The sequence below is a fragment of the Mesorhizobium sp. M1142 genome, assembly GCF_040318565.1.
Classification (GTDB): domain Bacteria; phylum Pseudomonadota; class Alphaproteobacteria; order Rhizobiales; family Rhizobiaceae; genus Mesorhizobium.
Genome location: NZ_JAMYMK010000002.1, coordinates 1 through 111,598, shown reverse-complemented (window position 1 = coordinate 111,598; position 111,598 = coordinate 1). Strand labels below are relative to the sequence as shown.

Here is a 111,598-nt window from a genome sequence, read left to right as displayed (position 1 = left end):
GATGCCGGCGACGCTGTTCCTCTGCGTCTTCTTCCTCTACCCGTTCGCGCTGGTCGCCTTCGAGGCGTTCACCCGCGACGGCGGTTTTACGCTCGACAATTTCCGCACCATGGCGGGCAGCTGGAAGTTTCCGGTCACTGTCCGCAATACGCTGCTGCTGAGCGCCATCGTCGTGCCGATCCAACTGGTGATGGCGCTGCTGATGGCAACGGTGGTGTCGCGGCTTGAAACCGGGCGCAGCGCTGCGCTTTACATCTTCGCTATTCCGCTCGGCATCTCCGATCTCGCCGCCGGGCTGATCTGGCTCGCCATCTTCGACCAGTCCGGCTTCCTGAACACCTTGCTCTCCAATCTCGGCGTCATCCACAGGCCGGTTATGTTCCTCGGCTATCAGAGCAAGCTGACGATCTTCATCGCCGTGGCGCTGGCCGAGATCTGGCGCGCGACCGCCATCATGATGGTCATTCTGGTCGCCGGCATGGGGCTGATCCCCCGGGAATACTACGAGGCGGCGGAGGTTTTTGGCGCTAGCCCGTGGAAGCGCTTCATCAAGATCACGCTGCCTCTGCTGCGCCCAAGCCTGCAGACGGCGATCATCCTGCGCGTCATCCTTGCCTTTGAAGTCTTTGCCGTGGTTGCAGCACTCGGCGGCACCAATCTGCCGGTGCTGATGGGCGAGACCTACAATTGGCAGTTCACGCTGCAGGACCGCAATGTCGCCGCCGCCATGGCGCTGTTCATCCTCGCCATCTCGATCGGTTTCACGCTGTTCTTCCTGCGGGTGCTGCGTGTGCCGAAGGAGGCGCGGATATGAGCACGGTCGCGGAACTCTCGATCGCCGCGCCTGAGGCCCGCAAAGCCGGTAACTGGTTGCTGGTCGCCACCGTCATCCTGCTTTGCGTCTGGGTGCTGCTGCCGATCTATCTGTTGATCGTCAACGCGCTGTCGTCGCCGGAAGAGGTGACCGCCTTTCCCAAGCGCTTCTTCCCGTCATTCGATTTCGGCAGCCTTTCTTTCTTCATCAATTTCGCCGGCGTCGCCAAGGCGCTGTGGAACTCCGTTCTCGTCGCCACGCTGACGATGCTCCTCTCGATCGGCTTCGGCGCACCCGCGGGCTACGCGCTGTCGCGCTTCGAATTTCGGGGCAAGGAAACGTTCCGTTTCCTCGTGCTGATGACCCGCGCCTTCCCGCTGCCGCTGCTGGCGCTACCGCTGGCGGTGATGTTCATCCGCACCGGCCTCGACGATACCGCGATCGGGCTGGCGCTGGTCCACACCACGCTGGCGCTGCCGTTTGCCGTGCTGATTACCTTCTCGCTGTTCTCCGGCATCCCAGTCGAGCTGGAGGAAGCTGCCTGGACACTCGGCTGCACGAGATTGCAGGCATTCCGAAAAGTCATTCTGCCGCTGGCGCTGCCGGGCATCGCGGCGTCGGCGGTGTTTGCCTTCACCATCTCCTGGAACGAGGTGTTTGCCGCCGCCGTGCTCACCATCGAGAACCGGACGCTGACCGCCTTCCTGCTGCAGAGCCTTGGCGAATCGCCGCTCTACCTCAAATTCGCCGGCGGTGCTGCCTTGGTTATCCCGGCGCTGATCTTCATCTTCGCCGTCCGCAAATATCTGTTCGCCATGTGGGGGATCGCCAACCGATGACGCGCACAAAAGAGAACGCCGATGGCTGAGATCGTCATCAAGCAGGTGGCAAAACGTTTCGGCGGCTTCACCGCGCTGCATTCGATCGACCTGACCATCGCCGACCAGGAATTCATGGTGCTGCTTGGCGCCTCAGGTTGCGGCAAGACCACGCTGCTGAGGATCGTCGCCGGGCTGGAAACGCCAAGCCAGGGCGAGGTCTGGATCGGCGGCCGTCGCGTCGACCATCTGCCGCCGCGCGCCCGCGGCATCGCCATGGTGTTCCAGAATTACGCGGTCTTTCCGCACCTGACGGTATTCGAGAACATCGCCTTCGGCCTGCGCATGAAGAAGCTGCCGCAGCAGGAGGTCGACGGGCGCGTCAACCGCACCGCGGAGCTCATGCATATCGAGCAACTTTTGAAGCGCTATTCGGGCCAGCTTTCCGGCGGCCAGCGCCAGCGTGTGGCCGTCGCCCGCGCGCTCGCCATGGAGCCCGATGTGATCCTGATGGACGAGCCGCTGTCGAACCTCGACGCGCTGCTCAGGCTCGAAATGCGCGCCGAGCTCAAGGGCGTGCTGGCGGCGTCCAAGACCACCACCATCTACGTTACCCACGACCAGGTCGAGGCGATGAGCCTTGCCGACCGCATCGCCGTCATGCATCAGGGCCGTATCGTCCAGGCCGCCTCACCGGTAGAGGTCTACCGCAATCCGGCGGCCCGCTTCGTCGGCTCCTTCATCGGCAACCCGCCGATGAATTTCATCCCGGCGACGAAGACTGCGAACGGCAGCTGGATCGTCGCCGGCCTGACGCTACCTGGCCCCAAATCGGACAAGCAGACGATAGAATTCGCCATTCGCCCCGAGGATGTGGACGCCGGTAACGAAGGCATTAACGCCACCGTGCGCGTCGTCGAGCCGCTCGGACCGCACACGCTGGTCACCTGCGATGTCGAGGGCGGCCTGTTTCGCGCCATTCTCGAATCGAACGCCACGGTCGCCGTCGGCGATCACTTGCGGCTTTCGCCCAAACCCGATCGCATCCGCTGGTTCGATCCCGAAACCACGAACGCCCTTTGATCCTCCCTTCGATCCTGAAAGTACGAACGCCCCGATGATATCTCTTGCCATTGACGAAACTATCGCCCGCGCCGTCGAGGTGCTCAGGGAAAATGACCAAGGCACCTATACCATACCGACCAAGGGCCTCTACCCGTTCCAGTGGAATTGGGATTCCTGCCTGACCGCCCTCGGTCTTGCCCACTATGACGAGGCCCGAGCCTGGACCGAGATCGACACGCTGTTCGCTCACCAGTGGCCGGACGGCATGGTGCCGCACATCGTCTTCCACGTCTGGAACGACGGCTATTTCCCCGGGCCGGGGGTCTGGCGAACGGACCGCCCGACCGCCACCTCGGGCATCACCCAGCCGGCAGTCGCCGGCTTTGCCGTGCGCCGCCTGTTCGACCAGGCCAAGGACAAGAAACTGGCGGCCGAGCGCGCCCGCGCGCTGCTGCCGAAGATCGACGCCTGGCACCGCTGGTTCTACGAAAATCGCGACCCGAACGGCGAAGGGCTGGTCGCCATAATTCACCCATGGGAGTCCGGCCGCGACAACTCGATCGACTGGGACGAGGCGTTCGAGCGCGTGCCGACCGAAGGCGTCGAGCCCTACACCCGCCGCGACATCCTGCACGCCGACCCTGCGCATCGACCGACCAGGGCCCAGTACGATCGCTATATCTGGCTGCTGCAGCATTTCCGCGAACTTGGTTGGGACAACACCCGGCTGCACGATGCCTCGCCCTTCCAGGTCGTCGATCCCGGCTTCAACGCCATCCTGATCCGTTCCGCCGCCGACCTTGCCGATCTCGCCGATACACTTGGCGAAACTGAAATCGCAGAAGCCAATCGCGCCCGTGCCGAAAAGGGGCTTTCGACGATGGAACGGCTGTGGAGCGACACACATGGCCAGTACATTTGTTTCGACCGAGTGGCCGGAAAGCTCGTTAACAGCGCGTCGGTCGGCGGCATCCTGCCGGTGTTTTCGGCCATTCCGGAAAGCCGGGCAGCCGCCATCGCTGCAACGATCGAGCGCATCGCTGGCAAAGCGCGTTACATCGTCCCCTCGCACGATCCTGGCGATGGACGCTTCGACCCAAAGCGCTACTGGCGCGGCCCGGTCTGGCTGGTGGTCAATTACATGATCGCCGACGGCCTTGCCGCCGCCGGCCACAGCCAAATCGCACAACGGATCACGCAATCCAGTCTCGACCTGATCGCCGAGAGCGGTTTTGCCGAATATTACGATCCCCTCAGCGGCGAGCCGCTCGGCGGCAATCGCTTTACCTGGACCGCGGCGATGGTGATCGAGTTCCTGAAGGGCAGAGCCTGAACGCTTCCGCCTAGGCCGCCGGCTACCAAAGCCCGTTCTGTCTGCCGAATAACAGTCGACCCCATTTGCGTCTGAGGCATGTCCTGGCCCATCAAACAGGGCCAAGGCATGCCCAATCTTCACCATGCCAGAGCTATAATAATTCGTCACAAACCGCTATCTATACTGCGTCGGGGCGGGGAGAAGCGCGGCTTGGAATTCGATCTGAAGACCATTGAGGCGCTTGCTCCCGATCAGGCGTCGCTGAGCGCCGCCTCCAAGCTCACCAAACGAACGAACTGGCCGCGGCTCGAAAAGCATGAGCAGCAGGCGCTCATCTGGGGCGAATGCCAGGGTTCCGGCTCCAATCCTTATCGAGTGGTGGTCGACACGGGTGATCACGGCTACAAATGCACCTGCCCTTCGCGCAAATTCCCATGCAAGCACACGCTGGCCCTGATGTGGATCGCCGCCACCGCGCCAGCCAGTTTTGCCGCTGCCGATACCACGCCGGAATGGGTGAATGACTGGCTTGGCCGGCGCCGGAAGACGGCGTCACAGCCGGTGCAGCAACCGGCACCGGGCGCGGAAGCCAAGAGCATTGGCGAAGCCGCACGGGCGGACGAGAGCGCCGCCGTTGAAGATAACGCAACGGTCGAGCGTCGCGAGGCGGCGCAGCGCAAGCGGGCGGAAAGCACACGAGAAACAGTGTCGGCGGCGCTCGATGAACTCGACCAGTGGATTGCCGACCAGTTGCGGCTCGGTCTTTCCGGGTTTGTCGACGCCAGCAGCGACCGTTGCCGGCGGATTGCTGCGCGGCTGGTCGATATGAAGGCAGCGGCGCTCGCCGGCCGTATCGACGAGATTCCGTCGCGGCTGATGGCGCTGCGCAGCGAAGAACGACCGGATGCGGCGATCCGCGAACTCGGCAAGCTCGTGCTGCTGGCCAAGGCCTGGCGGTCGGCGCCCGACGATCCCGAGCTGAAGCGGCTTGTATCGACATCCGAAACCCGCGAACAGGTGCTGGCCAATCCCGATGCAATGCAAGTCGAAAGTCTCTGGGAGGTTGTCGGCGAGAAGATCGAGACCCGGCGCGATGGTTTGGTCAGCCATTCGACATGGCTGCTCGATCTGAAAAGCTCCACACCACAATTTGCCCTGCTGCTCGATTATTTTCCCGCCTCGGCCGGACGCCGATCCAACGCCTTCTCGCCAGGCGATCGCTTCAATGCCCGGTTGGTCTTTTATCCATCACGCCGGCCACTCCGGGCGCTGGTGGCAGAACGCATGGGCGACGTCGCATCGGGCCCGTGGCCCGATTTTACCCTGGGCGTCGCCAAGGATCCGCTGGCTGCGCATGTGTGCCATCAGGATGCCGCTCCCTGGCTCACAGATAGCCCTCTCATGCTGCCGCCTGGTGCGATCCTGGTCGACGATCGGGGCGCAGCCTGGTGGCAGGCCGCCGATGATCCGCAAGGGCTCGCCTTGCCGATCAGTGGCGCCGTCAATCAGACATTGCTCGGCCTCGACCTTGCCGCCACGGCAGCGCTCTGGGACGGCGCTCGGCTTGACCTTCTGGCGGCTCAAAGCGGGTTCGGGAGGCTTGACCTGTCGTGAATGAGGGCGAGCAAACAGGCCTGGCGACCATGCGCGATTGCTGGATCACCGGCGGAGCCACCTTCGATCTGGCTCCGGCCGCCTGGAAGGCAATCGCAGGCGGCGCAAGTCCCGACGAGCAGGAGCGCCGGCTCCTGGCAATTGCAGCGCAAGCGCTCGGCGTCGCCTTGCGGCCGGCGGCGCCGAAGACGCTCAAGCGGCGGCCGCCGCTGCCCGGGCTTGCCTTGCCACTGCTGCCGGAGCGGTTGCGGCCGCTTTTGCGCGCCGCCCTGAAACAAGCCGCCGACGCAAGGCGCAAGACGCGCGTGGTGACGCTTGTCGCCAGCCGCGGCTTCGTGCTCCACCCAATGGACTGGATGCCCTCGTCGGATCAGAACAGCCCGGATGTCTACGCTCCATGGATCGACTGGCAAGCCAGCGTGGATGGAGAAAGACATACCCCGCAAGAGAAACTCACGGCGGAAAATTGGGATGAGTTCTATCCCGCCGCGCGCCGCATCGCGCTGGCCGATATGCGCCGGCGCGAACCGGCCGCGGCGCGAATGCTGATCGAGGCCAAGGCCTCGGGCGAACCTGCGGAGGTCAGGCTTGCGCTCATCGAACTTATGCGCTTCGGCCTCAATGCCGAGGACGCGCCGTTCCTGAAAAGCCTTGCCACCGACCGTTCCGGCAAGGTGCAGGACCTGGCTGGCCGGTTGCTGGCAAGGTTGGGCGAGCACGGCCATTCGAGCGAAGGCGGGGCGGAGGATCCAGCAGTCGAACTCGCCGTCTTCATCGGCGAAGGCAAATCCGGCTTCATCCGCCGCCGGACCACCTACACGCCGGCGAAACTCAAATCCCCGGCGCAGGAAAAGCGCCGCGCCGAATTGTTCGAGACCTGCAATCTGGTCGACCTCGCCAGACGGTTCGGCATCACGGAACCCGAATTCATCGGAGCCTGGCAGTTCGGCGCCGACAACAACGCTGATATCCTGATCGCCCGAATGGTCGCCGCTTCTGGGAGCGACGCGGCGGTGACGCATATGGCGGACATGCTTGTCACCGAAGGCGGCAAACCGGCGCTGTTCGTGTTGCACCTTGTGCCGCGTCTGGACAGCCGCAGGAAACGGGCTCTCGTCCGGCTGATCCTCAAGCAAGCAAATTACCTCAGCGCGATCAATCTGGCGGAAGGCATTGATGCTGGCTGGCTGGAATGGGACGATCTTTCGAACGGGTCAGCTCTTCCCGCTTTGCGTTCCGCCGTTGCGGGAAACGACGAAGCCGTGCGGCGGGGCGCTGACGATATACTGGAAACGATCGGCTACCTTGCCACAGCGACCACAGCAGCCAAATTGATCGACGAGGTCGTCGCTGCCGGTATGCCGCCCGCCGCCCCATCACTCAGTGTCCTGCGTCTCAACGCGGCGCTGGCCGAACATCAGTCTCGAACCGACACATGATCAATCCGGAGAATTCATATGAACGCTGCCATCCGTCTCCCGGTCGAGCAGGCCTATGCCTCTGAATTGCAGGCGCTGGCGCGCGGTGACGACAGGCAAAAACCTGCCGGCTGGAGCCTGTCGCCACAGGCTGTGCTGACCTATCTGCTCGGCGGCAAGGCTAGCGACGGCACACTGATAACCCCGAAATATGTCGGTCGCCGCCGGTTGATGGAAACCGCGGTAGCGACGCTCGCTACCGACCGTGCACTCTTGCTGCTCGGCGTTCCCGGAACCGCCAAGTCCTGGGTATCTGAACATCTTGCCGCCGCCATCATGGGCGACTCGACGCTGATCGTGCAGTGCACGGCCGGCACCGACGAGAACCAGATCCGCTATGGCTGGAACTATGCGCAGCTGCTGGCAAAAGGCCCGAGCCAGGAAGCGTTGGTGCCGACGCCGCTCTACCGAGCCATGCAGAACGGCAAGCTCTGCCGGCTGGAGGAACTGACCCGCATGGGCTCGGACGTGCAGGACACGCTGATCACCGTGCTTTCCGAAAAGATGATGCCGATTCCGGAATTGAACACCTCGATCTACGCCCAGCGCGGCTTCAACATTATCGCCACGGCAAACAACCGCGACAAAGGTGTCAACGAGCTCTCCTCGGCGCTCAAGCGTCGCTTCAATGTCGTGGTGCTGCCATTGCCGGAAGACATGGCCGAAGAGGTGGCGATCGTCTCCAAACGGGTCGATGAGATGGCTGGCGGACTCGACCTGCCGGTGCCAAAAAATGTCGGCGAGGAGATCGCCCGTGTGCTGACCATCTTTCGCGAATTGCGCTCCGGCGCGACTGCCGACGGCAAGGTGACGCTGAAGACTCCTTCCGGCTCGCTGTCGACCGCAGAAGCGATCGCCACGATGGTTGGCGGGCTCAGCCAGGCGGCGTGGTTCGACAGTGGCAAGCTCGGCGCCGAAGGTCTCGCCGCCAGCCTTGTCGGCGCGATCGTGAAGGATCCGGTGCAGGATAAGGTGGTGCTCGAGGAATATCTGGAAACGGTGCTCAAGAAGCGCCCCGACTATGCCGGCTATTACGCGGCGCTGAACGCAGCGATCTGACGCCATGAGCCACGGCGACATTGCCTATTTCGGGATACGCCATCACGGGCCGGGTTCCGCCGACAGCCTGGTGCAGGCACTGCAGGATTTGAACCCGGTCGCCGTGCTGATCGAGGGGCCGATCGACGCCTCTGAGCTTCTGCCCATGCTGGCCCGCCCCGAAATGCAGCCGCCGGTGGCGCTCCTTTGCTATCCGGAAGACGATCCGGCTTCGACAAGCTTCTGGCCTTTTGCCGAGTTCTCGCCCGAATACCAGGCGGCGCTTTGGGCTGTGGGCAATAAGGCGACGTTGCAGTTTATCGACCTGCCATCGTCGGCACGGTTCACCACTGCTGCGATCGGTGGCGCGGAGGACACCGATGTGACCGAAGCTACCCAAGCCCCCGAGGATGGTGACGCGGCTCCGCTTCCGCGTGATCCGATTGCCATGCTGGCGCACGCCGCCGGTTATGAGGACGGCGAAAGCTGGTGGTCGGACATCATTGAACAGAACCCGGAACCCGGCCCGATATTTGCGGCCATCGCCGATGCGATGACGACACTGCGGAATGGTGAGGGTCCGATCGCGCAGTTCGAAGCCAAGCGCGAGGCGCATATGCGGCTCGAAATCGCCAAGGCGCGTAAGCAGTTCGAGGGGCCGATCGCCGTCGTCTGCGGAGCATGGCATGTGCCGGCGCTGCAGGCCACCCACACTCAGAAAAACGATCAGGTCCTGATCAAGGGAATTGCCCGGCGCAAGAGCACAATGACATGGGCACCGTGGACCGGACCGCGCCTGGCGCTGGGATACGGCTATGGCGCGGGCGTCGTCGCGCCCGGCTGGTGCAAGCATCTTTGGCGCACGCGCGGTCGGCGCGATGCGGCAACCCTGTGGCTTGCCATGATCGCGGCGCTGCTGCGGGCGAAGGGCCATCTGGTCTCGACCGCTTCGCTGATCGAAGCGGAGCGGCTCGCCCGCGCGCTCGCCGCCATTCGCGAACGGCCGAAGCCCGGGTTCGAGGAATTGCGCGACGCCGCGATCGCGGCCCTGTTCAATGGCGAAGCGTTGCTGTGGGGGCTGGTCGAGGCCGAGTTGCTTCTGGGTGCGGACGTCGGTGAAATTCCGCCCGACACGCCGCTGGCGCCATTGATCGAGGATCTGCAGCGCAACCAGAAGGCGGCGCGGCTGAAGCCCGAGGCGCTGGAGCGCGAACTGTCCGTCGACCTGCGCAGCGAAAGCGGACTGTTTCGCTCGACATTGCTGCATCGGCTGAGCGTGCTTGGTGTGCATTGGGGCAGACTGACCGATGCCGGTCGCAGCCGTGGCACCTTCCGCGAGCGGTGGACCCTGGCGTGGGAACCGGAATATGCCGTTCGTCTGGTCGAGAACCTGATCTACGGGCCGACCATCGAAAAGGCTGCCAATGCCCGCCTGATCCAGATGATCGAAACGGCGGCGACGCTCGATACGCTTGCGGCATTGGTGGAGAACGCGATCACGGCAAGCCTGTCGGAAGCATCGACTGCCGGCCTTGCGGCGTTGGAGGCGCGAGCGGCGCGCAGCAGCGAATGCCTGGAGATCCTGGCGTCTGTGCCGCCCCTCGCCGACATCATCCGTTACGGCGAGGCCCGCAAAACGGAGACGAACCGGCTGTCCGGTCTCATGGAGCGGCTGATCGTCGAAGGTGCGATCGCGCTTCCGTATGCTGTACGCGATCTGGATGAGCAAGCCGCCGCGACGCTAGTCGGTGCGATGCGCAAGGCCGATGAGGCGATCAGACTGGTCGAGCCCGGGCAAGACGTGCTGGACGGATGGCGTAACGGACTGGCTGCCGTGCTGGAGGGATCGCGGTCGACGGCGCTGCCGGCAGGATGCGCCGCGCACCTGCTCTACGAAGCTGGCCGGCTTTCCGCCGAGGACGCTGCCGGACTGCTCGAGCGACGCTTGTCACCGGGGACTCCTGTCATTGAAGCGGCCGGGTTCTTCGAAGGCTTCTTCAGCACTGCCGGTCAGCGGCTGATCTATGACGAAGGTCTGCGCGGTGCGGTTGATGCGTGGCTGAAGTCCCTCGACGAGGACGCTTTCATCGCGCATCTACCGCTGCTGCGCCGCGTCTTCTCCAATATGGACAGCATGGAGCGCCGGCGGTTGATTGAAGCGGTGCTCGGCCGCGCCGCTCGGCTGCCGGCCGGCCTGATACCGGCGCCCGATGGCGGCGAGGCCTGGCGTCGGCACCTGGAGCGGCTTGGACCTTTGCTCAAGAGCGGGACATAACGATGGACGACGAGGCAGAGGCGACCCAAACCGGCGCACCATCGCCCGATGGCGGAAGAGAGCGCCGCTGGCGTCTGGCGATCGGCGCCGACGATGAGACATCTGCGGCACTTTCCAGCGACGACAAACGGCTTTCGGCGGCTCTTGACGCGTTATACGGCGACGGCGCCAATGCCGCTGCCGACCCGCGCAAACGGCGCGGCGGGCTAGGCCGTTCGGCGCCGCGCGTTGCGCAATGGATGGGCGACATCCGCTCTTTCTTTCCCGCGCAGGTCGTCCAGATCGTCCAGAAAGATGCCTTCGAACGGCTGAACCTGAAGCAGATGCTGATAGAGCCGGAGTTCCTGAAGGCGATCGAGGCGGACGTCAATCTGGTCGCCGACCTGGTTTCGCTCCGCTCGGTGATGCCTGCCAAGACCAAGGACATCGCCCGCGCGATCATCGCCGATATCGTGGCCAAGCTGATGCAGAGGCTGGAGCAGAAGACAGTCGAGGCAATCCGAGGCGCGCTCGACCGGTCGAGGCGCACCAACCGCCCGCGTTCGCGCGATATCGACTGGCAGCGCACCATCTCGGCGAACCTTCGCCACTACCAACCCGAACACAAGACTATCGTGCCGGAGAAGCTGGTTGGTTTCATACGCAAGCAGCGACGGCTGGTCGATCTCGACGAGGTGGTTCTGTGCGTCGACCAGTCCGGCTCGATGGCAAGTTCGGTGATCTATGCCTCGATCTTCGCAGCGGTGATGGCCTCGCTGCCGGTTGTGCGCACCAAGCTCGTCTGTTTCGATACCGCCATCGTTGACCTTACCGAAGAACTCAGCGATCCTGTTGAAGTGCTGTTCGGCGTGCAACTCGGCGGCGGCACCGACATCAACCAGGCGGTCGCCTATTGCGCCGACCGTATCGAGCGGCCCACCAAGTCGCATCTGGTGCTGATCACCGACCTCTATGAAGGCGGCAATGGCCAGGAACTGCTGCGGCGGCTGGCGGCGCTGGTTCGATCCGGCGTCAATGCCGTCGTGCTTCTGGCGTTGACCGATCAGGGGCAGCCCGGCTATGATCCAGCGATGGCAGGTTCGGTCGCGGCACTTGGCATTCCGGTCTTCGCCTGCACGCCGGATCTGTTTCCGGACATGATGGCGGCGGCACTGCGGCGGGAGGATATCGGCGCCTGGGCGGCGGGAGCCGACATCAAGCTCATTCGCGCCGGGGCTGAGGCGCCTGGGATGCATGAGTGAGCGTTTGCCTCGGTCCAGAATACTGGGCAGCCCGCAGGCAAGCGCTTGCGGTCAAAGGTTTGACAAATAGCCAGCCGCGCCTATGGTCGACCTGTTACAGGAGCGACGCATGGCGAAGACAACCGGCTGTATTCCTGGCGGGTTTTCCCCACATTTGCTGAACAGTAGAAATCAGCCACGGCCGCTTTCACAGCCCTCGCCCTTCCCTCTCCCGGCCGCGTCGATGCGCCCGGGCCGTTCATGTCCTTGAGCCACATGTCGCAGAAAATTGCCGAGCTTCTGTCGCGGCTGGAAAAGCGGCTGGACAGGTCAGCGATTGTCTCGGCTGAGGAGGCCGGACCACGCTACCGGGAAGATCCCGACGGCAAGGACGGCGCGCCGCCAGCGATCGTCTTGCGTCCACGCACGACCGGCGAGGTGTCGGACATTCTGCGCCTGTGCAACGAGGCCGGGCAGAGGCTCGTCATCCAGGGTGGCCGCACCGGTCTTGCGGGCGCGGCGCGCATCCAGCCCGGCGAGGCGGTGCTGTCGCTGGAGCGCATGACGGCGGTCGCGGCGCCCCACCGCGAGGCGGCGACGATCGTCGCCGAGGCCGGCGCGCCGCTGCAAATGGTGCAGGACGCGGCCGATGCGGCCGGCTTGCTTTTCGGCGTCGACATCGGCGCGCGCGGCACGGCCACCGTCGGCGGTAATGTCGCCACCAATGCCGGCGGCATTCGCGTGCTGCGCTACGGCATGTACCGCGCGCAGGTGCTCGGTCTGGAGGCGGTGCTTGCCGACGGCAGTGTGCTCACGTCGCTCAAGGGCTTGCCAAAGGACAATTCCGGCTATGACCTCAACCAGCTCTTCATCGGCAGCGAAGGCACGCTCGGCGTGGTCACGCGCGCCTGCCTGCGGCTGCATCCCAAACCTGCCACCGAGGTAAATGCCTTCTGCGCACTTCCATCGCTCGATGCGGCGATTGCGCTGCTTGCGCAGCTCCGGCAGAAGCTTGGGCCGTTGCTCTCGGCCTATGATGTGAATTTCGCACCGCTCTATGGCGCCATGATCGCCGGCATGGAGGCGCCGGCGCCGCTGCCGGCCGGCTCGCCCGTCTATGTGCTGGCCGAGATACAGGGCAATGAGCCGGACCGCGACGGCGACCGCTTCGCCGCGGTGCTGATGCAGGCGGTCGAGGACGACGTGATCGACGACGTCGTCGTCTCGCAATCGCCGCGCGAATTCCGGGCGCTCTGGGCGGTGCGCGAGGAGGCCAACCGTTTCCTGTTTTCGATGGCAGGACTGATCGGCGTCGATATCAGCATCCCGCTGGCGAAAATGGCGACTTTCCTGCGCGAGACGGAAGCCGCTATCAAAGCCGTCGACCCGAGCGCCGACATCTACGTCTTCGGCCATCTCGGCGACGGCAATCTGCACTACCAGGTCCGCACCGTGGATCCGGCGGCTGCATACGGGATCATCTACCGGGGTGTGGCCGCGGCTGGCGGCGGCGTCTCGGCCGAGCATGGCATCGGCCTCGACAAGAAGGAATGGCTGCATCTGGTGCGTAGCGACGCCGAGATCGCGGCCATGCGCCGCCTGAAAGCGGCCTTCGACCCGAACAACATCCTCAATGCCGGGCGCATCTTCGACCTCGTGCCGGGCTGAAAAAGGCACGTAGCGCTGGCCGGACGCTGTCTCTATCTGGTCGCGCCCTTCAATTCCGCATGCGCAACTGCGATGCGGGCAGCAAGCGCGGCGTTGTTGCGGACAAGCGCGATGTTGGCCTTCAGGCTGCGGCCTTGTGAAAGCTCGTTGATGCGGGCGAGGAGAAACGGCGTCAGTTCCTTGCGCCCGATGCCGCGCTTCTCGGCCTCAGCCACGGCCGCTACGATCGTGCCGTCGATGAACGCCGGATCGAGCGCGTCCGCTTCGGGAATCGGGTTGGCGACGAGAATGCCGGTGCCGGATTCCATCTCGTCATGCAGCAGCATGGCTCGCGCGACCTCGTCGGGGGTATCGAGGCGATGGTCGGCCTTGAGCCCGCTGGAGCGGGTGTAGAAAGCCGGAAAATCATCGCTCCCATAGGCGATCACCGGCACGCGCTGAGTTTCCAGATATTCCAGCGTCTTCGCAACATCGAGTATCGACTTAACCCCGGCGCAGACGACGGTTGTGCCGGTCTGGCCGAGTTCGGTCAGGTCAGCGGAGATATCGAAAGTGGCTTCGGCGCCGCGATGCACGCCACCGACGCCGCCGGTCGCGAAAATACCGATCCCGGCTAAAGCGGCAATCCGCATCGTCGCCGAGACGGTGGTTCCGGCCGAGCCGCCGCGCACCATGATTGCGGCGAGATCGCGCCCGGAAGCCTTGACCACGCCCTTTGCCGCTGCCAGCTCTTCCAGTTCACGGTCGTCGAGGCCAACCTTGATCTTGCCGGCGACCACTGCGATCGTGGCGGGCACGGCGCCGTTTTGACGCACGACGGTCTCGACACCACGAGCGGTTTCCAGATTGGCCGGATATGGCATGCCGTGGGTGACAATCGTCGATTCCAATGCCACCACCGCGCGGCCTTTATCAAGCGCAGCAGCGACTTCATCGTTCAAATGGACAAGGGAAGGTTTCATATCATCTCGCTTTCAGGCAGGAATGCGGTACATGCCGGCGGCAAGGAAGCGCGGCGACAGATCGGGGTGGACGCTGGATTCGCTCTCGGTGGTCAGTGTGGCAAGCAGCGCGCCGGTGCGCACGGCATGAGCCACCGGCTCACCCGAAAGCACCTTGTACAGAGTGCCGGCGATCATAGCGTCGCCGGCGCCGGTGATGTCGACGGGCTGGGCCGGGACGGAGCGCATGGCCGTCACACCGCTCTCGGTCGCAACGGCAAATCCATGCGCACCCACAGTCACGATCACTTCGCCAGCGCCTGCCGCGCGCAGCGCTGCTGCTGCTTCCTCCGGCGTCAGCCGCCTGTCGGCATCCGTCATGCCGAGCATCGTATTGGCCTCGTCATGATTGGTGAACAGAAGATCGATGCCGGTCAGGTCCTTCGGCAGGCGCGCTGATTTCGGTGACGATACCGTGTCGACTGCGAGCTTGAAGCGCGCACCGTGCTTGCGCGAGATCAGCGCTGCGATGGTCGCGGCCGGCAGATTGCAGTCGATGAAGACCCATGTCGCCGAAGCCAGGTGCGGCCAGAAACGGTCGAGATAGGACGGCAAAAACAGATCGAAGATCTCCATGTCGGCGATGCCGAGCACGAGATCGTTGTTGCGGTCGAGGATGGCCGCGTATTCGGCCGTCGGCCGCTCCGTGGTGGTGATGACCTGGCTGACATCGGCGCCGAAGTCACGCAAATGCCGCACCAGCGCGCGGCCGGTTTCATCCTCGCCGACGATCGAGACGAAGCTTATGTCGACACCGAGGCGGGCAAGGTTTTCGGCGACGTTGCGGGCAACCCCGCCGAAGCTGCGATGGCCTTCGACCGGGTTCGATGTCTCGAAGATCAGATCCTTCCTGGCGTGGTATTTGCGGTCGAGCACCGCGCCGCCGATGCAGACCATACGTTTGGACGCCGGCAAGACATAGCCGCGGCCGAGAATGTAGCCCTTGTTGATGAGTTGCACGATGTGGGCGGCGACCGTCGAGCGGGCAATGCCGAGCGCGGTTGCAATATCCTGCTGGCCGGAGAACGGATTCGCCGCAATGAGGTCGAGAACCGCTTGTTCTTGTGCTCCAAGGTCGTCCATCGTCTCACCTGGCCCGCCAAATTCGAAGCTGAACTCGATGTATGAAACAACAGATGATCTTGTCAACATTGGTTTGCCATGGCGGCGTTTGACCAATCGGCGCTCCCGCGGCTCTGCCAGCCGGAGAGCGTGTGAGCGCATTGAAGAAAGCTATTCGGAGGACGAAACCTGCTCTTGTCGACGTGCAGCATCAGGGAGGAACAGAGGCCTTAACGCCATGCCGAAGACAGCTAAGCCTTCAGCACCGAGACGGCCAATTCGCTGTTGTGGACATATTCATTGGCGTCAGGCTGCTTCTGCACAAGCAGGATGAACAGCAGGTCGGTTAGCGTCAGTTGTGCATCACGCGCGGTTATCGATGAAGAGCGCGCGCGCTCTTCATCGGCGATCGTGTGGAGGCGAATGTCGGCAACCCGGCTCAGCGGATTGTCGCGAAGCCCGGTGACGGCGATAACGGTGGTGCCGCGTTTATGTGCGAGTTCAGCTATCCGCAGGGTTTCGATGCTCGCCCCGGAATAGGAGAGCGCGAATAACGCGTCGCCTCGTCCAAGCGTCGAGACATTGGCCATTTGCACATGGCTGTCGCTGTCGTGCAGCACGTTGCGGCCGAGCTTCATCAGCTTGTATGAGAAATCGCGCGCCACCAGAGAGGATGCGCCGACGCCTGCCAAATGAATGCGGCGCGCACCGTTCAATGCTTCGAGGGCCTTGCCGATTTCATGCTCGGTGTTGGCCGCGACCGTCTGTTGCATCGACAAAAGCTTGCTGCCGATCAGCTTGCGCAGGATGACCAGATAGCTGTCGCCGACCTCGATCGAACCGTGGATCATGCCGGCCGGCACGTGCCATTCCTGCGACTTGGCCTCGCTGACGGCGAGCTTGAGCTCCTGATAGCTGGAATAGCCGAGCTTCTGGCTGAACTTGACGACGCTCGACTGGCTGCGGCCGATCTCAGCGGCAAGCGCCGCCGTCGACAGGCGCAGCATCTGGTCGGGATTATCGACGATATACCGACCGATCTCGCGGTCGCCGGGCGCCATGATTTCGAGCTTGGCCTCGATTTTCTTCAGGATGGACATGCGTTCACCTGTTGCCAGTCACGGACAATGCCAAACCAAGGAATAAATTATTCCGTCTCTGATTGACAGCCAAGAATGATCCATCAAATCTCTACCGGTGCGGTTGCGGCCCAGCCTTCGGGCAAGCCGACGATTCGGCCACGAAAGATCGTAGACACGCCGACAGCTCGGGATTAGGTCAGAGCCATGGACAAATTGCGGATCGTCGGCGGGCATAGGCTTGAGGGCGCGGTGACGATCTCCGGCGCCAAGAACGCGGCCTTGCCGCAAATAGCGGCGGCGTTGCTCAGCCCTTATCCGCTGCAACTGACCAATCTGCCTGCGGTGACCGACGTCGACAACATGCTTGGCGTCGTCGGCCTTCATGGGGCCGAAGTCACCAGATCGGCGCATGCCGCCACAATCGATACCAGTGCTGCCGTCTCCAAGGAGACAACCTACGATACCGTCAGGCGTATGCGCGCGACAGTGCTGGTGCTCGGCCCGCTGCTTGCCCGCTTCGGCCACGCCAGGGTTTCGCTGCCCGGCGGCTGCGCGATCGGCGCACGGCCGGTCGACATGCATGTCGCCGCACTTGCCGCACTTGGCGCCGACATTGCGGTCGAAAACGGGCTGATCGTCGCGTCCGCGCCGGGCGGACTGAAAGGCGCGCGTATCGTTTTGAGCTCACCATCGGTCGGCGCGACCGAAACGGCGATGATGGCAGCGACGACTGCAAAGGGCGAAACCGAGATCCTCAATGCGGCGCGCGAACCGGAGGTGGCCGACCTTGCCGCCTGCTTGAACGCCATGGGCGCGCGGATCGAGGGCGCCGGCACGCACCGTATCCTGATCGCGGGCAGCACAGGCTGGCGCGCCGCCACGCACGACATCATCCCGGACCGGATAGAGGCCGGCACCTATGCCGTCGCGGCGGCTATCACCGGCGGTCAGCTCGAGCTGACCCACGCGCGGCTCGAGCACATGGCATCCGTCGTCCAGCTGCTCGAAACAGCCGGTGTGAAAATCTGGCCGGGCGACCGCGGGCTGATCGTATCGAGAGACGGGCCGCTCAAAGCCGTCGATGTGACGACGGAGCCCTATCCGGGCTTTCCGACCGATCTCCAAGCGCAGTTCATGGCGTTGATGTGCTGTGCCGAGGGCGCTTCGCTGTTGCGTGAGACGATCTTCGAGAACCGCTTCATGCATGTGCCTGAACTGATGCGGCTCGGCGCCAACATCAAGCTGCAAGGCACCATGGCGTTGGTGCGCGGAGGCGAGAAGCTGAAGGGCGCGCAAGTGATGGCGACCGACCTGCGCGCCTCCGTCTCGCTGGTGCTGGCAGCGCTGGTGTCCCAGGGTGAGACGACGATCAACCGCGTCTATCATCTCGATCGCGGCTATGAGCAACTGGACCGCAAGCTCCGGCTTTGCGGCGCCCAGATCGAGCGGATAAGTGGATGAGTGCCGGCGCGGCGTCTTCGCATTATTTCCTGGGCGTCGATGGCGGCGGAACCGGCTGTCGGGCGCGTATCGAAGACGAGGCGGGAACCGTGCTCGGGCAAGGTCTCTCAGGTCCGGCGACAACGCGGCTCGGTATAGAGGCGGCCTGGGCCTCCGTTGCCAAAGCCTTTGGTGCTGCGATCAAAGAGGCAGGGTTCACGGCGACGAAAATCGCCAGGATCCGTGCCGGCGTCGGTCTTGCCGGCATCGGCCGCAAGGGGTCGATTGAGGCGTTTCGTGCGATCTCCCATCCCTTTGCAAGTCTCGACTTCGTCAGCGACGGCGTCGCGGCTTGCCTGGGCGCGCATTCGGGCCAGGACGGCGCCATCGTCATAGCCGGCACCGGTTCGATCGGGCTCGGCTTTGTCGAAGGGCGCAACCTGCGTGTCGGCGGCTACGGTTTTCCGATTTCCGACGAGGGAAGCGGTGCCGATCTAGGGTTGAAAGCGGTACAGTTCGCCTTGCGCGCCCATGACGGCCGGCACGAGCGGACCGCGCTGCTGGCCGAGGTGATGCAGCGCTTCAAGGACGACCCGTTCGAGGCGGTGGCCTGGATGGACCGCGCCAGTGCGACGGACTATGCCGCCATGGCGCCGATGGTGATCCGCCATGCCGACCAGGGCGATCCGGCCGGTCGGCGGATCGTGCAAGGCGCTGCCGAGCAGATCGACACCTTCGTGCGGGTGCTGTTCGAAAAAGGCGCGCCGCGGGTTACGTTGCTCGGAGGGTTGTCCAGCCCGCTTGAGCCATGGCTCGCTCCCGACGTCCGCCGACGGCTGAAGCCGGCCGACGGCGATGCGGTTTCGGGAGCCATAATCCTGGCCAGAAAGTCGCTTTGCGGCGAGTAACGCGCTACTCAAAGAGGAATATTTTATTCCTACAATCCGTTGACACCGGGAATACCGAATTCTAAAAAGTTAACTAAGCAGAAACACGACAGCCGGTCGCCTGCCCGGCACGGCATCGCGTTCCCGCTCACGGCAGATTGAAAGTAAGCAAGTGGTCGAACACGGGTTGATGTCGGAGTTGGAGCGGCTGGTTTCCGAGGACCGCAACCCGAGAACCATCGACATCGACCTGTTGCCGACCATCGAGGTGCTGCGGAAGATCAATGACGAAGATAAAGGCGTTGCGGCCGCCGTCGAGAAGGTCATTCCTGAGATTGCTGCTGCCGTGGACCGGATCGTGAGCGCGTTCCAGAAGGGTGCGCGCCTTGTCTATGTGGGCGCTGGCACCAGCGGCCGGCTCGGCGTCCTCGACGCCTCGGAATGTCCGCCGACCTTCGGCGTACCCGAGGACATGGTGGTGGGCCTGATCGCCGGCGGCGACGACGCGCTGGTGCGCTCCGCGGAAGGCGCCGAGGATGACCCGAAACAGGGTGTAAAGGCATTGCAGGACATCAAGCTGACCGCCGACGATGTGGTGGTCGGCATCGCTGTCAGCGGGCGCACGCCCTACGTCATCGGCGGCCTGACCTATGCCAAGCAGGTGGGAGCGACCACCGTGGCGCTGTCCTGCAATCCGCGATCGACCATTGCCGGCATAGCCGACATTGCCATCTCTCCGGTGGTCGGCCCGGAGGTTCTCACCGGCTCGACCCGACTGAAATCGGGAACCGCGCAAAAGCTGGTGCTCAACATGCTGTCTACCGCCAGCATGATCCGCATCGGCAAGAGCTATCAGAACCTGATGGTTGACCTCAATCCAAGCAACAAGAAGCTTGTCGCCAGGGCGGTCAGGATCGTGATGCAGACGACCGGCTGCGCGGCACAGCAGGCACGACAGGCACTCGACCAGACCGGCAACGATGTAAAACTGGCAATCCTGGTGACGATCACCGGCATGGGCGTCGAGGAAGCACGTAAGGCGCTTGGCAACGCGGGAGGTTTCCTGCGCAAGGCGATAGGCGAAAAGACGGTGTAAGACCGCATGGACACTGGGCCGATGTTCCGGGGCGTGTGTCCCTTTGAAGCGGTCCGGCGAACTGCAAGGCATCAGGTTTAACAATAATGGGAGACGACAATGGTACGGCACATTGGCAAGAAACTGCTTTCCGGCATGACCCTCGCGGCAATGATTGGCATCGCGGCGCTACCGGCGCAGGCGAGTGCGGCGACGCTGCATATGGCGTGGTCGCAGGACGCCACCGGTCTTGATCCGCACAAGCAGACGGCATTCTCCTCACTGCGGCTGCTGGAACTGATCTATGAGCCACTGGTGCGGCTCGACGCAAACCTGCAAATCACGCCCGCGATTGCCGATTCATGGCAGTTCTCGCCGGACGGCAAGGAGCTGAGTTTCAAACTCAATCCGAAAGCAAAATTCCAGAACGGCGCCGCCGTGACCTCGGCCGATGTCAAGGCATCGTTCGAGCGCATACTCGACGAGAAGACCGGCGCGGCCGCGCGCGCCAACTTTCTCTCGATCGCCAGCATCGACACACCCGATCCAGCCACCGTCGTGTTCCACCTCTCGCAGCCGGATGTGCCGATCCTGACGGCGATGAGCGACGTCAACGCCGCGATCGTCCCGGCAAGCGAAATCATGGCCGGCTCGATCGGCACGACGACGATCGGCTCGGGTCCGTTCAAGTTGGAAAAGTGGGATCCGAATTCCAAGGAAGTGCTTGTCGCCAACAAGGATTGGGCGGGCGGCACGACCGGCATCGACGGCATCGAGGTCAGCGTGCTGCCGGACGAGACGGCGATCCTGGCGGCGATGCGCAGCAAGCAGATCGATTTTGCCCTGCTCAACGATCCGCTTGTCGCCACGCTTGTGCCCAAGGAAGCCAGCCTGCAGTTGAACCGTGTGCCGGTGCTTGCCTATCACGTGCTGCAGCTCAATCCTTCCCGCAAGCCGATGACCGAACTCAAGGTGCGTCAGGCGATTTCCTGCGCCATCGACCGGCAGGAAGTGCTGGACACCGCCTCGCTCGGTGAAGGCAAAGTCACCGGCCCGCTGACTATCCCTGCGCTGGCGACCGATCCGAGCCAGTTGTTCTGCTATAAGCGCGACGTCGAGAAAGCCAAGCAGCTGATGGCCGAAGCGGGCTACGCCGACGGCTTTTCGGCGACCGTGATCGGCGCCACCGGCGAGCCGCCGACAGCGGCGGCGGAAGCCCAGGTCATCCAGTCGCAACTCGCAGAAATCGGCGTCAAGCTCGACATCAAAATGATGGAGCTCAACGTCTATGTCGATGCCTGGCTGAAGGGCGATTTCGACATGGCCATCGCCCTGAACGGCGGCAGGGCCGATCCCTACACTATGTACAACCGTTACTGGACCAAGACGGGCAATCTGCAGAAGGTCGCGAACTATATCGACGATACGCTGGACAGTCTTATGCAGAAGGGCCGCAGCGAGACCGACCCGGCAGCGCGCAAAGCGATCTTCGCCGACTTCGAGAAGCACATCACTGAGATGTCGCCCTGGATCTGGCTCTACACGTCCTACAGCTACACCGCACAGCAGAAGAATATCGCAGGATTCGAACCGGTGCCGACAGGCTCGCTGTTCAGCCTCGCCAAGGTGACGATCCAGTAGCTGCTTTGGTGCCAGACGAGAGGGTATTCTTCGCGTGAACTATCTGATGCGGCGACTGGCAACCTTCCCTCTCGTCCTGCTTGGCGTGTCCATCGTCGTGTTCCTGGCGATCAGGATGGTTCCGGGCGATTCGATCACGGCAATGCTGGGGACCGAAGCCGGCCTGCTGACGCCGCAGCAGCGCGATGCGCTTGCAGCTTATTTCGGCATCGACCAGCCCTGGTTCATCCAGTACTGGCGCTGGCTGCTTGGTCTTGTCCAAGGTAATCTCGGCATTTCGTCCACCTATGGCAGGCCGGTGCTCGACGTCATCCTCGAGCGTTTCCCGCTAACGTTGGAGCTCGCCCTGCTTTCGATGGTCATCGCCCTGGTTGTCGGCATGCCGACCGGGATTTTTGCCGCCACCCATAATGAAAAGCTGTCCGACCTCGGCGTGCGCGTTGTCGCAATGATCGGGCAGTCGACGCCGAACTTTGTCCTTGCCCTGCTGATCATCTACACGCTGTCGGCGGGGTTTGGCGTTTTGCCGGCGATGGGTGAGTTTTCGCCGCTGTGGCAGGATCCGCTGCGCAATCTCGGCCAGCTGTTGCTGCCTGCGGTCACGCTTGGATTTGCCTTCGCGGCTTCGGTGACCCGCATATCGCGTTCGGCGATGCTCGATGTGCTCAGCGACGACTATGTCAGGACGGCGCGCAGCAAAGGCGTTTCGGCGCGCGGCGTCATCTGGGGGCATGCTTTGCCCAACGCGCTCATCCCGGTCGTGACGCTGAGCGGCATAGAGTTCGGCTATCTGCTGGGCGGGGCAGTCATCGTCGAGCAGATATTTGCGCTGCCCGGTCTCGGCCGTATGGTGCTGGATGCCATCCTGCAGCGCGACTACGCGCTGGTGCAGGGAAGCGTGCTGTTCATCGCCTTCAACTTCATGATCGTCAATCTCCTCGTCGACCTCGCCTATGTCGCGCTCGACCCGCGTATCCGGCTAAGCGAGCACTGATGGCGACATTGCGGGCTATATTTGCGCATCCCAGCGGCCGCATCGGCGGTGCCATCGTTGCGCTTTATCTGCTGCTTGCCGTGCTTGGCATGCTGGGGCTGACGCCGCACGATCCGCTGACGCAGCACCGGGTCGAGCGACTGCATGCGCCTGACGGCACCTACCTGATGGGCACGGACCTGTTCGGCCGCGATGTCGCAAGTCGGCTGATGACCGGGATCGGCCAGTCCTTCATCGTGGCCTTCTTTTCGGTCGCCTTCGCGACACTGGCCGGCACCGTGCTCGGGCTGGCGGCAGCCTGGTTCGGGCGCCGCTGGGACGGCCTGGTGATGCGCATCATGGACGTTGTGCTGGCGTTCCCGGCGATCCTGCTGGCGCTGCTGATCGTCGCGGTTGCTGGACCGGGAACCTCGACCAGCGTCATTGCCATTGCCATCGTCTACACGCCGATCTTCACGCGCGTCGTGCGAGGTCCGGCTCTGTCGCTCAAGGCGCGCGAGTTCGTCGACGCGGCCCGCACGTTCGGCAGCAGTGCGGGCTACATCGTAACACGCCATCTGCTGCTCAATCTGGTGGCGCCACTGACGGTTCAGGTGACGCTGGCGCTGGCCTGGGCACTGCTGACCGAGGCCGGCTTAAGCTTCCTCGGGCTAGGCACGCAGCCGCCCGCCGCGTCGCTCGGCCTGATGCTGAGCGACAGCCGCAATCTGATGGAGACAGCTCCCTGGCTGATGATCTTCCCCGGCGTGGCGATCATGATCAGCATCCTCGGTTTCAACCTGCTCGGCGATGCGTTGCGTGATGTCCTCGACCCGAAGATGCGGAGATCGATCGCATGATTCCGCTGCTGTCCGTCAGCGGATTGCGCGTCGGCTTCGGCCGCAACCCGAAAGCCAATGAGGTCGTGCGCGGCGTCAGCTTCGATCTCGCCGACGGCGAGACATTGGCAATCGTCGGCGAAAGCGGCTCGGGCAAATCGGTCACGGCGCTGTCGATCAATCGCCTTGTCGATTATGGCGGCGGCCGCATCACCGCAGGCTCGATCACGCTGAAGCGGGTCGACAACAGCATTTTCGACCTGACCGCCGCGGACGAGCCGCAACTGACGAAGATCCGCGGCGGTGAAATCGGCATGATCTTCCAGGAGCCGATGAGCTCGCTCAATCCGGTGCTGACCATCGGCAGGCAGATCGAGGAATCGTTTCGCCTGCATCGCGGCCTGACCGGCCGGCAAGCGACGGCGGCGGCCAAGGACGCGCTCGACCGCGTGCGTATTCCCGACGCTGCACGGCGACTGAAATATACGCCCAACCAGCTTTCGGGCGGCATGTTGCAGCGGGTGATGATCGCCATGGCGCTCGCTTGCAACCCGCGCCTGCTCATTGCCGACGAACCAACGACGGCGCTGGATGTTACGGTGCAGGCGCAGATCATGGCGCTGCTCGCCGAGTTGAAGCAGGAAACCGGGATGTCGATGATCTTCATCACCCACGACATCGGTCTGGTTGCAGGCATCGCTGACAAGGTCATGGTGATGCAAAGCGGGGAAGCTGTCGAGCAGGGCGCGCTGAACCAGATATTGGACGATCCGCAGCATCCCTATACGCGGCATCTGCTTCATGCGGTGCCGCATTTCGCCGGCGGCAGTGCCGTACGCAAGGACGTGCAATGCGAAACGCAAAAAGCTGCCGAGCCGGCGCTGATGGTCGATGGCCTCGTGGTGCGGTTTCCAGTCAAGGCTGGGTTTTTCAGCCGCGCCAGCGGTACCGTGCACGCGGTGGACGGTGTGGATTTCGAGCTAATGCCGGGCGAGACATTGGCGGTCGTCGGCGAGAGCGGTTCCGGAAAGTCCACCACCGCCCGCGCGATTCTGGGGCTGGTGCGCCCGACACGCGGCACAATCTCGGCCAGCACGCGCAAGGCCGTCGCCGGGCAGAGCGCCCTTCCCGTGCAGATGGTGTTCCAGAATCCCTATGGCTCGCTCAATCCCAGACTCACCATCGAAAGCATCCTCGCAGAGCCGGTGATCGCTAGCGGCGGACGGATAACTGCTGAAACGCGGGCGAAAATGGCCGCGCTGCTGAAACGCGTCGGCCTTCCGGAAAACAGCCTGCAGCGCTATCCGCACGAATTCTCCGGCGGCCAGCGGCAACGCCTGTGCATCGCTCGCGCGCTGATGCTCAATCCTTCGGTTGTCGTCCTCGACGAAGCGGTTTCGGCGCTCGATGTGTCGGTGCAGGCCAGGGTGCTGGAGCTTTTGGTCGAGCTGCAGCGTGAATTCGGGCTGGCCTACCTGTTCATCTCGCATGACATGGCTGTCGTCGAGCGGATCGCCCATCGCATTGCGGTCATCTATGCCGGCCAGATCGTCGAGATCGGCGATGCCAGATCGGTGCTCTCGCAGCCGAAGCACTCTTATACCAAACAGCTTATCGCGGCCGTTCCCACCATAGACCGGCGGCATGAACGTTTCGAGCTGGACACGCGCCAGGTTCCCTCGCTCGTGCGCCCGCTGGGATTTGAGCCGGGCCCGGCCAATTGGCAGCAATTCGGGCCGGACCATAGGGCACGGGTGGAAGCGTGATGATTGTCGCTCGAAAGCATGCAGAGTCAGACGGACAGCCCCCTCGCTGCTTTTCAGACGGAGGCCGCATTTGATCGAGCATGATCTCTTCGACCGTGCATTCGCCCCGCTCGAAACGGCCGTGGCTGCGTCGCGCATTCCTGGCGGCGTGCTCGGCATGGTCGACTGGGACGGTCAACGCATCGTCCGGGCAGTCGGCTCAGCCCAAGTCGTGCCGAAGATACGGCCGATGCATATCGAAACATGGTTCGATCTGGCGTCGCTGACCAAAGTCATCTTCACCACGCCGCGTATCCTTGCACTGGCGGAAGAAGGCGTCATCGACCTCGACGCGCCGCTGATTTCGGTCCTGCCCGACCTTCGCCAATATGACGAAAAAGCCTGGGAACGGAAGGTGACGTTTCGCCAGTGTCTCGGTCATCAGACGCCGTTTCCCGCCGTTGCTCCAATCTACACCTATGGCCGCGATCCCGAGCTGTTGCGCGCCTTTGTCCTGCAGCGCGAGTGGCAGGTCGGGGAGCCGGTCTATTCCGATATCAATTTCATTCTGCTCGGCTTCGTCCTGGAGCGCCTGTCCGGCAAGACCATTCGCTACATGGATCCCGGTCCGGGCTTCGCGTTCTCCACCGAACCGGATCGCGCGGCGGCCACAGAAGACTGCACATGGCGCCATCGTGTTCTCTGCGGCGAGGTCCACGACGACAATTGCTCGGCATTGCAAGGGGCCGGTCACGCCGGGCTGTTCGGAACGGCGGCCGCGATCCTCGATTTTGCGCTAGGGCTGCTGGACGGGAGCGGCGCATCCGAGCGTTCAATAGCGCTGATGCGCACGCCCTTGTCGGCAACCCGCACCCATGGCTGGGAGCGGCCTTACGAAGGCTGGTCCGGCGGCCGGCTGTGCAGCCCCGGCACAATTGGCCATACCGGCTTCACCGGCACCGGGCTTTGGGTCGACTTCGACAAAGGCAGAGCATGGACCTTGCTCACCAACCGGATCCATCCGACACGTCATTTCAACAGCGGGATCGCAGCGCTAAGGCAATCGATCGGCGATCTCGTCAACGGAGCCTGACAAGTCATGATTGCTAAAAATGGCGCACCAATGTGGGCTGTCGGCCTGATGACCGGCACCGTGCTGGACGGTAATATCGACGTCGCGCTGATCAAGACCGACGGCGAACGGATCGCGGATTTCGGCACCTACACGCTGGCGCCTTACCCCAGGTCGATCCGCAGCCTGTTGGAGGAGACGTTGCGCCAGGCCAGGATCTGGAATTTCACCGGACCGGAACCGGCGATTTTTCGTGAGGCAGAGGAGGCACTGACGCGCGCCCAATCCGCCGCGGTCAGGGATCTTGTCGAAAGTCACGGCCTGACCATGGCCGATATCGGCGTCGTCGGCTTCCATGGCCAGACCGTGCTGCACCGTGCCCCGCAAGTGGGCCGGCTGGGCCAGACCCGCCAGCTCGGCGACGGCGAGCTGATGCATGCGATCCTTGGCACCAGGGTCGCCTATGACTTCCGCTCGGCCGACATGCGCGCCGGCGGCCAAGGTGCGCCGCTCTCTGCCGCCTATCACGCCGCGCTGCTGCGCGACGCTGATGCCAGTGGAGACACGGCAGTGCTCAATCTCGGTGGCGTCGCCAACATCACCTGGTGGGACGGCAAGGACAATGTCGTCGCCTTCGATACCGGACCGGCCAACGCGCCGCTGAACGACTTCATCAAGTCGAAGGGGCTTGGCGAAATGGACCGCGACGGCGCGTTGGCCCGCGCCGGGACGGTCGACGAGACGCGGCTGGCCAAGCTCCTGCAGCACCCTTACTTGACCAAACCCTACCCGAAATCGCTGGACCGTTTCGATTTCGGCGCCTCGATGGCGGACGGAATGAACGCCGCGGATGGGGCAGCCCTGCTGACGGCCTTCACCGCGGCCGCCGTCGCCAAAGCGCTCGATCTTCTGCCGCACCGGCCGAAGCGGCTGGTGGTCAGCGGCGGCGGTCGCCACAATCCAACGATCATGGCCATGCTTGCCAGCCGCGCCGGCGTCGAAGCGGTTCCGGCCGAGGCGCTGGGCTGGAAGGGCGATGCGGTGGAGGCGGAGTGCTTTGCCTTCCTGGCAGTGCGCGTGCTTAGGGGCTTGCCGATCAGCTTCCCCAGCACGACCGGCGTGCCGCAGCCGATGCGCGGAGGGCGGCTCGCCGGCTAATCGTGTTTCAGGTTCTTCTGTAAGAAGATGCGGCTGCGGCCAATGGGAAAGTCGGCGAGCGCACCGAACGGCCGGTAGCCGTGGCGCTCATAGGCCTTGGCCGCCTTGGGATTGAACGTGTCGATCCAGGCGCCGTGACAGTCGCGCGCGATCGCCTCCCTCTCGGCCGCCTCGAGCATCCTGCCGGCCATGCCGTGGCCGCGCAGTTTTTCATCGACCCAGAGCCATTGCACATAGAGCCAGCCCCAGGCGGTGTATCCCGAGATGCCGGCGACAATTACGCCGTGCTCATCGCGCACGAACACGGCCATTGCCTTCCTGCGGGAGGCGCCGACATCACTGTCGTTGAACGCAGCAAGCCGCTCTCCGAGAAAAGCCAGCTCGTGCGGCAAGGGATCGGCGGTTGTCTCAAGCGTTGTATTGTCCATCCACCAAGCATCTATCGATGGACGGGGCCGAGACGCAAGCCTTGCTGCGCTATAGCTTCGGCGAACGCCACGCCGCTGCCACAGCAGCGATCAGCATGAGCAGGGCTGCAACCACCGCCGACGCCGCAAAACCGAATGTGGAATAAAGCGGTCCGAACGCCGTGGTGCCGACGAACACCGCGAGATAGGTCACCGCGCTGTTCAAGCCCATGATCGTGCCGCGCCGCGCAGGATCGAGCGCGGACAGGCGCATCACCAGGACATTCAGGCCGAAATGATTGGCAAGGCCCCAGACGGCTATCATCGCTATGGTCAGATGGAAACTACTGCTCGCCGCGGCAATCGCGACATAGACGGCCGCGACGAGCAGGTAGGCAAATGGCATGACACGCCGCGCGCCCAGGCGGTCGATAACGCCGTCAAGAAGTGCCGCCGCGCCAAATCCGGCGCCATAAGCGAGCGCGGCCAGCCCGTTGGCGCTGACCGGCCGTCCCAAGCCATTGTGAAGGTGATCGCCAAGATAGCCATAGACACCGTAGAACGCGGTCATGAATGCGGCGCAGGCAACCAGAAGCGGCACTATGCCGGGGACGCTCAAAGCGCCCAGCGGCGTCGGCGCCGGGCCGCTCTTCCTGACATCGCTCAGCGACGTCAGCGTCAGGCTTGCCAATGCGAGTGCTGAGAGCACCGCGACCGCCGCGAAAACGGCGCGCCAATGCACCAGGTCGGCAAGTACGGCCGACAGCGAAACCCCGGCGATCATGCTCAGCGTCCAGCCGGTCAGCACGACGCCTATGGTGCCGCTTTCGCGGCCGGGCGGTGCAATCGCGGCGGAGCTGGCGTAGATTGCCGGCATGGCGACACCTGCAGCGATGCCGGCGAGAAGCTGGGCCGCGACCAGCGCCGTCACCGTCGGCGCAGCAGCGCTGGCGACGAGCGCTATCGCCAGCAGCAGCAACGCTCCTTGCAGCATGCGGCGGGCACCAAGCCGGTCGATATAGCGCGCCAGGAACAAAGCGCTCGCCGACGTACCGAGCCCGAACGCGGCGGACGCGATCATAACCGCCGGCACGCTTGTGCCGAAGGACGCGGCAACCGCCGGTGCGATCGGACCGAGCACCAGCGAGTTCGAGCCGATCACGGCAATGCATCCGGTGAGGAGGTAAGCGAGCGCCGGGATAGGCGGCCTTGCCGTAAATGTTGCGACTTGATCATTGTTCGACATATGGCGATATTGGCCGTACTAAATTCTGCATCAATAGGGAATTTCATTATGGATGAAGAAACAGATGGCATTCCGCAGAACAGGCCTGCCGCCCGCGATATCGATGCAATCGACCGAAAAATATTAAGCGTTCTGGTCGACGACGCCACGATCAGCTATGCCGAGCTCGGCGACCGCGTCGGCCTTTCACCGCCGGCAGCCCATGAACGCGTCAAGCGCCTGCGGCGCAGCGGTGCCATCCGCAACACCGCGATCATCATCGATCCAAAAGCGGTGCACAAGCCGCTGCTTGCCTTCGTCCATATCGACACCAAGGGGTGGGGCAAGACGCCGGAGCTGATGGCAATCTCCGAACACCCCGAAGTCGAGGAGATTCATTCGGTGGCCGGCGACACATGCATGCTGATCAAGGTCCGCACCGAGGACACGCGGGCACTCGAAGGCCTGTTGTCGCGCCTCTACGAAACGCCTGGTGTCACCTCGACCCGAAGCTACGTCGTGCTGTCGACCTATCTCGAGCGGCCGGTGCAGCCGGGGATAACGACGGAATGGCCGACCCCCCGGCACATGGCCAAGCCGCTTTATTAGCTCATACGATCCTCACGCGTATCCAACGTCGAACCGGAAACGTCTTAGGCACTGCATCCTGTGGTCATCCGTCGGGCCGGTTCGTTTGCGCCGGTTTTTGGATCCGACGGAATGCCTGTTGCGCAACCGGAGACACGCGATGAGAAAATTAATCGTAGGCAGCTTCATTTCGCTGGACGGCGTCATCGAAGCACCAATGGAATGGGCCTCGCCCTTCTTCGACGAGGAGATGAAGGAACACTCATATGAAAAGGCCGGCGAGGCGGATTTTTTCCTGCTCGGCCGCATCACCTATGAAATGTTTTCGGCGCGTTGGCCGCAGGTCAAAGGCAGCAAGTACATGGACCGCATGAACGGGCTGAACAAGCTCGTCGCTTCGCGCAGCCTCAAGGCAGTGAGCTGGAACGCGTCGCTGATCGAAGGCGACGTCGCTGCCGAAATCGCCAGGATCAAGCAGCAAACCGGCGGCAACATATTGAAGTATGGAGTGAGCAATCTCGACCAGACGCTGCTCGCCAACAGGCTTGTCGACGAGTATCAACTCTCGATCGTGCCGACCCGCGTCGGGCATGGCAAACGCGCTTTCCAGGATGTCGACCCGTCCCTGGTCAAGCTGGAGCTTATAGATACGCACCGTTTCAAGAACGGGGTCATTACGCTGACCTATGTCCCGCTGTGATCCGCCGCCGAATTGAATGCCGATGAAGATGCAGCCAAGACTTGACCCGACCGGGCTTTTCGACGTCCGCTACGCCGGCTTCCTGGAGACAGTCGCGCATTTGCGTGGACGGCTGCACCGCTACTGTGCACGTATGACCGGTTCGACGCTCGACGCCGAAGACGTGATGCAAGAGGCGCTGTTCGAGGCCTATCGGAAGATCGAGAAGCTGGACGATGCGACTGCTCTTCGCCCCTGGCTGTTTCGCATTGCACATAATCGCTGCATCGATTTCCTGCGAAGCCGGCAGGTGCGTCAGCATGCGGAGGCCAATTTCGTCGAAGACGAGATCATCCTGCCGGTCGAGCCGGCGGGCAAGGGCGCGGATCGCGCGATGGAACGGCTGGTGATCCACCTGCCGCCCAAGGAACGCGCCTGCGTCCTGCTCAAGGACGTCTTCGACTATTCGCTGGAAGAGATCGCCGATCTCGTCGGCTCGACCGTGGGTGGCGTCAAGGCCGCGTTGGGCCGTGGCCGCTCCAAATTGGGCGCCTTGTCAGGCGAGCCAATCGTGCGTTCGGAGCCCCAACGCGATCCGGAACTTCTGGAATTGCTCAGCCGCTATGTCGAACTGTTCAACCGCCGCGACTGGGACGGGGTTCGGGCGTTGACCAGCGCCGACGCACAATTGCGGGTCGCGGATTGCTTCAAGGGCAGGCTGTCGGAATCACCTTACTTCGTCGAATATGAAAGAGCCTCGACGGCCTGGAAAATGGCGATTGGCATGATCGATGGCGAGGCGGTGCTGCTCGTGCTCCACCATGGCGAAGACGGTTGGAAGCCGGCCCATCCGGTTCGGATCGAAGCCGCTGGCGGGACCATAAATCGCATCACCGATTATTATGCCTGCCGCTGGATCATGCCGACGGCTGGTGCGGTGGTCGTTTCCAGGCCGGCCTAACCAACAGGACATGCAAGTGTCCGGCATCAACCTCAATGAAATGGGATCAATGCCGGACAAGACATAGGGGGCTTACTGAAGCTTCGCCTGCAAGGCGTTGACGTCATCCGTCGTCATTTCGCCATCGGTCGTCACCTTGCCGTCGACGATCTTCCAGAGCCGGAACGGGCCGGTGATGTCGCCGTACTTATCGAAGGCTACAGGGCCGATGACGCCTTCGTAGCGGATCGGCTTGCCGTCCTTGATCAGGCCGAGCGCCTTGGCGAACTCGTCCTTGCCGGCATAGATCGGCGTGCCGGCCGGATCGACCGCCTTGTACATCGCGTCCTTGATCTTGGCCGGATCCTCGGAGCCGGCAATCGCGATAGCCAAGCCGACAATGGCGCCGGCATCATAGGACCGGTCGGCCGCCGGGTTCGACGGCTCAATGCCCGAAAATTCCTTGTAGTTCTTGGTGAAATATTCGGTCGATGCGGTCGGGCTGGTGCCCGAGGAAGTGCCATAGGCATCCTTCAAATAGTCGGCGCCGACGGATTCGATGAAATCCGGGCTGTTCATGCCGTCATTGAGCAGGAATTTCTGGACACCGCCCTGCGAAATCCAGGTACGGGCGATGGTTGCGCCATCGACAGGCGTGCTGACGAGGTAAAGCCCGTCCGGTTCGCCGGCCATGGCCGCGGTTACCTCCGAGGCATAGCTCGACTGCTTTTCATTGTAAGGCGTGTCGGAGACGATGGTGCCACCGAGCGCCTTATAGGCACGCGAGAATTCCGCCACCATGTTGACGCCGAAGTCGTTGTTGACGTGGATGACCGACAGCTTCTTGAAGCCCTTGTCGATGGCATATTTGGCGGCGGCGACGCCCTGCAGAGCGTCCGAGGTGATGGTGCGGAAAAAGATGCCGTTGGTCTTGCCGTCGCGCCCGAGCGCCGTCAGCGTCGGCGACGACGAAGCCGGCGACACCTGGACGATCTTGGCCGGCGCGGTGACCGAGGTCAGGATCGGGATCGACACAGAGGAGATGATGCCGCCTATGATCACCGGCACCTTCTTGACCTGCACGAGCTGGGTTGCGGCGTCGACCGCAATGTTGCCCTGGCTCTGGCTGTCGCGCGTGTCGGTCGCGAGATCGCAGCCGCGCACGCCGCCGGCATCGTTGATGTCGCGGAAGGCCATTTCGACCGACTTGGCGCCGGCCTGGCCGTATTCGCCGGCCGGGCCGGTCAGTTCCATGACGAGGCCGACGGTGATCTTGCAGTCGGCGGCCTGCGCTGCGCCGGCCGCTGTCAGCAAGGCGAGCGCGGTGGTGATCTGAAGTACCGTCTTTGTCATTGTTGTTCCCCTTTCGTTACACGACTCTCATTCACGTCTTGAGCCTGTTCAGCCTTCCGGCACCTGCAGCCAGGTTTCATGCAGATGTCGCCATTCGACGCCGTTAGGCGCCGATGAACTGGTGGTGAAAACGGCACTCGAGCGACGGCGGCTGTGCCTGCCGGCGCGTTGCTGTGCCTCGACGTAGCAGACGACGATCGTGTCCCCGGCCTGCCAGTCGGCCCGGATGTCCTCGATCGAGATACTGAAATCGCCGTCGCAGCTGGCGCGGCTTGCCCTGACATGGTCGAGCACCGCGTCACGATCGAGGACCTGGCCATCCGGTGCAACCATCTGGAAGCCTTTGCCCATGACGCTTTCGAAGCGCCTGAAATCTGCATTGTCCGCACTTGCTGCATTGAACCAGTCGACGAAGAAGCGGTGGAGATCGACCACCTCGACGCTGGCGCGGGAAAGCAAGGAGGGGTTTTCGTCCATGGCCGCGTTCATTTCCTGCCTGCATTCAAATTGTAATGCATGATCGAGCCGTGGCGGCCGTGACGGTCGCGTTCCAATGTGTAGACGTCGCCCAGCGGCCCCCGGCTTTGCGCGATTACGGCAGCGATCCTCGCCCGTTCGTCTGCATCGAGCGCGACGTCCATGATTCTGGCATTGGCAAGGGCGTGCGCCTGGTTGCGGGCGCCGACGATGACGGCCGCCACTTGCGGCTGCTGCAGCACCCAGGCGCTGGCGATGGTGGCGATGTCGACACCGCGGTGGTCGGCGATGGCCTTCAGTGTGCGAAGCAACTCCTGGAAAAGCTCCCAGCCGCCGAAATCATCGATGATCAGCTTGTATTTGACCAGCGACCGGTTTTCGAGCGGCGTCTGCGGCTCGGTAACGCCAAGCCATTTTTCGCTAAGGAAGCCGCCAGCCACCGAACCGTAGCAGAGGAAACTGACGCCATGCCGGCTGGCGAGTGCTGCAAGGCTGTTCGCCGGCCGCTGGTCGAGCACCGAGTATTGCAATTGCTGGCTGACCAGCGGCACACCCGCGGCCAGGATCTCGGCCAGCCGCAGCGTGTCGAAGTTCGTGGTGCCGATATTGCGCACCTTGCCTTCCCTGCGGATTTCGTCGAGCCAGCCCATCGCGTCGACATAGCGGGGCACCGAATAGTCCCACCAATGGAACTGCACAAGATCGAGGCGCTCAGTCTTCAACCGCCGCAGCGACTGGTCGACGATGCTGCTGATGTAGTCGCGGCCGATCGTGGAGAGCCGTTCGAGGTCAGGCACCAGCTTGGTGTGCACCTTCATCTTGGCGGCAGCGTCGAGGCCACGCTCATTGGCAAGGCGCAGGCGCGCCGCACCAATCAGTTCCTCGACACCGGTATAGATATCGGCGCAATCATAGGTCCAGATGCCGGCGTCGAACGTGGCGATCAGGTCGCTCACCGCCTGTTGGCGATCGACCGCGCCGTGCCCGCCGGCAAGCTGCCAGCCGCCGCGAATGACGCGCGAGATCGTGTAGCCGGGACTCAGTTCGAATGCCTTGGCGGTCATCTCTGGTCACTCTCCTTCGGCAGCGGAACCGCCGTGGTCTCGGCATGGCTGAACCGCCGCTTGCCCGTCCTGACGATCCGCAGCCGGCTGGCGCAATTCGGATCCGGACAAGCGATCTCGGCGTCCGACGTCATCCAGTCGTTCCTGTGGGTCGGGCGCTGCTTTGCGGCCAGAAGCGGCAACACTGCCGCAATGGAATAGATCGAGAAACCTTGCCCCGCCGGCATCGACAGCATCTCGCCCTTCAACTCGAAATAGTCGCCGGGCTTGGCGCCGCAATAGATCGGCTTGCCCTTGGGGATAACCGCCTCGACGCGAAGGTCGAAGAGTTCGAAACTGTCGTCGGTCTCAGCCATTCAGATCTCCACCCGGGTGAAGGTGATGTCGCAGGCACCGTTGCGGCGGATCACGCCACAAGCGGCTGCGAATTTATCGCGATCCTCAGGCACCACCTGCGCGACGACGCTTCCGGCAAGCCAGCCGATCGGGAATAGCAGGCGTGCACCCGCTCCGTAGAACAGGCCGACGTCAAAGATGGCATTCGGGTTGCCGCCCCACATGCGCGGCGGCACGTAGGACAACACGATGTCCCCCGGCTGCGGCGTCAGCGTTGCGTTCTCCGCCGGCAAGGGCCTGGCATACGTTTGGCCCTCAAGTTCGGCTGATGGAACCGGGCAGGAGATTTCCGGCCCCGTCCACATAGCATGGATGCCGGCAACGACGCGCGGCTGCTCGAGATAGGCCAGCAGGAAGGCAGCGTTGTCGGGCGCCTTTTCAGGCAACATCAGCGCGGTCACGGAAAGCATCGAGTGTGGCTCGGTGATGCTGATGCCAGGCGCCCTCATGCCCTCAATCCTTCCTTGCTTGTGGATTGGAGCTTGTCGCGCAGAAAGGCGAAGGGCCGGCTGATGTCGGCCACCAGAGCCTCGCGCGCCGCTTGCGCATCCTGCCTTGAAAGCGCTGCGACGATGCTGCGGTGGTAGTGGGCCGTATCGACCTCGCCGGCGTCGGAAAAGGCGTAGATGGCTACGCGGATGCACGGTCCGGATTGCAGCCAGAGGCTCTCGATCATCGGGATCAGCACGGCGGAACCGCAGCATCGGTAGATCTCGAAGTGGAAGCTCTGATTGAGCGTCGCCTCCCGGTCGATGTCCTTCTTGTGCTTCAGCGCCCGCATCTCGTCCCACTCGCCGAGCATGGCCTCGACCGAAGCGATCTGGCGCGGGTTCATGCGCGTCGCGGCCAGCGCGATCGCTTCGCCCTCGATCAGAGAGCGGGCGCGCAAGAGGTCGTCGATGCGCTCCAGCGTGATCGGCGGCACGCGCACTGAACGGTTGGGAAGCGCCTCCAGTGCCTTCTCGGTGATCAGCCGTCCGAGCGCCTCGCGCACCGGCATGGTGCTGGTGACCAGCGCGTCGGCGAGGCCGCGGATGGTCAGCACCTGGCTCGGCTCGAAAAGGCCGCCGATCAAGGCGCGGCGCAGCTCCGAATAGACGCGATCCTGCACGGTCTCGCGGCCGACCGGCGTAAGCTGGGCTGCGATCATCTCATTGTTCTTTTCGATGGCGGCCTTCTGCATAGGCAATCCCGGTCTTGGCCGTTTTCGGCTTGCGGAAGAAATTAAAGCCGAATAGCGTGATCAAAGCAAGCGTGATCACAAATCAGATCATAGGCGACGAAGATCGCTTTTCGGCCAGAGGAATTGATGAGCGACACGACGGAACGGCAGGAGGAGATCCGTACGCCGGTCCTCACGGCCAGGAACGTCCTCAGACGCTTCGGCGGCCTGGTCGCGGTCAACAATGTCTCGTTCGACGTCCGGCCGGGCGAAATACTTGGCCTTATCGGCCCGAACGGCGCCGGCAAGACCACGATGTTCGACCTGCTCGCCGGCAGCATTCTGCCGACCAGCGGCGAAATCCTCCTCAACGGCGTATCGGTGTCGGGGGAAGCTGCCCATCGCCGCATCCGCCGCGGCCTCGGCCGCACGTTCCAGATCCCCCGGCCCTTGCCTAACCTGACGCTGATCGAAAACGTCATGCTGGCTGCTCAAGGGCAGGCCGGAGAAAAACTGCTCGCCAATTTCCTGACGCCCCGGCGGGTCGCTGCCGAAGAAAGGGCTGCCGAGATAAGAGCCGTCGAACTACTCGAGCTCGTCACGATCGCTCACCTTGCGCACGAGCCGGCGCGCGTGCTTTCAGGCGGCCAGCGCAAGCTGCTCGAGCTGGCCCGCGTGATGATGGCCGACCCGGCGATCATCCTGCTCGACGAGCCGGCGGCCGGGGTCAACGCAACCCTGCTCGAGATCATCATCGACCGCATCCGCGACATCAATGCGCGCGGCATCACCTTCCTGCTGATCGAGCACAATATCGACATGGTGACGCGACTCTGCCACCGCGTGCTGGTCATGGCGAGCGGCCAGCTTCTGCGCGAAGGCACTCCGGACGAGGTGGCGCGTGACCCACGCGTCATCCAGGCCTACCTCGGAGGCACGGCATGAGCCAAAGGGTACTCGATGTCCGCGATCTCGAAGCCGGCTATGAGCCCGGCGTTCCGATCGTGCGCGGCGCCTCGATCACCGTCGACAAGGGCGAGATCGTCGTCGTCCTCGGTCCCAACGGCGCCGGCAAGTCGAGCCTTATCAAGGCCATCGCCGGCCTTGTCCCGATCACCGGCGGCACGGTGCTGCTGGACGGCAAGGATATCACGGCGTCGCCCGCCCACACCATGGTCCGCCTTGGCCTTGCCTTCGTGCCACAGACGGAGAACATCTTCCCGCTGATGTCGGTCGAGGACAATCTCAAGGTCGCCTGCGGCATTCTGAGGCCGCGCGAGGTCCCCGCCCGCATTGAGGAAATGTATGCGGTCTTTCCCGATCTCGCCCTTCAGCGCAGAACAGCCGCGGGCAATCTCTCAGGCGGACAGCGGCAGATGCTGGCCGTCGCGCGGGCATTGATCGTCCATCCCAAGGCGCTGGTGCTCGATGAGCCGTCGGCCGGCCTGTCGCCGAAATTCGTGTCGATGGTGTTCGAGATGCTGGCCGGCATCCGCAAATCCGGCGTCACCATCCTGCTGGTCGAGCAGAACGCGAAGGCAGCGCTTGCCATTGGAGACCGCGCCTACGTGCTGGTCGAGGGCAAGGAGCGGCACCAGGGCATCGCCTCCGAGCTCTGGAACGATCCGGTCGTCGCCGAACTCTACCTTGGCCAGCGCCGCCCCGACTTCGGGAAAGGAGGCGCGGCATGAACCTGCAATTTGTCGTCGACGGACTGCTGGCAGGCTCGATGATCGGCCTCGGCGCCATCGGCGTGACGCTCACCTATTCGATCCTGCGCTTCTCGAACTTCGCCCATGGCGACTTCATGGCCTGGGGCGCCTATGCGACGCTGGCCGTGGTTGGCGCCATTGGCGCGATGTTCGGCAAGATCGCGCCGATCGCGCCCCTCTCCTTCGGTTGGCCGCTGATCGCCGCGCTCATCATCGGCATGGCGGTTACCGGCCTGCTGGCACTGGCGCTCGATCTGGTGCTGTTCGCGCGGCTGCGGGCCAAGGGCCAGGCGATCATCGTGGTGATGGCCAGCTTCGGCGCCTCGATGGCGCTGAGAAGCCTGCTCGAATTCATCTTCACCTCGCGTCCGACCTATTTCAGCCGGGCCATCCAGATCGCCATGCCCGTCGGCTTCGGCATTCGCATCACCCCCGACCAGATCGCGCTGCTGCTGCTGACCGCCGTGCTGGTGCTCGGTGTGCACCTCCTGATGACCCGCACCCAGACCGGCCGTTCGATGCAGGCATTGAGCCAGAACGCGGCACTGGCGCGCATCGTTGGCATCGACGTCGCCAAGGTGGTGCGCGTCACCTGGCTCATCGGCGCGGCGCTGGCCTGCGTCGCCGGCGTCATGATCGGCATTCTCATTCAGATCCGGCCATTCATGGGTTTCGAGATGCTGTTGCCGATGTTCGCGGCCGCCATCCTCGGCGGCATCGGCAGCGTGCCCGGCGCCGTTCTCGGCGGTTTGATCATCGGCATGGCCGAAGCGGGTGCCGTGCAATTGATCGGCGCCGAATGGCGGGCGGCCGTCTCCTTCATCATCCTGATGGCGGTGCTGTTCGTGCGCCCCATCGGCCTTTTCGGAGTGAGGGAACGCTGATGGATCTGCTCGGCTACGGCGCTTTCTTCCTGACCACCGCGCTGATTTTTTCGCTCGTCACGCTCGGGCTCAACCTGCAATGGGGGCTGACCGGGCTTTTCAATGTCGGGGTCGCCGGCTTCGTTGCCATCGGCGCCTACACCTCGGCACTGCTGACCACGCCCGACGATGCCGCGCGGCTCGGCGGCTTCGATCTGCCGATCCTTGTCGGCTGGCTCGGCGCCATGCTGGTGGGCGGCGTCGCGGCCGCCATCACCGGCATCGCGACGCTGCGCCTGAGATCGGACTATCTGGCGATCACTACTTTCGGCGTCGCCGTCGTCGTGCAACTGGTAGCGCTCAATGCCCAGAAGCTGACCGGCGGCCCATTCGGCATCGGCTTCATTCCGCGTCCGCTCGGCGGTCTTGCCGAAACGCCGTTGCTGTTCAACCTTTCGAACCTTGCGATCGTCTCGGTGGTGACGCTGATCGTCTATCTCGCGCTGGAGCATCTGTCGCGCAGCCCGTGGGGGCGCGTGTTGAAGGCGCTTCGCGAGGACGAGCGGGCCGCGATATCCCTAGGTAAAAGCGCACGGTTCTACCGCGTCCAGGCCTTTGCCGTGGGCGGTGCCATCATGGCACTGGCCGGCGCGTTGCAGGCGCATTTCACCGGCTTCATCGCTCCGGACAATTATCTGCCGGCGCTGACCTTCCAGGTCTGGGTGATGCTGATCGTCGGCGGCTCGGGCAGCAACATCGGCGCCGTCATCGGCAGCATCCTGGTCTGGGCGATATGGGCCGGATCGGGAGCCTTGACCAGTGTGTTGTTCTCGCCGGAACAGCAGGCACGCGCCGCTTCGCTGCAGATCGTGGCGATCGGCGTGATGTTGTGCGTCATCCTTCTGGTCAGGCCGAACGGCCTGTTCGGCGACAGGCCGCGGCGCGCAAGGTTCGGCAAGGGCGCGAAAGCGGCTCCGGACGAGAGCGCTGCAAGGTCATGAGCAGCGTTGCCGTGCCACGCGGCCTTTCGCTATGGCACGCCGTCGGCCGTAACCGCCGCGACCGGCCTTCGCTCGAAGGTGCACTCGAGGTCGATCTGGCGATTGTCGGCGGCGGATTTTCTGGCCTTTCCGCCGCGCTGCACACCGCCGAGAAAGGCATCTCGGTCGCCGTCCTCGAAGCCGAAATCATCGCCTGGGGGGCGACCGGCAGGAACGCCGGTTTTGTCGTGCCGAATTTCGCAAAAAGAGACCCCGACGATATCATTGCCCAGCTCGGACCCGAACGCGGCGAACGCCTTGTCGGGTTCGCCGCCGGCAGCGCTGACCTCGTCTTCGACCTGATCAAGCGGCATGCCATCGAATGCGATGCCATCCAGAGCGGCTGGATACAACCAGCCCATTCACCGGCCGCTTTGGAAAAGACCAGATCGCGGGCCGAACAATGGGCAAGGCGCGGAAGGCCGACTGTTGCGCTGGACAGGCAAGCGATCGAGGATCTGACCGGCGTTCACGGCTATGTCGGCGGCTGGATGGATCGGTCGGGTGGCGTCCTCAATCCGGTCGAATATGCGCGCGGCCTCGCCGATGCGGCGGAAAAGGCCGGCGCGCGCATTTTCGAACATACGCGTGTCGCGTTGATCGATCACATAGGCGATGGTTGGGCTTTGAAGACGGCCTCCGGCTCGGTACGCGCAGGAAAGGTGCTGGTCGCCACCAACGCCTATGGCGGGCCGCTGGATCGCGCGCTGCAGCGAACCTATTTCCCGCTGAAAATCTTCCAGATCGCGACAGCGCCGCTGCCGCGCGAGATACGCACTCGCCTGCTTCCTGGCGGGCAAGGCGTCGGCGACACAAGACGCAATCTCTTCACCTTCCGCTTCGACGGCGAAAACAGGCTGATCACTGGCGGCATGCATGTTTTTGGCCCCGGTGCCGACACGCGGGTGCCGCGGGCGATCTGGCGGCGCCTGGCAAAACACCTTGACCTCCCGGAGATCCCGCCGCTTGAATATAGCTGGTCGGGGATGGCTGCCGTCGAGCCCGACTTCCTGCCGCGCCTTGTCGATCTCGGCCCCGGCCTGATCGCGGGCTTTGCCTGCAACGGACGCGGCATCGCCATGACGACGAGCATGGGCAAGGTGCTCGCGGATTGGACTGACGGAACAAAGCCTCAGGATTTGCCGCTGCCGTTTGCGCCGCCGTCGCCGATCCCGTTCCACGGCCTGACGCGGCACGCGCCAAACATGCTGCTTCCCCTAAGCATGCTGCGCGATCGGCTGGATGGCTGATCGACGTGCGCGTCCGTCCGCCGTCCTGATACCGAACCGCTAGACTCGCTCAAATCATGTTGTTAACGACAGCGGATGAAGCAGAACTATCTTTATCTCATCATCGGCGCTTTGGTCGTCGCCGTCATTGCCTTGGGCATTTACGTCTATCGCGAGGAGACCAAGCCGAAAGGCGTGGAACTTCGTATCGACGATTCCGGCATTTCAGTTCAGGAAAAGTAGACATTTCTGCTCCCCGACTTGCGCGCTGAAGCCGACTTGCACCGTCTCAACCAAGCTCCAAGGTCGTTATCGCATAGACACCGGACTGCGTGAGCTGCGGCGCCCTTCCCTTGTACATTCGAGCCGTTTCGAAGCCCGGTTGAAGGCTGGCGGACGACAGCAAATCTGCAAATTGCCCGCTGGTTTCGGGGACGTCGAGATGGACGTTTCCGGGGCCGCACATCTGCGCGAGCGCGGCGAAGAGACGGCTTGCCGTGTCCAGATTGTCGGCAAAGAGCGGGCCGACCTTGCAGCCGTCGCGGCATCGGCGCGCGACGCCGTATCCCGCAATTGCGCCGTCCTTGACCATGGCAAGCGCCATATGCGGCGGGCGCAGCCAGTGTTCCAGGAAGGACTGTCTCGGGCCGGGAAAGAAGCGGCGGTCATAGGCCAGTATGTCCGGCACGAGATCCGGCCCTATTGCGCAAATGTCACTGCCGACGGCTGCCGGAACATCCGGCAATCCGACGAACCGGATCGTCCGGTAGGCCGGTGCAAAACCCATGCTGCGGTAGTTGGCCTGCTGTTCGACGACGCCGTCGAGTCCGATCGTGCGGTTGCCGAGCCGCGCCATGCCGGCATCCCAGACCGCCTTGCCATGGCCCGCACCGCGCCTGTCCGGCCGGCAGATATAGAGGCCGATGAAGCCGAAATCGTCGCCATACGCCACAGCCGAAATGCCGGCCACCATCTCGCCTTCGACAAAGGCGCCGATGAAGCCCTGCGGGTCCGCTGCCTGGAACAGAGCGGCGTCGCCGAGGCCGGCATTCCAGCCTTCCTGCGCCGCCCAGTCGACAAGGGTTTCCACCTCTTCAAGTGCGAGTGTTCGGATCGTTCTGAGCATTTTCGATCACTCGGCGGCGCCAGGCGCGAAGGATTTCAACGCGCCATGATAAGACTTTGCCAACGGGCTTGCATAGGCGCCGCGCTTGGATGTCGTCAGGCCAAGGGCGATCAATGCCTCGGCCTGTTTCACGGCAGCGCCCACGCCGTCGATGACCGGAAGCCCGAATTCCCGCTGCAGCGCCGCCGCCAGATCGGCCATGCCGGCGCAGCCGAGCACGATCGCCTCGGCGCGATCCTCGTCGATGGCGCGCGCAATCTCGTTGCGCAGCCTGAGCAGTGCGTCGGACGCCGGATCTTCGAGGGCAAGAACCGGGATGTCGGCGGCGCGCACACGCGCGCGCCCTGCCATGCCATAGCGCTGCACCAACCCTTCGACCGGCACGCGCGAACGTCCGGTGGTGGTGACGACGGTGAAGCGCTGGGCGATGAACGAGGCCGTGCTGAGCGATGCCTCGCAGATGCCGATGACCGGAATGTTGGCCATGGCGCGCGCGGCATCGAGGCCGGTGTCGTCGAAGCAGGCGATGATCGCGGCCCCCGCGCCCGAGCGTTCACCGGCGGCGATCTCGACCAGCAGGCCGGGCACGGCAAGCGCTTCATCGTAATAGCCTTCGATCGACACCGGGCCCATCGTAGAGGTAACGGCAACAATCTTCGTCGATTGAGCAGCGACCGATCGGGCGGCGACCGCGATAGTCTCGGTCATGCTGGCGGTGGTGTTCGGATTGACGACGAGGATCTGCACGGTTAGGCGCGCTCGCGGCGGCGGCCGAGATAGACGATTGCGCCGAGCGTCAGCAAGATCACCAGGAAGGAAAACACGGTCGTCACGGTGCCCAGCGCATAGAGCACCGGCGTCGTGACATTCGTCGTCATGCCGTAGATTTCGAGCGGCAGCGTGTTGAAGGTGCCCGACGTCATCAGCGTGCGAGCAAACTCGTCATAGGAGAGGGTAAAACCAAACAGGCCGACGCCGATCAGGCTGGGTGCGATCATCGGCAGGACGACATGCGCGAAGGTTTGCCACGACGATGCTCCGAGATCGCGCGCGGCTTCCTCGTAGGCCGGCGAGAACCGATTGAAGACAGCAAACATAATCAGCACGCCGAAAGGCAAGGTCCAGGTCAGATGGGCGCCGAAAGCGGATGTGTACCAGGCGGGGCGGAAGCCGATCTGCTGGAAGACGACGCCAATGCCGAGACTGATGATGATCGAGGGCACGACCAAGCTGGCGACGGCCAGATAGAACAGTGCGGTTGCGCCGCGAAATTTCTGCCGGAAGGCAAGGCCGGCAAGGAGCGACACGGCGACAGTGACGACCATCACCATCAGGCCAAGGACGAGCGAGCGTTTGAAGCTGCCGCCGAAGTCGCCGACCGCCTGGCGCTCGAACAGGTTGGCAAACCAGTGCAGCGAGACGCCGTTCAGCGGAAATGTCAGACCGCCATTCTCGCCCTGGAAAGAGAGGATCAGGATCGCCGAAAGCGGGCCGTAGAGGAACAGCACGAAAACCGCGAAGAACGCCGCCAGCACGTAGAATTCGAAGCTGCGCTTGTCGTGTCTCAAAGTCTCACAGCTCCTTGCGAATGTCGACGATGCGCAGGATGCCCGCGACCATCAGCAGGACCAGCACCAGCAGCACGACCGCGTTGGCAGCGGCCGCCGGATACTGCAGCAGCGACATCTGGTTCTTCATCATCAGCGCGACGGAGGCGCTCTGGCCGCCGGACATCACCTGCACCGTCGAAAAGTCGGCCATCACCAGCGTGACGACGAAGATGGTGCCGATCGCCATGCCGGGCTTGGCAAGCGGCATGACGACGTTCCACAGAACCTGCCAGCCGGAAGCCCCGGCGTCGCGCGCGGCCTCGATCAGCGACTTGTCGATGCGCATCAGCGTGTTGAAGATCGGCGTCACCATGAATAGCGTGTAGAGATGCACCATGGCCAGCACCACGGCGAATTCGGAATAGAGCAGCCACTCGATCGGCTTCGGGATCAGTCCCATCTGCACCAGCGTCGAGTTGACCAGGCCATTGCGGCCAAGCACCGGAATCCACGAGATCATGCGGATGATGTTGGAGGTCAGGAACGGCACCGTGCAGACCAGGAACAGCACCATCTGCATGGCTGTGGTTCTGATATGGAAGGCGAGGAAATAGGCGACCCAGAAACCGATGAACAGCGTCAGCGCCCAGACGATGGCGGCGTATTTCAGCGTATTTAGATAGGTCTTCCAGGTAACCCACGAGCCGAGCGTGTCGGCGTAGTTGGTGGTCAGGAAATCCGGGTACATCGCCGCGAAATCGTAGTCCCAGAATGAGACCACGGCGATCATCAGGATCGGCAGCAAGAGAAACGCGCCGAGGATCATCGCCAGCGGTGTCGCCTGGAGATAGGGTGCGACGCCGGCAAAGGAGCGCCTACGTCTGGCAGGCTTTGTGGCAATGGTTGCTGGCTGATCGAGTGCCACTGTCATCTGGAACAGCCCTGGGGTGTCGCAAAGGGCCGATAGTCCGGCACGCCGTGATCCTTCCCGCCCCCCTCTGTCCTGCCGGACATCTCCCCCGCAAGGGGGGAGATTTGCAATTTGGCTGCTAGCTCTCCTCTTGAAGCATTGGAGATTGGCGAAATCAGAGATGACGGCGCAATCTCCCCCCTTGCGGGGGAGATGTCCGGCAGGACAGAGGGGGTGGGAAGGAATGAGGCATCTCAGTTGTTGCCCGGCTGCATCAAGCAGCGATGAACTCGTTCCAGCGCTTCACCATGTAGCGGTCTTCGTCCATGACCGAGTTCCAGCAGGCGACCTTGCCCATACGCTCTTCGAACGAGCCGCCGTCACGCACGGCGCCGGCCTTTTCCATGACCTTGCCGTCCGGCGACAGGATATCGCCCTTTGCCGGCTTGCCTTCGATCCAGTAGCCCCACTCGTCCTCGGACATGAACTTCTTGGCCGACACCATGTTGGCCGAGTAGTAGCCCTGGCGATTGAGATAGCCGCCCACCCATCCTGACGTGTACCAGTTGATGTATTCATAGGCGGCGTCGAGTTCGGCGCCGGAGAGATGGGCTGCCAGGCCAAGCCCGCCACCCCAGGAGCGGTAGCCTTCCTTGAGCGGCTGGAAGCGGCACGCGATGCCCTTGGAGCGGACTGCGGCCACGGCCGGCGACCACATCGACTGGATTACCACTTCGCCTGAAGCCATCAGGTTGACGCTTTCGTCGAAGGATTTCCAGAAGGCGCGGAACTGGCCGGCTTGCTTGGCCTTGATCAGGAAGTCGATCGTCTTGTCGATCTCCTCCTTGGTCATGTTGCCCTTGTCGGCGTATTTGATGTTGCCCGTTGCCTCCATGATCATCGCCGCATCCATGATGCCGATCGACGGGATGTTGAGGATGGCGGTCTTGCCCTTGAAGGCCGGATCCATGATGTCGGCCCAGGTGGTGATATCGCGGCCGACGAGGTCGGGGCGGATGCCGAGCGTATCGGCATTGTAGATCGTCGGCACCATGGTGAACCAATTGGTCGGCGCCTTGGCGAAAACCTTGCTGTCCTGCGCCTCGACGTAACCGACGGTATGCGGCGCGGTGCCCTGGGCAATGACGCTGTCGGGCGTCAGCTTGCCGGTTTTGAACAGCGGCACCAGCTCGTCGTAATATTTCAGCTTGCTGACATCCATCGGCTGCAGGACGCCTGTCGGGAACACCTTCTTGCAGATCCAGTATTCGATGTCGGCGATGTCGTAGCTGTCGGGCTGCGTCACGGCGCGCTGCGCGGCGGCGTCGGAATCGGTTGCTGTCATCTCCAGCGTGATGCCGAGATCGGCTTTGCACTTTTCGGCGATGGCATTGAGATTGGAGACGCCGGTGCCGAACTGGCGCAGCGTGATGTTCGATTGCGCCCAGATGGTCGGAAAGCCTGATATGGCGCCGGAACCGGCGGCGAAACCGACGGCGGCGGCACCTGTCTTCAGCAGCGAACGTCGCGATATTCCAGTCTTCTTGTCGGTGGTGTTGGTCATGTTCAGTTCCCCTGTTTTGGTTGGTTATGCTGGGTTTCAGGAATCGAGACGGCCAAGGACGATCGCGTCCTCGGCGTCCCAGGCGATCGGCACTGCGTCGCCGACGGCGACCGGCCTGGCGAAGAAGCTGGTGTCGTCGACGATCACCGTGAAATCCTCGATGCCGGCGCCATTGACCGAGAGCTTCACGGACGAGCCGCGGTACTCGACGTTTGCAATGATGCCGGTGAAGCCGAGCCCGGCTGCCGCCGGCACGCCGATGCGCACGTGGTCGGTGCGAATGGCGATGTCGATGGGCTCCCCGGTCTCCCTGCCCTGCCCGCTCGCGGCGAACGCGACGCCGCCGGGCACGTCGAAAACGACCATGCCGTCGCGACTACCGGCGACGCGGCCGGAGATGACGTTGTGGTCGCCCATGAAACGAGCGACGAAGGCGGTGGCCGGCCGCTCGAACACCGTGCGCGGGTGCGCCGCCTGCTCGATTCGGCCGTCGTTCATCACCACGATCAGGTCGGCCAGCGCCATCGCCTCTTCCTGGCTGTGGGTGACGTGGACGAAAGTGATGCCGAGCGATGTCTGCAGCTTCTTCAGTTCGGCCCGCATGCGGATCTTCAGGAACGGATCGAGCGCCGAAAGCGGTTCGTCGAGCAACAGCGCCTCGGGATCGGTGATCAATGCGCGGGCAAGAGCAACGCGCTGCTGCTGGCCGCCGGAAAGCTGCGCCGGACGACGGCTGGCATAGGCCTCCATCTGCATCAGCTTCAGCATGTCGAGTGCCTTGGCGCGGCGCTCTTCCTTGCCGACGCCCTTCATCTTCAGGCTGAAGGCGACATTGTCGATCAGGTCGAGATGCGGAAACAGCGCGTAGGACTGGAACATCATGGCGGTGCCGCGCCTGGCCGGCGGCAGGTCGGTAACCACTGTGTTGCCGAGACGCACGTCGCCGCTCGATATGCTCTCGTGCCCGGCGATCATGCGCAGCGTCGAGGTCTTGCCACAGCCGGACGGACCGAGCAGGCAGCAATAGGTTCCCGCAGGGATTTTCAGGCTGATGCCTTCGACGGCAGTCGTCGCGCCATAGACTTTCGAAACGGACACAATGTCGATTTCGGCGGCTTTGGACATCCAGCTTCCCCTTTGGTCGGATTAGCCAAAGCATCATGCGTGCCAGTTGCGCACCGCCGCACCAACCGGCTGAATCCTCGAAGAAATCAGGGCCGCCTCTATATGGCTGCCGATACGGCATCCTTGTGCAATGCACAAATTATAGGCGGTTGCCACCGATCCTCGCGAAAATCGTATGCAATCTTTTTCGTTCCTGTATTCACTTTGTCTCTCGTCCAAGCGACGCGATTCAGGATAGAAGAAGGCAGGACCACTGCCATGAACATTGCCAACCAGACTATCCCTGCTATCGAGGCCGCCAACGAGGATCGCGCGCAGGCGATCCGCGACCAGTTGCGCGACGCGATCGTCGATCGCCGGCTGGCGCCGGGAACCAAGCTTTCCGAGGGCGAAGTCGGCACGCTGTTCGATGTCAGCCGCACCGTGGCGCGCGCCGCACTGCAGATGCTCTCCTTCGAGGGATTGGTGCGCACCGAGCGCAATCGCGGCGCCTTCGTCGCCAATCCGTCGCCGGAGGAAGCGCGGCAAGTTTTTGCTTCGCGCCGGCTCATCGAACCCGGCATCGCGATTGCCGCCGTCGGGCGGATGACGCCGGCGCATGTCGCCGCGTTCAAGGCCCAGCTCGACGAAGAAGGCCGTTTCATCGCCGAACGCGGACCGAATGCAAGGCGATCGGAGATCAAGGCGTCGGGGGATTTTCACCTGCTTCTGGCGTCGGTCGCGGGAAACGTCATCCTGCAGCGCTTCATGGAGGAATTGGTCGCTCGTTCATCGCTGGTGATCGCACTCTATGGCCGCTCGGGTATCTCGAGCTGCGGCCACAACGAACACACGCAGATCCTCGAAGCGCTGGAAAATGGCAATGCCGAACGCGGCAGCGCCCTGATGCTGCACCACATCGACCATATCGAGGCCGACCTCGATTTGCGCGTCAGGAGCGGCCCGGCACTCAGGCAGGCGCTCGAGTTCTGAGGTCACTTCAACGCACGATCCTCACGCACATCGGCGTGCCGATGTCGATGGATCGGCCGGTATCGGTCAGCCGGCCGGTTGCGGCATCACGGGCGAAAATCGAGATGCGGTCGGCATTCTGGTTGGCCGAGAACAGATGGCCGCCGAAGGCGTCAGGGCCAGGTTGCGCGGCGTGGCGCCCCCGCAAGGCGTATAGCCCACAAGGGCAAGTCTGCCGGCTTGCTGGTCGACCGAAAACACGGCGATGCTATTATGGCCGCGGTTGGAGCCATAGAGGAAGCGGCCGTCGGGCGAGATCTGGATGTCGGCGCAGTGATTGCCGTCGCGCGCCTCGGGCGGCACCGCCGGCTTACTGTCGATCACCGCAAGCTTGCCTGATCCGTCTTCCAGCGCCAGCGAGACGACCGTCGAATCCAGCTCGTTCATGACGAACACGAAGCGGCCGCCCGGATGCAGCGCGAGATGGCGCGGACCAGCCCCCGGCGCAAGCGCCGATTCGGCGAGCTTCGTCAGACTGCCGTCTGAGCCGATGCGATAGGACACCAGCTGGTCGATGCCGAGGTCGGCGACGATCGCAATGCCGCCGGCAACCGTCTCGGTTACGCTATGGGCGTGCGGCCGCTCCTGGCGTGCGGGGTCTGGTCCGGTCCCGCTATGGGCGACGCTCGACAACGGTGCGGTCAGGCCGCCATCCTCGCGCAGCCCCAAGACCACGACCGAGCGATCGGGGCCGCCCTCGCCCATGCCGTAATTGGCGACCAGCAGCTTGGTCCCGTCGCGCGTGATGGTGTTATGCGCCGTGATGCTGCCCAGCGTCGGCTGCTTGTTGATGTAGGACAGCGTGGCGGTCTGCCTGTCGAAACGGTAGGCCGAGACAACCCCTTCGCGCCAGGTGAACACTTCGGAATTGGCGTAGACGTGGGAGCCGTCCGGCGTCACCGACAGGAAGGTCGGATTGTCGATGTCTGCCGTCTCGGCCAGTTTCTTTGTCTCCAGCGTCCCCTCGTCGAAACTGTAGACGCCCAGCCCGACGCCGCGCGCGCCCTGAAAATATGGGGCGTCGCGATTGAGGCTGCCGACGAAAACCAGACAGGCATTCTGCATCACTTCCTCCCATGTTCCGCCGGCATTGGCCGCGACGGAGCCGCCAAAATTTCACCGAGACTCGCTTGCATCACAACCCCATATGTGAAAATACTATTCACAAAAGAAGATTGACGGGAGGATCGATCATGCATTTCGCTGGTCTGCGGCGCGCCCTGATGGACGATTCCCGCTCCCAGAGGAAGTCGTCATGAGCGGTTTCGCGCCAACCGTGGGCGTGGCATCGACACACCCCGCCAACATGCCTAGGGATCACGCCGACCTTCCCGTCTGGAACGCGGAGAACTGGTTCTACGAAGACTGGCCGGTCGGCCAGAAGATCCGCTCGCTGCGCAGGACCATTGCCGAGGGCGACAGCCATCTTTTCAACGCGCTGGTGCTCGATATCAATCCTTACGTGCAGGACCAGATGTTCGCCGAAACAGAAGGCATCTTCGGCAAGCGCCTGGTCGCCGGCGCCTTCGTGTTCTCGGCCGGGCTCGGCCTCGTTGCCACCAATTGCATCAACGCTTTTTCCTATGGCTACGACAAATTGCGCTTCATCAAGCCGGTGTTCATCGGCGACACGATCTATTCGATCCGCTCCAACCTCGACAAGAAGCCAAAATACAAGGAAATGGGGCTGATCCGCGCCAGCTATGAAGTCTTCAAAGGTGAAGGCGAGCTTGTGCTTTATTGCGAGCACCTGCAGACGGTGAAGTACCGCAATCCGGCCGATTTCGCCGGCAAGACGGAGAAATAGGCAATGGCTGCCATTGCCGAACTGCCGCTGACCGGGCTCATCGTTGTCGATATGAGCCAGTTCTTGTCCGGCCCCTACTGCTCGCTGCGACTGCTCGACCTCGGCGCTCGCGTCATCAAGATCGAACGGCCGGATGGCGGCGACCTGTCGCGCCGACTCTATCTCAGCGACACCGAGATCGGCGGCGATTCCACTATTTTCCACGCGATCAACCGTGCCAAGGAAAGCTTTGCCATCGACCTCAAGGACGAGGCCGATCTTGCGGCACTGCGCGGCCTGCTGGCCAGGGCCGACGTGCTGATCCAGAATTTTCGGCCCGGCGTCATCGAACGACTGGGCTTCGATTATGAGGCGGTGCGCAAGATCAATCCGCGGCTGGTCTATGCCTCGATCAGCGGCTATGGCGAGGAAGGCCCATGGGTCAAGCGGCCCGGGCAGGATCTGCTGGCGCAAGCCCGCTCCGGCGTCATGTGGCTGAACGGCGACGAGGACCAGGGGCCGGTGCCCTTCGGCCTGGCGATCGCCGACATGCTGGCGGGTTCGGCCGCCGCGCAAGGCATCCTCGCCGCACTGGTGCGGCGCGGTGTGACCGGCAAGGGCAGCCATGTCGAGACCAGCCTGCTCGAAGCGCTGGTCGACTTCCAGTTCGAGGTGCTGACCACGCATCTCAATGATGGGCGCCGGCTGCCGCGGCGGTCGAGCTTCCGCAGCGCACACGCCTATCTGTCGGCGCCCTACGGCGTCTATCCGGCCAAGGACGGCTATCTGGCGATCGCCATGACGCCGATCTCGAAACTCGCCGATCTCCTCGGCCTCGAGGAACTTGCGCCCTACCGCGATCAGCCGTCGACCTGGTTCACTGCCCGCGACGAGATCAAGGCGATCATCGCACAAAAAATCGCGACGAAAACGGTCGACGAGTGGCTTGCCATCCTCGAACCTGCCGACATCTGGTGCGCCAAGGTTTTGACCTGGCCGGAAATGATGGCCAGCGAAGGCTTCCAGGTTCTCGACATGTTGCAGACGGTGACGCGCGAGGATGACGTTTCGATCCTTACCACGCGCTCGCCGCTCAGGGTCGACGGCATCCGCGCCAAGGTCGAGCGGGCCGCGCCACGCATCGGCGAGCACAGCGCAAAAATCCGCGCGGAATTCGGGCTTTGAGCGACGTCACGCTCAAAGGCATGACCTGGAGCCATCCGCGCGGCTATGACCCGATGGTCGCCTGTTCGGCGCTGTGGAAGGAACGGACCGGCGTCGCTATCGAATGGGACAAGCGCTCGCTGCAGGATTTCGAGACCTTTCCGGTCGAGGAACTGGCCCACGCCTATGATCTGATCGTCATCGACCATCCGCATGTCGGCCGGATCACCGCCGAGAACTGCCTGACGCCGCTCGATGTTGCCGGCCGGGAAGCCGAACGTGCAGCACTTGCGGCGGGCAGCGTCGGCCGGTCCTATGCCAGCTACAACTGGCAGGGCCGGCAGTGGGCGTTTCCGATCGACGCGGCCAGCCAGGTGCAGGCATGGCGCCCCGACATGCTCTCGGCTGCGCCGGCGAGCTGGGCCGATGCGCTCGATCTGGCGCGGCAGGGCCGCGTGTTGTTGCCGCTCAGGCCGCCGCATTCGCTGATGGTGTTCTACACGCTCGCCGGCAATCTCGGCCGGCCCGCCGGTGAAGGCCCGGGCGACCATGTGGATCCTGCAATCGGCAAGCAGGTTTTCGAGATGATGCGCGAGATCGCGGCGCTCGTCGACCCGGCCTGTCTTGGCATGGACCCGATCGCGGTTCTTGAGCAAATGGCCGGATCGGGATCGCGGATCGCCTGTGCGCCGCTGATCTATGGCTATGTCTCCTACGCCATCGCCGGATTCCGGCCCAGCCGCGTTGTTTTCGCCGATATCCCTGCTGCGGGCAATGTCGGTCCCAAAGGCTCGGCGCTTGGCGGGACCGGCATCGCCGTGTCGGCCTTTTCGAAGGCCAGGCGGGCGGCCATCGACTTCGCTTACTGGATCGCCAGCGGTGACGTGCAGCGCGGCCCTTACGCCTCGGCCGGCGGCCAGCCCGGCCATGCGGCAGCCTGGGCGGACGCCGCCGTCAATGCCGCCAGCGGCAATTTCTACAAGGACACCCGAGCCACGCTCGAAGGTGCCTGGGTCAGGCCGCGGCACGACGGCTACATGGCCTTCCAGCAGGCGGCGTCAGATCGCATCAATCTTGGCCTGAGCGAAAGGCACAATGCGGCTCGCGTCGTTGCCGATCTCAATCGCCTGTTTCGGGCGTGATCGCTGGATTGCCGACCGAACTGAAGGCGCAATATGACGGCGCGCCGCAGAAGGTGCTGCCGTCGGCCTGGGCGGCACTTGGCCTGGTCGTCGTGCTCCTGGTTTCGCTCTACGGTCGCGAGCGGCACATGTCGGCGACCATCTGAGGCCGTCTATTCGTTTTAGCCGCATTTGTGCGACGCCAAGTGATTCCACTTGGCTGCAAAATGCTCTACAAACTCCACAGCCGCTTGGCGTTGCCGGACAGCAGCTTTTGCCGTTCATCGTCGCTGGTGCCGGCAAGCAGCGCGTGCGTCGCCGCAATCCAGGTCGCAAGCCCGCCGCCGAGCGTGCAGACCGGCCAGTCGCTTCCCCAGACGACGCGATCCCAGCCGAAGCATTGGATGGTGTGCTCGACATAGGAACGCAGCGTTTCGACAGTCCAGGATCCAGCATCCGCATAGGCGACCACACCGGAAATTTTGCCGGCGACGTTCGGGCGCCGCGCGATCTCCGCCATGTGCTCGCGCCAGGGGTGCTCGGCACCGCCCTTGATGTCGGGCACGCCGCAATGGTCGAGCACGAACTGCACATCCGGCGCGAGGTCGGCGAGTACGATCGCCTTGGGGATCTGGTGCGGCAGGACGACGAGGTCGAAGGTCAGGCCGCTGCCGGCAAGCCGCTTGATGTTTTCACGAAACAGCGCGCCTTCCGACAGTTCATCCGGCATGACGTGCAGCACACGCCGAAAGCCCTTGACGAAAGAATCTTCACGCTGGCGCTCGAGATAGCCGGCAAAGCCCGGCTCTTCCGGACGGCAGGAGGCGATTGCACCGCGTAGCAGGCTGCCCTTCTGCTGCGACAGCGTTTTCACATGGCTGGTCTCGGCCTCGATGTCGGCAGGATCGACATCGACCTCCATGTGCAATGCGCCCTCGATGCCGGCGCGGCGGGCCTGGACTGCATATTCGTCGTAGGAGAAATCGCGGTTGAGCGCCGGCACACCGGCCAGCCAGGGATAGCGCAGCGCGGACTGGTCGATCAGGTGCAGATGAGTGTCGAAGATCATGGTGGCGCGCTCCTCCTTGGCGACTTCGCGATCATCTCACGGAGAAATTCTTCATTCAAATAAGAATTCATCGCGATTGCTTGACGGTCGATCCCGCCAGCTGCGACAGCTTTTCGGTCGCTGCCAGCAGCAGCTCAATCGTCCTCGTAATGTCGGGCGCCTTGGGTGCGTTGACCAGGGTTATGTAGGGGATCGACAGCGCGGCGATCGCCCTGCCGTCCGAGCCAAGAACCGGTGTCGACAGGTTGAAGACACCGGCGGTCTGCATCGATGCCATCATCTCGTAGCCGCGTTCCCGGATCTGGTCGAGGCGGGCAAAGAACTCCGGCGATTGCGGCGGCTTGTCGGTGCTGCGCAGATGTTCTGAGATCATCATCTGCCGCTCTTCCGGCGGGCGGAACGCCAGCAGCACATGGCCGGAGCCGGTGTCGAACAGGCTGATATGCGAGCCGACGCGGATCGAGATGCCCCAGTAATCCGGCGCCTCCTGCTGTGCGATCACCACCGCAGAACCGCGATCGAAGACGACCAGCTGATTTGCCTGCTGTGTGGTCTCGGCCAGCTCGCGCATCAGCGGCGTCGCATAGGAAACCAGCCGGCGCACCGGCGCGTGCAGCTGCGCCAGACCAAACAGCTTGAGCGTCAGCGAGTAACGGTCACCATCCGGCCGCGTGACATAGCCGCGCCGCACCAGCCGGTCCAGCATGCGATAGAATTCGTTCGGGCTGCGGTCGAGCTTCTTGGCGATTTCCGCCTGCGTCAGGCCGCCATCGACCCCGGCCAGCAGCTCGAGGATGTCGAGCCCCTTGTCCAGCGCCGGGGCTCGATAGCGGTCGTCTTCCTCGTCCTCTGCCATTCCGCCTCTCCAGTGAATTGCATTTTTCATATACGCATAACGGTATTGCTTCCGAAAGAACTTTCGGCTTGACGATCCTATGAATGTTTTGTTTGTATATGAATGAAGCTGCCGATCGACCTCACTACGCGATCGATGCAGGCTCTTGGGAGGATACCAATGACGAAACTGTTCTGCGGCCTGTCAGCCGGCGTAACGCTGCTCGCACTTGGTGCGAGTGCTGCCCTTGCTGCCGACCTGCCCGGCAAATTCGACGGCGTCACTATCGACGCCAAGCTGATCGGCGGCCAGCAATATGAAGGGCTCTACGCGCGCATCGGCGAATGGGAAAAACTGACCGGCGCCAAGGTCAACGTGATCTCGAAGAAAAACCACTTCGAGCTCGACAAGGAAATCAAGTCGGACATCGCCTCCGGCAGCATCAACTGGTGCGTTGGGTCGAACCACTCGTCCTTCGCGCCGCAGTATCCTGATATCTACACCGACCTCAACAAGCTGCTGCCGAAGGAGGAGATCGACGCCTTCGTGCCGTCGACGATCAAGGCCTCGACGCTCGACGGCAAGCTGGTGATGCTGCCGCGCGCGCAGTTCGACGTGTCGGCGCTCTATTACCAGAAGAGCCTCTACCAGGACGAAGCCAAGAAGGCCGCCTACAAGGCCAAGTACGGCAAGGAGCTGACACCGCCCGACACCTGGGACGAGGTCGCCCAGCAGGCGGAATTCTTCGCCAGCCCGCCCGATTTCTACGGCACCCAGTTCGCCGGCAAGGAAGAGGCGATCAACGGCCGGTTTTACGAGATGCTCATCGCCGACGGCGGCGAATACCTCGACAAGGATGGCAAGCCGGCCTTCAACTCGGAAGCCGGCGTGCACGCACTCGACTGGTTCGTCAATCTCTACAAGGCCAAGGCGGTGCCGGCCGGCACCACCAACTATCTGTGGGACGATCTCGGCCAGGGCTTTGCCTCAGGCACCGTCGCCATCAACCTCGACTGGCCAGGCTGGGCAGGCTTCTTCAACGATCCGAAGTCGTCGAAGGTCGCCGGCAATGTCGGGGTGAAGGTGGCGCCGAAGGGATCGGCCGGCATTCGCACCGGCTGGTCGGGGCACCACGGATTTTCGGTCACCGAAAACTGCGCCAGCAAGGAGGCTGCGGCGTCGCTGGTCTGGTTCCTGACCAATGAGGACAGCCAGAAGCTCGAGGCGGCAAGCGGCCCACTGCCGACCCGCACGGCGGTGTGGGACTGGGACATCCAGCAGGCGGCAAGCGATCCCTACAAGAAGGAAGTGCTGGCGGCTTTCCAGGAAGAGGCAAAGCACGCTTTTGCCGTGCCGCAGACAGCTGAATGGATCGAAATCTCCAACGCCGTCTATCCCGAATTGCAGGCCGCCATCCTTGGCGACAAGACCTCCAAGCAGGCGCTGGACGACGCTGCCGCCAAGGCCACCCAGATCCTCGAGGACGCAGGCAAGCTTTGATCATTCAACCAAGGGGGGCGCCGCGCTCATTGAAGGGCGGCGCCCCGAACTTTTTTCGAACCATGCGCAACACGCTGTGTCTTGATCCCAGCTCGCCAATGGCGGCCTTCGGTGTCCGGGCACCAACCAGAACCGGATCGCCATGAAAGGCTGGAGACCTTCGCCGCCATTGTTGCTCCTGCTGCCGGCGGTGATCGTGCTTGCGGCGGTGGTGGTGGTGCCGCTGCTGCTGTCGCTCTATTCCAGCTTCACGCCGTTCCGGCTGACCAGGCCGGAGACGTTCTGGGTCTTCATCGGCGCGCGCAACTACGTCGCCATCCTGACCAGCCGCGCTTTCTGGGTTGCCTTTGCCCGCACCGTGGTCCTGCTGACGGTGGCGCTCAACCTGGAAATGGTGATCGGGCTCGGGCTGGCGCTGCTGGTGGAAAAGGCATCGCGCGGCCAGCGGGTTCTGCGCACCATCATGATGTTTCCGATGATGTTTTCGCCGATCCTGGTCGGATTCCAGTTCAAATTCATGTTCAACGACAATATCGGCCTGGTGAACAACGCCCTGCAGGGGCTCGGCCTGACCGACCGCGCCATCCCGTGGCTGATCGACGGCAATCTCGCCTTCATCGCCATCCTGACCGCCGAGATCTGGTCGTCGACCTCGGTGTTCGCGATCCTGATCCTTGCCGGGCTGCTGGCGATGCCGCGCGAACCGGTCGAGGCGGCGCGCGTCGACGGCTGCACGCCGTGGCAGACATTCCGCTATGTCACCTGGCCGTTCATCATGCCGTTTGCCTTCATCGCCATGACCATCCGCTCGCTCGACGTCGCGCGCGCCTATGACATCGTCAAGATCATGACCGACGGCGGTCCTGCCGGCCGCACCGAACTGGTCTGGACGCTCGTCGCCCGCACTGCCTATGGCGATGCCCGGATGGGAATGGCCAATGCCATGGCCTATTTCTCCATCCTGCTGTCCATCCTGTTCACCGTCTATTTCTACCGCAAGCTCGCCGCGGCGCGCACACAGATCGCGGCGGAGTGGTGAGGATGGACCAGAACAGCCTGCATCGCGTCGGCAACAAAGCGCTCGGCATCGTTCACGGCATCGGACTGTTCCTGGCCATGCTGGTCATCTGCCTGCCCGGCATCTGGATCGTGCTGTCGTCGCTGCGGCCGACCGTCGAGATCATGGCCAAGCCGCCGGTGTGGATCCCGCAGCAACTCTCGCTCGATGCCTACATAGCCATGTTCAGCGGCGTCGGCCAGGGCGGCATTCCGGTGCTCGACTACTTCCGCAATTCGCTGATCATCTCGGTGACCTCGACGGTGATCGCCATCGTTATCGGCATGGCCGGCGGCTATGCCTTTGCGCGCTACCGCTTTCGCGCCAAATCGGCGATGTTCCTTGGCCTGATGCTGACGCGCACGGTGCCTGGCATTGCGCTGTCGCTGCCGCTGTTCTTCGTCTTTGCGCGGCTCGGCATCATCGATACGCATTTCGGGCTGATCCTGGTCTATGTCGCGCTCAACGTGCCCTTCACCGTCTGGCTGATCGACGGCTTTTTCCGCCAGGTGCCGAAAGACCTTGCCGAGGCGGCGCAGATCGACGGCTGCACGCGCTGGCAGGCCTTCTGGCAGGTCGAGTTTCCGTTGGCCGGGCCTGGCATCGCCTCGGCCGGCATCTTTGCCTTCCTCACCTCCTGGAACGAGTTCGCGCTCGCCTCGCAGCTGACACGCTCGATCAACTCCAAGACCCTGCCGGTCGGCCTGCTCGACTATACGGCCGAATTCACCATCGACTGGCGCGGCATGTGCGCGCTGGCCGTGGTTATGATCATACCGGCGCTCACGCTTACCTTCATCGTCCAGAAACATCTCGTCGGCGGCCTCACTTCCGGCGCGGTGAAAGGCTGACATGGCAACTGTATCGCTCAAGAAACTCACCAAGAGCTATGGTCCGGTGGCGGTCGTGCACGGCATCGACCTCGAGGTCGCCGACCGCGAGTTCATCGCGCTGGTCGGGCCGTCCGGCTGCGGCAAGTCGACAACCCTGCGCATGATCGCCGGCCTCGAGGCGATCAGCGACGGGATCATCGAGATCGGCGGCCGCATGGTCAACGACCTGCCGCCGCGCTCGCGCAACATCTCGATGGTGTTCCAGTCCTACGCGCTCTATCCGCATATGACGGTGCGCGAAAACCTCGGCTTCTCGCTGAAGATAGCCGGCGCCGCGAAAGAAGAAATGGACCGTCGCGTAGCCGAAGCGTCCGGCATTCTCGGCCTCGACCAGTTGCTCGACCGCCGGCCGTCGCAGTTGTCGGGCGGACAGCGCCAGCGCGTCGCCATGGGTCGCGCCATCGTGCGCGATCCCGACGTCTTCCTGTTCGACGAGCCGCTTTCCAATCTCGACGCCAAGCTTCGGACGCAGATGCGCACCGAGATCAAGAAACTGCATGCCAAGGTCCGGTCGACGGTGATCTACGTCACCCATGACCAGGTCGAAGCGATGACATTGGCCGACCGCATCGTCATCATGCGTGACGGGTTCATCGAGCAGGTCGGCACACCCGACGAGGTCTTCCGCCGGCCGCAGACGCGCTTCGTGGCCGGCTTCATCGGCTCGCCGCCGATGAATTTGCACGAGGCGGTTGTCGACGACGGACAGCTGCTGTTCGCCAGCGGCGAGAGACTGCCTCTGCCCAGCCAGTTCAAGGCAAATGTCGGAACCGGCGACAAGGTCGTATTCGGCCTCAGGCCCGACGACATTTATCCGACGGGACACGGCATCAGCTCCGGCGAAGAGGTCGACGTCCACCAGGTGGAACTGCCGGTGACCGTCACCGAACCGCTTGGCAACGAGACGCTGGTGTTTGCCGAATTCAACGGCAGCGACTGGGTATCCCGCATGCTCAATCCAAAGCCGCTCAGGGCCGGCGACAGGGTCAAGATGAGCCTGGACCTGTCGCAGGCCCATCTGTTTTCTGCCGAAACGGGCAAGACATTGCGAGGTTAAAATCATGGCAAAGATCGAGAAAGTCGAACTGCGCATGGTCGACTTGGTGCCGAAGGTCAAGCGCACCGATGCCATCCAGAGTTTTGTCAGCCAGGAAACACCGATCGTCACCATCACCGACGCCGACGGCGCGGTCGGCACCGGCTACAGCTACACGATCGGCACCGGCGGCTCGTCGGTGATGCGGCTCCTGGCCGACCACCTTGCACCGCGGCTGATCGGCCGCGACGCCGACATGATCGAGGCGGTCTGGCACGAGCTGGAGTTCGCCACCCACGCCACGACGATCGGCGCGATCACGGCAATCGCGCTGGCGGCCATCGACACTGCCCTTTGGGATCTGTGGGCGAGGAAGCAAAACCTGCCGCTGTGGAAGCTTGCTGGCGGCGCCAAGGACCGCTGCCCGCTCTACACCACCGAAGGCGGCTGGCTGCATATCGAAACCGAGGCACTGGTCGAGGATGCGCTGGCCGCCAAGGCCAAGGGGTTTCGCGGCTCGAAGGTCAAGATCGGCAAGCCGCACGGTTCCGAGGATCTTGCCCGGCTGACGGCGGTGCGCCGGGCGGTTGGAGACTCCTACGAGATCATGACCGACTGCAACCAGGGCTTTTCTGTCGACGAGGCGATCCGCCGGGCCGAGCGCTTGCGTGAACTCGACCTCGCCTGGATCGAGGAACCGCTGCCGGCCGACGACATTGACGGCCATGTGCGGCTGTCGAGTGCCACATCGACGCCGATCGCCATCGGCGAGTCGCTCTATTCGATCCGGCATTTCCGCGAATATATGCAAAAGGGCGCGTGTTCGATCGTGCAGGTCGATGTCGGTCGCATCGGCGGCATCACGCCGTGGCTGAAGGTGGCGCATGCAGCCGAGGCGTTCGACATACCGGTCTGCCCGCATTTCCTGATGGAACTGCATGTCAGCCTGACATGCGCCGTTCAGAACGGCAGATATGTCGAGTATATTCCCCAGCTCGACGAGCTGACCGGCAAGAAAATGCGTATCGAGGACGGGCACGCGCTGGCGCCGGACGAGCCCGGCATCGGCATCGACTGGGACTGGGATGCGATCAAGTCGAAGAGCATCGCGGAATTCACCATGGCGATAGTGAAATAGGAGGCGGACATGCAGCGAATGGGAATGGTGCTCGGTCTCAAGCCGGAGAAAGTCGCCGAGTATGTGCGGCTTCACGCTGCCGTCTGGCCGGACGTCCTCAAGATGATTTCCGCCTGCAACATCAAGAATTATTCGATCTATCTGAGGGAGCCGGAGCACCTTTTGTTCAGCACCTTCGAGTACCACGGCACCGACTATGCCTCCGACATGGCGAAGATGGCTGCTGATCCCACGACGCAGGAATGGTGGGCGCTGTGCATGCCATGCCAGGAGCCACTGCCGACCCGCAAGGAGGGCGAGTGGTGGGCGTCGATGGACGAAGTCTTCCATTATGACTGATGACATTTTCGATCCTGCCTCGCTTTCCCAGGCCTGGGCACAACCGTCAAAGCCCAGGCCGATCGTGATTTTCGGCGCCGGCTCGATCGTCGGCGATGCGCATTTCCCGGCCTATGGGAAAGCCGGTTTCCCGGTTGTCGGGCTTTTCGACCCCGACCTGGCCAAGGCGGAAAAACTGGCGCAGAAATGGGGCGTCACCGCTTACCGGTCGCTCGAGGAAGCTGCGTCAATCAAGGACGCCGTCTTCGACCTGGCGACACCGCCGGCTAATCACGCCGGCGTGCTCAGGGCGCTGCCCGATGGTGCGGTGGCGCTGATCCAGAAGCCGATGGGCAGCGACCTCACCGAGGCGACCGAGATCCTCGAAATCTGCCGCTCCAAAAACCTCAGGGCCGCTGTGAATTTCCAACTCCGTTTTGCGCCGATGATGCTGGCGCTGAAGGATGCGATCGCCAAGGGCTGGCTGGGCGAAGTGGTCGATTTCGACGCATGGCTGGCGCTGGCGACACCCTGGCAGCTCTGGGAATTCCTGTTGCAGGCGCCGCGCGTCGAGATCGCCATGCATTCGATCCATTATCTCGACCTGATCCGGCAATTGCTCGGCGATCCCAAGGGGGTTCACGCCAAGACACTCGGCCACCCCGGCCATAAGGTTGCGCAAACGCGCACCAGCGCGATCCTCGACTATGGCGACACCGTGCGCTGTGCACTGTCGATCAACCACGATCACAAATTCGGCCGAAAACACCAGGCCTGCGAATTCCGCATCTGCGGCACCGAGGGCGCCGCTTACCTCAAATTAGGCGTCAACCTCGACTATCCGCGCGGCGAGCCGGACATTCTCGAAATCTACCCCAAAGGCGGCAGGGACTGGATTGCGGTTCCACTCGTCGGCTCATGGTTTCCGGACGCCTTTGCCGGCCGCATGGCCAATGTCCAGCGCTACGCGTCGGGCGAGGACGCCGAGCTTGTCAGTTCCGTCGAGGACGGCTGGAGCACCATGGCGCTGGTCGAAGCCGCCTATCAATCGAGCGCGGCGCCGGCAACACCGATAGCGGCGAGGCCCTGACATGGAGCAGACGATCTACTTCGAGGACTACCAGATCGGGTCGTCGCGCATGACCAGCGGGCGCACCATCACCGAGACCGATTTCGTCGTCCATGCCGGCCATACCGGCGATTTCTTTCCCCACCACATGGACGCCGAGTTCATGAAGACGACGCCGTTTGGCCAGCGCATCGCCCACGGCACGCTGGTCTTTTCGGTCGGCGTCGGGCTGACGGCAAGCGTCGTCAATCCGGTTGCCTTCTCCTATGGCTACGACAGGCTGCGCTTCATCAAGCCGGTGTTCATCGGCGATACGATCCGGACCCGCACCACCATCTCGGCCAGGGAAGACGACCCGAAGCGACCCGATTCAGGCCGGGTCGTCGAGCGCTGCGAGGTGATCAACCAGCATGGCGACGTGGTGTTGGTCGCCGACCACATCTACATCGTCGAGCGTCGCGACAAGCCGAGCAGAGCCTCGACGGATGGCGCTGAAACCTAAAGGCAAAAAACCCGCCTTGCGGCGGGTCCTCGGTGCGAATCAGCACCATGCACAAATTAATAGCATAGCTGCCGGCACAAAGCAAGAACAAAATGTGGCGCTGTCGGCAAAAAATGCGAATTCACTCTTCACCCGTTCCCGTCTTTATCCGCTTGCCGAGGTCGCGCTCAAGGGGCGCCTGCCCCGGACCGTTAAGGTGGAATCGACAGGCAGCGGATGGTGTCCACATCGGGAATGGTCATATCCGGTTGACCGGATATACCGGCTTGCCGCCGCGCAGGACCGACGCGACATCGGCAAACACCTTGTTGCGAACCTCTGCGTAGGACTGGGTCGAGTAGTGCGCCGCGTGTGGACTGACCAGGACGGTGTCCAGCGCCAGCAGCGGATTGTCGGGCGAAGGCGGCTCCCGCTCGAAAGTGTCGATGCCGGCGCCAGCCAGATGGCGACGCCGGATCAGATCCGCCAAGGCGACCTCGTCGACGAGGCCGCCGCGGGACACGTTGATGAGTATCGCCCCTTCCTTCATCCGCGACAGGGCTTGCGCCGACATGATGTTTCTGGTCTCCGGTGTCGCGGGAACGTGCAGCGAGACGACGTCGGCGCTGGCAAGCAACTCGTCGAAGCCGACCGGTTCAGCACCACCGGCCGTGATGCGCTCGGCCGGCATGTACGGGTCGTAGGCGATGATGTGGTAGCCGAAGACCCGCGCCCGTTCGGCAGTCAGGCGCCCGATCTGGCCGAAGCCGATCAGGCCGATGATCTGCCTGTCGGGCCGTGTGATGCCGGCGCCATCGGTCATTGCAGCCCAGCGGCCGGCGCGCACCGCGCTGTCGAACTGCTTCAGCCTGCGCGTCAAGGCCAGGATCAGGGCCATGGCGTGGGTGCTGACTTCCACCAGATTGGCGTCCGGCACGTAGGTTACCTGAACACCGGCACGGCTGGCGGCCTCTACGTCGATCGAGTCGAGCCCTACGCCGAACCGTCCGATGACCTTGAGCCTCTTCAGTTCCGCCAAAACGCGAGCCGTGATCGGCTCGCGCAATACCATCAATGCGTCGGCGTCGCGGCAGTGTTCGATCAGGGCGTCTTCCGTGAGCAGCGTCTTTTCGACAAACTCGGCGCCCAAGCCGTCGAGGTAGCGCAACTGCTCTTCCTCGACTGACAACACGCCGTCGGTCTTGATGATCTTCATGCCAAACTCTTGCTATGAGGCACTGCGCGCCGACGCGACACCGGCGGCAAGGCCGGCGCCGAGAAACATCGTGTCGCTGGCCAGCACGTGGAAGCTGATGCCGTGCCGCGACCATTTGCCGACATCATCCGCCGAAGGGCGAAAGATGCCGACGGCCTTGCGGGCCGTGCGCGCCGCGGCCGCGATCCTCATAATCGCGGCATTGAGCTTGTCCTGGCCGGACGGCCCCATGGCGTCGATCGAGACCGACAGGTCGCCGGGGCCAATGAAGACCACGTCGACGCCGTCGACCTGGACGATGTCGTCGATGTTGGCGAGGCCTTCCGCCGTCTCGACCTGGATGGCGACCGCCAGGACCTCGTTGGCCGATTTGAGGTAGTCCGGAATGCTGTAGCCATAACCGGCGGCGCGGCCTGGGCCGACACCGCGTGCGCCGACCGGCGGGTAACGGCAGGCCATGACCGCCATGCGGGCTTGCTCGGCCGTGGAGACACGCGGCACCAGGACGCCCGACGCGCCGGCGTCGAGCGCGGCCGCGATCCACTCCGGCGCGTGGCCGGGAACGCGCACCATCGCGGGAACCTTGTGGACATCGGCGGCGCGGATCAGATCCTCGAGCCGTTCGCGGCCGATCTGCGAATGCTCCCAGTCGATGCACAGGAAATCGACCCCGCTCGCGGCCGCCACTTCGACCGCCACAGGGTGCGGGATGGCGCAGAAGGTGCCGATGAGGCGATCGAGAGAGATACATTTCTTGCGAAAGTCGTACATGAAATCTCCAGAAATTTTCGGCGTCGGCAAAACCTGTTTGCCTATGTGGCCCTTGACGAAGGATGCACGGCTTCCGTCGACATCGGAAAATGCCGGCTGCCGCCTGAAAACGGCGGAAAAGTCTTGTAGTCGGCGCGCATCTCCAGCCGCGCCGGCGATTGCAGCGCGTGCGTCAATGCAGCGGGACTGTCGAACATGACACGATTGCGCTGCATATGGTCGATCCGCGGCCAGGGCAGCGAACCGCACCAATCCAGTCGCGACAGAACTTCTATGTGGCGAATGCCTGGGAAGCCCCGCATCAGTTGCGGATGATGCGTCACATAGTGGTGGAGCCAGACACTCATGTCTTCGGCCGGCCCGGGATAGTGAACAAGATAGCTGCAGGGCAGCCCGAACGTCTTGACGCCAGCGTCATCGACGGGAAACGGACGCACGCACATTGCCTGTTGCGTCGGCCTCGAACCGGCGATGCTCGACAGCATACCAGGTGCGGCAAGTGCCTGCAGATGGCCGGACGGCGCCAGCGCCGCCTCCATGTCCGCCAATTCGTCGAAATAGAGCTGGAAGCCAAAGACCGGCGGTGGACCATCGTTGTTGAACATGTCCGTCGCCACTTCGGGCAGATAGATGTTGGCAAGCGCAAGACCCGGGGTCGACGCAATCACACGCCGCACAGCGTCAACGTCTTCACCGGCGGTGGCCAAATTTGCCTCGCGGTCGTCATGGAAGAAGGCAAGATAGGCAAAGCGCATGTGGAGACCCTCTGGATCGAGTTCGGCTAGATCAAATTCGGAAGAAAGAGAGCGATCTGCGGAAAGAGGACAATCAGCAGGATCAGCAGAAGCGTCAGCGCGATGTAAGGCGCCGCTGACATGGCAACCGTTTTGAGCGACGTCCCTTTAGGCGCGACACCGATCATGATGAACAGCAGCAGGCCAAACGGCGGCGTGGTGAAGCCGACCTCGTAGGCGAGCAGCAGGATCAGCCCGAACCATACGGGCTCGTAGCCGAATTGCTGGGCGATCGGCAGGAAGATCGGCAGCGTGATCAGCATCATCGAGACCTGATCCATGAACATGCCGAGCAGCAGGATGACGAGCACCATCATGAGCAGCATGGGATACGGTCCAAGATCGTAGCCGACGATGAACTGGATAAAGCCGTTGGAGGCGCCGGAGAATGCGAATATCTGCGAGAACGTCGTCGAAGCCGAGATGATCAGGAAGGTCATGCCGGTGACCTTCATCGCGTCGTCCAGCGACTTCCAGACAACCGACCAGCTGAACCGTCGGTAGACAAACAACAAGGCGAAAACGGCGGCACAGCCGAGTCCCGCCGATTCCGTCGGCGTCGCTATCCCAAGGATGATCGTGCCGACCACCATGAACACGATAACGCTCATCGGAATGATGTTGACGGCGACCGCCCTCACCTTCTCGGCCGCGGGAACGGCGGGCACCGGATAGTGCGGAGCGGCGTCCGGGTCGATCTTCGTCTGGGCGAAGATCAGCGCTGCGTACATGACAACGAGCAGCAGCCCGGGCAGAGCTCCCGCTATGAGCAGCGCGCCGACATCGATCTGGGCAAGCGAGCCGAGCAAGACGGCCAGCGAGGATGGCGGGATGATGACGGCAAGGCTTCCGGCGCCAAGCACCGGGCCGTAGGCCATATGCGGCTTGTAGCCCCGCTTCAGCATCTCGGGCACCATCAGCGAGCCCATCATGCCGGTATTGGCGAGGCTCGAGCCCGACAGCGCGGAAAAGATCGTGCCGGCGGCGAGGACGACATAGGCGAGGCGTCCGCGCAGATTGCCGATGCACAGGTCGAGCGCGTAGATGACCTTCTCGCCGAGGCCGGAGCGGAAGAACAGGCTGCCCATGACAAGAAACATCGGCAGCGGGGCAAGCGCGTAGGTCGAGACAGCGTCGGAGAAGTTGGCGACCATCTGCGTCACGCCGATCGAGCCGCCGAAGAACAGATACAGCCCGATCACATTGGTGACGAAGAATGCGAAAGCGACCGGCAGCCCAAGGCCCATCAACACCAGGATGGTGCCAACGAGCACAGCGAATGGAAACAGCCAGGCCACCGGTCAGAGCCCTTCCATTTCCAGCGGATCGAGCGTGTACAGCGTGTCACGGCCGAGCAGATATCTGAGCCATTCCAGCGCCGAGAGATAGAAGGCGAGCATGATGGGCAGAAAGACCAGCCATTTCGGCATGTCGAAACTGCGCGTTTCGTATTCGCCGCCCGCCACAGCACTTGTCAGGGACGACAGAGCGACACTGCCGAGGTAGAGGCTGACGCCGATGCAGGCGAGATAAACCAGCTTTTCAAGCACCGCCCGTGCCCGCACCGGCAGCGCCTTGCGCAGGAACTCGACGAAGACATGGCCCTTGCTGTGGACCAGCCAGGGCATCGGCAGAAATGCCGCGTAAAGCAGGCCGTATTCCGTCGCCGACACCGCCCAGGCAAGTGGCCTCAGGCCGAGATTGCGGACGCACACATCAGCAACCACCGCGACGATGATGAGGCCAAGCACCACTTTTGCCGCCGCCGCCAACGCAAGGCTCAGCTTCCCAATCGCTGCAAACAATCCGTCCATTTCCCACGACCCTCATGTCCACCTTCGTCCCCTTGGCCCAGCTTTGATGGAGGGCACACAAGGCACCCTCGGCCCAGGCTACTGGAAGAATTTCTTCAACTGATCGATGTTGGTGGGATCGCGTTTGGTCATTCTCGCCCAGCTCGCCTGCGTGGCAGCCGCCAGGAATTTGTCGCGGCCGGCGCCGGTCAAGCTGATCACCTTCTGCCCGCCGCCGATCATTGCCTGTGCCTGCTTTTCGGACTCGGCGAGATTGGCGTCATAGCTCACGCGCTCGTATTCGACGGCCGTGTCGGCAAGCAGCTTCTGCGCCTCGGGTGACAGCGTGTCCCATTTCGCCTTGTTGATCGAGATCAGCACATCGGTTTTGAAGAATTGCGGGTCGACACGGTATTTGGTGAATTTGTCCCAGCCGAACGACGCATAACCAAATACCGTGTAGGCGTTGGCATTGACGACGCCGCGCTCGAGCGAGGTGTAGACATCCCCCGGCGCCTGCACGATCACCGTCGCGCCTAGCGATTCGAGGAAATCGCGGTAGAGCGGCGAGGAACGGATTTTCAGGCCGCCCCAGTCGATGCTGCCTTCGCTATTGAGCTTGGGTTCGTCGACGGTGAAGACGTTGAAGCCCGAACCCGCGTCGACATGCGCCAGCAGATGGGCATTGGCCTTCTTCTCGAAAATTCCGTTGATGAAGTCCCAGCCGCCATTGTCGCGGACCTCCCACGGCGTCTTCGTCGATGCGGAGAAAACCTCGCCTTCGGGCACGAGTTCGAGGAACTGCCCTGCCGGTGTGTCGATCACATCGATCAGGCCGCTCCTGAGCGCCGCGCCCTGCTGGATCGGTGGAATGACCTCCGGCCCGCCACGCACGTTGATCTGGACCACGCCCTTGCCCTTTTCGTTCACCTTCTGAACGAACTTCAGGAAGCTCTGGGCGTAGCCGTTCTGCGTCGGCGTAAAATGCACGGCGTTGAGGACGACCTCTTCGGCCATGGCGATACCCGCCACACCCGACATGAGTGCAGCCAGAACAAGCGATTTCCAAATGCGCATTGCCGTATTCCCTCCGATAGATTCACTTCGCCGGGGCCCATCATCGGGCCGATCTGAAATTGCACGCTACGCCGCCACACGAACGGCGGTTAGTTGACATCATCTCCTACTGTCAGGAACCGCCCATGCGCGTAGAAGACCGGCGATCGGTGAGCGCGATCCAGCGCAACGCCCGAGACGATGCCGATGACGATCATGTGCGACGCCCGCACGATGATTTCGGCCACCACGCACTCGAACATTGCCCGCGCGCCGACAAGCAAGGGCGCGCCGGTTTCGCCGCGCACCCATGATCCGGACGAGAACCGCGCGGCGCCCTTGGCTTTGGTCATGCCGCCAAAGGCACGCACAACGTTCTCCTGGTCGCCGGCGGGAAGATTGACCGAAAAAGGCAAACCTTCGCGAATGGCCGAGGCAAAGGTGCTGCCGCGGTTGACACAGGCAAGCAGCGAAGGCGGCTCGGCACTGAACGAGCAGAGAGCCGTCGCCGTGATGCCGCAAAAGCCGATCTCGTCATGCTCCGACGCGAGGATGGCGACGGAGCCCGCCACGGCCCGCATAGCCTGCTTGAACGCGCGCGGATCGATGGCGTTGTGCCCATCCACCCATAGCGTCGGAATGGCGGCCGCCGGCATCAATTTACTCGAAGCCCGGCCTGGCGCATCAGCGGCAGCACGCGGTCGCAGAAGAAGGGCAGTTCGTAGGTGTAGTTGACGAATGTGAGGGCGGCGCCGGAATAACCCTGTTCCATGATCTCGGTGAGGTCGTCGACGATCTTTTCCGGCGTGCCGATGAGCGGGAACGTCCCGGCACCGCCGGCGAACCTCTGCCGATATTCGGTGAAGGCCTTCGCGTCATGCGAGTTCGCGAATTCCTTCTTCTTGCGCATATGCTCGTCGACGGCACCCTCGTCCGCGCATTCGAGCGCGTAGTGCCGGTAGTAGTCCTCGGCTTCCTGCTGGGTCTCCCGGCAGACGACGTGACAGACCGTATAGACGCCGACTTCGCGCCCGACTTCGGCCGCGCGGTTGGTAATGTCGACCACATGCGCACGGCCGTCGGCAATTTCGGAAAAAGTCGAAAACAGATAGTCACAGTGGCGCGCCGCGTAGTTGCGCCCCGGCGCGCCGAAGGCGGCGTTCATGGTCACCGGTCGTGGCACTTGCAAGCTTGGCGGGCGGCTAACGACACTCTTCAGATCATAGAACTCGCCGCTGAAGTCGAATGGCTCCCTCGATTGATAGGCACGTACGATGATGTTGATCCATTCCTCGGCCTGATCGTAGGTCCGCTCGCCGACCGTCTGCCCGAACATAGCGAACTCGTCCGGGTTCCAGCCGCAGACGATGTTCAAGCCGGCACGCCCGTTGGAGATGTGGTCGACCGTCGCAAGCGCTTTGGCAGCCTGCAGCGGATGAACCAGCGGCACATGCACCGTCATGAACAGGCCGATGTTTTCCGTGGCGACAGCAAGACCCGCCGCCCAGGTGAACGTCTCGAACGACCATTCCCGCACATGCGTCAAACCGCCGAAGCCGCGCCAGCGGGCGATCGGCAGCAGAAACTCGAGGCCGGCGCGGTCGGCGATGCAGGCGGAATTGAGGTTGTCTTCCCAGCGGGCACGCCAGCGCTCGGGAACGGTGGTCATTGCCAGGCCGCCATCGGCGTTCATGGAAAAGACGCCGAGCTTGAACCTGTTCGGCCCTTTCAGCGGGTGCTGCTTCCTGATCATGGTTTCCCCGGCTGCGACATGCTCTCACCTTCACCGGTGGAATGTTGAGACGGTGGGCTCAGCTTCATGAAACGCTCCTCGGCGTTCTGAATGAAGTGGGTCATGCGGTCGTAAGCGGCGACGGCGTCGCGCTTGACGAATGCCTCATAGATTGCGCGCATGCCGGCCACGACGACGGCCTGCGTCGGCTGGTGCGACAGCGTCCTTAAACGGACGACGAGGACATGGTCGGCGAACCTTGCAATGGTTTGTGAAAGGCGCTGGTTCTCGACAGCGCCGAGCCAACAATTCCTGAATGCCGAATTGGCCTGGAAAAAGCGGTCGGCATCGCCGGCGGCGGCCGCAGCCTCCGCCTCCCGAAGCGCGGCCGCAAGCGTCTTGAGGCCAGCGGCGTCGAGTGTCCGCGCAGCGTGTGCGGCGGCCCGCGGCTCGAGCAAGCGGCGGACCTCGAAGATGTCGGCGACATCCGTCGCGGTAAGCGTGGGCAGGGTGAAGCCGCGTGTGGTGCCGACGAGATAGCCCTCATGCACCAACTGCATCAAGGCGTCGCGGACAGGCATTCTGGAAATACCGAGCTGGGCGGCAATGTCTACATCGACGAGCTTCTGGCCAGGCGCCAATTCGCCATGCTGTATGGTCAGACGGATTTGTTGATAGACCTGGGCACGCAGATTGCCATCGCCAACCCGTTTGAGCTCTATCGTTTCCGTCATCCACGCCTTCCCATGCGAAGATTTCGTATATCGTTTGAGGCTGGTGTTCTCGCAGTGATCCGTTGGAATTGCAGCTACATATCGATAGAATTCGACCTGCAGACCACGTTCCAATGCGAAGTGGAGCACAGGCTGGATCGCCTGGCAAGATGTTTTAAGTTTATAATGTATACTGTTTAGGTTCGTTGTCCGGAGGGCAGAGGGTCACGCCATCCGTGGGTTGCGCCGCGCGACGCGAGGAGAGCCAGCGATCCGCGCGGTTCGGTAAAAACGTACAGACGTTTTCGCGTGACACATCGAGGCTGGCGGATTTAACTAAAAATACTTGCGATCTGCGCGCGCCGGCACGCCCATCCGATCCCCTCGCCGGTGCGCATTACTGGATCGCCCGCCGTATCGAAAGGTGCGGCGGGCTTTTCGTTTCGTTTGGCGGGGAGGCGCTTATGCGAGACTTGCCTAGGGATATCGACGCAGACGTCGTCATCGAAATCAGCAAGCTGCTCGACGACCGGGCGAAGTCCGTGCCGGTGCCGGTGCACAAGCTGGCGGCGATGATCCGGCTGGGCGTCGAGACACGTCTGACCAATCACTCCATCGAAGAGCTGATCGTGGAGATGGCCGCGACGCGGGGGCTTCCGATGCTGTTTGATTTGCCGACGGCAAATGTCGACAATGTCGTGCCGTTCGCCTCGGCGCGCCGTCCCCGCTGAAATTTCGCTCGAGCCACCGATCTTCGCGTCGCCACCAGATTTCACTTGCCCTGATGCGCAGGCCGGGTGTCGCCCTTCTTTTCGGGGTCGTGGGTATGGTGGCTGTCGCGTTCGCCGCCGCCACCGGAGACCTTGCTGTGGCTGCGCCGGTCGGGATCGGCGGGCGGCTTTTCGACGCTCAGCGGCTTCTTGGCGTTTTCGTGCGCCGCGCCAGGACCACCCTGGCGGATGCTGGCAGGAGTCTTCTTCGACGTGGACATGACCTAGCGATCCTGGACGTTGCCTTGGTGGGTGGTGTTGACCTTCGTATTGCCTTGCTGGCCCTGCTTGTCGGGATCCGGCACGGTCGATTGGCCGTGCGGTGCTTGGTCGGCGGCTACCGTTTTTTTGTCACCGGCTCCTTTTGGGCTCAGATTCTCCGGTGGAACAGGGGGAGGTTTTGTGCTCATGGCGTTTCTCCTTCCGCCACCCAAACAAGCGGGTCGGGAGAAAAGTTCCAGATGGCCCGGTCCGAACGGCAATTGCTGCGAATAGCCGGGCCAGCAGGCCGTGGCTTGGGCCGGCGGAAGGCCTGCGCAATCCAGGATTATTTCTTGATGATGGTTCCGTTGTTCAGATCGAAGGCCTGGGCACCGAAAGCCTGTTTATAGAAATCCTCCTGCAGCTCGCCCCATTCGCCGAGATAGGCGCCGCAATTGCTGCAATAGATCGGCGTCGAATCCTTCGGGTCGTCGGGAATATCCATCAGGATCGTCCCGCACGCCTTGCAATCGAGCTTGTCATCCAAACGGCGGCTCATCGGCCGATAATTGCGCGTTTTCGGCCCCGCGCCAACTGTCGTTTTCGTACGCAGCCCCGATGGCACGTCTTCCAACTTGCAACGGACCCCAGGCTAGCGTTCCGCCGGATTTCCGAAGGTCGGATCTCGCCGCCTCGAATACGTCCCCACCCGCGGCAGCTCGTCTGGAAAGTCGACCCAGGGCAACCTCATGTCCCAGTATGCATGGGCCTGTGGCGGAAACCGTTCGGGGTGATCGAGAAAGCCGATTGCCAGATAGAGTTCGTCGGGCAACCCTTGGTCGACATAGCCGATCGATGTCCCGCAATCCGCGCAGAAGGACCGGAGCACGCCGGGGGTTTTCGAAAAGGTCTTCGGTGTGCCGGTGAGCAATGTGAATTCAGAAGGCCGATAGCCGACCCACACCGTCAGAGGGCTTCCTATCGCCTTGCGACAGTCGTCATCGTGATCGGAGCAAATCCAGAAAGGCTCGCCGCGCATCTCCGCCGTTATGGCGCCGCAAAAACAGGAGCCCGTTTCAGTTCGTGGCATTGGTTAACTTCATTGCTGGACCGGCCTTCATTGCTGGCCTGGCATTTCGGTATTTTCCTTGGGGTTCTTCTTGATGCCGGCGGCAGGCGAGGTATCGGCCGGAGCATTGCCACCCTGGTTCTGTTCAGGGGCTCTTTTGAGCGGCGAGGTTTGCCAGCCCATATCGCCGTACAAAAAGCCTATGAGAAAGCCGACGATGATGATGGCCGAAATCACCATCGCAATTAACGCGTTACGTCGCTCCATTTCGCGCGGCTCCTTTCTTCGAGCCGAACAAACGATGGCGGAAATGGTTCCGGAAGGCCTCGACCCGGAATCGGCGGCGGCAGGCTGGCACCTCGCTGCCCCACCGACAAGCCGCTGGATTGAAAAGGCGGGCCCGCTGGAACGACAGGAATTCAGCCGGCGCGCGCGAGTTCATCTACGGCATTCAAAATCGCACTTTGGCTCGCCGGCTTCTGCACGATCCTGCAAGCGCGGAACCCGGCTGGAATTTCGCGTTCGCCGTACCCGGAGAGGAAGGCGAACGGAACACCGCGCGTTTGCAACGCTTCCGCGATCGGATAGCTGGTTTCGTCGTTCAGCTGGATATCCAACAACGCCGCGTCGATGCCGCCTTCGCCAACGAGCCGAAGTGCTGCCGTTACCGACGAAACCGGTCCAACCACCTGATGGCCGGCTTTGCGCAGGTAAGCCGCCGCGTCGTCGGCGATCAGCCATTCATCCTCGACGATCAGCACACGCACCTTTCCGGTCACGACGAGCCCTCGCGGGTCAGAGGGAATGCAATTTCCGCCTCCAAACCATTTGAGCGGAAAGTTGTTTCAATTTTTCCGCCCAGCCTGTAGCCGATTTCTCCGCGCAGAAGGGTAAGGCCGAAGCCGCTGTCGGTTGGCTCCTTGATGCGGGGGCCGCCCTTCTCGCGCCAGACGAGCTTGAAGGTTCCATCCACCACCGACCATTTCACAATTATCCGCCCGGCAGGCTTGGACAGTGCGCCATATTTAGCGGCATTGGTCGCCAGTTCATGGATTGCCATGCCGAACGAAAGCCCCTGTACAGGCTTGAGGCTTACCCGCTTGCCATCGAGCTCGAACCGTTCGGCCCCGAAGGGACCAAGCTCCTGGCGCAGCAGTTCCTCGACGGAGGCTTCCGTCCAGCTTTCGCGCGAGAGCAGACTGTAGGCTCGTGACATTGCATGCAGACGGCCGATCAAAGCTTCAGCGAACTCGTCTTTTGACGCCGAGTATTCCCGCGTCCGGTTGGTGATGCTGGCGACAACCGCCAGCATGTTCTTGACGCGATGGTTCAGCTCCGAGATGAGCACCTGCTGACGCTCTTCCGCCTGCGCCAGTGTCGTCACGTCGATCAGTGTCACGACCACGCCTTGGATGCTGCCGCCTTTGTCCCGGTAAGGGTTGATGCGGACCAGGTAGAACCGGCCCTTGTCGTCGCGCGCAAGGTGATGGTTCAGGGTCTCTCCCGTCTCGAACACCGCCTGGATGTGCCGCTTCAACTCGGGGTAGTCGAGTTGGCTCGAAAGATCGGTCAGCGGTCGGCCGACATCTGACGGACGCAAGTTGAAGAACGACGACGCGGCAGGAGTAAAGGTTCGCACCACAAGGTTGCGGTCGAGGAAGATGGTGGCGATTTCCGTGCTTTCGAACAAGTTTCTGAGATCGCTGTTGGCGCGATCGAGTTCCTCTATCTTGCCGGTCAGTTCCGCATTGATGGTGTTGAGCTCTTCGTTGAGCGACTGCATTTCCTCCTTCGAGGCCTCAAGCTCCTCATTCGTCGACTGTGCCTCTTCATTGACGGAGACGAGTTCCTCGTTCGAAGATTTTACTTCCTCCAGCGCGGTTTCGTACTCCTCGATGGTCGACTGCAGCCGCTCGCGCGTGTCGCGCAACTCCCGTTCGAGATCGGCCGCGTCGTCTGTGCCGCGGCTTTCGCGGGCCGGATCGGAGCGTATCTGGGCCTGCCCCACCGGATTGAACAGGACGAGGTAGAGGGGCTCGCCATTGCTGCGTTCCGTGTACGGCTCGACTGTCAGTGTAATGAACTGAAGCTGTCCGTCGTCTTCTTCGACCGCTATGTTCTCCCGCACGACCGTGCGGCGCGTCGTTGCTGCTTCCCGCAACGCGGCGCGCATCTCAAGTCTCAGCCCGCGGCGGGCCAAGGTCAGCAACTGCCGGCTCGGGGCACCTTGCGGCGCTTCCAGATATTTACCCGTCCGCCCCGAATAGTAGACGACGTCGCCATCGCCATTGACCAGCACGTGAGGCGGGGCGAACCGCTCCAGCACCTGAGCCTCGATTGCCTGGCGCAGCGAATGGCTCGCGCCATCGTTTTTTGAGCCACGGCGTCCCGCCGGCAGGGCAGCTGTGAAGCCATTGCCGATCAGGACCGGCGGTCGCGGCGTGGCATGTTCCCGCGCCTGGAATATCCGCTGCTTTTTATCGACCGTGGCGAACAGGTCGCCGTGCTGACCGACGCTTTCCGAGGTGCCGAGGAACAGATAACCGCCCGGCCTCAGCGCATAGTGGAAGATCGGGACGACCCGGTTCTGGATCTGCGGGCCGAAATAGATCAACAGGTTGCGGCACGAAATCATATCCATACGCGAGAACGGAGGATCGCGGATGACGCTGTGCGGGGAAAAAATGCAGAGTTCGCGCACCTCTTTGGCCAGCACATAGCTCTCGCCGTCGCTGTGGAAAAAGCGTTGCCTGCGCTGTGGCGATAGCCCGTGCAGCAGCGCTTCGGGATAACGCGCCGCACGCGCCACCGCAAGCGCCGGCTCGTCGATGTCGGTCGCGAATATCTGGACGCGTGGCGGCGCGGGAAGTTTCTCCATGCGCTCGCGCATCAGCATGCCGATCGAGAACACCTCCTCGCCGGTGGCGCAGCCGGGCACCCAGACACGCACCGCATCGGACGCGTTCCTGCCCTCGAAAATCTGCGGTATGATCTTGTCCTCCAGCAATTTGAACGCTTCGGCGTCCCGAAAAAAGCTGGTGACATTGATGAGCAGGTCGCGAAACAGCTTCGCCACCTCGTCGGGATCCCTCTTAAGCCGTTCTATGTAGGTGCTGATCGACTGTAGCTGCGTTATCTGCATGCGCCGCTTTACGCGACGCAGGAACGTCTTGGCCTTGTAGCCGGAAAAGTCGTGACCGGAATGGCTGCGCAGAATGGCGTAGATTTCATCGCGGGCTCGATCTATCTCGGCCTTGCGTTCGTCGTCCGCTTCGGTCAGGCCGTTCAGCACGTCGAAACCGCGGACAAACGCCTGAAGCTTTGCACCGATCTGCTCGGCGGGCGCCGCTATGTCGATCAGGCCGCTCGAAATCGCGCTCTGCGGCATATCTGGATTGCGGGGGCCGGAACCGTTGGAGGCCTGGGCAATGGTCAGCCCGCCATGCTCCTTGATGGCCCTGGCGCCAAGCGTGCCGTCCGAATCGCCACCCGACAAAATAATGCCGACGGCATACTCGCCCTGGTCCTCGGCCAATGCGCTGAAGAAGATATCGATCGGCTTGCGCTCGCGGTTGAGCGTGTTCGGCCGGCGCAGCGAAAGCGCGCCCTTACGGATGGTGAGGACGACGTTTTGCGGCATCACATAGACCTGGTCGGGTTGGACCGCTGCCCCCTCCTCGGCCACCAAGACCGGCATTTCGGTGTAACGTCGGATGACCTCGTGCAGCAGGCTTTCCCGCTCCGGGCTGAGATGCGTGACGACGACGAACGCCATGCCGGTGTCGCCGGTCAGCCCTTTGAACAGGCCCTCCATCGCGGGAATGCCGCCGGCCGATGCGCCGACCCCGACTATGGGAAATCTTCCATTCTGAGATGCCACGCCAAGCCCCTGGTAACAGCCGCAAACACAAAGCCGTCAAATCGGGCCTTAGACCCAAATCGCGCCTCAGATTAAGACCGGGCCGAGCCTGAGGCCAGTAAATAGTCCACCAACGGAACAAAGTACCGCCGATGGGCATTAACATTTGACTTTGGAGGCGGTTCCAATGGCAAAACGATCACCTGAAATAAAGCCGGCCAAGCGAATTCTGTTGCCCTCGCCGGATCTGACCAAGTTCCCGGTATCTGAAAACATTCCGGCTCGCCTGCTCGCGCTCGCGGAGCGGTTGCAAGAGGTATTGGAGCGCCACTTTGCAGAAGTCCGCGCCGACAAGCGTAGATCCCGCAGAAAGAAGGAACAATGAGGTGCGCGACCTGCAAGGCCTGCATATCCTGATCGTCGAGGACGAATGGATGCTGGCGGGGGATCTTGCACGTTATTTCAGCAAGATGGGCGCCGTGGTGCTTGGCCCGGTAGCGACGGTGGAACAGGCATCGAAACATACGGACGAGGCCGAAGCCGCGATCCTGGACATCAATCTCAACGGACGACGGGTATTTCCCATCGCCGACGAACTGATGCGCCGTGGCGTGCCGTTCGTGTTTTTCAGCGGCGATGAAGACATCGTTATTCCCGAGCGGCTTCGGTATGCCAGCAGCCTCCGAAAATCCTCGGACGCCCAGGCTGTTTTCGACGCTCTCTTTCCAGCCGAGACGTCGGCATCGACAGGAGGTCGAGCGTCGGAGCCCTCGGACGACGTATTTTCGCTGCTGCCTAAGCTCAGGCTCGCGGCGCGCCTGCTGCTGGGAGATGTCGAGGCCTCCGACCGGCTGGTCGAGCGGACGCTCGAGCAGGCGATCGGCGAGATCGACAGCAGGCGATCCGGCTCCTCCACCGAGGACTGGCTCAACGGCATCATGCGAAACATCGTCAGGGCACGTGGAGCGAACCTGCTGCACTGACCGCGGCAGCTGCCGGCAATCAGACGAGGTCAGCCTTTCCGGTTGCGTTCGACGAATTTGTTGAAGCGGCTGGTTTTGCCGCCGCTGGTCTCTTCCTGGTAGAGGAAGGCCAGTTCCTTCTCATCGAATATCCTGAAGAACTCGTCCCATTCGACAGGCTCGAACGTCTCTTCAGGCTCGCCGAAGTCGATGCGCAGTATGCCGCCCTCGCCCTTGGTGCGCACCACCGCCGGCCGGCCATCGCGATTCTCGGCCCAACGGCGGATTTCATCATGATCGGTGGTCGTCTTCGATTCAGACATTCCAATCTCCCTTCGATTCCACCGCACACCGCGAGATCCCGGTCTGCCTCGTACAACCAGCAGATGCATTTCTGCCGAGCATATGCGCGCGGTTGGTCGATTATGGCTCCTAACACCAAGCGCGCTTCGATGTTCCCGTGCCCAGCCCAAGGCGGTCGCTTCCGGAGCGCAGCGCTCGGGAACTTTGTTGAAGCAAGGGAACAAACCTTTCGCCCGGAAGTTTGGGGCGGCAAAGCCATTCGTATGAGGAGTTGTCGTGAAACGTATACTGGTCACGGGAGGCTGCGGTTTTATCGGCCGCCACGTCGCCCAGGAACTCGTTGAACATGGCTATGGGGTTTCAATTCTCGATGCGCTGCTGGACCAGGTGCATGGCGGCGAGGCAATCAGCCTGCCGCCAGGCGCCAAGCTGATCAAAGGCGACGTTCGTGATCGCGACGCCATCGCAGAGGCGGTCGACGATGTCGACGCGATCATTCACCTGGCGGCTGAAGTGGGCGTCGGCCAGTCGATGTACGAGATCGCCCGCTATGTCGGCGCCAACGACCTCGGCACCGCCACGTTGCTGGAGGCACTGATCAAACGGCCGATCGAACGGATCGTCGTTGCGTCGTCGATGAGCGTCTATGGCGAGGGTCTCTATGCCACGCCGGACGGCCGGCGCATCGACAATGCAAGACGGCAGCCGGACGACATCCGCAGCGGCCAATGGAATCCCCTCTCGCCGGAAGGAGAAGTCCTGTTGCCGCTGCCGACCGACGAGCAGAAACCGGTCGACCTCGCCTCGATCTACGCGCTGACGAAATATGCCCAGGAACGAGCCGTGCTGATCTTCGGCGAAGCCTATGGCGTCGATGCGGTGGCGCTGCGCCTGTTCAATGTCTTCGGTGCCGGACAGGCACTCTCCAACCCGTATACCGGCGTGTTGGCGAACTTCGCCTCGCGCATCGCCAATGGCCAGCGGCCGCTGATTTTCGAGGACGGCGAACAGCAGCGCGATTTCGTGCACGTGCGCGACGTTGCCCGCGCCTTCCGGCTGGCGCTGGAGCAGCCCCAGGCACGCAGCCACGTCATCAACATCGGCAGCGGGCGGGCCTACGCAGTCAGCGACGTCGCCCGGCTGCTCGCCGAAGCAATGGGCGTGCCTGGCCGCCAGCCGGAAATCCTCGGCAAGGCACGCTCCGGCGATATCCGCAATTGCTTTGCCGACATATCGAAGGCGCGCGAACTGCTCGGCTTCCAGCCGCAATACCGGCTGGAGCATTCGCTCGGCGATTTCGTCGCATGGGTGCGCAACACCGTCGCCATCGATCGCAGCGCCGAGATGAAGCGGGAACTCGAAGCGCGAGGGCTGGTATCATGAGACCGGATTCACCCGATTTTCGCGAAGCGCCCGTCGCCGTTATCGGCGGCAGCGGCTTCATCGGCTCCAACCTCGCCGACAGCCTGTTGTCGGATGGCGAACCGGTGCTGGTCATCGATAATCTGAGCCGTCCCGGCGTTGAGCAGAACCTCGAATGGCTGACGCAAAAGCACGGCAGCCGTCTCACCATTGAAATCGTCGATATCCGCGAGGCCGAGGCGCTGATGCCGCTGGTGGCTGGTTCGAAGGCGGTTTTCCACTTTGCCGCGCAGACCGCCGTCACCACGAGCCTGGCTCGGCCGGACGAGGATTTCGACATCAACCTGCGCGGAACGTTCAACGTCCTGGAAGCCGCTCGCCGCAGCGGCAAACGCATCCCCGTCGTTTTCGCCAGCACCAACAAGGTCTATGGGCGGCTCGCTGACATTGCGATGCGCGAAGACGACGGCAAATACGCACCTTGCGACGCCAGCATCCAGGCGCACGGCATTGACGAGACGCGCGGCCTTGATTTCTGCACGCCCTATGGCTGCTCCAAGGGCGCGGCGGACCAGTATGTCCTCGACTACGCCAAGTCATACGATCTGCCGACGGCGGTGCTGCGCATGAGCTGCATCTATGGACCGCGCCAGTTCGGGACGGAGGATCAGGGCTGGGTCGCCCATTTCCTGCTTAGCGCGTTCTCCGACCGGCCGATCACCATCTATGGCGACGGCAAGCAGGTGCGCGACATCCTGCATGTTGCCGATGCGGTCGCGGCCTACCGCGCGGTGCTCGACCGGATCGAGGAAATCAAGGGCCAGGCATTCAATCTCGGCGGCGGACCGGAAAACGCCGTCAGCCTGCGCATGCTGCTGAAGGAGATTTGCGACATAACGAAACGGGACGTTTCGATCCGTTACGACCGCGAACGCACCGGCGACCAACCGTTCTTCGTCGCCGACACACGCGCGATCGAGGCGGCGCTGGGATGGAAAGCGCATGTCTCGTGGCGAAACGGCATCCGCGACCTCGCCGACTGGCTGCAGCGTCATCGCGCCGACCCGCATCCCGAACCGGCGAGGTACGTGGCATGAAGGTCGCTCTGGTCAATCCGTCCTGGACCTACCAGGACAGCATCTATTTCGGCTGCCGCCAGCCGCATCTGCCGCTCGAACTCGGCTATTCGAAAGCCTTGCTCGAAGCCGCCGGCCACGAGGTGCTGATGCTGGACGGGCAGATCCAGAAGCTCGGCAACGCCGCGCTTGCCGATCGCGTCGCCGCTTTCGAGCCTGATATGACCGTCGTCAGCACCGCGCCGACCTACCTGTTCTGGCGCTGCGCACCGCCCGAGTTGCGCGTGCCGGCTGAGTTCCTCAACCATCTTGCCGGGTGCGGCGGCCGCACCGTCGCCGTCGGGCCGCATGGCTCGGCGACGCCGGCGCCGACTTTGCGCAAGCTTGGCGTCGACATTGTCGTGCGCGGCGAATGCGAGGAAGTGGTCGCGGAACTCGCCCGGCGCGACGACTGGAATGCTGTGCCGTCCACCGCCCATTTTGAGGATGGAGAACTGGTTTCGAACGGCGGCGTGCATGCGAGCTCGTTCATCGATCACCCGGCGCTCGAATGGCCATCGGACTGGATTGCCGCCCATTCGCACCACCATCACCGCTTCGACGACAACCAGGTCGGCTTTGGCGCCGAGGTCGAGGCGTCGCGCGGCTGCCCGTATAATTGCAGCTTCTGCGCCAAGATCGATTTCCGCGACGCCTATCGCCGCCGGAACCACGAAGCGGTGATCGCCGAGATCGACCGGCTGATCGCACAGGGCGTCGGCTACATCTACTTCATCGACGAGATATTCCTGCCGCAAAAGGCATTGCTGGAAGCGCTGGTCGATCGCGATGTGAAGTTCGGCGTGCAGACGCGCATCGACCTCTGGAAACCTGAACTGCTGAAACTGCTCGGCGCCGCCGGCTGCGTCTCGATCGAGGCGGGGCTCGAAAGCCTGACGGTGGAAGGCCGCGCCATGCTGGCAAAACGCTGCAGGCTGGGCACCGAGGAACTGGCTGCGTTGCTGGTCGACGCCAGGCGCCATGTGCCGTTCGTTCAGGCCAATCTCATCGGCGTGGTCGAAGACGATCCCGCGCTGGTCGACTATTGGCGAAAGCACCTGATCGACAACGGTGTTTGGGCCAACGAACCGGTGCCGCTTTATCCCTATCCGAGTTCGCCCAGCTACCGCGAACTTTGGGGCGAGCCGGACGACCTCGCCTGGGAGCGCGCGCATGAACATTACCTCGCATCCTTCCGAACGTTCAGCGACATCCAGGAGAAGCGGCCGCGTCCGCTGGCCGAATTGGAGGCCACATGTTGCGGACACTGAGCCCGCGGCCGCGGCGTATCTTGATGACTGTCGATGCGGTTGGCGGCGTCTGGCGCTATGCGCTCGATCTGGCCAGGCAACTGGTCGCCGGCGGCGACAGCGTCGTGCTTGCCGGGCTTGGTCCGGAACCGTCCAGGCAGCAGGCCGAGGAGGCCCAGTCGTTTGCGGCGCTGACATGGCTCAACACGCCGCCGGACTGGATGACCCGCAACGAGCACGACCTCGACACACTGCAGCAGGAGTTGCACCCGCTCATACGTGACTACGCCGTCGAAATCGTCCATCTCAACGCGCCGACGCAGGCCGCGGGGCTCGACGTGCCCTGCCCCGTCGTGGCGGTGTCGCATTCCTGCGTGGTGACATGGTTCCACGCCGTCAAAGGACAGGCGGCGGACGGCGAATGGGCCTGGCAGAAGGACCGCAACCGGCGCGGTTTCGACAAAGCAGGCATGGTCGTTGCACCCAGCCGCAGCCATGCCGACATGCTTGAAACCTGCTACGGGCCGATCGCCCGCCTAAGCGTCGTCGGCAACGGTGCACAGCCCGGGCCGAAGAGCGAAAGGCGGGAATCGGTCGTTTTCGCCGCCGCGCGCTGGTGGGACGAAGGAAAGAATGCGGCGATGCTGGACCGGGCCGCCTCCCTGACGCAATGGCCGATCTTCGTCGCCGGCTCGCTGCAAGGCCCGGACGGCCAGCATGTTGGCTTCAGCCACGCCGTTCCCGTCGGGCCGGTACCGCATGAGGAAGTGCGCTTGCTGATGGCGCGGGCCGGCATTTTCGTATCGCCGTCGCTCTACGAACCGTTCGGCCTGGCCACGCTGGAAGCCGCGATGTCGAAGACGCCTTTGGTGCTCGCCGATATTTCGACCTATCGCGAACTGTGGGACGGCGCGGCCATGTTTTACGACGCGCGCGATCCGGGCGATCTCGCCAGATGCATCAGCAGCCTTTGCAGCGACGCGCAGCGCCGGCGAGAACTCGGTGAGGCAGCGGCCCGCCGAAGCCGCAGATTTTCATTGGCAAGACAGGCGACCGCCATGCGCGGCGTCTACGACAAGGCGGCCCTGGCCACCATGGCGGATAGTTGATTATGCGGTTTTTGTTCTACACCCATTCGATCGTTTCCGACTGGAACCACGGCAACGCACATTTCCTGCGCGGCATCATGCGTGAGCTGGTCGTGCGCGGGCACCAGGCTATCGCGCTGGAGCCCGCCGACGGCTGGAGCCGGTCGAACCTGCTGGCCGAGAAAGGATCCTTCGCGATCGAACGATTCCGGAAGGACTTTCCCGAGTTGATGCCGGTCACCTATGACGCCGCCTTCGACCACGAAGCCTGGATCTCCGATGCCGATGTGGTGATCGTGCATGAGTGGACCGAGCCGGATCTTGTCGCGCGGCTGGGCAGGGCGAAAGCGAATGGCGGGCGTTTCACGCTGCTGTTCCACGACACGCACCATCGCGCCATATCGGCCACGCAAGCGATCTCCTCCTTGCGGCTTGAACATTATGACGGCGTGCTCGCCTTCGGCGAGGCGCTGCGGGAAAGCTATCTCCGCGCCGGATGGGGCAAGCGGGTCTTCACCTGGCACGAGGCTGCCGATGACCACCTGTTCCAGCCGCATCCTGAAATCGAGCGTAGTTCCGACCTTATCTGGATCGGCAATTGGGGCGACGACGAGCGCAGCGCTGAAATCAGGGAGTTCCTGGTCGGCCCGGTACGTGAGCTCGGCCTGAGCGGAACCGTCCACGGCGTTCGCTATCCGCGGGAGGCGCTCGCCGACCTTGCGGCCGCCGGCCTGCGCTACGAAGGCTGGATCGCCAATGCCGACGTGCCGAAGGCATTCGCGGCGAGCCGCATCACGGTTCACATCCCGCGGCGTCCATACCGCGAAAGCCTGCCCGGCATCCCGACCATCCGCATGTTCGAGGCGCTCGCCTGCGGCATTCCGCTCGTTTCGGCGCCTTGGTCCGATGTCGAACGCTTGTTCAGGCCCGGCACCGATTTCCTGTTTGCAAATGATGGCTTCGAGATGCGGCGTCATCTTCGCGCCGTGCTGCACGATGCGGATCTCGCCGCTTCTCTGGCGACGTCGGGCCTCGAGACCATCCGCCTGCGGCACACATGCCGGCACCGGGCGGATGAATTGTTCGGCGTGCTCGCCGAATGCGGGCACCGCCGAGCCGCCGACACGATCCTTGCAAAGGAGGCCGCCGAATGAAGATCGCATTCTACGGATCGAGCCTGCTGTCGTCCTATTGGAACGGCGCGGCAACCTATTACCGCGGATTGCTCAAGGCCCTGGCAAGGCTCGGCTATGACATCACCTTCTACGAGCCGGACGTCTACGATCGCCAGAAAAACCGCGACATGGAGGCGCCGGACTGGTGTGCCGTGGTCGTCTACGAGGCCACCCCGCATGCCATGATGCAGGTGGCCGCGCGGGCGGCGGAGGCGGATATCGTCGTCAAGGCGAGTGGCGTCGGTTTCGCCGACGACGCGCTGTTGCGGGCGGTGCTCGATCACGCCCGTGCCGATGCGCTGACCGTATTCTGGGATGTCGATGCGCCGGCGACGCTCGGCCAGTTGCGCGATGAACCCGACCATCCGCTGCATCGCGCGTTGCAGGAAATCGACCTCGTGCTGACCTATGGCGGCGGCGACCCGGTGGTCTGGGCCTATCGGGCCATGGGGGCGGCCGAATGCGTGCCGATCTACAATGCGCTCGATCCGGAAACGCATCATCCGGTCGGCAAGGATATGCGTTTTGCCTGCGATCTCGCCTTCCTCGGCAACCGGCTGCCGGACCGCGAGGCGCGCGTCGAGGCCTTCTTCCTCGACCCGGCCGGCCGCTCGGCCGATCAGCGCTTCCTGCTCGGCGGATCTGGCTGGGGCGACAAGCAGATGCCCGCCAATGTCCGATGGCTCGGCCATGTCGGCACGCGTGACCACAATGCACTGAACGTCACGGCCAAGGCGGTGCTCAACATCAGCCGCGACAGCATGGCGGCCAATGGCTTCTCACCGGCGACGCGCGTGTTCGAGGCAGCCGGCGCCGGCGCATGCCTCATCACCGACGCCTGGCTCGGTGTGGACCTGTTCCTGAAACCCGGCGAGGAAATCCTGGTCGCGCGCGATGGCGAGGATGTCGCCGAGATCATGCAAAGCCTTAGCGCCGAACGGGCCAAGGCGATCGGGGCATCCGCGCTTCGGCGGGTACTTGGCGAACATACCTATACGACACGGGCCGTTTTGGCCGACGCCATTTTCAGGCGCCATTTCGAGCGTCCGACCGTGGAGGCGGCCGAATGACGAAGCCGCTCGACATCGTCTTTCTTGGGCTGTCGCTCTCCTCGTCCTGGGGAAACGGCCACGCCACCACCTTTCGGGGGCTGCTTAAAGGTCTCCACGAACTCGGTCACCGCGTCACCTTTCTCGAACGCGACGTGCCGTGGTACGCAAGTCACCGGGATCTGCGCGACCCCGATTTCTGCGCCTTGCGCTACTATGAAACGACCGATGATCTTCGCCGCAATTTTGCGCGCTGCCTGCGCGATGCCGATATCGTGGTCGTCGGCTCATTCGTCCCCGAAGGTCCTGAAATCATCGACGTCGTGGCATCGCTGTGCACAGGTCAGTTCTGCTTCTACGACATCGACACGCCGGTCACGCTGGCAAAGCTTTCAACCGATGATTGCGAGTATATTGCCAGACGGCAGGTCCCGTATTTCGATGTCTACTTCTCCTTCACCGGCGGGCCGACGCTTGTCCGTCTGACGGCGGAGTTCGGCGCGAGGCGGGCCGAGCCGCTCTACTGTTCGGTCGACCCGGAACGGCATCACGGAACCGGTGACCCAATCCGCTGGGATCTCGGCTATCTCGGCACGTACAGCCCCGACCGCCAGGCGACGCTGGAGGCCCTGCTGTTCGAACCGGCGCGTCGCATGCCTGAGCGTCGCTTCGTCGTTGCCGGCTCGCAATATCCGCGCGAAATCGCCTGGCCGGACAATGTCGATCGCATCGAACACCTGCCGCCGGCAGACCATGCCGCCTTTTACAGCCGCCAACGCTACACGTTGAACGTCACGCGCAGTTCCATGATCGCGGCCGGATGGTCGCCCAGCGTGCGACTCTTCGAGGCAGCCGCCTGCGGCACGGCGATCATCAGCGATTGCTGGGCCGGACTGGACAGCTTGTTTCCAGGGCGGACGATCCACACGGCGCGCAGAACCGAGGACGTAATCGGTATCCTGTCTGGAGAATCCGACGGCGCCCGGCTTGCCATGGCCAAGCAGGCGCGCGTGCTCATCCTGGCAGCTCACACAAGCATCGCAAGAGCCCGCGAATTCGTTGCGCTGCTGGCGCAAGCCAAATCGCCACGTTCTGTTCTCGATCTGGACGTCGAGAGCGCAGCATGACCCGCAGACGGGAGAAGATAGAGATGCAGCTATCAAGAAAGGCGCAACGGACCAAGACCGTGCTTGTCGCCGGCGGCGCCGGCTTCCTCGGTTCGCATCTTTGCGAGACAATGCTCCAGGCCGGCTGGCGCGTGATCTGCGTCGACAATTTCCTTACCGGCCGCATGGAGAACATAGCATCGATCGCCGATCGTCCGGATTTTCGGCTGATCAAGCAAGACATTTGCCGGCCGTTGGAGCTTGGCGAACCGGTGGATCGCATCTTCAACATGGCATGCGCGGCCTCGCCGCCGCGTTACCAGGCCGACCCGGTCCACACGACGCGGACTTGTGTCATCGGGACGCTCAATCTGCTGGAGCTCGCCGCCCGTGATGGCGCCCGCTTCCTGCAGGCGTCCACCAGCGAAATTTATGGCGATCCCGAACAGCATCCGCAGAAGGAAGACTATGTCGGCCACGTGAACTGCATCGGCCCCCGCGCCTGCTATGACGAAGGCAAGCGCACCGCCGAAACCTTATGCTTCGATTATCTGAGAATGGGAAAAGCCGATATCCGTGTCGCGCGCATCTTCAACACCTACGGCCCCAGGATGGACCCTGCGGACGGACGGATCGTTTCCAATCTGATCATGCAGGCACTCGAGAGACGGCCGCTGACCATATTCGGCGACGGGCTGCAGACCAGGTCGTTCTGCTACGTTTCCGATCTGGTCGACGGCTTGATCCGGTTGATGGAGGTCGATCCCAATCCACGCCAGCCGGTCAATCTGGGCAATCCGGGGGAGTTCACCATCCTGCAACTGGCGAGCCTGGTGAGAAGCATGACCGCAACCAAATCGGGCCTGAAATTCCTGCCGCTGCCGCAAGACGATCCTCGTCGTCGGCAACCCGACATTTCCCGCGCAAAGAAGCTTCTCGGTTGGTCGCCAAAAGTGCCGCTCAGGCAAGGTTTGATGCGCACGATCGGCTATTTTGCCGAGCTTGAGACGGCGCAGATGATCGACAGAAGACGTCGAATTGCCGCCACCGTGCGTTCTGCCTCAGGCCGGCTGCAAAACCTGCCCGCCTGAGGCGGGGAGCGTCTGGCCGCTGCACGATCGCGCGGTCGTTTCGGATTTCGTCACTTTTTCTCGTCGCGGGAACAACCCGTCCAGCTTCTGGTTCTGCCAAGGTACCGGCATGGAGACGATTGTGCATCCGAAGCGATCCGCCAAAGACATCGAGCAAATGGCCGCAAAGGAGACGGCTGCCTTCCTGCGGCGCGCCTCCATCACCTATCTGGAATGTTGCGTGAGCCTGATGATGACGCATCTTCAGCGCGAGGAGGTAGTCGCCATCCTCGAAAAGGAAGCGGATATGCTTCGCCGGCTGGACTGATCCTGGTCGAAGGGCCGCAGTTCCCCTTGGTTCTCCAGGAAACGAAGCAACATCGAGGTATAACGTCTTGCCGCGGCCGCCAGCCGGATCTGTTCCCGATCATCGCCAGATCGTGCAGCCATGCTCCACAAGCCAAGCTGGAACGCAAGATAGCAGGGCTCATAGTATTGGACCAGATTGGCATCGACGGGACGTGAGGCTCTCACTTCCACAGCCTTGCAAAGCGCCCCAGTCGCCGGGTCGGAGAGGCTGTACTCGACACGGGCGCCGGCAATGTCCCAGGCGATGTCCTGGCAGCCGATCAGATCGTGCGATCGGCAATGATCGAGGGCGTCCGTCTTGACCAGCGTTCCACTGCGCGAAAGGATGAACTCCCACGGATGAAGCCGCCCGTCGATCTCGACCCGCTGCATGGTCTTGGGTGGAGCCTGTTTCGAGAACCAGGTCTGCAGCTCCGCCGCGCGGCGTTCGCCCAGCGCTTCACTTGTATTCCGCACGGCCATGTCGGCAAGCGCCTCCAGCGAGGCGCCTGGCTCCGAGGCGGGCAGATTGGCTGCGCGCCAGGCGAGATAGCGCGCCAGGTGAGCGACCAATTTTTCTTTCGAAAGCGTTGCCCGGTCCAGCGTTGTGCCGTCGATCCAGCGTTCGACCAGAAAGCCATGGCACAGCCCGGCGACTTCCGGGCCAAAGCCTGCGTCGTGCAGCCTCCTGGCGGTCTCGGCCTTGTGCATTCCGATTTCACCGAGGCCGACGAATTTGACCGACCATTTTTCCCGGCCGGCGGAAGCGAGGAACTTCCGCCGCTCGAGGCCGCGATGAACGGGCGGCCACTGATCCTGCGAGCCATAATGCAAGCGACGCCACTCTCCGGCGGATATTTCCATCAGGCTGACCGCTGTGCGGCCGATCATTCTAGCCACCCAATCCCGCAGCGCCGGCAGAGCGGATCCAGCGGGGAAAGTCCGTTCGAAATCCGCGGTGTGTTTTTGGCACACCGTCCATGCCTCACGGATGTCCGCCGACGTCTCGGGGCCCGGGCCACCCAAATGACTTGGGAACAGATGGATGCGCCTGGCATCGATGCCCAGCGCTTGTAGCCATGCGACGACGGCATGGAACGAGCTGCCGGACAGACCCGGGCCCTCATCGACGATGGCAAAGCGGGCCGACGGCTTCGCCATCCAGCCCCTGATCAGCTCCGGATCGGCGGCAAGCCGCCTGCGAAACGGGTGGCCGGTCGGACGGACGCTGACGGGTGCTGGCGCGCCGATGGCTGCAGCCACCATCGCTGCAAGCCCAAGGCCGATGCTGCGGATGCCGATTACGCATGTGTTCGCATCGAGACCCGACTGCCGCGCGGCGACGAAATAGCTCTCCGGATAAAGCGCGTAGTGAGCGTAGCCCTCAGCCGCGCCGGTCAGAATGTCGCCATCGCATTCGAGTTCGGCCAACATTCGCGGCACTTCGGCATCGACCGGGCCGTCGACGGCGAATCCGGCTCTCCACGATCTGCCCACGTCCCGGGCCAAGCCGACCAGGAGATTTGCGCCAGCGATCCGTTGTGGGGAATTCCTGTCCATGCCCTTGGCCGCGAATTCCGCATCGGCAAGGCCCTGGACCAATTCCGAAACCTTGATGAACAGGCCGACCAGCGCTGCGTGCCGTCCGATCCCGCTTGGCATGTCCGCGATGTGCCCGGCCGCGTCTCGAGCCGAGGCGCGAACATATCGCGCGCTCTCAGGTTGCTTGTGGTCGCCATAGACGATCATTGTCTCGTCCCGGTTGGCCTCACCCCCCGGCTGCACAACTCGGCGGGCGCTACTTTGATCCACCGTCGGTTGCACGATTTTTACAGCCGGCAAGGAACAATCCGGGAGGCAGGCGGTTTGGCACGAAGAACTTACCTTCAACAGCATAGGCAGCGGTTTCGTGGGATCGAAGAAAGTTCGGATCGGAATAGTCGGCGTCGGCAACTGCGCCTCCTCCCTTGTTCAGGGCATCACCTATTACCGCGACGCAAGGAGCAATGAGCCCATACCCGGGCTGATGCATGCCGATCTTGGCGGCTACCATGTCAAGGACATCGAGGTGGTCTGCGCTTTCGACGTCGCCAAGGGCAAGGTCGGACGTGATGTGGCAGACGCGATCTACAGCGCGCCCAACAATACTTTCCGCTTTGCCAATGTTGCGCCTACCGGCGTTCGCGTCGAACGCGGACCGACGCTGGACGGCATCGGCAAATATCTGCGCGACGAGATCGAGGAGGCCGACGAGCCGGTCGCCAATGTCGGCAACATCCTCGCCGAAAGCGGCGCCGAGATCCTGGTGTCCTATCTGCCTGTCGGTTCGGAGGAGGCAACACGCTTTTATGCCGAGTGCGCGCTCGAGGCGGGCTGCGCCTTCGTCAACTGCATACCAGTCTTCATCGCCTCGCGGCCGGAGTGGCGCCGGCGCTTCGAGCAGCACGGGCTGCCGCTGATCGGCGACGACATCAAGAGCCAGGTCGGTGCGACGATCGTCCACCGGCTGCTCGCCAACCTGTTCCGTGAGCGCGGCGTGCGCATCGATCGCACCTACCAGCTCAATTTCGGCGGCAACACCGACTTCCTCAACATGCTGGAACGCGAGCGGCTGGAATCAAAGAAGATCTCAAAGACGCAATCCGTCACCAGCCAGATCGACGTTCCCCTGGAGCCCGGCAACATTCACGTCGGGCCGAGCGACCATGTCCCGTGGCTGACCGACCGCAAGTGGGCCTATATCCGGGTTGAAGGCACGACCTTCGGCGGCGTGCCGCTGAATGCCGAGCTCAAGCTGGAAGTGTGGGATTCACCCAATTCGGCCGGCGTCGTCATCGATGCGGTGCGTTGCGCCAAGCTGGCGCTCGACCGCGGCATCGCGGGCGCGCTGACCGGCCCATGCAGCTATTTCATGAAATCGCCGCCCGAGCAGTTCACCGACGCGGAAGCCCGCCAGCGCACACTCTCTTTCATCGCTGGCAAGGACGAGCCGATGCTCGATGCGGCGGAATGACGACGACGTTTTTTCTGGTGCGCCACGCCGCGCATGACAATGTCGGCTGTTATCTTGCCGGGCGGATGGCCGGCGTTTGCCTCGGCGAGGCCGGCAGGGCACAGGCCTCGCATCTGGCTGACCGTATGGCACGCGAGCCGGTAGCGGCAATCTTCTGCAGCCCGCGCGAACGCACGCAGGAGACTGCGACTCCGATGGCGCTCGCCTGTAATGCCGGTGAAATCGTGATCCGCGAGGAACTCGATGAGATCGACTTCGGCACCTGGTCGGGAAAGACCTTCGAGGAGCTGAACAAGGATGCCGACTGGCGAGCGTGGAACGACCAGCGTCAGCAGGCGAGAACGCCGAGCGGCGAGACCATGCTAGACGTGCAGCAACGCGTCGTCTTGCTGATCGAACAGGTCCGCGGCACCTACCAGAACCAATGCGTTGCACTGGTCAGCCATGCCGACGTCATCAAGGCCGCGGTGTGCAAAGTGCTCGGCCTGTCGCTGGGGAACTGCTTTCGCTTCGATATCGACCCAGCGTCGATCACCACGGTTGTTTGGGGGGACTGGGGGTCGAAGCTGATCAGACTCAACGAAGCTGCCTGACGAGGAATTTGCCGGATGCGCATGGTCATTTTCGGTCTTACCGTGACATCGTCGTGGGGCAACGGCCACGCCACGCTGTGGCGCGGATTGATCCGGGCGATGGCCGGGCTGGGCTGGTCCATCACCTTCTTCGAACGCAACACCCCCTATTATGCCGGTACACGCGATCTCGACCAGTTGGATGGCGGCAACCTTGTCCTTTACCCGGATTGGGAGGACATCCAACGCGTTGCCGAGCAGGCGATGAAAGAGGCCGATGTCGTCATCGTCACCTCCTATTGTCCCGATGCCGTGAGCGCGTCCCGCCTTGCTCACCAGGCCTGTCGCGGGCTGAAGGTCTTCTACGATCTGGACACGCCGGTGACGCTGGCGCGGATCGAACAAGGCGAGCCTCCGGCCTATTTCGGGCCGGAAGGGCTTCGCGATTTCGATCTCGTGCTGAGCTACACGGGAGGAACCGCGATCGACGCATTGAGGTCGACGCTGGGTGCACGCCGCGTCATGCCGCTCTACGGCCATGTCGATCCAGAGCGACACCGGCCCGCCCCGCCCAGGCCGGAGTTTGCCGGTGACCTGTCCTATCTTGGAACCTATGCGGCAGACCGCCAGGCCGGGGTCGAAAGGTTGCTGGTCAGCCCGGCTGCGCGCCTGCCGGATCGCCGTTTCATTATTGGCGGCGCACAATATCCGCAGGAATTCCCGTGGAGCGACAATATTTTCTTCGTCCGGCATCTGCCGCCGGCCGACCACCCCGCCTTCTTTTCATCTTCACGACTGACCCTGAACGTGACCCGCGAGGCGATGGCCGAACGGGGCTGGTGTCCTTCCGGCCGGCTGTTCGAAGCCGCCGCTTGCGGGGCTGCGATGGTGAGCGACACATGGCCCGGACTGGAGGCCTTTTTCCGGCCCGGTGAAGAGATCGTCGTGGCCAACAGCACCGACGACGTGGTCGCGGCGCTCGACCTGTCCGACGCCGAGCTTGACGCGATTCGCCGCCGTGCGCGCGAGCGGGTGCTGGACGAACACACCTCGGCGCGGCGCGCGAAGGAATTCGACCGCATCCTGTCCGATGCACTGCACGGCTCCACGCATGGCGAGCCATTGAAGGAGGCAGTTTGATGTTGGGCATCGTGCCCGCAGCCGGACGGGGAAGCCGCATCCAGCCGCTCGGCTTTTCGAAGGAGCTTCTGCCGGTCGGCAGCCGCATCGACGGCAACACCGAGCGGCCTTGCGCGGTCAGCGAATACCTGGTGCGCCGCATGGTCCGCGCTGGGGCCGACAAGATCTGCTTCGTCATCGGCTCGGGTAAGTCGGATATCCTGGAATATTATTCTGCCGGCTATGCCGACGCGGCCGCTCTGTTTGTGGTGCAGCCCTCTCCGGTCGGCCTTTGCGACGCCATCTTCCGCGCCGCACCGCTCGTCGCAGCCGACGAGACCGTTCTGGTCGGGTTGCCCGACACGATCTGGTTTCCCGAAGACGGCTTCCTGGCCCTCCCGGACGACGGCCTGTCCTTCCTGCTGTTTCCGGTGGACCAGCCGGAGTTCTTCGATGCCGTCGTTGTCGACCCGGACGGCCGGGTGAAGCAAATCCAGGTCAAGCAACAGAATGCCGCATCGAACTGGATCTGGGGTGCGTTCAAGATGCCCGGCCGCACCCTTCATCAGCTCGCCGCGCTGTGGCGGGAACGGGACCGGTGCGACGAATACATCGGCACACTGGTCAACGCCTATCTCGCCGCCGGGGGCGAAGCCTATGGCATCAAGGCTGGCACCGCCTATGTCGACGTCGGCACCTTCAACGGCTACCGCACCGCATTGCGGCTGCTTGAAAGCGCCGCCGGTACCAAGGACGACCAAGCCGCCATTACGCTGCCCGGCCACCAGCACGTCCCTATCCTCGCAGGCGAAGGAGGCTAGCCATGCTGCATTCCGATGCCGAGATCCGCCGCCGTATCAATGCGCTCGGCCCATGGTTCCACAATATGGAGCTGGCCGGCATCGAAACCGCTCCCGACCATTTCCTTGGCAACTATCCGCTGATCAAATGGCGCAAATTCGCCGGCGCGATTCCCGCCGATCTTTCCGGTAAGGCGGTGCTCGACATAGGCTGCAATGCGGGTTTCTACTCGATCGAGATGAAACGTCGCGGCGCCGGCCGCGTGCTAGGCATCGACTTCGATGAAGCTTACCTGGCGCAGGCGCGCTTTGCCGCCGAGGTCGCAGACTGCGACATCGAATTCCGGCAGCTCTCGGTCTACGACGTTGGCGCCCTGCATGAGCGGTTCGACATCGTGCTGTTCATGGGCGTGCTCTACCATTTGCGCCATCCTCTGCTCGCACTCGATCTGATCCGGGAGCACGTCGCCGACGACCTGATGATCTTCCAGTCGATGCAACGCGGCAGCACCAACGTGCCGGCGCTCGAGCAGAACTATCATTTCTGGACCCACGACCTTTTCGACCGGCCGGAATTCCCAAAGCTGCATTTCATCGAGCATCGTTACGCCGACGACCCGACCAACTGGTGGATTCCCAATCGCGCCTGCACCGAAGCCATGCTTCGCAGCGCCGGCTTCAAGATCGTGCTGCAACCGGAACAGGAGGTCTATTTCTGCCGCACCGCCGACGTGCCGGCCGGCGGCGGCGCCGTCTACCCGTCGAAAGGACAGATAAATGATTGAAGCCGCGATGATCTGGAACGAGCCCAACAACAAATCCCACTGGGATCCCGAGCTCGACCCCGACTGGAGCCGCTTCGCCGCTACGGCAATCCTGGCCGCCGACGCGATCGCGGCGGAGAATCCCGCCTTGACCAAGGTGCTGGGCGGCATCTCGCCGATCGATGCCGGCTTCATGACCCGGATGAAGGAATTCGGCGTGCTCGATCACGTCGACGCGGTCGCCGTACACGGCTTTCCGCTCGACTGGAACCTCTGGCAGATCCACGAATGGCCGCAGAAGGTCGGCGAGATCTCGGCTGTCACCGATCTTCCGGTATGGGTCAGCGAGGTCGGCGTGTCGACCTTCGGCGCCGAGGAGGTACAGGTCTGGGGCCTGCGCCGGACCGCGGAATTGCTGATCGGCAACGCACCGCGCATCCAATGGTACAGCCTCTACGACCTGCCGCGCGAGTGGGAAGCGACGACGCGCCATCGCGAGGCGGAAGGCTCGTCTTACTATCGCCATTTCTACATGGGCCTGCTTCGCCAGGACGGCACGCCAAAGCCCGCGCTCGAGGAGTTCCTGCACCACACGCCGGCATTAGGACTGGTGCAGTGGTTCCATTTCGAAGATCACCGGCTTGATGACGCCGTTGCCTGGATGAAACGCCTCGGCGTCACCAATCTGCGTACCGGACTTTCCTGGGCCGACAGCTTCAGGCCGAACGCGCTTGACTGGTTCGACCGGCAGATGGAGGCGTTGGCCGACTTCGACGTTACCGTTACTTTCTGCTTCACGCCGGAGCATCGCGGAATGATGCCGCACCACAGCAGTCCGCCGCTGGTGCCGGAGGAATTCGCCGAGTTCTGCGCGGCAATGACGCGCCGCTATGCCGGCAGCATCGCTGCCCCCTCCGTCGGCAGGCTACGCGCCTCCGCGGCGTGAGGAGCTTCGGCTCTCCCGCCATGACGCTCACCGTCCTCAACGTCGCCTATCCCCTCGCCCCGGTCGGGCCGGATGCGGTCGGTGGTGCCGAGCAGGTGCTGTCGATGCTCGACCAGGCGCTCGTACAGGCCGGACACCGCTCGATCGTGATCGGTTGCCAGGGCTCGAGCGCTGCGGGCACTCTCATCGAGACGCCGGCCGAACCGGGCGTGCTCGATGAAGCGGCGAAGCGCCGGGCGCAGCGTGCTCATCGCGCTGCAATCGCTACCGCACGCGCTCGCTGGCCAATCGACGTGGTTCATTTGCACGGCATCGATTTCGACGCCTATCTGCCGGGCGACGGGCCGACATTGGTGACCCTGCACTTGCCGCTCGACTGGTATCCGGCCGACGCTCTCAATCCGACACGGGAGGATCTGTGGCTGCATGCGGTATCAGCGGCTCAGCAAAGAACCGCGCCGCCGGGAGCCAGGCTCATCGAACCGATCCCGAACGGAGTGGACATCGACGCGCTCAGCGAGCGGCAGGCCAAGCGCGACTTTGCCCTCGTGCTCAGCCGCGTCTGCCCGGAAAAGGGCATCCATCTGGCGCTGGACGCAGCCAAGAAGGCCGGTGTGCCGTTGGTCATCGGCGGCAAAGTCTACCCTTACGAAACCCACACCGCGTATTTTGGCGACGAGGTCGAACCTCGGCTGGACGACCGGCGCCGCTTCCTTGGTCCGGTCGGCTTTGTCGCCAAGCGGCACCTGCTGAACACAGCCCGATGCCTGGTCATCCCGAGCCTCGCCGCGGAAACCAGTTCGCTCGTGGCCATGGAGGCGCTCGCCTGCGGCACACCCGTGGTGGCCTTCCCGAATGGCGCACTGCCGGATGTGGTTGAGCACGGCAAGACCGGGTATCTGGTCGGGGATGTCGACGAGATGGCGCAAGCCATCCTTGCCGCGGCCGGCCTGGATCCCGAGACCTGCCGGGCCGAGGCGCGGCGGCGCTTTTCACTCGACCGCATGGTTTCCTCCTACATGGACGCCTATCGGGCGCTGGCACGGCTCGGCACAGACAGCGGGCAGCTCGCGACGGCGAAGTGAGCGGGACATGCTCCGCGGTGAGATCATCGACGATCCGGCCGGCCTCGAAGCCCTTGAGCCACACTGGTGGGAACTCTGGTCGCGCAGTCCCTCGGCGACGCCGTTCCAGTCTCCCGCATGGTTACTGCCATGGTGGCGGACATTCGCTCCCGGCGAGGTAGCGACCGTCGCCGTTTGGAGTGGCGACGATCTGGTCGGCCTGGCGCCACTCTATCTGGAACGCCAGGACGCCGGCGCGCGGCTGCTTCCGCTCGGCATTTCGTTGAGCGACTATCTGGACGTCCTTTGTATTCCCGAAACCGCCGAACCGGTCGCCGTCGCCATCGCCGACACGGTTCTTTCCCTCGGCTGGTCGCAGTGGATCTTGCAGGACCTGCCTCCCGGCGGCGCCGGCCTTGCCATCAGGCATGCCGCGCTCGAATCGTGCCAAGCCGTCAGTCATGCTGCTTGCCCGGTGCTCGCTCTCGCCGGCGACCAGACGCTTCAAGGCTGTGTTCCGGCGCGGCGGAGGCGCCAATTGCGCCGCGCCCACAGGGCCGCGTCGAGACGCGGCAGGGTCTCCATCGAACCCGCTTTGTCCGATCCGCAGACATTCCTCGATCACCTGATCCGCCTTCACCGCGCACGCTGGGCCGGACACGGCGACGGCGTTCTGTCCGATTCCCGCGTGGAAGCATTCCACCGTCAGGCGCTGCCGCAGCTGGTCGTACAAGTGCTTGCCCGATGCTGGCTCATCACCATCGGTGACGTGATCGTGGGCGCCTATTACGGGTTCCATGATCGGGGCCGCGCTTACGCTTATCTCGGTGGCTTCGATCCGGCCTATGCCGATGAAAGTCCCGGCGCGCTGCTCATCGGCCAGGCGATAAGGCAGGCGATCTGCGAAGGCGCGGGAGAGTTCGATTTTCTGCGCGGACAAGAGGCCTACAAATACAGCTGGGGCGCCGTCGACCGGTGGACGATGCGCAAGATCTGGACGCGGAGCAAAGGTCAATGAGCGCGACCCAGTCAGGACCTCGGCGGTCGACATCAGCAAGGCGGGTGCTGGAGGACTGCATGGCAGACGGTGCCAGCGTCGAAGCCGTCATCGCCAGGCTGGCTCTCCGTTTCGAGACAGGAATCGAACCCGCAGAACTGGCGAAGATTGCACAAAACACGCATTCGGCCGATCCGCGAAAGACGGCAAAACTACGACGGATTGCGGACCTGCTTCAGCGCAGGCCCGAGATCTTCGCCACGCTGCGCAAAACAGGTGCTGCCGTTCGGCATGAGCGTGGCGGTGGCGAGACCGACGATGCGGTTGTCAAGCGGCTGGCGGCAGGGTTTGACGCGGCGGCGGCGATCTCGCCGGCGGCGAGCGTCCAGCTGTCGTCGCTGGGCGATGAGGAAAAGCTCGCGGCCGCTACGGCTGAAATCGTTGCATGGTTGGAGAGGCGAGGCTTTACCGGAATCGGCCGCGACATACTGGATATCGGCTGTGGCATCGGTCGGTTCGAACAGGCGCTCTCCGCTCTGTCGCACCGGATCGTCGGCAGCGATATATCCCCGGCGATGATCTCGATCGCCCGCCGGCGATGCGCCGGGCTCGGCAATGTAGAATTCCGCCCTACCCGCGGTTTCGATCTTGCCGATTTTCAGGATGCCAGCTTCGACCGCGTGCTGGCCGTCGACAGCTTTCCCTATCTGGTGCTGGCCGGCCTCGCGGAACGACATTTCGTGGAAATCGCACGCGTGCTGAAGAGGCCAGGCATGGCCGTGCTTTTGAATTATTCATATCGCGAATCGCCGGCGCTGGATCGCGCCGACGTTCATAACTTCGCCAACGCAAATGGCATGCAAGTTGTCGTCGACGGCGAAAAGCCGTTCCGGCACTGGGATGGCGATGCCTTCCTGCTTACGATTTCCGGCGGAACATTGCGGCCCAACGCAGGTTCGGATGCCGAACGGGAAAAGCCGCTATTCGACAGCAGGAAGGAGGACGAGATGGCGTCCGGCAGCAAGAAGCACATCGGTCGCGGCAGTCACGGCAAAGGCGCCGGCGCTGGCGCGATGACCGATCTTCCCAAGGACAAGATCGGAGAGAACGCCGTTCTGTCCAACAGAGACAAGAAGCAGCACACCAAGGAGCGTGGGCTCGACGGCAATCGGGTCAAATCCGAGCAGTACCAGGATCATTCAGCGGATCGGCGGCCTGAAGACTGATCGTTGCGGCAGCATATGGCTTGCAGCCGGTGAGCAATTGAAACGCAGCGAGAGCCCAACCGCTGACGAAGCTGTGCAAGGACCGAAGCCGGTCGCATGGATGGCCTGCAAATTCTTGCAAACTCGCACTGTTGCCACCAGAGTGAGACGAAGGGACCAACATTTGCCAAGAGAACGCGATGTCTCGCGCAAGGGAAGATTCCGTCGGCACGCGCGCCGATCTGACGATAGACCGGGAAATCGCTTCCTTGCTTGCGGCAATCGAGCAGGAAAGGGTTCCTGACCGGCTGACCAAACTTGCGATCGAATTGCAGCATGCGCTTATCGAAAGACGCTTGCGCGGAACCAGTAACTAACGTGACATATATTAGCGGCGCCTCTCGGCTTCGAAGTCCAGTTGTCCTTCGGACAGATAGCTGCGCCTTTCCATCAGGGTTTGCGAGGAACTTTCGCCTAGGTATTCAAGCACGCCGGCGCGGGCCCTGTTGAGCCGGCTCTTCACGGTTCCCACCGCGCAACCGCATATTTCGGCGGTTTCCTCATAGCTGACGCCCAGCACGCCTATCAGCATCAGAACCTCGCGCTGATGCTCGGGAAGGCTCTGGATGGCCTGGTGGACTTCCTTGCCCTGTACGGACCATTCCTGCGTCGCTTCCGAGATCGGCCGCAGCGAAGCACAGTCGAGCAGGCCAGGCGCTTCCCTCACGGCGGCCCTGACACGCGTGTAGTAGGTGTTGCGCATGATCGTGAAGAGCCATGACTTCATACGCGTTCCAGCTTCGAACTTGTCAATGTTGGCCAGGCCCTTGGTCAGCGTCTCCTGGACCAGGTCGTCGGCATCATCGGGAGTGCGGCAGAAGGTGCGGGCGAAAGCCCTCAAAGCGGGTATGAGGTCGACGATGGAAACGTCTTCGGTTTCGCGGGTCGCTAAGGCGTAGGCTGTGGGTGGCAATGGTCCAGCTCCCGTCCAGAATGAGTTCGCGAGCGCAGACCAGTTAAATGCATTGGGCGAAAGATCGTTCCGGTTGGCGAAAATCACCCGGCTCCAGAAAACCGGAGAGGGCTTGGCTGAGCAATCCCGGCCGACGGCGATATTTTTGACGGAACAACCATCGGGATCGCGGAGTTCAAAATCAAGGTCGTCCGACAATTCGGGGGCCGCCATTTGGCGCGTCGAAATGCGATGTCGCAGCGAGCCTTGGCCGCGACCTCAAGGGCGGCCTGCCACCTCAAGAAACAGGAGGAGTCCATGACAGGAAACAAGCACGCCAAAGGAAAAACGCCGGCCGATAGCGATCTTGCCAACGATCCCGGCATCGGGAGTTCCAGGGGCACGATCAAGGAGGGCGACCGGCTCGATCAGGGCACCAATACGTTCGAAGGCGATGTCGAGAACGACACGACGCCGCAAGGCGGTATCAATCCTCGGCAAAAGATGCGGACCAACAAGTGACCGGCCGCGCACGATCGAACAAACCTGCTGCAACCCGTGCAGCAATCCCGCGTTAAAGAGCATGAGCCTCGGGTCCGCCCCGGGCGTTGATGCGACAGGCTCTTTCGCGGAGACACAGATGACAAAAAAATTGTTTGGCCGCCCGGTTCCAATTCTCGTCGGCCTTGGTTTCCCCCGCTATGTCGAAAATATCTGGCAGGCCTATGACGTCTTAAATGAATGGCCGAGCCGCGGTCCGGCGCACAAGGCGGCGTTCGACGCCTGTCGCGCCGGGCTGGCTGACGAGGTCGACGTTGAGACGGTGCGCGCGGCGTTCGATAAATTCGCCCGCAAGGTGGGCATTCTGGCCTACGATATCGCAGCCGAAACACCAGCACGCGCCAAAACAGCTGCGAAGGCCTACGACGTTTGGCTGAAACGCCCGTCGGACAGTCGTGTAGACCCTGAAGACACGCAGCTTGCTTGAAGCGACACCTTGCTTGAACCGGGAGGAATACGGTGCAGAGAATAGAGTTCGATACACCTGTTTGCATCTATTTCGGCAAGCCCGGGCGATCGCGATTGGTCAGTTCCGTTTTCGAAGCAGTACATTGCCTGAAAAGCGAGAAATGGCCGGCGCGCAATGCCCCACTGGCGCTGGCGGCCGCTGATGTATTGAATCGCGCCCGAACCGGTGAAATTACGGCCGGCAAAGCGCGGCAAGCGTTTGTCGACGCCGCGTGGGAGGCAAACATTCTTGTCGAAGGCGAGCCGCATGATGGGCATGCCACGACAGCCTTCATATCGGACTGCGGGTGAAGCGGCAGGCTGCCTCCCTGAAGTTCCGCCCAAAGCTTGGTTTATCGCGAATGATTGGCGTCCTCGGCCTTTTTCTCGCGCTGCTGCCTGAGGATTTCGTCGGTTCCGACGAGCTTCTTCGATCCGCCCGGGATCGCGGTGGAGACGACCGCCGGTGGGTCGCTTGCCGGGAAGGAATCTTCCAGGCCTGCCTGCAATTGGTCTTCCAGCGTTTGCGGCTCTTCAGAGCGGCCGGGGGTCCTTCGGGTATCTACGCTCTCCAGCGGCTGTGTCATGTCCGGCGAAGACCTGACTTCTCGAATCCAGCCATAGAGCTGTTCGATGGCAAATTCCTTCATCGTGTCGAAATCGGCCTTTTCGTCACGCAATGCCTCGATTTGGTCGACCATGGTCTTCTCGAAACGTTCGAGGCTATCGCTTCCGCAGGCCCGGCAGAGACGCACCAGCGCCTGGCGCAGTATGAGTGGCGCAAAGTGCGCCGTTGCCTCAAGCCTGAGCTGCTGCAAACGCTCCGGGGTAGCGGCTTGGAACTTCGACATGCTCGACCTCTTCGCCTTGTGGAGCATGTCAACGAAAATTGTCGGCGGATGTTCCATCGGCGGCCGCTGCATCGCTCGATCCTCAGCGGTGCGCGCCACCACCGACTGCCATGCGGATACCGAGACCGACGACGACGCAGCCTGCCACCCGCTGCTGCCAGAGCCTTACCTTCGGTCGTTTCATAATCCAGGCCCCGAGCGTGCCGGATGCGAGTGCATATGTGCCCAGCACCAGCACACCGGTCATTTTCTGGGTGCCACCGAGCAGCAGCAATTGCAGCGTGACCGATCCGCGAGCAGGATCGACGAACTGCGGAAGGAATGCCACCATAAAGGTTATCGGCCAAGGATTTATCAGATTGGCGATCATTCCTTCGCGTGCGGCCACAAGCGGTCCGACATTGCGCGCCTCCTCGACGGCGACGCTGGCTGACGGCAACAGCACCAGACGCGATCCAAGCCAAACGAGATAAGCTGCACCCGCCCAGCGAAGCATGGCAAAGGCAAGCGGCGATGCCTGGAGCAGCGACGATATGCCGAGGGCAAGGAGCGGCAGCTGGACCATACCGGCGCCGAGGGTCATTCCGAGGACGGTGAACAGGGCAATATCACGGCCCTGCCCGATGCCGCGCGCAATCACCAGCAGACTGTCGGGCCCCGGCGGCATCTGCATCAGGATGACCGTTCCGACAAAAGCCGTCCACGAAGCGGGATCCACGCCGCTACTTCGCCCCGGTTTCGTAAGATGCCTTCGCGCTGTCCTTCAACTGGCCGGCATCTCGCATCGTCTTGAGTGCTTCGTCCCTCGTCAGGCCGCACCTGCGGGCAAAAAAATCGATCTCATAGGCCAACTCGGCCGACAGGTCGTGTTTGGCATGCATTCTTCGCTTGTGTTTGCGTGCGCCCATTCAGGCTCGGTCCCGGATACGTTAGTCTTCCCGAACTCACATCGGATCAGTCGGTTCCACTGCCGGACCAATCCACTTTCCGCAGGTTTTCTCACGCGCTGTCTGGCCGGCCCACCCTATCCTTGAGTTCGTTCAGGAACGCGAGCAGCGCGTCCTCAGGATCGTCGGCCTCTTCGGTCAGCATATCGATGCCCCAGTGGCCGAGAACAGCCTCCTGGACGATGCTCGGCTGCGACATGAAGATGAAGGATTTCGGGCGGCTCTTTTCGTAGCCCGACCGCCGCCAGGTCTGCCAAAGCCTGTGCAACAGCAGACGGATGTTCATATCAGACATGCTGTAGCCGATGAACAGGAGGGTGCGCCCCAGTGCGTCGGCGCGAAACTTCACGTCGAGCGGCGAATCGAACGAAAGCCGGTCGAAATAGTCGGTCTCCGCCAGGACCAGCGATTTGTCGTCGTCGAAATCGCCGTGGAATTTGATGATCTGCGTCACCTCGCCGGTCGTCTTGGGCAAGTCCTTTGCGTTGGCCACCTTCACAAAGGGCCGGCCATGAATCTCGAAGGCAACCTCGAGGTTGCGATCATAATTGGTGGTGTAGATGATCGGAAAATCGAGCGATACGATGAGCTTGTGGATTGCCGACCGCTGCACTTCTTCCCGCGAGACGCTCCATTCACGATCCATCCAACTGCGCAAAGGGCCGAGGCTCCCCTGCTTCAGCCGGTAATATTCGGCAAGCGCCTGATAGCTGGCCTCCGGTGCGCCGATCATGTCCTCGTCAAGGCCGAGCTCGTTTTGCATGTGCTCGATGAGCTTTTGCCAAGACGGCAAGCCGACGCTCATCGACACCCCGGCTCCAACGAACAAGATAGCTCGTCGCTCTTTCACCGATTGAGCCAGTTGCTCGACTGCGGACACCATTCGACACAACTGCCAGAAGTGCTGCTCTGTTCCGACGGCGCCTGGACCATCGCAAGAATAACTCCGATTTCCGGTTGAGTGCCAACACCCAGATCGGCTGTCCCGAGTTCCGGTCCCCGAGTTTGTCCGACCGAATCCGATATTTATTTCGTTCCCTTTGGCACTTCTGCGCCTCCTACGCGTTGGAGAGTGTTCAACAAAGACGGCGCAGCTAATGGATCGCCATCGGATTGTCTCGGTAGCATTATGTCTGTTCCTGCTTACGATCGGCGCCGTCCAGCAAAAGGCTTGGGCTCAAGCACCTTGCCCGGCCGACCATGACAAGTTGCTGGCCGCCCTCAAGGCCAACGTCAAGTCCAGCGGCGGTCCCGGCAATGGCGGCTTCGACACTAATGAATGGGCGGCAGTCGTGGCTCGCGACGGAACTGTCTGCGCCGTCGCCTTCAGTGGGCCGACCGCCGACGCCCAGTGGCCTGGCAGCCGGCTGATCGCCGCTGAAAAAGCCAATACCGCCAACGGGCTCAGCCTCGCCCACATGGCGTTGTCCACCGCGAACCTCTACGCGCCGGTGCAGCCCGGCGGTCCTCTATTCGGCCTGCAGGCCACCAATCCGGTCAATCCAGCGGTGGCCTATGCCGGCGATCCTTCGACATTTGGAAGCTCCAGTGATCCATTGCTGGGAAAGCCTATCGGCGGTGTCGTCGTGTTTGGCGGCGGCCTGGCTCTCTACGACGGCAAGGGGATCGTCGGGGCCCTGGGGATAAGCGGCGATTCCTCCTGTGCCGACCACAATGTCGCCTGGCGTGTGCGCGCCGCGCTCGGGCTGGACAAGGTACCGGCAGGCGTCAACCCAAACCGCAAGGACGCTATCATTTACGACCTCGATCCCGGCGGCAAGAGCGCCTCCGGCTGGGGCCATCCATTGTGTGCCGGAAGCGAGGCGGACGTGGCGGCGGAGCTTGGCGCCGGGGTCGGCGGCTCGATGCGCAAATGAGGAAAGGGCGACAGGTGGCGGCGAAAACTCGTGTGTCAGCCAAAGGCGGAAACAGGCCAATGGCTGCGAGGTTGGGATGGACGCTGCTGGCGGGGTTTGCACTGATGACGGCGGCGGTTGCTCAGTCTTTATCAGGCCCTGCGATAAATCCGCCGGCCGCAGCTGCTCCGCCCGACGACGGCCAGTGGGCGATGCCGGCAAAGAACTACGCCTCGACCCGCTACAGCGAACTTGCGGAGATCACCGAAGACAACGTCAAAAACCTGCAGGTGGCCTTCACCTTCTCGACCGGCGTCAACAAAGGTCAGGAGGCTGCGCCCCTGGTCGTCGGCAACGCGATGTACATCGTGACGCCGTTTCCCAACATCCTCTATGCGCTTGACCTTACCAAGCCCGGCGCGCCGATGAAGTGGAAATTCGAGCCCAACCCCGAGCCCGCCGCGCAGGGCGTTGCCTGTTGCGACGTGGTCAACCGCGGTGCGGCCTTCTTCGACGGGCGCATCTATTTCAATACGCTCGATGGTCATGCCATCGCCGTCGATGCGGCCACCGGCAAACCGGTCTGGAACACCCATATCGGCAACATCAATATCGGCGAGACCATCACGATGGCGCCGCTGGTGGTGAAGGGGAAGGTACTGGTCGGCAATTCCGGCGGCGAAATGGGCGTACGCGGCTGGATCAAGGCGCTCGACGCCGGCGACGGGCACGTCGTCTGGACGGCCTACAATACCGGCCCGGACGCCGAGGTGCTGATCGGCCCCGATTTCAAGCCGCATTACGACATGGACAAGGGCAAGGATCTCGGGGTGACATCGTGGCCGCCCGACGCCTGGAAGATCGGCGGCGGCAATGTGTGGGGCTGGATCTCCTATGACCCGGACCTCAACCTGATCTTCCACGGCACCGGAAATCCCGGTCCGTGGAATCCGGATCTGCGGCCCGGCGACAACAAATGGACCGCCGGCATCTTTGCCCGCGATCCCGACACCGGCGCAGCAAAATGGTTTTATCAATGGACCCCGCACGATTTGCACGACTACGACGGCATCAACGAACAGGTGCTGCTCGACATGACCTGGCAGGGCAAGCCCCGCAAGGTGCTGGTCCGACCGGAACGCAACGGCTACGTCTATCTGTTGGACCGCACTACGGGCGAAGTACTGTCGGCAGTGCCGTTCGGGCCTGTCAATTCCAGCAAGGGCGTCGACCTGAAGACCGGCCGGCTGATTGTAAATCCGGACAAGAAGACCGGCACCGGCAAGGTCGTCCGCGACATCTGTCCCACCGCATCGGGCCTCAAGGACTGGCAACCTTCGGCGTTCTCGCCCAAGACCGGCCTGCTCTACATCCCGCATAATAACATGTGCATGGACGAAGAAGGCGTCGAGGTGAATTACATCGCCGGCACGCCCTATGTCGGCATGAACGTGCGCATGATTCCCGGGCCGGGCGGCAATCGCGGTGCATTTACTGCCTGGGATGTCGCCGCCGCCAAGCCGGCGTGGAGCCTGAAGGAGAACTTTCCGGTGTGGAGCGGCGCGGTCGCCACCGCCGGCAACGTCGTATTCTATGGCACGATGGAAGGCTGGTTCAAGGCGGTCAGCGCCAGGACCGGCGAACTGCTTTGGCAGTTCAAGACGTCGTCCGGCATCATCGGCCAGCCGATCACCTATCGCGGCCCGGACGGGCACCAATATGTTGCGGTTCTTTCGGGCGTCGGCGGCTGGGCCGGTGCGATCGTATCCGGCGATCTCGACCCGCGCGACGCCACCGCTGCGCTCGGCTTCGTCAACGTCATGAAGGATCTGAAGGATGTAACCACGGCGGGAGGTACGCTGTATGTGTTCCGGCTGCCTTGAGACGATCGGCCGCGTTATGTGCTCACGGAAAACGCGTTCGCGGCGGCTTGCCGCCGCGGTTGGCGCACTGGCGCTCTCGCTTGTGGCCGCCGTTGCCGATGCGCGCGAGTTGAGGATCTGCGCAGATCCCAACAACATGCCGTTCTCCAATGCCGCCCGGGAAGGCTTTGAAAACAAGATTGCCGAACTCGTCGCCCGGGAGCTGGGTGCGACTGTTTCCTACACGTGGTGGGCACAGCGGCGCGGCTTCGTCCGCAACACGCTGAAAGCCGGCCTGTGCGATCTGGTGCCCGGCACGCCCACCAATCTCGAGATGCTGCGCACCACCGCGCCCTACTACCGGTCTTCCTACGTCTTCGTGACACGCAGAGATGCGCCGGAAATCGCGTCCTTCAACGATCCTCGCCTGCGCGATCTGCACATCGGCGTCCAGCTGATCGGCGACGACGGCGCCAACTCGCCACCCGTCCAGGCGCTCGGCAGTCGCGGCATCGTCGGCCATCTCGTCGGTTTCCCCGTCTATGGCGACTATTCGGCGCCAAACCCGCCAGCGCGCATCATTGAGGCGGTCGCGAATGGCGACATCGATATGGCCGTCGTCTGGGGGCCGTTGGCCGGCTACTTCGGTGCCAGGCAAAAAGTACCGTTGCGGATTACGCCGGTTACACCGCGAATCGACGGTCCGCTGCTGCCGATGATCTACGACATTTCGATGGGCGTGCGCCACGACGACGATGCGCTGCGCAGCGAGGTAGACGCAGCGCTCGCCAAACACCGCGCCGAGATCGATGCAATCCTGGCGGCATATGACGTGCCTCGCCTCGACGTCGCCGGGGCGGCAGCGCGATGAACCGCGGCCTTCCATGCGTGCTGTCGGCGATGCTCGTTCTTGCCGCTTGCCAGCGTGAGGAACGCGACACGCGTCCACAGTCGGCGCTCGGCTCGGGCGACCAACCGGCAGCCGTCACGGCCCTCGAGCCGGGCGGCCAGCGGCCAGCCTCGTCCAACAACAAGGCCGGAGTGTTCGAGGCCAACGCGTTCCACCTCAGCGAGGGCAAGCGTCTGTTCAACTGGTTCAACTGTTCCGGCTGCCATGCCAATGGCGGTGGCGGCATGGGCCCGGCGCTCATGGATCAGAAGTGGCTCTATGGCAGCTCGATCGAAAGCATCCACGCCACGATCAGGGACGGGCGGCCAAACGGCATGCCGAGCTTTCGGGACAAGATCCCGGACGACCAGATCTGGGAGCTTGCCGCCTTCGTCCGCGCGTTGAGCGGCAACGCGCCAAAATCGGCTGCGCCGAGCCGCGACGACGACATGATGCCCCATCCGTCCGAAAATCGCCTGCCGGATGCCGCGACTCTGGGGAAGTCGCCGTGAACCGCCTTGTTTGCAGCGTGTGCTGCGGCGCAGCCTGCATGCTGCTCCTTGCAGGATGCAGCGGCTGGCAATCCGCGCTTGACCCAAAAGGCCCGGCCGCGGGCGAGCTTGCATGGCTGATCTGGTTCTTCACAGCGCTGTGCACGGTGGTCTGGCTTTTGGTGATGGCCGTGCTGATCCTGCCATTGGCCCGACGCCCCGCGCCGGTCGGCGATCCGCTTGTCCTCGACGCTGCCGCCGAGCGCGGCAAGATGCGAATTGTCGTCGCCGCACTCGCCGCTACCGCCCTGATCCTGGTCGGCCTGACGCTGCTGAGCTACTTCGCTAACCGGACGCTTGCCGCCATCGGCTCGGATGCGGCGCTGACGATCCGGGTGACCGGGCATCAATGGTGGTGGGAGGTGCGCTACGAAAACGATCAGCCGAACCGCATCCTGACGACCGCCAATGAAATCCACATCCCGGCGGGCGAGCCGGTGCGGCTTGTAGTGACCTCGACCGACGTCATCCATTCCTTCTGGGTGCCGAACCTCTCGGGCAAGCTGGACCTCATTCCAGGCCACGAGAACGTTCTCGATCTGAAGGCTGACAAGCCCGGCGTCTATCGCGGCCAGTGCGCCGAGTTCTGCGGCGCGCAGCACGCCAATATGAGCACCTTCATCATCGCCGAACCTCGGCCCGTCTTCGACGCATGGCTGAACGATCAGCTGCGGCCGGCAGCTGCCCCCGTGTCGACCGAGGCCAAAACCGGCCACGACCTGTTCCTCAAACGGCCATGCGTGATGTGCCACAAGATCGGCGGCACCATTGCCGGCGGCACGGTCGCTCCCGACCTTACACATATCGCAAGCCGGCGGACGCTCGCTGCCGGAACGCTGGCGATGAGCCGCGGCAATCTCGCAGCCTGGATAGCCGATCCGCAAGGGATCAAGCCAGGTGCCCGCATGCCCGTGGTGGGACTGAACGGGGACGAGCTGAATGCGATAGTAGCCTATCTCGAGGGCTTGAAATGAGTAGCGCCGACCTAGCCCATGGGCGAGACCTCGCCCAGCAACGCGCCGCAGCACAAAAGGGTGACCTGGTTCCCGAGCGCGACGGCCCTCGCGATACCGGCCTCGACGACGCCAGCCTCGAGCGCAGGCTGGCGCGGACATGGCAGACCGTGCCGGGCATCATCGGTGCGCTCTCGAGCGTCGACCACAAAATTGTCGCGCGGCGGTACCTGATCACCGCTTTCGTCTTCCTGTGCCTCGGTGGCCTCAGCGCCGTTGCCATGCGCATCCAACTGTCGGGGCCGGAGCGCGGGCTGATCGGGCCGGACCGCTACAACCAGCTATTCACCATGCATGGCGTGACCATGATGTTCCTGTTTGCAGTGCCAATCGTTCAGGCGACCGGCATCTATCTCGTGCCGCTGATGGTCGGCACCCGCAACATCGCCTTTCCGCGCCTCAATGCATTCAGCTTCTGGATTTATCTCTCCGGTGGCCTCTTCGCCTGGGTGTCGTTTGCACTCGACATGGCGCCCGACGTCGGCTGGTTTTCTTACGTGCCCCTGTCCGGTCCTGAATTCGGGCCAGGCAAACGCTCCGACGTGTGGGCGCAGATGATCACCTATACCGAAGTGTCGTCGTTGGCGGTCGCGGTTGCCACCATCGTCACCGTGCTGAAGCAACGCGCGCCGGGCATGTCGCTGGACAAGATTCCGCTCTATGTCTGGGCGATGCTGGTCACCTCTTTCGTCATCGTGTTCGCCATGCCGGCAGTCATGATCACGTCGACCTTCCTGATCCTCGACCGTCTGGTCGGCACCCATATCTTCAATCCCGCCGAGGGTGGCGACGTCCTGCTGTTCCAGCACCTGTTCTGGTTCTTCGGCCACCCCGAAGTCTACATCATTTTCCTGCCGGCCACCGGCATGGTGTCCTCGATCATCGCCGCTTTCGCCCGGCGTCCGGTATTCGGCTATCTGGGCATGGTTCTGTCGCTGATTTCGGTCGGCTTCCTGTCGTTCGGCCTGTGGGTTCACCACATGTTCGCAACTGGCCTGCCCAAACTCGGCGCGAGCTTCTTCACCGCCTCGAGCATGCTGATCGCCATCCCGAACGGGCTGCAGATCTTCTGCTGGCTGGCGACATTGTGGGACGGACGCCCGATAATCAGGACGCCGCTGCTGTTCGTGTTCGGCTTCTTCTTCACGTTCGTCGCGGGCGGCCTGACCGGCGTGATGCTGGCGTCGGTGCCATTGGACCTGCAAGTACACGACACCTATTTCGTTACCGCGCATTTCCACTACGTGCTGATCGGCGGGTCCGTATTCCCGCTGCTCGGCGCGACCTATTTCTGGTTCCCCAAGATCACCGGCCGGATGATGAGCGAGCGTCTTGGACGCTGGCATTTCTGGCTTGCCTTCATAGGCTTCAATGCGGCGTTCTTTCCGATGCACATTGTCGGCCTGTGGGGCATGCCGCGCCGAGTCTACACCTATCCGGTGGAGGTCGGCTGGGGCAACATCAACCTGTTCATCACAGCCGGCGCGGTCGTTCTGTTCCTAAGCTTCGTTCTGTTCACCATAAACCTGGTGTACAGCGCCTCGAGGGGCGCCCCGGCCGGGGACAATCCCTGGAATGCGGGCACGCTTGAATGGGCGACAAGCTCTCCGCCGCCGAGCTATAATTTCGCTCGGATTCCGGTGGTTACCCACTCCGAGCCGCTCTGGGCCGAACGTGACACGCTGCCTGTCGCGACCGGGCTTCGCGTCGACGCGCGCGAACTTGTCATTTCGACTGTGGCAGAAGCGCATCCAGATGTGCGCGAGAAGTCGGCGACGCCGTCGATCTGGCCATTGTTCGCCGCGCTCGCCGTCGGCGCCACCTTTCTTTATTCGATCTTCAGCCCGTGGGCGGTGGTCTGGGGAGCCGGGCCAATCGCCATCACTTTGATCGGTTGGTTCTGGCCGAAAGGCGATCCGGAGGATGAGGAATGAAACAGCGTCCTGCCGCCGATCTTTCCAAACTCCCGACCTTCGGGATCGGACCGCGCAGCCCGACCTGGTGGGGCACTCTCGCCTTCATGGCGCTGGAGGGCACCGGCTTCGCGCTCGCCGCAGGCGCCTATCTTTACCTCGCCTATCTGTCGCCCGAATGGCCATTGGGCGTGCCGCCGCCCAACCATTGGCCGGGCACCATCGTCACGCTGTTGCTGCTCGCCAGCGTGGTGCCCAATCACATACTGAACCGCTACGCCGAAGCGTGTGCCATGGTGCCCGTGCGCATCGGCCTGATCGTCATGACGCTGCTCGGTATCGCACCGCTTGTCGTGCGGTGGTTCGAATTTCCGGCCCTCAACATCTATTGGGATACCAATGCGTACGGCTCAATGCTGTGGGTCCTGCTCGGCCTCCACACCACACACCTGATCACCGACGTCGGCGACACGCTGGTGCTGACGGTCCTGATGTTCACGCGACATGGCTATAGCGGGCGGCGTTTCGGGGATGTTGGCGACAACGTCTTCTACTGGGATTTCGTGGTCGCGACCTGGATCCCGATCTATCTGTTGATCTATTGGATGCCGAGGCTTGACTGAGATGCGTGCGCTTCGCTTGGGCACATCATGGGGCGGGCTGTTGTCCGGGCCTTTGGCCTGGGCGGTGTCGACGCAGCTGAATTACGCGGTCGTGGAGTGGCAGTGCGCCCACGGCATTCCTGTCATACCGGTCGTTGCGCTGATGCTGACAGTGCTGGCCTTGCTCGGCGGGGCGCTGTCGTGGCGGGCGCGACAGCAAGGTGGCGCCGCCTTTAAACCGGACCGTGCGCGCGGCACTGAAGGTTTCGTCGCCAATATCGGCATTCTCAGCGCGTTGCTGTTTGCGCTGGTAATCGTCATGCAAGGCGCCGCCTCGCTCATTCTCGACGGCTGTCTGCGATGAACTTCGACGCGCTTTTCTCGACCTCGATCTGCTACGGTGCCGGTGCCCCGCAGGCCGGCTGGACGCTGGCGTTGCCGATCACGCTGCCGCTAACCATGGTCGCACTGCTTTACGCAGCAGGCGCCTTTCGGCTGTGGCGGCGGAGCGCCCGCAGCCGCCCGTTGCGGATGCGGCAAGCCCTGCTGTTTGCGACCGGCTGGGCCATTTTGGCGGCAGCACTGGTCAGTCCGCTCCATGCATTGGGTGAGCGCGTTTTCACCGCCCACATGATCGAGCACGAGCTGTTGATGGCGGTGGCGGCACCCCTGCTGGTCGCCTCCCGTCCGGCGGCGGCGATGATGTGGGCATTGCCGATCAAGCTGCGGCTGGCATTTGGCGCAGCCGGGCAGGCGAAGGTGCTTCGAGCCGTTTGGGCCGCCGTCAGCCGTCCTCTAGCCGCGACCTTCCTGCACGGCGTCGCGATATGGGCGTGGCACGTTCCGGCGCTGTTCGAGGCGGCGCTTGCACAGGGTGTCCTGCATTATGCGCAACATGCCAGCTTCTTCGGTACGGGGCTGCTGTTCTGGTGGGTGCTGCTGCCGCGTTCAGGCCGCGAACAAGCCTACGGCAGCGCAGTCATGCACCTCTTTTTCACCTCGCTGCACACCGGCCTGCTCGGGGTGCTGCTGCTGGTCTCGCCAAGGCTGTGGTACCCGGTAAACGCAGCCGGCGCGGAATTGTGGAGCCTTAGCCCGCTCGAGGACCAGCAGCTCGCCGGCTTGGTGATGTGGGTTCCGGCCGGCCTGATTTATGGCGGAGCCGCGTTGCTGCTGGCCGGTCTGTGGATTCGCTCAAGTGGACAGAGAAGATGGGAGACGTCGCATGCGCTCCAGGCTGTCTAAGCTGGTCATTGGTGCCGGGACGGCAATTGCCGTGCTGGCCGCAGCTTGGGCGGCGCTGACGTTGTGGCCGGAGCGCCTCATCAGGGTCGCGGATAAGACGGACAATGCTCCTAGCAGCATCGGCGTGCGCGCAACATCGCGCTTCACTCCGTCCGGACCCATCCTCGGCGCCGCGGCAATTGTCGTGCTTGTTGCAGCCCTGGCCGGGATCGCGTTGTACTTCGAGCAAAGCCGTCGAGTGGAGCAGAAGGCCGACAATGCAACCGGCGGTGTTGGCGCCCGCGCCATACCAATCATCATGGCCAATGGCTGTGCCGGATGCCACACGATCACCGGCGTGCCCGGCGCGCAGGGACTGGTCGGTCCACGCCTCGACGCCAGCTTGGCCACCCGGGTCTATATCGGCGGCGTATTGTCCAACAACCCGCGAAACATGGTCCGTTGGATACGCGCCGCAAGAGAGATCAATCCGCACACGGCAATGCCTTCGACCAGAATTTCCGAGCAGGAGGCGCGAGATATCGCCGCCTATCTCTATTCGATGAAATGACATCGTTGCTCGCCTAGTCGAGATCAAACCCTCCCAGCGGTCTACCGATGCCGGTTTGCCGGGACCGGCAATCGTCACCGCCTTCGGCTCGATGCCTTAGTTGCCGACGAACCTTTCGGAACCGGCCCGCATCGGCGAGGCTGCCCGCGATCACGTCGGACATCGCCGAGCGCCGCTATGCCGGTAATCTGCTGTGCGGATTGTTTCGCGGGCATCTCGGATATCAGCTTCTTTGGCGAGTGGGCCGAGTGCAATCTCGACGTCGTCGTCCCAGTCGAATTGACGGGGTGGTTGTTTTTTCAGAATTGGACAGTGCTGCTGAGAATTGCGTGCCACGCCGTGGGGACACGCCTCATGGAGCCGAAGAACCGAACGGATTTAGAGCGAAGAATCGGAACGGACCGGAGCGCCTCGGCTAATGACTTGAGCGCCGCGATCACATTTGTTAGCGGAAGGTTGCGGGCTCCTAGCCGACTTCGATGTTCCAACCGCGAGGCGATCGCGGTCGGAGTCGCCACGAACGACCGCAGCGCAATCACGTCGTTTCGGGAGACTCGTTCGATTTGGGAGCCTCGTCGGTCTCCGGCAAACGATCGCGAATGGCTTCCTCGGTTTTACTTGCCGTCTTTTTCACGACTTTCTCGACGCGGTCGACCAACGTCTCGGCGTCGCCGCTGGAACCCTGTCGGTCAGCCTCTTCCTTTACAGTCTCATATGCTTCGGCGGCGACCTGCTTGGCTTGCTCGACGCCTTCCTCAAAGACTTCCTCGGCACTGTCACGAAGCTTGTCGCGGTATGGGCCGAGTTGCGCGTCTTCCGCGGCTGTGTGAGGCAGCATCACGCCGATGGCGGTGCCCACGGCAAGGCCCACCGCGGCCATTGCCAGAGGTTCGCGCTGGAACAGGTCCT

General features: G+C 63.0%; 117 protein-coding genes and 3 pseudogenes (1 of these 120 cut by a window edge). 76 read left to right on the top strand and 44 right to left on the bottom strand.

What is annotated here, in order from left to right:
• From NKH42_RS04545 to NKH42_RS04500, 10 genes are all read left to right on the top strand, one after another.
• A protein-coding gene (locus tag NKH42_RS04545) for a carbohydrate ABC transporter permease (RefSeq protein WP_352505343.1) crosses the window boundary here: on the top strand, positions 1–814 show its 3' portion. 32 nt of this gene lie to the left of the window's left edge; 814 of the gene's 846 nt are visible here — the last part of the coding sequence; its start codon lies beyond the left edge, outside the window; its stop codon occupies positions 812–814.
• Entirely contained in the window at positions 811–1,653 is an 843-nt protein-coding gene (locus NKH42_RS04540; protein WP_352476534.1) for a carbohydrate ABC transporter permease, read from the top strand. The genes NKH42_RS04545 and NKH42_RS04540 overlap by 4 nt, the downstream gene beginning before the upstream one ends.
• A 21-nt stretch (positions 1,654–1,674) precedes the next feature.
• Positions 1,675–2,715 carry an ABC transporter ATP-binding protein gene (locus tag NKH42_RS04535; RefSeq protein ID WP_352505344.1) on the top strand — a complete coding sequence of 347 codons (1,041 nt, stop codon included), beginning with the start codon at positions 1,675–1,677 and terminating at the stop codon, positions 2,713–2,715.
• Between the two features lie 34 nt (positions 2,716–2,749).
• Complete coding sequence (locus tag NKH42_RS04530) at positions 2,750–4,030, top strand: amylo-alpha-1,6-glucosidase (RefSeq protein WP_352505345.1); 1,281 nt, start codon at positions 2,750–2,752, stop codon at positions 4,028–4,030.
• A 192-nt stretch (positions 4,031–4,222) separates the two neighbouring features.
• Positions 4,223–5,626 (top strand): SWIM zinc finger family protein, encoded by a 1,404-nt coding sequence (locus NKH42_RS04525; RefSeq protein ID WP_352505347.1) that lies wholly within the window; start codon positions 4,223–4,225, stop codon positions 5,624–5,626.
• Positions 5,623–7,065 (top strand): DUF5691 domain-containing protein, encoded by a 1,443-nt coding sequence (locus NKH42_RS04520; RefSeq protein ID WP_352505348.1) that lies wholly within the window; start codon positions 5,623–5,625, stop codon positions 7,063–7,065. Before NKH42_RS04525 ends, NKH42_RS04520 begins: the two co-directional genes overlap by 4 nt.
• Positions 7,066–7,083: 18 nt before the next feature.
• Positions 7,084–8,163 carry an ATP-binding protein gene (locus NKH42_RS04515; RefSeq protein WP_352645331.1) on the top strand — a complete coding sequence of 360 codons (1,080 nt, stop codon included), beginning with the start codon at positions 7,084–7,086 and terminating at the stop codon, positions 8,161–8,163.
• Positions 8,164–8,167: 4 nt separating this feature from the next.
• Positions 8,168–10,417, top strand: a complete 2,250-nt coding sequence (locus tag NKH42_RS04510; RefSeq protein ID WP_352688669.1) for a DUF5682 family protein — start codon at positions 8,168–8,170, stop codon at positions 10,415–10,417.
• A 2-nt stretch (positions 10,418–10,419) separates the two neighbouring features.
• Entirely contained in the window at positions 10,420–11,658 is a 1,239-nt protein-coding gene (locus NKH42_RS04505) for a VWA domain-containing protein (RefSeq protein ID WP_352505351.1), read from the top strand.
• A gap of 255 nt (positions 11,659–11,913) precedes the next feature.
• The gene (locus NKH42_RS04500) at positions 11,914–13,305 is read left to right on the top strand and encodes an FAD-binding oxidoreductase (RefSeq protein ID WP_352505352.1); all 1,392 of its coding nucleotides are present in this window, start codon (positions 11,914–11,916) and stop codon (positions 13,303–13,305) included.
• A 32-nt stretch (positions 13,306–13,337) separates the two neighbouring features.
• Here the strand turns inward: NKH42_RS04500 and NKH42_RS04495 are convergent, their stop codons facing one another.
• The 3 genes from NKH42_RS04495 to NKH42_RS04485 form a co-directional block, all read right to left on the bottom strand.
• Positions 13,338–14,267, bottom strand: coding sequence for a pseudouridine-5'-phosphate glycosidase (locus tag NKH42_RS04495; RefSeq protein WP_352505353.1), 930 nt, complete (start codon positions 14,265–14,267; stop codon positions 13,338–13,340).
• A gap of 12 nt (positions 14,268–14,279) precedes the next feature.
• On the bottom strand, positions 14,280–15,389 hold the full coding sequence (locus NKH42_RS04490) for a carbohydrate kinase (RefSeq protein ID WP_352505354.1): 1,110 nt from the start codon (positions 15,387–15,389) through the stop codon (positions 14,280–14,282).
• Between the two features lie 230 nt (positions 15,390–15,619).
• On the bottom strand, positions 15,620–16,468 hold the full coding sequence (locus tag NKH42_RS04485) for a MurR/RpiR family transcriptional regulator (protein WP_352505355.1): 849 nt from the start codon (positions 16,466–16,468) through the stop codon (positions 15,620–15,622).
• Positions 16,469–16,654: 186 nt separating this feature from the next.
• Between NKH42_RS04485 and murA the strand changes: the two genes are divergently transcribed.
• The 9 genes from murA (at position 16,655) to NKH42_RS04440 (ending at position 27,280) form a co-directional block, all read left to right on the top strand.
• Positions 16,655–17,911, top strand: a complete 1,257-nt coding sequence (gene murA, locus NKH42_RS04480; protein ID WP_352505356.1) for a UDP-N-acetylglucosamine 1-carboxyvinyltransferase — start codon at positions 16,655–16,657, stop codon at positions 17,909–17,911.
• Positions 17,908–18,798: a glucosamine kinase nucleotide-binding domain-containing protein gene (locus NKH42_RS04475; protein WP_352505357.1), complete on the top strand. Its 891-nt coding sequence runs from the start codon at positions 17,908–17,910 to the stop codon at positions 18,796–18,798. The genes murA and NKH42_RS04475 overlap by 4 nt, the downstream gene beginning before the upstream one ends.
• 169 nt (positions 18,799–18,967) lie before the next feature.
• Positions 18,968–19,873, top strand: coding sequence for an N-acetylmuramic acid 6-phosphate etherase (gene murQ, locus NKH42_RS04470; RefSeq protein WP_502896030.1), 906 nt, complete (start codon positions 18,968–18,970; stop codon positions 19,871–19,873).
• A gap of 99 nt (positions 19,874–19,972) precedes the next feature.
• Positions 19,973–21,493 (top strand): ABC transporter substrate-binding protein, encoded by a 1,521-nt coding sequence (locus tag NKH42_RS04465; RefSeq protein ID WP_352505359.1) that lies wholly within the window; start codon positions 19,973–19,975, stop codon positions 21,491–21,493.
• A gap of 34 nt (positions 21,494–21,527) precedes the next feature.
• Complete coding sequence (locus tag NKH42_RS04460) at positions 21,528–22,487, top strand: ABC transporter permease (RefSeq protein WP_352505360.1); 960 nt, start codon at positions 21,528–21,530, stop codon at positions 22,485–22,487.
• On the top strand, positions 22,487–23,326 hold the full coding sequence (locus NKH42_RS04455; RefSeq protein WP_352476522.1) for an ABC transporter permease: 840 nt from the start codon (positions 22,487–22,489) through the stop codon (positions 23,324–23,326). The genes NKH42_RS04460 and NKH42_RS04455 overlap by 1 nt, the downstream gene beginning before the upstream one ends.
• Positions 23,323–25,071, top strand: coding sequence for an ABC transporter ATP-binding protein (locus NKH42_RS04450; RefSeq protein ID WP_352505361.1), 1,749 nt, complete (start codon positions 23,323–23,325; stop codon positions 25,069–25,071). Before NKH42_RS04455 ends, NKH42_RS04450 begins: the two co-directional genes overlap by 4 nt.
• A 70-nt stretch (positions 25,072–25,141) precedes the next feature.
• On the top strand, positions 25,142–26,143 hold the full coding sequence (locus NKH42_RS04445) for a serine hydrolase domain-containing protein (protein ID WP_352505362.1): 1,002 nt from the start codon (positions 25,142–25,144) through the stop codon (positions 26,141–26,143).
• A gap of 6 nt (positions 26,144–26,149) precedes the next feature.
• Positions 26,150–27,280, top strand: coding sequence for an anhydro-N-acetylmuramic acid kinase (locus NKH42_RS04440; RefSeq protein ID WP_352505363.1), 1,131 nt, complete (start codon positions 26,150–26,152; stop codon positions 27,278–27,280).
• On the opposite strand, the gene NKH42_RS04435 is transcribed toward NKH42_RS04440, so the two are convergent.
• A complete protein-coding gene (locus NKH42_RS04435) occupies positions 27,277–27,708 on the bottom strand; it encodes a GNAT family N-acetyltransferase (protein ID WP_352505364.1) in 432 nt (143 codons plus the stop codon). The two genes, NKH42_RS04440 and NKH42_RS04435, sit on opposite strands and share 4 nt — an antisense overlap.
• A 49-nt stretch (positions 27,709–27,757) precedes the next feature.
• Positions 27,758–28,933, bottom strand: a complete 1,176-nt coding sequence (locus tag NKH42_RS04430; protein WP_352688658.1) for an MFS transporter — start codon at positions 28,931–28,933, stop codon at positions 27,758–27,760.
• Between the two features lie 48 nt (positions 28,934–28,981).
• Between NKH42_RS04430 and NKH42_RS04425 the strand changes: the two genes are divergently transcribed.
• The 3 genes from NKH42_RS04425 to NKH42_RS04415 all read left to right on the top strand — a co-directional run bounded on the left by NKH42_RS04425 (position 28,982) and on the right by NKH42_RS04415 (position 31,140).
• Positions 28,982–29,521 carry an Lrp/AsnC family transcriptional regulator gene (locus NKH42_RS04425; protein WP_352476516.1) on the top strand — a complete coding sequence of 180 codons (540 nt, stop codon included), beginning with the start codon at positions 28,982–28,984 and terminating at the stop codon, positions 29,519–29,521.
• A gap of 139 nt (positions 29,522–29,660) precedes the next feature.
• Positions 29,661–30,200: a dihydrofolate reductase family protein gene (locus NKH42_RS04420; protein WP_352505366.1), complete on the top strand. Its 540-nt coding sequence runs from the start codon at positions 29,661–29,663 to the stop codon at positions 30,198–30,200.
• A 22-nt stretch (positions 30,201–30,222) separates the two neighbouring features.
• Positions 30,223–31,140, top strand: coding sequence for a sigma-70 family RNA polymerase sigma factor (locus tag NKH42_RS04415; protein ID WP_352505367.1), 918 nt, complete (start codon positions 30,223–30,225; stop codon positions 31,138–31,140).
• Positions 31,141–31,212: 72 nt separating this feature from the next.
• Here NKH42_RS04415 and NKH42_RS04410 read toward each other — a convergent pair whose 3' ends face one another.
• The 6 genes from NKH42_RS04410 to NKH42_RS04385 are packed head-to-tail and all read right to left on the bottom strand — an operon-like array spanning position 31,213 to position 35,592.
• Positions 31,213–32,472, bottom strand: a complete 1,260-nt coding sequence (locus tag NKH42_RS04410; RefSeq protein ID WP_352505369.1) for an ABC transporter substrate-binding protein — start codon at positions 32,470–32,472, stop codon at positions 31,213–31,215.
• A 48-nt stretch (positions 32,473–32,520) separates the two neighbouring features.
• Complete coding sequence (locus NKH42_RS04405) at positions 32,521–32,949, bottom strand: DUF4440 domain-containing protein (protein WP_352505370.1); 429 nt, start codon at positions 32,947–32,949, stop codon at positions 32,521–32,523.
• An 8-nt stretch (positions 32,950–32,957) separates the two neighbouring features.
• Positions 32,958–34,013: an aldo/keto reductase gene (locus NKH42_RS04400; protein ID WP_352505371.1), complete on the bottom strand. Its 1,056-nt coding sequence runs from the start codon at positions 34,011–34,013 to the stop codon at positions 32,958–32,960.
• Complete coding sequence (locus NKH42_RS04395) at positions 34,010–34,369, bottom strand: TIGR04076 family protein (RefSeq protein ID WP_352505372.1); 360 nt, start codon at positions 34,367–34,369, stop codon at positions 34,010–34,012. The genes NKH42_RS04400 and NKH42_RS04395 overlap by 4 nt, the downstream gene beginning before the upstream one ends.
• Positions 34,370–34,858: a DUF3830 family protein gene (locus NKH42_RS04390; protein ID WP_352688652.1), complete on the bottom strand. Its 489-nt coding sequence runs from the start codon at positions 34,856–34,858 to the stop codon at positions 34,370–34,372.
• Complete coding sequence (locus NKH42_RS04385) at positions 34,855–35,592, bottom strand: GntR family transcriptional regulator (RefSeq protein ID WP_352505374.1); 738 nt, start codon at positions 35,590–35,592, stop codon at positions 34,855–34,857. Before NKH42_RS04385 ends, NKH42_RS04390 begins: the two co-directional genes overlap by 4 nt.
• Before the next feature lie 126 nt (positions 35,593–35,718).
• Between NKH42_RS04385 and NKH42_RS04380 the strand changes: the two genes are divergently transcribed.
• From NKH42_RS04380 to NKH42_RS04355, 6 genes are all read left to right on the top strand, one after another.
• Entirely contained in the window at positions 35,719–36,516 is a 798-nt protein-coding gene (locus tag NKH42_RS04380; protein WP_352505375.1) for an ABC transporter ATP-binding protein, read from the top strand.
• Complete coding sequence (locus NKH42_RS04375) at positions 36,513–37,262, top strand: ABC transporter ATP-binding protein (RefSeq protein WP_352505376.1); 750 nt, start codon at positions 36,513–36,515, stop codon at positions 37,260–37,262. The genes NKH42_RS04380 and NKH42_RS04375 overlap by 4 nt, the downstream gene beginning before the upstream one ends.
• Complete coding sequence (locus NKH42_RS04370) at positions 37,259–38,167, top strand: branched-chain amino acid ABC transporter permease (RefSeq protein WP_352505377.1); 909 nt, start codon at positions 37,259–37,261, stop codon at positions 38,165–38,167. Before NKH42_RS04375 ends, NKH42_RS04370 begins: the two co-directional genes overlap by 4 nt.
• Positions 38,164–39,147: a branched-chain amino acid ABC transporter permease gene (locus tag NKH42_RS04365; RefSeq protein WP_352688736.1), complete on the top strand. Its 984-nt coding sequence runs from the start codon at positions 38,164–38,166 to the stop codon at positions 39,145–39,147. The genes NKH42_RS04370 and NKH42_RS04365 overlap by 4 nt, the downstream gene beginning before the upstream one ends.
• On the top strand, positions 39,144–40,436 hold the full coding sequence (locus NKH42_RS04360) for an NAD(P)/FAD-dependent oxidoreductase (RefSeq protein ID WP_352505378.1): 1,293 nt from the start codon (positions 39,144–39,146) through the stop codon (positions 40,434–40,436). Before NKH42_RS04365 ends, NKH42_RS04360 begins: the two co-directional genes overlap by 4 nt.
• Positions 40,437–40,511: 75 nt before the next feature.
• Positions 40,512–40,658 carry a hypothetical protein gene (locus tag NKH42_RS04355; protein WP_023716676.1) on the top strand — a complete coding sequence of 49 codons (147 nt, stop codon included), beginning with the start codon at positions 40,512–40,514 and terminating at the stop codon, positions 40,656–40,658.
• 46 nt (positions 40,659–40,704) lie between these two features.
• Here NKH42_RS04355 and NKH42_RS04350 read toward each other — a convergent pair whose 3' ends face one another.
• The 6 genes from NKH42_RS04350 to NKH42_RS04325 all read right to left on the bottom strand — a co-directional run bounded on the left by NKH42_RS04350 (position 40,705) and on the right by NKH42_RS04325 (position 46,690).
• Positions 40,705–41,541, bottom strand: coding sequence for a GNAT family N-acetyltransferase (locus NKH42_RS04350; protein WP_352505379.1), 837 nt, complete (start codon positions 41,539–41,541; stop codon positions 40,705–40,707).
• A gap of 6 nt (positions 41,542–41,547) precedes the next feature.
• The gene (locus NKH42_RS04345; RefSeq protein ID WP_352505380.1) at positions 41,548–42,288 is read right to left on the bottom strand and encodes an aspartate/glutamate racemase family protein; all 741 of its coding nucleotides are present in this window, start codon (positions 42,286–42,288) and stop codon (positions 41,548–41,550) included.
• A 2-nt stretch (positions 42,289–42,290) separates the two neighbouring features.
• The gene (locus NKH42_RS04340; protein ID WP_352505381.1) at positions 42,291–43,109 is read right to left on the bottom strand and encodes an ABC transporter permease; all 819 of its coding nucleotides are present in this window, start codon (positions 43,107–43,109) and stop codon (positions 42,291–42,293) included.
• A 4-nt stretch (positions 43,110–43,113) separates the two neighbouring features.
• The gene (locus NKH42_RS04335) at positions 43,114–44,022 is read right to left on the bottom strand and encodes an ABC transporter permease (protein WP_352505382.1); all 909 of its coding nucleotides are present in this window, start codon (positions 44,020–44,022) and stop codon (positions 43,114–43,116) included.
• A 253-nt stretch (positions 44,023–44,275) separates the two neighbouring features.
• Entirely contained in the window at positions 44,276–45,565 is a 1,290-nt protein-coding gene (locus tag NKH42_RS04330) for an ABC transporter substrate-binding protein (RefSeq protein WP_352505383.1), read from the bottom strand.
• A 36-nt stretch (positions 45,566–45,601) separates the two neighbouring features.
• Positions 45,602–46,690, bottom strand: a complete 1,089-nt coding sequence (locus NKH42_RS04325; RefSeq protein ID WP_352701858.1) for an ABC transporter ATP-binding protein — start codon at positions 46,688–46,690, stop codon at positions 45,602–45,604.
• A gap of 258 nt (positions 46,691–46,948) precedes the next feature.
• Here NKH42_RS04325 and NKH42_RS04320 point away from each other — a divergent pair, with 258 nt between their 5' ends.
• Entirely contained in the window at positions 46,949–47,662 is a 714-nt protein-coding gene (locus NKH42_RS04320) for a GntR family transcriptional regulator (protein WP_352505385.1), read from the top strand.
• A gap of 7 nt (positions 47,663–47,669) precedes the next feature.
• On the opposite strand, the pseudogene NKH42_RS04315 reads toward NKH42_RS04320, so the two are convergent.
• Positions 47,670–48,766: pseudogene (locus tag NKH42_RS04315) on the bottom strand (lactonase family protein).
• 190 nt (positions 48,767–48,956) lie between these two features.
• Between NKH42_RS04315 and NKH42_RS04310 the strand changes: the two are divergent.
• Genes NKH42_RS04310 through NKH42_RS04295 form a run of 4 tightly spaced genes read left to right on the top strand, consistent with a single transcriptional unit; the run spans position 48,957 to position 51,939 of the window.
• Positions 48,957–49,508, top strand: coding sequence for a MaoC family dehydratase (locus NKH42_RS04310; RefSeq protein ID WP_352701861.1), 552 nt, complete (start codon positions 48,957–48,959; stop codon positions 49,506–49,508).
• Between the two features lie 3 nt (positions 49,509–49,511).
• Positions 49,512–50,672, top strand: a complete 1,161-nt coding sequence (locus NKH42_RS04305) for a CaiB/BaiF CoA transferase family protein (protein ID WP_352505388.1) — start codon at positions 49,512–49,514, stop codon at positions 50,670–50,672.
• Positions 50,673–50,692: 20 nt separating this feature from the next.
• Positions 50,693–51,793 carry an extracellular solute-binding protein gene (locus NKH42_RS04300; protein ID WP_352505461.1) on the top strand — a complete coding sequence of 367 codons (1,101 nt, stop codon included), beginning with the start codon at positions 50,693–50,695 and terminating at the stop codon, positions 51,791–51,793.
• Positions 51,794–51,801: 8 nt separating this feature from the next.
• Positions 51,802–51,939, top strand: coding sequence for a hypothetical protein (locus NKH42_RS04295; protein WP_352505389.1), 138 nt, complete (start codon positions 51,802–51,804; stop codon positions 51,937–51,939).
• A gap of 65 nt (positions 51,940–52,004) precedes the next feature.
• Here NKH42_RS04295 and NKH42_RS04290 read toward each other — a convergent pair whose 3' ends face one another.
• Together NKH42_RS04290 and NKH42_RS04285 are read right to left on the bottom strand one after the other, a co-directional pair.
• Positions 52,005–52,841, bottom strand: a complete 837-nt coding sequence (locus NKH42_RS04290; protein ID WP_352505390.1) for an amidohydrolase family protein — start codon at positions 52,839–52,841, stop codon at positions 52,005–52,007.
• A gap of 67 nt (positions 52,842–52,908) precedes the next feature.
• Positions 52,909–53,697: an IclR family transcriptional regulator gene (locus NKH42_RS04285; protein ID WP_352451570.1), complete on the bottom strand. Its 789-nt coding sequence runs from the start codon at positions 53,695–53,697 to the stop codon at positions 52,909–52,911.
• 159 nt (positions 53,698–53,856) lie between these two features.
• Between NKH42_RS04285 and NKH42_RS04280 the strand changes: the two genes are divergently transcribed.
• The 8 genes from NKH42_RS04280 (at position 53,857) to NKH42_RS04245 (ending at position 61,189) form a co-directional block, all read left to right on the top strand.
• Positions 53,857–55,176: an ABC transporter substrate-binding protein gene (locus NKH42_RS04280; RefSeq protein ID WP_352505391.1), complete on the top strand. Its 1,320-nt coding sequence runs from the start codon at positions 53,857–53,859 to the stop codon at positions 55,174–55,176.
• Between the two features lie 142 nt (positions 55,177–55,318).
• Positions 55,319–56,215 (top strand): carbohydrate ABC transporter permease, encoded by an 897-nt coding sequence (locus NKH42_RS04275; RefSeq protein ID WP_254818773.1) that lies wholly within the window; start codon positions 55,319–55,321, stop codon positions 56,213–56,215.
• Between the two features lie 2 nt (positions 56,216–56,217).
• Positions 56,218–57,084, top strand: a complete 867-nt coding sequence (locus NKH42_RS04270) for a carbohydrate ABC transporter permease (RefSeq protein ID WP_352465970.1) — start codon at positions 56,218–56,220, stop codon at positions 57,082–57,084.
• 1 nt (position 57,085) lies between these two features.
• Positions 57,086–58,183 carry an ABC transporter ATP-binding protein gene (locus NKH42_RS04265; RefSeq protein ID WP_352505393.1) on the top strand — a complete coding sequence of 366 codons (1,098 nt, stop codon included), beginning with the start codon at positions 57,086–57,088 and terminating at the stop codon, positions 58,181–58,183.
• A gap of 4 nt (positions 58,184–58,187) precedes the next feature.
• The gene (locus NKH42_RS04260) at positions 58,188–59,300 is read left to right on the top strand and encodes a mandelate racemase/muconate lactonizing enzyme family protein (RefSeq protein WP_352505394.1); all 1,113 of its coding nucleotides are present in this window, start codon (positions 58,188–58,190) and stop codon (positions 59,298–59,300) included.
• A gap of 9 nt (positions 59,301–59,309) precedes the next feature.
• Positions 59,310–59,639, top strand: a complete 330-nt coding sequence (locus tag NKH42_RS04255) for an L-rhamnose mutarotase (RefSeq protein ID WP_352505395.1) — start codon at positions 59,310–59,312, stop codon at positions 59,637–59,639.
• Positions 59,632–60,708: a Gfo/Idh/MocA family protein gene (locus NKH42_RS04250; protein ID WP_352505396.1), complete on the top strand. Its 1,077-nt coding sequence runs from the start codon at positions 59,632–59,634 to the stop codon at positions 60,706–60,708. The genes NKH42_RS04255 and NKH42_RS04250 overlap by 8 nt, the downstream gene beginning before the upstream one ends.
• 1 nt (position 60,709) lies before the next feature.
• Positions 60,710–61,189, top strand: coding sequence for a MaoC/PaaZ C-terminal domain-containing protein (locus NKH42_RS04245; protein ID WP_352505397.1), 480 nt, complete (start codon positions 60,710–60,712; stop codon positions 61,187–61,189).
• A gap of 238 nt (positions 61,190–61,427) precedes the next feature.
• On the opposite strand, the gene NKH42_RS04240 is transcribed toward NKH42_RS04245, so the two are convergent.
• The 9 genes from NKH42_RS04240 to NKH42_RS04200 form a co-directional block, all read right to left on the bottom strand.
• Positions 61,428–62,384 carry a C-terminal binding protein gene (locus NKH42_RS04240; RefSeq protein ID WP_352505398.1) on the bottom strand — a complete coding sequence of 319 codons (957 nt, stop codon included), beginning with the start codon at positions 62,382–62,384 and terminating at the stop codon, positions 61,428–61,430.
• 12 nt (positions 62,385–62,396) lie between these two features.
• Positions 62,397–63,155 carry an HpcH/HpaI aldolase family protein gene (locus tag NKH42_RS04235; RefSeq protein WP_352505399.1) on the bottom strand — a complete coding sequence of 253 codons (759 nt, stop codon included), beginning with the start codon at positions 63,153–63,155 and terminating at the stop codon, positions 62,397–62,399.
• Positions 63,156–63,196: 41 nt separating this feature from the next.
• Entirely contained in the window at positions 63,197–63,910 is a 714-nt protein-coding gene (locus tag NKH42_RS04230; protein ID WP_352751125.1) for a hypothetical protein, read from the bottom strand.
• 26 nt (positions 63,911–63,936) lie between these two features.
• Positions 63,937–65,247, bottom strand: a complete 1,311-nt coding sequence (locus NKH42_RS04225; protein WP_254818782.1) for a TRAP transporter large permease — start codon at positions 65,245–65,247, stop codon at positions 63,937–63,939.
• A gap of 3 nt (positions 65,248–65,250) precedes the next feature.
• Positions 65,251–65,763: a TRAP transporter small permease gene (locus tag NKH42_RS04220; RefSeq protein ID WP_352751128.1), complete on the bottom strand. Its 513-nt coding sequence runs from the start codon at positions 65,761–65,763 to the stop codon at positions 65,251–65,253.
• A gap of 78 nt (positions 65,764–65,841) precedes the next feature.
• Positions 65,842–66,819: a TRAP transporter substrate-binding protein DctP gene (dctP, locus tag NKH42_RS04215; RefSeq protein WP_352753285.1), complete on the bottom strand. Its 978-nt coding sequence runs from the start codon at positions 66,817–66,819 to the stop codon at positions 65,842–65,844.
• 89 nt (positions 66,820–66,908) lie between these two features.
• Complete coding sequence (locus tag NKH42_RS04210; RefSeq protein WP_352688599.1) at positions 66,909–67,454, bottom strand: flavin reductase family protein; 546 nt, start codon at positions 67,452–67,454, stop codon at positions 66,909–66,911.
• Entirely contained in the window at positions 67,454–68,548 is a 1,095-nt protein-coding gene (locus NKH42_RS04205) for an LLM class flavin-dependent oxidoreductase (protein ID WP_352476768.1), read from the bottom strand. The genes NKH42_RS04210 and NKH42_RS04205 overlap by 1 nt, the downstream gene beginning before the upstream one ends.
• A complete protein-coding gene (locus tag NKH42_RS04200; RefSeq protein WP_352688596.1) occupies positions 68,548–69,264 on the bottom strand; it encodes a GntR family transcriptional regulator in 717 nt (238 codons plus the stop codon). Before NKH42_RS04200 ends, NKH42_RS04205 begins: the two co-directional genes overlap by 1 nt.
• A gap of 443 nt (positions 69,265–69,707) precedes the next feature.
• Here NKH42_RS04200 and NKH42_RS04195 point away from each other — a divergent pair, with 443 nt between their 5' ends.
• A complete protein-coding gene (locus NKH42_RS04195) occupies positions 69,708–69,974 on the top strand; it encodes a hypothetical protein (RefSeq protein WP_352701886.1) in 267 nt (88 codons plus the stop codon).
• A gap of 41 nt (positions 69,975–70,015) precedes the next feature.
• Here the strand turns inward: NKH42_RS04195 and NKH42_RS04190 are convergent, their stop codons facing one another.
• The 7 genes from NKH42_RS04190 to NKH42_RS04160 form a co-directional block, all read right to left on the bottom strand.
• Positions 70,016–70,234, bottom strand: a complete 219-nt coding sequence (locus tag NKH42_RS04190) for a hypothetical protein (RefSeq protein WP_352701888.1) — start codon at positions 70,232–70,234, stop codon at positions 70,016–70,018.
• Between the two features lie 3 nt (positions 70,235–70,237).
• Positions 70,238–70,423, bottom strand: a complete 186-nt coding sequence (locus NKH42_RS04185; RefSeq protein ID WP_352701890.1) for a hypothetical protein — start codon at positions 70,421–70,423, stop codon at positions 70,238–70,240.
• A gap of 137 nt (positions 70,424–70,560) precedes the next feature.
• A complete protein-coding gene (locus NKH42_RS04180) occupies positions 70,561–70,761 on the bottom strand; it encodes a hypothetical protein (RefSeq protein WP_352645260.1) in 201 nt (66 codons plus the stop codon).
• A 105-nt stretch (positions 70,762–70,866) separates the two neighbouring features.
• Positions 70,867–71,304 carry a GFA family protein gene (locus NKH42_RS04175; protein WP_352753291.1) on the bottom strand — a complete coding sequence of 146 codons (438 nt, stop codon included), beginning with the start codon at positions 71,302–71,304 and terminating at the stop codon, positions 70,867–70,869.
• 27 nt (positions 71,305–71,331) lie between these two features.
• Positions 71,332–71,550, bottom strand: a complete 219-nt coding sequence (locus NKH42_RS04170; RefSeq protein WP_254818791.1) for a hypothetical protein — start codon at positions 71,548–71,550, stop codon at positions 71,332–71,334.
• A gap of 152 nt (positions 71,551–71,702) precedes the next feature.
• A complete protein-coding gene (locus tag NKH42_RS04165; protein ID WP_352645259.1) occupies positions 71,703–72,062 on the bottom strand; it encodes a response regulator in 360 nt (119 codons plus the stop codon).
• Positions 72,059–75,163, bottom strand: a complete 3,105-nt coding sequence (locus NKH42_RS04160) for a CheR family methyltransferase (RefSeq protein WP_352701896.1) — start codon at positions 75,161–75,163, stop codon at positions 72,059–72,061. The genes NKH42_RS04165 and NKH42_RS04160 overlap by 4 nt, the downstream gene beginning before the upstream one ends.
• 166 nt (positions 75,164–75,329) lie before the next feature.
• On the opposite strand from NKH42_RS04160, the gene NKH42_RS04155 reads away from it, so the two are divergent.
• The gene (locus NKH42_RS04155; protein WP_352505413.1) at positions 75,330–75,527 is read left to right on the top strand and encodes a hypothetical protein; all 198 of its coding nucleotides are present in this window, start codon (positions 75,330–75,332) and stop codon (positions 75,525–75,527) included.
• A gap of 1 nt (position 75,528) precedes the next feature.
• Positions 75,529–76,125 carry a response regulator gene (locus tag NKH42_RS04150; RefSeq protein WP_352701898.1) on the top strand — a complete coding sequence of 199 codons (597 nt, stop codon included), beginning with the start codon at positions 75,529–75,531 and terminating at the stop codon, positions 76,123–76,125.
• A gap of 29 nt (positions 76,126–76,154) precedes the next feature.
• On the opposite strand, the gene NKH42_RS04145 is transcribed toward NKH42_RS04150, so the two are convergent.
• Entirely contained in the window at positions 76,155–76,427 is a 273-nt protein-coding gene (locus tag NKH42_RS04145; protein WP_352701901.1) for a hypothetical protein, read from the bottom strand.
• A gap of 256 nt (positions 76,428–76,683) precedes the next feature.
• Between NKH42_RS04145 and NKH42_RS04140 the strand changes: the two genes are divergently transcribed.
• From NKH42_RS04140 to NKH42_RS04105, 8 genes are read left to right on the top strand one after another with little or no spacing between them, the layout of a single operon-like run.
• Positions 76,684–77,790: an NAD-dependent epimerase/dehydratase family protein gene (locus NKH42_RS04140; RefSeq protein WP_352701903.1), complete on the top strand. Its 1,107-nt coding sequence runs from the start codon at positions 76,684–76,686 to the stop codon at positions 77,788–77,790.
• Positions 77,787–78,866, top strand: a complete 1,080-nt coding sequence (locus tag NKH42_RS04135) for an NAD-dependent epimerase/dehydratase family protein (protein WP_352701906.1) — start codon at positions 77,787–77,789, stop codon at positions 78,864–78,866. The genes NKH42_RS04140 and NKH42_RS04135 overlap by 4 nt, the downstream gene beginning before the upstream one ends.
• A complete protein-coding gene (locus tag NKH42_RS04130; RefSeq protein ID WP_352751134.1) occupies positions 78,863–80,155 on the top strand; it encodes a TIGR04295 family B12-binding domain-containing radical SAM protein in 1,293 nt (430 codons plus the stop codon). Before NKH42_RS04135 ends, NKH42_RS04130 begins: the two co-directional genes overlap by 4 nt.
• Entirely contained in the window at positions 80,140–81,243 is a 1,104-nt protein-coding gene (locus tag NKH42_RS04125; RefSeq protein ID WP_352505419.1) for a glycosyltransferase family 4 protein, read from the top strand. The genes NKH42_RS04130 and NKH42_RS04125 overlap by 16 nt, the downstream gene beginning before the upstream one ends.
• Positions 81,244–81,245: 2 nt before the next feature.
• Positions 81,246–82,376: a CgeB family protein gene (locus NKH42_RS04120; RefSeq protein ID WP_352505420.1), complete on the top strand. Its 1,131-nt coding sequence runs from the start codon at positions 81,246–81,248 to the stop codon at positions 82,374–82,376.
• Positions 82,373–83,467 (top strand): CgeB family protein, encoded by a 1,095-nt coding sequence (locus tag NKH42_RS04115; RefSeq protein WP_352688586.1) that lies wholly within the window; start codon positions 82,373–82,375, stop codon positions 83,465–83,467. The genes NKH42_RS04120 and NKH42_RS04115 overlap by 4 nt, the downstream gene beginning before the upstream one ends.
• A complete protein-coding gene (locus NKH42_RS04110; protein WP_352505422.1) occupies positions 83,464–84,573 on the top strand; it encodes a CgeB family protein in 1,110 nt (369 codons plus the stop codon). Before NKH42_RS04115 ends, NKH42_RS04110 begins: the two co-directional genes overlap by 4 nt.
• A gap of 23 nt (positions 84,574–84,596) precedes the next feature.
• A complete protein-coding gene (locus tag NKH42_RS04105; protein ID WP_352505423.1) occupies positions 84,597–85,643 on the top strand; it encodes a UDP-glucuronic acid decarboxylase family protein in 1,047 nt (348 codons plus the stop codon).
• A gap of 243 nt (positions 85,644–85,886) precedes the next feature.
• Here the strand turns inward: NKH42_RS04105 and NKH42_RS04100 are convergent, their stop codons facing one another.
• Positions 85,887–87,719 carry a hypothetical protein gene (locus tag NKH42_RS04100; RefSeq protein ID WP_352505424.1) on the bottom strand — a complete coding sequence of 611 codons (1,833 nt, stop codon included), beginning with the start codon at positions 87,717–87,719 and terminating at the stop codon, positions 85,887–85,889.
• A gap of 160 nt (positions 87,720–87,879) precedes the next feature.
• Here NKH42_RS04100 and NKH42_RS04095 point away from each other — a divergent pair, with 160 nt between their 5' ends.
• The 11 genes and pseudogenes from NKH42_RS04095 to NKH42_RS04045 all read left to right on the top strand — a co-directional run bounded on the left by NKH42_RS04095 (position 87,880) and on the right by NKH42_RS04045 (position 96,827).
• A complete protein-coding gene (locus tag NKH42_RS04095; RefSeq protein WP_352505425.1) occupies positions 87,880–88,983 on the top strand; it encodes an inositol-3-phosphate synthase in 1,104 nt (367 codons plus the stop codon).
• Positions 88,980–89,576, top strand: a complete 597-nt coding sequence (locus tag NKH42_RS04090; RefSeq protein ID WP_352505426.1) for a histidine phosphatase family protein — start codon at positions 88,980–88,982, stop codon at positions 89,574–89,576. Before NKH42_RS04095 ends, NKH42_RS04090 begins: the two co-directional genes overlap by 4 nt.
• A 15-nt stretch (positions 89,577–89,591) precedes the next feature.
• The gene (locus NKH42_RS04085) at positions 89,592–90,695 is read left to right on the top strand and encodes a CgeB family protein (protein ID WP_352688582.1); all 1,104 of its coding nucleotides are present in this window, start codon (positions 89,592–89,594) and stop codon (positions 90,693–90,695) included.
• The gene (locus NKH42_RS04080; protein WP_352505429.1) at positions 90,695–91,495 is read left to right on the top strand and encodes a nucleotidyltransferase family protein; all 801 of its coding nucleotides are present in this window, start codon (positions 90,695–90,697) and stop codon (positions 91,493–91,495) included. Before NKH42_RS04085 ends, NKH42_RS04080 begins: the two co-directional genes overlap by 1 nt.
• Before the next feature lie 2 nt (positions 91,496–91,497).
• The gene (locus NKH42_RS04075; protein WP_352505430.1) at positions 91,498–92,259 is read left to right on the top strand and encodes a TIGR04290 family methyltransferase; all 762 of its coding nucleotides are present in this window, start codon (positions 91,498–91,500) and stop codon (positions 92,257–92,259) included.
• Complete coding sequence (locus NKH42_RS04070) at positions 92,252–93,184, top strand: glycoside hydrolase 5 family protein (protein WP_352505431.1); 933 nt, start codon at positions 92,252–92,254, stop codon at positions 93,182–93,184. Before NKH42_RS04075 ends, NKH42_RS04070 begins: the two co-directional genes overlap by 8 nt.
• 20 nt (positions 93,185–93,204) lie before the next feature.
• On the top strand, positions 93,205–94,269 hold the full coding sequence (locus tag NKH42_RS04065) for a glycosyltransferase family 4 protein (protein ID WP_352688578.1): 1,065 nt from the start codon (positions 93,205–93,207) through the stop codon (positions 94,267–94,269).
• A 7-nt stretch (positions 94,270–94,276) separates the two neighbouring features.
• The gene (locus tag NKH42_RS04060; RefSeq protein ID WP_352973956.1) at positions 94,277–95,266 is read left to right on the top strand and encodes a GNAT family N-acetyltransferase; all 990 of its coding nucleotides are present in this window, start codon (positions 94,277–94,279) and stop codon (positions 95,264–95,266) included.
• Positions 95,263–96,060, top strand: a pseudogene (locus NKH42_RS04055) (class I SAM-dependent methyltransferase); the annotation flags it as partial. The gene NKH42_RS04060 and the pseudogene NKH42_RS04055, both read left to right, overlap by 4 nt.
• A gap of 192 nt (positions 96,061–96,252) precedes the next feature.
• Positions 96,253–96,471, top strand: coding sequence for a hypothetical protein (locus NKH42_RS04050; protein WP_023676213.1), 219 nt, complete (start codon positions 96,253–96,255; stop codon positions 96,469–96,471).
• Between the two features lie 179 nt (positions 96,472–96,650).
• A complete protein-coding gene (locus NKH42_RS04045) occupies positions 96,651–96,827 on the top strand; it encodes a hypothetical protein (RefSeq protein ID WP_352688573.1) in 177 nt (58 codons plus the stop codon).
• 11 nt (positions 96,828–96,838) lie between these two features.
• Here the strand turns inward: NKH42_RS04045 and NKH42_RS04040 are convergent, their stop codons facing one another.
• Positions 96,839–97,423: a sigma-70 family RNA polymerase sigma factor gene (locus NKH42_RS04040; RefSeq protein ID WP_254818908.1), complete on the bottom strand. Its 585-nt coding sequence runs from the start codon at positions 97,421–97,423 to the stop codon at positions 96,839–96,841.
• Positions 97,424–97,720: 297 nt separating this feature from the next.
• Between NKH42_RS04040 and NKH42_RS04035 the strand changes: the two genes are divergently transcribed.
• From NKH42_RS04035 to NKH42_RS04025, 3 genes are all read left to right on the top strand, one after another.
• Positions 97,721–97,924, top strand: a complete 204-nt coding sequence (locus NKH42_RS04035; RefSeq protein WP_254818814.1) for a hypothetical protein — start codon at positions 97,721–97,723, stop codon at positions 97,922–97,924.
• Positions 97,925–98,042: 118 nt separating this feature from the next.
• A complete protein-coding gene (locus NKH42_RS04030) occupies positions 98,043–98,390 on the top strand; it encodes a DUF982 domain-containing protein (RefSeq protein ID WP_352688572.1) in 348 nt (115 codons plus the stop codon).
• A 32-nt stretch (positions 98,391–98,422) separates the two neighbouring features.
• Positions 98,423–98,722: a DUF982 domain-containing protein gene (locus tag NKH42_RS04025; RefSeq protein ID WP_352476454.1), complete on the top strand. Its 300-nt coding sequence runs from the start codon at positions 98,423–98,425 to the stop codon at positions 98,720–98,722.
• Positions 98,723–98,763: 41 nt separating this feature from the next.
• Here the strand turns inward: NKH42_RS04025 and NKH42_RS04020 are convergent, their stop codons facing one another.
• The 4 genes from NKH42_RS04020 to NKH42_RS04005 all read right to left on the bottom strand — a co-directional run bounded on the left by NKH42_RS04020 (position 98,764) and on the right by NKH42_RS04005 (position 101,091).
• Complete coding sequence (locus tag NKH42_RS04020; protein ID WP_254818816.1) at positions 98,764–99,261, bottom strand: hypothetical protein; 498 nt, start codon at positions 99,259–99,261, stop codon at positions 98,764–98,766.
• An 82-nt stretch (positions 99,262–99,343) separates the two neighbouring features.
• A complete protein-coding gene (locus NKH42_RS04015) occupies positions 99,344–99,979 on the bottom strand; it encodes a LysE family translocator (RefSeq protein WP_352476452.1) in 636 nt (211 codons plus the stop codon).
• A gap of 4 nt (positions 99,980–99,983) precedes the next feature.
• Entirely contained in the window at positions 99,984–100,142 is a 159-nt protein-coding gene (locus NKH42_RS04010) for a hypothetical protein (RefSeq protein WP_352612099.1), read from the bottom strand.
• 118 nt (positions 100,143–100,260) lie between these two features.
• Entirely contained in the window at positions 100,261–101,091 is an 831-nt protein-coding gene (locus NKH42_RS04005; RefSeq protein ID WP_352751135.1) for an SIR2 family NAD-dependent protein deacylase, read from the bottom strand.
• Between the two features lie 214 nt (positions 101,092–101,305).
• Between NKH42_RS04005 and NKH42_RS04000 the strand changes: the two genes are divergently transcribed.
• The 10 genes from NKH42_RS04000 (at position 101,306) to NKH42_RS03955 (ending at position 110,689) form a co-directional block, all read left to right on the top strand.
• Entirely contained in the window at positions 101,306–102,085 is a 780-nt protein-coding gene (locus tag NKH42_RS04000) for a heme-binding protein (RefSeq protein ID WP_352751136.1), read from the top strand.
• Positions 102,086–102,189: 104 nt separating this feature from the next.
• On the top strand, positions 102,190–103,947 hold the full coding sequence (locus NKH42_RS03995; protein WP_352751149.1) for a methanol/ethanol family PQQ-dependent dehydrogenase: 1,758 nt from the start codon (positions 102,190–102,192) through the stop codon (positions 103,945–103,947).
• A 16-nt stretch (positions 103,948–103,963) separates the two neighbouring features.
• Complete coding sequence (locus NKH42_RS03990) at positions 103,964–104,797, top strand: substrate-binding domain-containing protein (protein WP_352737249.1); 834 nt, start codon at positions 103,964–103,966, stop codon at positions 104,795–104,797.
• Positions 104,794–105,327 carry a c-type cytochrome gene (locus NKH42_RS03985; RefSeq protein ID WP_254818823.1) on the top strand — a complete coding sequence of 178 codons (534 nt, stop codon included), beginning with the start codon at positions 104,794–104,796 and terminating at the stop codon, positions 105,325–105,327. The genes NKH42_RS03990 and NKH42_RS03985 overlap by 4 nt, the downstream gene beginning before the upstream one ends.
• Positions 105,328–105,365: 38 nt before the next feature.
• Entirely contained in the window at positions 105,366–106,340 is a 975-nt protein-coding gene (gene coxB, locus NKH42_RS03980) for a cytochrome c oxidase subunit II (RefSeq protein ID WP_352505441.1), read from the top strand.
• Positions 106,337–108,313 carry a cytochrome c oxidase subunit I gene (gene ctaD, locus NKH42_RS03975; protein WP_352751139.1) on the top strand — a complete coding sequence of 659 codons (1,977 nt, stop codon included), beginning with the start codon at positions 106,337–106,339 and terminating at the stop codon, positions 108,311–108,313. Before coxB ends, ctaD begins: the two co-directional genes overlap by 4 nt.
• On the top strand, positions 108,310–108,915 hold the full coding sequence (locus tag NKH42_RS03970) for a cytochrome c oxidase subunit 3 (RefSeq protein ID WP_254818826.1): 606 nt from the start codon (positions 108,310–108,312) through the stop codon (positions 108,913–108,915). Before ctaD ends, NKH42_RS03970 begins: the two co-directional genes overlap by 4 nt.
• Position 108,916: 1 nt before the next feature.
• Complete coding sequence (locus NKH42_RS03965) at positions 108,917–109,258, top strand: hypothetical protein (RefSeq protein WP_352476765.1); 342 nt, start codon at positions 108,917–108,919, stop codon at positions 109,256–109,258.
• Positions 109,255–110,139 carry a cytochrome c oxidase assembly protein gene (locus tag NKH42_RS03960; RefSeq protein ID WP_352751141.1) on the top strand — a complete coding sequence of 295 codons (885 nt, stop codon included), beginning with the start codon at positions 109,255–109,257 and terminating at the stop codon, positions 110,137–110,139. Before NKH42_RS03965 ends, NKH42_RS03960 begins: the two co-directional genes overlap by 4 nt.
• Positions 110,120–110,689, top strand: coding sequence for a c-type cytochrome (locus tag NKH42_RS03955; protein WP_352688558.1), 570 nt, complete (start codon positions 110,120–110,122; stop codon positions 110,687–110,689). Before NKH42_RS03960 ends, NKH42_RS03955 begins: the two co-directional genes overlap by 20 nt.
• A gap of 535 nt (positions 110,690–111,224) precedes the next feature.
• Here NKH42_RS03955 and NKH42_RS03950 read toward each other — a convergent pair.
• Positions 111,225–111,598 (bottom strand): annotated as a pseudogene (locus NKH42_RS03950) (hypothetical protein); the annotation flags it as partial.

Bases quoted from the DNA above. Each gene is read 5' to 3' on its own strand.
- NKH42_RS04105 (WP_352505423.1), top strand. From the start codon at position 84,597: ATGCAGCTATCAAGAAAGGCGCAACGGACCAAGACCGTGCTTGTCGCC.
- NKH42_RS04515 (WP_352645331.1), top strand. From the start codon at position 7,084: ATGAACGCTGCCATCCGTCTCCCGGTCGAGCAGGCCTATGCCTCTGAA.
- NKH42_RS04410 (WP_352505369.1), bottom strand. From the start codon at position 32,472: ATGACAAAGACGGTACTTCAGATCACCACCGCGCTCGCCTTGCTGACA.
- NKH42_RS04435 (WP_352505364.1), bottom strand. From the start codon at position 27,708: ATGGACAATACAACGCTTGAGACAACCGCCGATCCCTTGCCGCACGAG.
- NKH42_RS04425 (WP_352476516.1), top strand. From the start codon at position 28,982: ATGGATGAAGAAACAGATGGCATTCCGCAGAACAGGCCTGCCGCCCGC.
- NKH42_RS04100 (WP_352505424.1), bottom strand. From the start codon at position 87,719: ATGATCGTCTATGGCGACCACAAGCAACCTGAGAGCGCGCGATATGTT.
- NKH42_RS04300 (WP_352505461.1), top strand. From the start codon at position 50,693: ATGACCTGGAGCCATCCGCGCGGCTATGACCCGATGGTCGCCTGTTCG.
- NKH42_RS04270 (WP_352465970.1), top strand. From the start codon at position 56,218: ATGGACCAGAACAGCCTGCATCGCGTCGGCAACAAAGCGCTCGGCATC.
- NKH42_RS04085 (WP_352688582.1), top strand. From the start codon at position 89,592: ATGCGCATGGTCATTTTCGGTCTTACCGTGACATCGTCGTGGGGCAAC.
- NKH42_RS04455 (WP_352476522.1), top strand. From the start codon at position 22,487: ATGGCGACATTGCGGGCTATATTTGCGCATCCCAGCGGCCGCATCGGC.
- NKH42_RS04475 (WP_352505357.1), top strand. From the start codon at position 17,908: ATGAGTGCCGGCGCGGCGTCTTCGCATTATTTCCTGGGCGTCGATGGC.
- NKH42_RS04005 (WP_352751135.1), bottom strand. From the start codon at position 101,091: ATGGTGTCCGCAGTCGAGCAACTGGCTCAATCGGTGAAAGAGCGACGA.
- NKH42_RS04230 (WP_352751125.1), bottom strand. From the start codon at position 63,910: ATGCGCTTTGCCTATCTTGCCTTCTTCCATGACGACCGCGAGGCAAAT.
- NKH42_RS04440 (WP_352505363.1), top strand. From the start codon at position 26,150: ATGATTGCTAAAAATGGCGCACCAATGTGGGCTGTCGGCCTGATGACC.
- NKH42_RS04065 (WP_352688578.1), top strand. From the start codon at position 93,205: ATGACGCTCACCGTCCTCAACGTCGCCTATCCCCTCGCCCCGGTCGGG.
- NKH42_RS04540 (WP_352476534.1), top strand. From the start codon at position 811: ATGAGCACGGTCGCGGAACTCTCGATCGCCGCGCCTGAGGCCCGCAAA.
- NKH42_RS04465 (WP_352505359.1), top strand. From the start codon at position 19,973: ATGGTACGGCACATTGGCAAGAAACTGCTTTCCGGCATGACCCTCGCG.
- NKH42_RS04305 (WP_352505388.1), top strand. From the start codon at position 49,512: ATGGCTGCCATTGCCGAACTGCCGCTGACCGGGCTCATCGTTGTCGAT.
- NKH42_RS04415 (WP_352505367.1), top strand. From the start codon at position 30,223: ATGAAGATGCAGCCAAGACTTGACCCGACCGGGCTTTTCGACGTCCGC.
- NKH42_RS04430 (WP_352688658.1), bottom strand. From the start codon at position 28,933: ATGTCGAACAATGATCAAGTCGCAACATTTACGGCAAGGCCGCCTATC.
- NKH42_RS04495 (WP_352505353.1), bottom strand. From the start codon at position 14,267: ATGAAACCTTCCCTTGTCCATTTGAACGATGAAGTCGCTGCTGCGCTT.
- NKH42_RS03990 (WP_352737249.1), top strand. From the start codon at position 103,964: ATGTGCTCACGGAAAACGCGTTCGCGGCGGCTTGCCGCCGCGGTTGGC.
- NKH42_RS04280 (WP_352505391.1), top strand. From the start codon at position 53,857: ATGACGAAACTGTTCTGCGGCCTGTCAGCCGGCGTAACGCTGCTCGCA.
- NKH42_RS04135 (WP_352701906.1), top strand. From the start codon at position 77,787: ATGAGACCGGATTCACCCGATTTTCGCGAAGCGCCCGTCGCCGTTATC.
- NKH42_RS04500 (WP_352505352.1), top strand. From the start codon at position 11,914: ATGTCGCAGAAAATTGCCGAGCTTCTGTCGCGGCTGGAAAAGCGGCTG.
- dctP (WP_352753285.1), bottom strand. From the start codon at position 66,819: ATGCGCATTTGGAAATCGCTTGTTCTGGCTGCACTCATGTCGGGTGTG.
- NKH42_RS04385 (WP_352505374.1), bottom strand. From the start codon at position 35,592: ATGCAGAAGGCCGCCATCGAAAAGAACAATGAGATGATCGCAGCCCAG.
- NKH42_RS04035 (WP_254818814.1), top strand. From the start codon at position 97,721: ATGACAGGAAACAAGCACGCCAAAGGAAAAACGCCGGCCGATAGCGAT.
- NKH42_RS03995 (WP_352751149.1), top strand. From the start codon at position 102,190: ATGACGGCGGCGGTTGCTCAGTCTTTATCAGGCCCTGCGATAAATCCG.
- NKH42_RS04120 (WP_352505420.1), top strand. From the start codon at position 81,246: ATGCGGTTTTTGTTCTACACCCATTCGATCGTTTCCGACTGGAACCAC.
- NKH42_RS04290 (WP_352505390.1), bottom strand. From the start codon at position 52,841: ATGATCTTCGACACTCATCTGCACCTGATCGACCAGTCCGCGCTGCGC.
- NKH42_RS04145 (WP_352701901.1), bottom strand. From the start codon at position 76,427: ATGTCTGAATCGAAGACGACCACCGATCATGATGAAATCCGCCGTTGG.
- NKH42_RS04125 (WP_352505419.1), top strand. From the start codon at position 80,140: ATGTTGCGGACACTGAGCCCGCGGCCGCGGCGTATCTTGATGACTGTC.
- NKH42_RS04130 (WP_352751134.1), top strand. From the start codon at position 78,863: ATGAAGGTCGCTCTGGTCAATCCGTCCTGGACCTACCAGGACAGCATC.
- NKH42_RS04405 (WP_352505370.1), bottom strand. From the start codon at position 32,949: ATGGACGAAAACCCCTCCTTGCTTTCCCGCGCCAGCGTCGAGGTGGTC.
- NKH42_RS04185 (WP_352701890.1), bottom strand. From the start codon at position 70,423: ATGAGCACAAAACCTCCCCCTGTTCCACCGGAGAATCTGAGCCCAAAA.
- NKH42_RS04080 (WP_352505429.1), top strand. From the start codon at position 90,695: ATGTTGGGCATCGTGCCCGCAGCCGGACGGGGAAGCCGCATCCAGCCG.
- coxB (WP_352505441.1), top strand. From the start codon at position 105,366: ATGCTGCTCCTTGCAGGATGCAGCGGCTGGCAATCCGCGCTTGACCCA.
- NKH42_RS04355 (WP_023716676.1), top strand. From the start codon at position 40,512: ATGAAGCAGAACTATCTTTATCTCATCATCGGCGCTTTGGTCGTCGCC.
- NKH42_RS04020 (WP_254818816.1), bottom strand. From the start codon at position 99,261: ATGTCGAAGTTCCAAGCCGCTACCCCGGAGCGTTTGCAGCAGCTCAGG.
- NKH42_RS04390 (WP_352688652.1), bottom strand. From the start codon at position 34,858: ATGAGGGCGCCTGGCATCAGCATCACCGAGCCACACTCGATGCTTTCC.
- NKH42_RS04155 (WP_352505413.1), top strand. From the start codon at position 75,330: ATGGCAAAACGATCACCTGAAATAAAGCCGGCCAAGCGAATTCTGTTG.
- NKH42_RS04320 (WP_352505385.1), top strand. From the start codon at position 46,949: ATGAACATTGCCAACCAGACTATCCCTGCTATCGAGGCCGCCAACGAG.
- NKH42_RS04235 (WP_352505399.1), bottom strand. From the start codon at position 63,155: ATGTACGACTTTCGCAAGAAATGTATCTCTCTCGATCGCCTCATCGGC.
- NKH42_RS04210 (WP_352688599.1), bottom strand. From the start codon at position 67,454: ATGCCGGCGGCCGCCATTCCGACGCTATGGGTGGATGGGCACAACGCC.
- NKH42_RS04070 (WP_352505431.1), top strand. From the start codon at position 92,252: ATGATTGAAGCCGCGATGATCTGGAACGAGCCCAACAACAAATCCCAC.
- NKH42_RS04400 (WP_352505371.1), bottom strand. From the start codon at position 34,013: ATGACCGCCAAGGCATTCGAACTGAGTCCCGGCTACACGATCTCGCGC.
- NKH42_RS04195 (WP_352701886.1), top strand. From the start codon at position 69,708: ATGCGAGACTTGCCTAGGGATATCGACGCAGACGTCGTCATCGAAATC.
- NKH42_RS04505 (WP_352505351.1), top strand. From the start codon at position 10,420: ATGGACGACGAGGCAGAGGCGACCCAAACCGGCGCACCATCGCCCGAT.
- NKH42_RS04090 (WP_352505426.1), top strand. From the start codon at position 88,980: ATGACGACGACGTTTTTTCTGGTGCGCCACGCCGCGCATGACAATGTC.
- NKH42_RS04485 (WP_352505355.1), bottom strand. From the start codon at position 16,468: ATGTCCATCCTGAAGAAAATCGAGGCCAAGCTCGAAATCATGGCGCCC.
- NKH42_RS04335 (WP_352505382.1), bottom strand. From the start codon at position 44,022: ATGACAGTGGCACTCGATCAGCCAGCAACCATTGCCACAAAGCCTGCC.
- NKH42_RS04360 (WP_352505378.1), top strand. From the start codon at position 39,144: ATGAGCAGCGTTGCCGTGCCACGCGGCCTTTCGCTATGGCACGCCGTC.
- NKH42_RS04220 (WP_352751128.1), bottom strand. From the start codon at position 65,763: ATGGACGGATTGTTTGCAGCGATTGGGAAGCTGAGCCTTGCGTTGGCG.
- NKH42_RS04110 (WP_352505422.1), top strand. From the start codon at position 83,464: ATGACGAAGCCGCTCGACATCGTCTTTCTTGGGCTGTCGCTCTCCTCG.
- NKH42_RS04510 (WP_352688669.1), top strand. From the start codon at position 8,168: ATGAGCCACGGCGACATTGCCTATTTCGGGATACGCCATCACGGGCCG.
- NKH42_RS04420 (WP_352505366.1), top strand. From the start codon at position 29,661: ATGAGAAAATTAATCGTAGGCAGCTTCATTTCGCTGGACGGCGTCATC.
- NKH42_RS04240 (WP_352505398.1), bottom strand. From the start codon at position 62,384: ATGAAGATCATCAAGACCGACGGCGTGTTGTCAGTCGAGGAAGAGCAG.
- NKH42_RS04490 (WP_352505354.1), bottom strand. From the start codon at position 15,389: ATGGACGACCTTGGAGCACAAGAACAAGCGGTTCTCGACCTCATTGCG.
- NKH42_RS04245 (WP_352505397.1), top strand. From the start codon at position 60,710: ATGGAGCAGACGATCTACTTCGAGGACTACCAGATCGGGTCGTCGCGC.
- NKH42_RS03970 (WP_254818826.1), top strand. From the start codon at position 108,310: ATGAAACAGCGTCCTGCCGCCGATCTTTCCAAACTCCCGACCTTCGGG.
- NKH42_RS04530 (WP_352505345.1), top strand. From the start codon at position 2,750: ATGATATCTCTTGCCATTGACGAAACTATCGCCCGCGCCGTCGAGGTG.
- NKH42_RS03955 (WP_352688558.1), top strand. From the start codon at position 110,120: ATGCGCTCCAGGCTGTCTAAGCTGGTCATTGGTGCCGGGACGGCAATT.
- NKH42_RS04200 (WP_352688596.1), bottom strand. From the start codon at position 69,264: ATGACGGAAACGATAGAGCTCAAACGGGTTGGCGATGGCAATCTGCGT.
- murA (WP_352505356.1), top strand. From the start codon at position 16,655: ATGGACAAATTGCGGATCGTCGGCGGGCATAGGCTTGAGGGCGCGGTG.
- NKH42_RS04285 (WP_352451570.1), bottom strand. From the start codon at position 53,697: ATGGCAGAGGACGAGGAAGACGACCGCTATCGAGCCCCGGCGCTGGAC.
- NKH42_RS04075 (WP_352505430.1), top strand. From the start codon at position 91,498: ATGCTGCATTCCGATGCCGAGATCCGCCGCCGTATCAATGCGCTCGGC.
- NKH42_RS04255 (WP_352505395.1), top strand. From the start codon at position 59,310: ATGCAGCGAATGGGAATGGTGCTCGGTCTCAAGCCGGAGAAAGTCGCC.
- NKH42_RS03960 (WP_352751141.1), top strand. From the start codon at position 109,255: ATGAACTTCGACGCGCTTTTCTCGACCTCGATCTGCTACGGTGCCGGT.
- NKH42_RS04170 (WP_254818791.1), bottom strand. From the start codon at position 71,550: ATGGAGCGACGTAACGCGTTAATTGCGATGGTGATTTCGGCCATCATC.
- NKH42_RS04535 (WP_352505344.1), top strand. From the start codon at position 1,675: ATGGCTGAGATCGTCATCAAGCAGGTGGCAAAACGTTTCGGCGGCTTC.
- NKH42_RS04175 (WP_352753291.1), bottom strand. From the start codon at position 71,304: ATGCCACGAACTGAAACGGGCTCCTGTTTTTGCGGCGCCATAACGGCG.
- NKH42_RS03965 (WP_352476765.1), top strand. From the start codon at position 108,917: ATGCGTGCGCTTCGCTTGGGCACATCATGGGGCGGGCTGTTGTCCGGG.
- NKH42_RS04010 (WP_352612099.1), bottom strand. From the start codon at position 100,142: ATGCATGCCAAACACGACCTGTCGGCCGAGTTGGCCTATGAGATCGAT.
- ctaD (WP_352751139.1), top strand. From the start codon at position 106,337: ATGAGTAGCGCCGACCTAGCCCATGGGCGAGACCTCGCCCAGCAACGC.
- NKH42_RS04190 (WP_352701888.1), bottom strand. From the start codon at position 70,234: ATGTCCACGTCGAAGAAGACTCCTGCCAGCATCCGCCAGGGTGGTCCT.
- NKH42_RS04330 (WP_352505383.1), bottom strand. From the start codon at position 45,565: ATGACCAACACCACCGACAAGAAGACTGGAATATCGCGACGTTCGCTG.
- NKH42_RS04050 (WP_023676213.1), top strand. From the start codon at position 96,253: ATGGCGTCCGGCAGCAAGAAGCACATCGGTCGCGGCAGTCACGGCAAA.
- NKH42_RS04395 (WP_352505372.1), bottom strand. From the start codon at position 34,369: ATGGCTGAGACCGACGACAGTTTCGAACTCTTCGACCTTCGCGTCGAG.
- NKH42_RS04260 (WP_352505394.1), top strand. From the start codon at position 58,188: ATGGCAAAGATCGAGAAAGTCGAACTGCGCATGGTCGACTTGGTGCCG.
- NKH42_RS04325 (WP_352701858.1), bottom strand. From the start codon at position 46,690: ATGTCCAAAGCCGCCGAAATCGACATTGTGTCCGTTTCGAAAGTCTAT.
- NKH42_RS04275 (WP_254818773.1), top strand. From the start codon at position 55,319: ATGAAAGGCTGGAGACCTTCGCCGCCATTGTTGCTCCTGCTGCCGGCG.
- NKH42_RS04030 (WP_352688572.1), top strand. From the start codon at position 98,043: ATGACAAAAAAATTGTTTGGCCGCCCGGTTCCAATTCTCGTCGGCCTT.
- NKH42_RS04310 (WP_352701861.1), top strand. From the start codon at position 48,957: ATGAGCGGTTTCGCGCCAACCGTGGGCGTGGCATCGACACACCCCGCC.
- NKH42_RS04060 (WP_352973956.1), top strand. From the start codon at position 94,277: ATGCTCCGCGGTGAGATCATCGACGATCCGGCCGGCCTCGAAGCCCTT.
- NKH42_RS04375 (WP_352505376.1), top strand. From the start codon at position 36,513: ATGAGCCAAAGGGTACTCGATGTCCGCGATCTCGAAGCCGGCTATGAG.
- NKH42_RS04350 (WP_352505379.1), bottom strand. From the start codon at position 41,541: ATGCTCAGAACGATCCGAACACTCGCACTTGAAGAGGTGGAAACCCTT.
- NKH42_RS04000 (WP_352751136.1), top strand. From the start codon at position 101,306: ATGGATCGCCATCGGATTGTCTCGGTAGCATTATGTCTGTTCCTGCTT.
- NKH42_RS04370 (WP_352505377.1), top strand. From the start codon at position 37,259: ATGAACCTGCAATTTGTCGTCGACGGACTGCTGGCAGGCTCGATGATC.
- NKH42_RS04115 (WP_352688586.1), top strand. From the start codon at position 82,373: ATGAAGATCGCATTCTACGGATCGAGCCTGCTGTCGTCCTATTGGAAC.
- NKH42_RS04380 (WP_352505375.1), top strand. From the start codon at position 35,719: ATGAGCGACACGACGGAACGGCAGGAGGAGATCCGTACGCCGGTCCTC.
- NKH42_RS04450 (WP_352505361.1), top strand. From the start codon at position 23,323: ATGATTCCGCTGCTGTCCGTCAGCGGATTGCGCGTCGGCTTCGGCCGC.
- NKH42_RS04250 (WP_352505396.1), top strand. From the start codon at position 59,632: ATGACTGATGACATTTTCGATCCTGCCTCGCTTTCCCAGGCCTGGGCA.
- NKH42_RS04265 (WP_352505393.1), top strand. From the start codon at position 57,086: ATGGCAACTGTATCGCTCAAGAAACTCACCAAGAGCTATGGTCCGGTG.
- murQ (WP_502896030.1), top strand. From the start codon at position 18,968: ATGTCGGAGTTGGAGCGGCTGGTTTCCGAGGACCGCAACCCGAGAACC.
- NKH42_RS04045 (WP_352688573.1), top strand. From the start codon at position 96,651: ATGTCTCGCGCAAGGGAAGATTCCGTCGGCACGCGCGCCGATCTGACG.
- NKH42_RS03985 (WP_254818823.1), top strand. From the start codon at position 104,794: ATGAACCGCGGCCTTCCATGCGTGCTGTCGGCGATGCTCGTTCTTGCC.